Source organism: Corynebacterium sp. MSK297, assembly GCF_030232885.1.
Taxonomy (GTDB): domain Bacteria; phylum Actinomycetota; class Actinomycetes; order Mycobacteriales; family Mycobacteriaceae; genus Corynebacterium.
This window is the reverse complement of record NZ_JASPGD010000006.1, coordinates 57672-142508: the sequence shown is the minus strand read 5'-3', so window position 1 is coordinate 142508 and position 84837 is coordinate 57672. Positions and strand designations below refer to the sequence as shown.

Sequence of the window (84837 nt, the reverse complement as noted above, 5' to 3'; positions counted from 1 at the left end):
CCATATCTTTCTGACCTGGTCGGTCGTTATGGTCTCCTATGTTAAGTCATCCGGTCCGAAAAACCCCGCCCACACCAGGATGAGGGGTTTATCGATTCTGGAGATATTGGTAGTGCTCTTGTCGATTCTGGTAAACCGAGCAACGCGATTTTCCGTCGGATGTTCCAAGGACTCAAGACTCGCGGTGTTGAGTTGGAATCTGACCGTGACTCGCTTGAGTACTACGCAGTTCGTGGCCTGGGGCCGGTTGACGGCGACGCGTGTGTATCTCACGCCTTGTGGGCCGACGCATTCGCTGGTGGCTACAACACTTGTCCGTCCCCGGGTGTGCATGCCTACCCTACGTACGACTGGGATCTGCAGTCTGCTTATCCCACTGCGATGGCCAGTATCTATGACCCTGATTACACCGATGGTGGTGTGATCAAGGAACACATCGACAAGCGTGAACTGACTCTCGATGATTTTCCGCTCGGGTATCTCACGCCTTTCGTTGGACATGTTTCGTGGGTCTTCCCCGACGATGTCGAAACTCCCTGCTTGCCGGTGCGGCGTGGTAACTCTCTGATCTTTCCTCAGACCTCATACGGCTGCGGCTTTGGCGAGGACGAGCGTCTCGACGAAGATGGTCTGGACCGTGAGGGTCGGGACCTTGGCGGACGGGATTACACCCGCGAACAGCTCGATGAGATCGCTGCGCGTGTCAACGGTGAGATCGGTGGTGTCTTTCACGGGTCTACCTGCGCCGGCCCCGAGGTCTACCTCGCGTTGAAGCTTGGCGCTCGCGTCTTTTGCCAGACTGGCATCACGCTCAAGCTTCTCACCCGCGAGGTAGATGGTGAGGTTGTGCGCTCCCGGTCTCTGCGTCCTGCGCTTCGTCAGATGGTTCTCGACCGTGCTGTAGCGAAGGAGACCTACGGGAAAAAGTCTCTTCAGGAGCTGACAATCAAGGTTGCGACCAATTCGTGCTACGGCAAGCTAGCTCAAGACGTCGTTGACCAGAACGGTTGGAATGCCTACGCCGAAGAGATGGAGAACATCGGTGGTTCTGCCGTAACTTCTCCCTACCACGCGGCTATGACGACGTCGTTGGTGCGTGCCGCGCTTACGGCTGTCTCTAACCAGACCTCTATTCTGAGTGCAACCACCGACGGTGTGATCACTGCCGATGATGATCTTGAAAGGCACGACCTTTTCGGTCTTGCTGAGATTCTCCGTGAGTCGCGTCTTGCGCTCGCGGACGACGATTCGATCTGGGAAGTGAAGCATCAGCAGTCTGACTTGGTGAACCTTTCTACCCGTGCGAACGTCTCGCGTGAGGACGGCGGTGTGCTGGCGAAGGGTGGTGTGCGAACCCCAAAAGTGTAAAGCGCGGCACTGTTGAGGAGCGGGAGTATTTCCGTAACCTCGCTCTGTCGCGCACCGGGAAAATCCCCAACCCCTACTCGACGTTCCCATCGTTCAAGTATCTGTCACGTTCTGAGAACCGCCTCGACTGTGTACTGGTCGCGCGCGAGCCTGAGCTATCCACGCTTGACTACTACCTCAAGCGTGAGCCTGTCCCTGAGACGTTCGAGTCCTCGTTCGTTGATGGGAACGAGCTCTGCGGGTTTGCAACCCGCCCCTGGTTGAGCGTGCTCCATTACGACAAGGCGCGGAGCATTGCGCGGCATCTTCAAAACCATCGTCCGGGTGCGGTTCATCTGACGGGTTGTCTTCGCACTCGTGGGGATTGGGATAACTGGGACCGTAGGTACCGATCGAAGGGTGGGCGTCGAGTCCGCACTGCAGGCAGTGCTCTGTTGTCTGAAATCGTAGCTGCGCATAAAGCCGGGCTGATTGATGTGCCTGAGTTGTCGTCCTCGCGTCTCACGATCGGCGACAAACTTGAGTGGTTGTCCTCTCTCGGGGCCGGTGAGTTCACGCGGAGCCAGTGGGACCATATGTCTAAACGGGACCGCCGCGAGAATGTTTTACGTGACGCGAATATGGATGAAGTTCGCGCCCTGGTCGATAAATTGAATCGTGAGGAAGAAGAAATGAGTGACAGTCACGCGTCTTTTGTCAATGACTTGGCTGGCAGTGTTGCTAATGCTGATTTGCCCGATATGGAACCTGCACTCGAAGCAATAAACGAGATGAAGGCTCCCCAAGATGTGGCCGCGTCTCCTGACTTTGAGCGCCTGGACGAGGTTGTCAATGCTGTCGAAGAAGCACGCGCTAAGCGTGCGCAGCGCGAAGCCGAAAAGAAGTTTAAGGAACGTGCCGCTGAAGCTGCTGCGCGTCCTCAACGGCGCAAACCGAAGCATCGGTTTGTGCCTCGTAACCCATCTACTGAACCGGGCCCAGAGGGTCCAGAAATGGAGCTTTAATCATGGCTACTAGTAATCAGATTGGGCGCGCGATTAATCGTGCGCAAAAACTGCAAGAGCGGCAGGCTGCTCTCGATGCGAAGTTGCGCGAGGCTGCGCGTGAAGCCGACCGGATTGTCGGTGAGGCTTTGCGCGAAGGCGCGACCGATTCTCGGTCGCGTTGGGCGAAGTACGCAGACCTTAACATGAAGGAGTTTTACTTCTTGGTTGTTGAGGGTGTGGAACCTTCCCTCGATGACAGTGAAACTGCATCGGAAGGTGACAGTACCCCGCCTGCTGAGCCTGAAAATCACGGTAGTGATTTCGGTGAAGCAACCGCTGACTTTGTCAGCGGAAACCAGGGGTTCTAGGGGGCGGAGCGCCCCTAGCCAGCAGCCCGCAGGAGGACACGACCCGGAGGGTCGTTTGTCCGACAAGGGTGATGCTGGCCCCTCCTGTTGGAAGCCGCGTGCAGTGGGGCCACGAAGTAGGCCGAAACTGCTCACGCGGCTGGAGGCAGGAGGCACGTGGGCGCTAGCCCACTTAGCACGGGAACAAGGAGCTGTGGATTATGAGTAATGGGCGACGCGTGACAGTGCGTCTGGGTGACGCAGAGGCTGAGGTGGTGCGTGGCACCGCGTCGGCTCTCGGAGTCACCGAAAGCGAAGTTATGCGTCTGGCCCTAACCGCCTTGGCGGGTAGGCTGCCTGACGATGTAACTGAGCGTGCGACAGCGGCTCCGGTGTCGCGGGAAGTAGTCGAGATGCGTGACGCTCTCGACCGCGCCTTGGCGGCTATTCGTCGCATCGGCGTCAACATAAATCAGATTGTCCGCATGGCTCATGTCATGGGCTGGTCTGATGATGTGGTGCCTGGGTTGCGCGAGATTCCCGATGCCGTCGATGGGTTGGCCAAATACGTCGGGAAGGCGGTTGATGATGTCGGTAAGTAAAGTGCAGCGCTCTAAGAGTGTTGTGGCTTCCACTGTCTACGCCGTGTGGGGTACTCGTGAGGCAATGAAGGCGGGTGAATCTCGTGCGAGTGCGCTCTCTGTTGTTGGCCCTCGTGGCTATCATCCGTTGGCATGGGCGTTGGAGGTTCAAGAGCGCGTAGCAAGCTCTGCGCAACGTCGTAATGAGACCATCAACGTCATTCAATCTTTCAGCCCTGAAGAACTTGATCCAGATAAACCACGTGACGTGGAACGCGCACACTCTGCGGGGCTTGCTCTCGCGGGGAAAGTGGCCCCTGGGTGTGACGTGCTTGTTGCTACTCACACCGATACTGCGCACGTTCACAACCACATTCTCATAGCCAATCACGACCGCCAGACTGGCTACGCTGCTCCGAAGGGTGCAGGCAATGCTTGGCACGTCCGGGAGGTCAACGACGCGGTGATGGAGTCGTATGGGTTGGAGGTGCTGGAACAGCATGAGGTGTCGTACTCACACGATGAGCGGATGGCTAAAGCTAAGGGGCTTGATATTGACGGTTCCGAACTGTCGTTGGATGAATTAACTCGTGAGAACTGGCGCGAATTTGCTCGCGCTCGCATCGATGAACTTCTTGAAGATGAGCGCGTTGTCGAGGCCCTGGACGACGATGGCGAAAAGGGTATCAACTCTGCCCTTGACGTGATGGAAGATATTGCGCCCGAGTATCACCTTTCCTTCTCACGTAAAGGTCGTGGCAAGCGCAAACGTGAGCGCTCGTCTTTCGCGGTTGTCGATGACAACGGTGATGTGCTCCGGGTGACTGGTGCAAACGGTAAAGGTAACGCTCGGGCCGCAAGTGCTGGCTCGCGTCTTGGTGCTGACTTCACATTGGACGGGCTTCGCGCCCAACTGCTGCAAATGCAGGCTGAAGAAAATATTAGGGAAATAGGTGAATTTGATTATGGCTATGAATATGCGCCGGAAGAAGAATCAGGATACTGGCGAGAATTTGAAGTTGGTGAATCAACTGGCTCTGGAGGTGCAGAAGTTTCAGAAGGTCGTTGCGGATCATCGCAAGGACGTGGTTCACCTGTCCGAGCAACAGGTGAAAATGGGCCAGGACATGAAGACGCTCTCCAGTTCCGTCGGGGAGTTGAAGAACTCCCCGACGGCATCCCTAGTCGAGAAACACTCGAAGACCTTGGCGGATATGGAGCCTTGGCTGAAGAACTTGGACACGCAACTGAACGTCTTAAAGAATACAACCGTAGGAACGGAGGAATACAACGCGGCAGTGAAGCAGACGGTGGCCGTGATAACGAAGGTCGCGGAGGCAGCGGCCCAGCTGCCGGTAGCGATTCAAAATCAGAAACAGTCTCTGACGAGCGGGGCGGCGGAGATCGCCAAGTCCCTGACGTCGCTGGGGACTCTGGTCCAGGCCGTCCTCGAAGCAAGCGAGGGGCCAATGAGTCTAAGCGACAGCGCAGTCGAGAGGCTGACCGACTGCATCGAGAAGCGTCTGAAGCCGATGGTGGATCAGAGGCTGAAAACGACCATGAACCAGAGTTTTAGTCGCTATGAGGACTCTTTCCAGAGCATGATTGATGATGGCGTTGAGCGTCTCGCCCAGGAGCGCGAGCGCTTGGATGTCTCTATTCAGGAAGCCGCTAAGACTGCTGACCTCATCGACAAGCGGTTAAAGGCTGGTGCTGTTAATGTGGCTGGTCTCTTGCTGTTTGCCGCTACTCTCTGCCTCGCTGTGGTTGTCGTGTCCGGTGTCTTTGGTATGACTATCTCGGTCTTTGGTCTGGATTTGGCTTTGCCCGAGATATGGCAGCGTACCCATGATGCTGAGTCGTGGAAGGGTCATCTCGGCTGGGGCTTGCTAGGTGTGGCGGTGCTGGCGGGTTTGTTCGGTGCTATCTGGTTCGTCGCAAAGTGGATTTGGGAGCACACTGACTGGGGTGTTCGTTCTGACAATTGACGATCCTTGTGGCCTGCGTGGGCTTCGTTGCCATCGGCGGTCTCGGCGTCGGCGTGATGACGTTCCTCGGCATCCCCGACGGTCTAGGGGCGCTCTGGAGTCACGTCGCTGGCGCTGAGACGTGGTACGGGACCGTTGGTTGGTTGATCGTGATCATGACGGTGGGCCTGACCCCCGGAAAGTAGACACGTCGGGGGTTAGCTATGCTGCTTGGGTCAGTGTAGCTGATGTGAGTGCTTCGAAGTCATTGGGGGCTAGAAGGTTGCACCAGGAGTGCCGTCTGCGGGTGTTGTAGCGCATGCACCATCGAAAGACTTCCCGCCGGCAGATAATGGGATTATCAAAGACTTTCCGATCACGTAGCACTTCACGTTTTAAGGTGGCGTTAAATGATTCTGCCAGGGCATTATCGGCACTAGTTCCCACCGCGCCCATGGATTGGCGTACACCAAGTTGGGCGCAGTGGTCCCTAAACGCCTGTGAGGTGTACACACTTCCATGATCAGAATGGAAAATAGCCCCGTCAAGGCTTCCGCGGACTGTGCTGGCATGGGACAAAGCCTCGATGACCAGTGAGACACGCATGTGGTCTGCGAGTGCATAACCTGCAAGTTTTCGTGAATAGGTGTCAATGACCGTGGCCAGGTACATGTTCTTACCGCCCTTACACGGCAGGTAGGTGATGTCGCCTACATAAACACGGTTCGGCTCGTCAGCGGTGAATGTACGGCCTACTAAATCTGGCATGACACGGTGACCAGGCTTGCGCCGGGTGGTGATGCATCGACGCCGTTTGCTAAAGCCTTTTAGCCCCATGGATTTCATGATGCGCGCAACCTTCTTATGGTTGATCGGGCCGAAAAGTCCGTATCGTCGTTGAGGCTTGCAGCGATGCGTTTAGCACCATAAAGCCCGTTCTCATCATCAAAGATGGCCTTGATTCTTGCACCAATAAGGGCATCGGAACATATCTTTAACCTGCGATTTTCGTGGGTGTTGACCCATTTATAAAACGAGGAGCGATTGAGCTTTAACACATGGCACATCCGCTTGACCGAGTACTCGGTTCGGTGGTCATAGACAAACTGGAAGCGGATCACTAGCGTGTCTCTTCGGCAAAATATTTCGCGGCCTTGCGCAGAATATCGCGTTCTTCGCGCAGCTTCGCGTTCTCTTTTTCTAGCTGGCGGATTCGCTCGGAATCAGTCGTCTCCTTGGCGTTGTCGCGCATGGCCTTCGTGCGGGCACGTTTGCCGGTGCCGTATTGCTGAAGCCAGGAGAAAAGCGAGGAACGATTGACTCCAAGCTCTGCTGAAGCCGCGTGAAGTGAAAGGTCCTCATTGTTTTCATAGAGGGCCACAGCATCACGTTTGAACTGTTCGGAGTACCTAGGCATGGTGGTAGATTACCTTTCTTCCCAACCCAACCGGGCTGGATATCAGGTGTCTACCAAACAGGGGTCAGGTCCTCCCACCGGCGTACAAGCTGACAATCATGTCATCGACATCAGTTAAACGTCTCGAGCCTTTAGGGACCATAGTTGGGATAAACGTCCCAGTCCTGTCTCTGGGGATATCCACGGTGACCGGCCCGTAGTTAGAATCCACGGTCTTCGAGTAGGTGCCGTTGCGGTGATTGTCTGTCCCAGCTGCAGCTTTGCCGCTCCTGTCGCCGGACTCGTAGCCAAGGTGGGCATCCATTTCAGCATTCAAACCCCTAGTAATCGAGGCTTGCAACATGCCCCGAACCAGGTCATTGGCATCCGTTGTCGACGTGCCTAGGTCATCAATCAGCTTCGCGATTTCAGGGTTAGCAAGCAGCTTCTTTTCAATCGCATCAATCTTGGCCTTATCAGCCGGATCTCGTCTTGTCACAGTAGTCATTCTGGTCCATCTCCTTGTGCGGGTTGGGGACCCACACACAAACCATCAGACACTCTCCGAGACTTCGGGACGTTCAGTAAACTCCCCGACCTCTAACTCCGCCGCCGCTTACACGGCGGCTTACACGTTTTCCATCGCTTCCTTACACACCCCGCCACGCACCCCGCCCCGGAAACCCGTACCGACCCTCGCCCCGTCTTCCGCCTCGACAACCGCACCGAACCCCGCAACGCACCCCGCCCCGAGGAAGTCTCCTTCCTTGGGCAACGACTACCGCGTTTTACAGACCCGTTCCGGCCCTCGTCCCGAAAGATCTGAACCGCCTCTCGCGCCACGCCCACCGCCTCGGAACCCCGAAGCGCACCCCGCAACGGAAACCTCGTATCGAGACCCGCCGCGACTTCCGAACCGGACCCCTCAACGCGCCTCGCTACGGAACTCGTACCGAACCTCGCTACGGGAACCCCGAAGCGGACCTCGCTACGGGAACCTCGGGGCGAGACCCGAACCGCTAACCGTCACGTTCTGCGTCACGCTTACCGCCTCGAAAACCCGCAGCGCCTACCGACTCCCGTACATCACCCGCTACCGGGAACGTTGTTTTACCCCGGATCGGCGTAATGGCATGCAGGTGTTCTCTTACAAACCCCGCGAGGGTGCGGAGGAGGAAATCTACGCCGCGATCGCCGACATCACCCTGTCCATGCGCACCACCGACTACCTGGATTTGCCAGAGCTGACGGTCACCACCCAGGAGGTGGACCTGGCCCCGGCCGAGCGACGGGTGTACGACCAGATGGTGCGTGACATGGTGCTCGACCTGGACGGGCAGGTGGTGGATGCCGTCAACGCCGCAGCCCTCTCGGGCAAGCTCATGCAGTTGGCCTCCGGCGCGGTTTATGACGACGCCGGGGAGAGCGTGGAGGTTCACGCCCGCAAGCTCGACGCTTTGGAGGACCTTGTTGAGGCTGCGAACGGGCAGCCGCTTCTGGTGGCGTACCGGCACAAACACGACGCCCAGCGAATCTGTCAGCGCTTCCAGCAGGGACGTATGTTGACCACCTCCGACGACTTCACCGCGTGGAACGCCGGCGACATTCCACTGGCGTTGATCCACCCCGCCAGCGCGGGGCACGACTTGAACCTCCAATCCGGTGGGCACCTGCTGGTCTGGTTTTCGCTCACCTGGAGCTTGGAGCTTTACCAGCAGACGAACGCTCGGCTGCACCGGCAAGGCCAAACCCAACCCGTCACCATCACCCACCTCGCCACCGCCGGCACCATCGACGAGCAAGTCCTGGCAGCCCTGGAAGCGAAGAACACCACGCAGGCCGCGCTGATCCAGGCCGTGGCCACCACCCTCAACCCCGAAAGGAAGTAACCCTCATGCACGTGATGAGCAAATACATTGACACCTATCGTGCGACGGTGGCCGCATTGGAGGACTACGTGGCCATGCAGCACATCCTTCAGACCACCGACCAGGCCATCAAGGACAAAGCCGAGAAACTCTACTGGTTCAACATCCCCGCCCCGGAAGGGATGCCGCCGGTGCGAAACCCCAAGGCTGGTGAAGACCGCATCGCCGCTGGCACGGACCGGGTGGATGCCTACCAGCAGCGCTACGCCCAGGCACGGGAGTACATGGACTGGTTCCTGTCCTCATGGGGCACATTGGGCGAGGATGACAGGTTCGTGTTGGACACGTTCTTTTTCGCTGCCGACGATGTCTCCCAAGAGGATCGGTTGCGGGCGGTGGCTGACCGGTTCTTTGTGGAGCGCACCACCGCTCACGCCAAGAAGTCTCGCGCGGTACGCAGACTCGCCTCCGCACTCTACGGATGAACCCACGCGTTTGCGGGTATCGCAAAGAGCGGATAATTTCGACGCTTGCACCCTCTACTGTGGTAAGCAGTCGGTAATCAGGTCAAGCCCCCAGTAGGATTCTGTTGAGGGCTTTGCCATGCATGCGAAGGGTGGTGAACAATGTCGAAGTGTCCAGCAAAGCCGTGCCGGTATCCCGGCTGCCCGCAGCTCACCCACGAGCGCTACTGCTCGGTGCACGCGAAAGTTGAGACTGCACGCTATCGCAAGTACCAGCGCGACCCAAAGATTAACCGCCGCTACGACAAGGCGTGGAAGCAGGTACGCAAGCGGTATCTCGCGGCCCACCCGTTGTGTGAGGACTGCCAGAAAGCAGGGCGGGTCACGCCAGCGGCCGAGGTGCATCACATCCAACCACTCTCGAAGGGTGGTACGCATGATGAGAGCAACCTTAGAGCGTTGTGTAAGCCCTGCTACTCTAGGCAGTCCGCGGTGGATGGTGACCGGTGGCGGCAAGCCCCACGCGTCTACACGCATTAGCAAAGTGTGGCTCACCACACATTGTCAATAGGGGTGCGATCTGGCAGATACTGTGTTACGGTTTTGTCATGGTGCAATCTCAAGCAAAAGATCCTACGTTAAAACGCACGCTCCGAACTCCGATTGTCATCACCGCCTTGGCTCTCACGTTCGGCCTCGGCACAACACCAGCATGGGCTGAAGAAACACAAGATGCTAACACGCAACCCACTTCAGCAAGTTACTACTTGACCACAGACCAGCTTCAGAGGTTCAGCCTTGACGCTCTTGACGTCGGCGAGTCGCAACCTGTCCGACCGGATGAGTTCACCACTTACGGATACTATCCTGGTGGGCTGAACGGTGCAGAAGCTAGGTTCTGCGCGCAACCCTGGAACATGGGTAAATGCGCATCCGCTAAATCGGCAGCAGATGATGCACTTGCAAGATCCCAGGCCAAGTTCGGCAGGGATTCTCTGTATCAGGGTAAGGGTGACGCTTACCGCCACTGCTATTGGAGTGCCAGAATGACCATCGACATGGGCGTGGGAGAAGCTCAGGGGTTCGGTGATCGCCATGAAGCTGAATCTTCTGGCCGTGATAAGGAGATGGATCTCGCTAACAACGCAACTGGTCGATCAGTTGGTCAAAGCTATCGCACCTATGATAGCGCCTCCAACCGTTGTGAATGGCTTGCACGCAACAACCGGTTGGTGACGTTACGGTAGCTGACCAGAGTCCAATGAGCCGTGACAATTGGGAAGCCTTGCACCAGAGTGGTTCTAAAGGATTACTCTGGCGTAAGGCTATGTTTGTTTGCGGGATTGTGTTGGGCTGCTTTTCCTGTATTGTGGGGCTATTCCCACAGTTTGGGGTTGCCAGATCGTTGAGCGTCTACCCTCCCTTCGCTCAGGTGCTAGCTTTCCCGCAAGCACTGGGGCTGGTGATACTACTCCTTGGCGGGTGTGCTACCGGTGTCGGTTGGCGGAGGCGATGGTCAAGACTTGCCCTAACTTCTTGTTTAGTGTGGATTGTCGCGGGAGCAGGATTTTTGTTCGCTCCGAATGGTATCCCACATCAGGTCAGCGGCCAACAACATTCCACCGTTACAGAGGGGAACCTGACGGTCGTTACGTTTAATACGGGATCAATGCTGACCGCCAGCGATTTCCAACAACTTGTCAGTACATGGGATCCCGACATCATTGTTTTGCCCGAAACGTCCGGCTATGAGCTTCGTGAAGCGATAGAAACGTCAAAATATGACGGGCAGCTCTTTGAAACTCGTAATGATGGTCTTCCGAACACTTATACAGGGCAAATCGCCCCCACGTCAGTTGTAGTAAATAAAAGGCTTGGAGCAGCGCACTTTACACGAGGCCCGGTAACATCATTCGGAACAGTTGCCATCGAGTTTGACGATGCTCGGCTTCCTGTGATTCTAGGGCTACATACAGCACCACCGTTGCCTAGACTTATGAATCAGTGGCGGGATGACATCAATCGTGTCGTTGAGTTTGGTAACTCGATACAAAAACCGCTTATAATCGCGGGCGACTTTAACGCCACTCTTCGCCACGGTCCTCTTGCCACTAGAGGCAGGCTTATTGATTCGCAAGAGCTCTGTTCAACCACCCCCACTGGTACTTGGCCAGCTGGTGCGCCCAACCTTTTAAGATCACCCATCGACCATATCTTCGTAACACAAGGAATAACAGCCCACTCCTGTCAAGTGCAGCAGATTGGTTACTCCGATCACCTCGCTTACAAAACTCAAGTAGCTGTTCAGTGAGTGTTTTAGCACTGCTTAAAGTTGATGCCTCTAATCATTTTCGCAGCATAAAACGCGTTGCAAGCGATTCTGAGCGCCTTAGGTTCTCGGTGGCGGTTTGAGTCGTTTTTCTTCCGTTCGACGCTCTGCGGGGCCTACAGACCCCGCAGGGGGCATGAAATCTCTAGTGCCTAGGCTATGGGCTGGCGGGCTAGGCCCTCCGCGCACAAAAGTCCCGAATCAAACCCCGGACTGACCTATCAAACCCAGGAAGGAGGTGGGCTCGCGGCCAAGGACGGTACCAACTGCGGCGGCAGACGCGTCCGCGCCGGCGCGAAACCCGATCCCCTCAAGGACAAGCTCGAAGTCGGCAAACCCGCCTCCAGGCTGCTCGAACCCGCCGACCTGGACCCCTTCGGCCTGGACGGCGTGGACATGGGTGAAGGCGCTGTACTCGACGGGGAATACTATGCCCGAACCTTCCGCCTACCTGTCCGCGACACAGCGCTCCCGCCCCGAGACTCGTCTCGGTGTCCGGTGGGGTTCGCTTCGGGCATCGTTGCGTTATTCGGCCCGGGTGCCGTTTCGGGCACGTCCTCACGCTTCGGAGTCCGACACGTTTGCCGGAGCGCCCACCGACACGGAAGCGGGGTGCGGGTCGAGGCGGGGTGCGTTGCGGAGGTCGGGGGGCGCGGCGAGGGACGTTGAACGTCCTGCGTGCCTGGTGTCTTTCTGCCTTCGTCAGCCCTTGTCGTGGCGTTCGAGCTCTTCTTCGCACCGGTCGCCCAAGTCGGTAAACGTTTCGATATGTGCCGAAACGAGGCTTGTTGTGACGAGCTCCGACTCGAACAAGTCGCGAAGGGTCTGCGGCTTGCCGGGCCTGACCCCCGGAAAGTAGACACGTCGGGGGTTAGCTATGCTGCTTGGGTCAGTGTAGCTGATGTGAGTGCTTCGAAGTCATTGGGGGCTAGAAGGTTGCACCAGGAGTGCCGTCTGCGGGTGTTGTAGCGCATGCACCATCGAAAGACTTCCCGCCGGCAGATAATGGGATTATCAAAGACTTTCCGATCACGTAGCACTTCACGTTTTAAGGTGGCGTTAAATGATTCTGCCAGGGCATTATCGGCACTAGTTCCCACCGCGCCCATGGATTGGCGTACACCAAGTTGGGCGCAGTGGTCCCTAAACGCCTGTGAGGTGTACACACTTCCATGATCAGAATGGAAAATAGCCCCGTCAAGGCTTCCGCGGACTGTGCTGGCATGGGACAAAGCCTCGATGACCAGTGAGACACGCATGTGGTCTGCGAGTGCATAACCTGCAAGTTTTCGTGAATAGGTGTCAATGACCGTGGCCAGGTACATGTTCTTACCGCCCTTACACGGCAGGTAGGTGATGTCGCCTACATAAACACGGTTCGGCTCGTCAGCGGTGAATGTACGGCCTACTAAATCTGGCATGACACGGTGACCAGGCTTGCGCCGGGTGGTGATGCATCGACGCCGTTTGCTAAAGCCTTTTAGCCCCATGGATTTCATGATGCGCGCAACCTTCTTATGGTTGATCGGGCCGAAAAGTCCGTATCGTCGTTGAGGCTTGCAGCGATGCGTTTAGCACCATAAAGCCCGTTCTCATCATCAAAGATGGCCTTGATTCTTGCACCAATAAGGGCATCGGAACATATCTTTAACCTGCGATTTTCGTGGGTGTTGACCCATTTATAAAACGAGGAGCGATTGAGCTTTAACACATGGCACATCCGCTTGACCGAGTACTCGGTTCGGTGGTCATAGACAAACTGGAAGCGGATCACTAGCGTGTCTCTTCGGCAAAATATTTCGCGGCCTTGCGCAGAATATCGCGTTCTTCGCGCAGCTTCGCGTTCTCTTTTTCTAGCTGGCGGATTCGCTCGGAATCAGTCGTCTCCTTGGCGTTGTCGCGCATGGCCTTCGTGCGGGCACGTTTGCCGGTGCCGTATTGCTGAAGCCAGGAGAAAAGCGAGGAACGATTGACTCCAAGCTCTGCTGAAGCCGCGTGAAGTGAAAGGTCCTCATTGTTTTCATAGAGGGCCACAGCATCACGTTTGAACTGTTCGGAGTACCTAGGCATGGTGGTAGATTACCTTTCTTCCCAACCCAACCGGGCTGGATATCAGGTGTCTACCAAACAGGGGTCAGGTCCGGTCATCGGACTCATCGTCGGCCCGATGGTCTACCTTGCCGAGAAGGTGATCGAGATCGGTGACGATGACTAGGGGTTAAGGGTTAGAAAGTGTGTCTGGGATCGGGGATTTTTAGGTTCTGACCTGTAGGGTAGCGTGAAATATATGCTTTGGGAGCATATATCTGGCCTCAACACGGTAAATCCCCGGTGTGGCTGCCAGTCTGTGGTAGTAGGCGGTGGTGTGGTGGCTCAATGCCAAAGAACCGACCACGCTGCTACTGCGGCGGTGATACCAAACGCAATGGAACAACCAGCAAAGGCACTACCCGATGGCGATGTAAGGCCTGCGGAGCCTCAGTCAATAAAAGTCGGCCAGATGTCACAGTAGCAGACCACCAGCCCCGTTAGACCCCATGCATAGCTACATCCACTCTATGCACAGTTCTTCACTTGCATACTTGGCAAGCATTAGACTTGCATATACAGCAAGTGTTACACTTGCCTTAGTTGCAAACCAGGGAAGTTGACGTTAGGGAAAAGAACGATGAGCGACGACCTCAAGATCATTCACGACGTTCAAGAGCGCACCGCCTGGACACAGAGCCCGTGGGCGGTGGCGATAGTGGCGCTTGGCGTCGGCGGCGGTATCGCGCTATTCAAGCTGTCATGGTGGTACGGCCTCACGGTTCTTGTACCGACGTTCGTTCTGGGCTATCTCCTCAAAGATAAGATTGCAAACCCCTTCGTTCGGGTCAATCCCAATATGGGGCCGAGTAATGATCGCGCCACCTGGTCACGAGTACTGCTGCCAGGTGCCATGATGTTCTCCACCGTGCCGACGCCTGATACTTGGCCGTGGATGATTGTCTGCGGCGTCGTTGTCTCTACGGCGATGGCATGGATGTTGTATGAGAACCGCAACGCCGCTGTAAAGGGTGTCAATGTCTAAGGAGTCTACGCACCAATCAGCCAAGCTAGATCCGGTCATCCACCCCATCAATCGGCTTAAAATTTGTGCCACGCTGTTCCATTCGGGCGCAACCGACGGCAGGCAGATGAAATACGCCGTGCTTGCAGAGCTCACCGAGCTTCCCGCCGATACGCTTTCCAAGCAGTTGAAACATCTTGAGGACAGCGGCTATATCAGCCGCACCCGCGAATATGGCTCCACGCGCGCCAAAGACGCCGTCTGGGTCGCGTTGACCAAGACTGGAACAGGAGCCTATACACAGCACGTTGCCGCACTTAAAGCCATGACAGAGGGCTCATAGGCTGCGCAGCCACTGCATAATGTGCTGCCTCAACTGCGGAAATTCGAGGTAGCCGTCACTCTCCAGGAAGTGCCCACCGTTCTCAATGGTAGTGAGCGGGGCCGAGAAAACGTCGGCAAGCGTGATGGCTGTATCTAAAAACAGAACTGCCCGACGATCCCGTAGAAATTGCCAGACAGTCCAACTGGCGCCAGGACCAACTCGCCAAAGTACAAACCCTGACCCACAACGAGAACCGAGCCGACCACGAAACAGGACGACCAGCCCTCTACGACAACGCTATCGACACCAACTACGCCCATTCAATCGGCATCCAAAAAGGCCAAATCTAGCCCAAGCGACACGCCGAGCCAGACACACATTTTGACCCTTAACCCATGACTAGCGCCTGATTTCTAGAACCTATAACGTACTCTTTAACGTACCCGGCGTGAAAAGCGGTGTACCCCGCAACCTGATCGTGCAGGTTACGGGGTATCTTTGGGGTGGCTGACGGGGCTCGAACCCGCGACACCTAGGATCACAACCTAGTGCTCTACCAGCTGAACTACAGCCACCATCGCTGCTCTAAAGCAGCACGCACTAGATTAGCGCATCATTGCGAATTTACAAAAACTGCTGGTAAGCGGCGGTAGCAGCGTCTTTTGCGTGTGCGGCGTCGTCGCTAGAAACCGCACCCGGGTTCACAAAAACCGCTCGCCGGTAATAGTCCAACTCGCGGATCGATTCCACAATATCTGTCAGCGCGCGGTGTGCCTGGCCTTTATCTGGCTGCTGAAAATATGCACGCGGGAACCAGCGGCGGGAAAGTTCTTTGATTGTGGAGACATCCACCATGCGGTAGTGCAGGCGCTCGTCTAACTTCGGCATGTATTCCTGGATAAACCGGCGATCGGTCGCAATCGAATTGCCAGCCAACGGAACCGCCCATTCTTCCTCACAGTGCTGCGCAATCAAATCCAACACCGCCTGCTCGGCATCGCCGATGGTGGTGGTAGAATCCGCAATTTCTTTATCCAAGCCAGAAGCTTGGTGCATGCGCACGACCACATCATCCATCTTGGCCAGTTCTTCTGCGCTGGCGTGGATGACCGCGGAATAGCCGTCGCCAAGAATGTTCAGGTTGGCATCGGTGACCAATGCGGCAACCTCGACGATGACGTGCTGCTTCGGGTCCAGCCCGGTCATTTCCAAGTCGATCCATACCAGCCGGTTGCTTTTTGCGGGAATATCGGCTGCAGTAGCAGTGTCTTCGTTTGGCTGGGAATTTTCTGCATTAGTAGTGGTCATCAGCAAGAACTTCCTGTAGTGAAAACATTTAGTCGGTGTTAATCAGTGCTATCGGTGCCATCAGAGCAATCAGTGCATCGCAGCTAACCCATCTTGGAATAAAAACTGCCGACCAGCGGTGCGATCAGTGGTACTGGCACGATCTGGCTGACTACGTTCATCGCTTTCGACAACGGGCCGGGGACCACGCGGCGCCGGTTTTTGGCCATGGCGTCCAGGGTTTCGGCTGAGCACGACTCGTAGGTGGTCCATAAGAAATCTGGCACGACCTTGTCGACGATTGACTGTTCCTCATCAGGCACGACAGCCTCGCGCACAGGCCCCGGGGCAAGCAGCGTGCAGGTCACGCCAGTGCCCTTCAACTCGTAGTGCAGCGCCTCGGTAAAAGCATTGACACCGGCTTTGGTGAACACGTAGGTAGCGTTATTCGGGATCGGGATATTGCCTGCGGCAGAGCCGACGTTGCAAATCGCGCCTTCGCCGCGTTCCCTCATAGGGCGGACAACCGCATTGGTGATGCGGTGCACCGCCGTGGCGTTCAGGTGGAACTGGTTGGTTTCATAATCCCAGTCTTGTTCGACGAATTTGCCGAAGCTTGCGATGCCCGCCGAGTTTATTGCGATGGAGACGTTTTTATCTTTCAGGTATTCCAACAAACCCGTCACTTCGTCGTAGTTGGACAGGTCTGCGGCAAAGACTTCAGCCGTGATGCCGTGGGAGCTGAGTTTGTCGGCAAGCGTGTCGAGCACCTGTTTGCGGCGGGCGACGAGGATGAGGTTGTGGCCGGCTTTGGCAAGATCGCGCGCCATGGCCTCGCCGATGCCTTGACTGGCGCCTGTGACCAGGGCAAAGGTGTCTGGTCGCGGGTGGGGAAGAGCCATGGTTCTCCTTAACGATGCGCGCTCACCGCAGTGGCGGGATGAGGCACACTGGGGAGTCGCTGTTGCGTAGCTGTTTTCGGGTCTTGTTTCGTTCAACCCTACCTTGGTGCGAAACAGGAGTGTGCTGCCGATAAGAGGCTCGGTTATAGCCATAAAAAGTGCCCCCAGCAGGATTCGAACCCGCGACCGACGGGGTAGAAACCCGTTGCTCTAATCCACTGAGCTATGGAGGCCGGTAGATCGCGCCCATGAGCGTCGATCCGCATGAAAACTATACCGGATTGTGCAAGTAGGTGACACACCGGTTCAGAATCCCGGGCGATCGGTTGTAGGTTAGAGCCTATGGCTACCCCGACCCAACGTGTGCGTTCCACCTGGCCCTGGTACCTGGCAATGCTGCTGATCGCAGGCCTTGCCGCTGGCATCATCTCCGCGCAATTTCTCGCGGAATCACTCGCAGCGCTCGGCATCCCAGACCCAGGCATGCTGACCACCTTTGGTCTGCCATTTTTCCGCGCGGCTTCCTGGATCCTGGTCGCGCTCGCCGCCGGCTCCTATTTACTCACTGCATTCCTCATTCCACCGCGAATGCCGGAACCCGCACCAGATGCTCCCACCCCTAATTCCGGTCTTGCCCAAGCACGGCTCAGCGTCGACGGACACCTGGCGGCGCGCACTGGTGCACTGAGCTTGCTGACTGTCGCCGTCGTTGCGCTGGTGATGGTCTCGATGACATTTTCCGATGTTTCCGGAACCTCATTCTTTAGCACCTTCGCACACTGGGATGTGGCCCTAGACCAGGTTGCCGAAGCGAAATCCTGGTTGATCATGTCGCTGATGGCCGCTGCCGTCGGCATCGTCGGATTATTCGCGCGACGCTGGACCATGCAACCAATCTTGCTCATCGGCGCGATACTCACCGTCGTTCCGCTGGGTATGGAAGGCCACTCGGCATCTGGCGGTGACCACGACTGGGGCACAAACTCCTACCTGTGGCACCTGGTATTCATGGCATTGTGGATCGGCGGGCTGACCGCCTTAATCGCGCATTCGCGTCGCCTCGGAGAACACCGTGAACTTGCCGTACGCCGTTATTCCAGCCTGGCGCTGTTCGCCGCCGCAGTCATGGCGATTTCCGGCGTCGTCAATGCTGCCTTGCGCATTGGCCCACACCATCTCTTTACGACGAACTACGGCTGGATCATCACCGCCAAAACCGTGCTCACCCTCGTCCTCGTCGGCCTTGGCTGGCTGCACCGGCAACGCAGCATCCCGCAACTAGCGCAACGCCCGGAGGTTTTCCGTCGCATCGCCATCGTCGAGGTACTGGTGATGGCACTGACAGCTGGTATTGCCGTCACCATGGGGCGCACCCCGCCACCGGCACCAGATGATCCGAACTTGTCGACGATGGAAATCACCGTCGGTTACGACATCCCATTTGAGCCGGACATTCTCAATGTGTGGACCATCTGGCGTTTCGACGTCATGTTTAGTGCACTGGGCATTCTGTTGGCTGCGGGTTATCTCTATGCCGTGCGCCGCGCGCGTCGTGCCGGGCATAAGTGGTCGAATGGCCGCACTGCCTGGTTCTTGTTGGGATCACTCGGCATGGCGGTGATCATGAGCTCGGGCGTCGGCATGATCATTCCGGCGACCTTCTCCATGCACATGATCGGTCACATGCTGTTGTCGATGACCTTCCCGGTTTTTCTGGTGCTAGGTGCGCCGCTGACGCTGATCATGACCGCCTGGGAACCAGGCGAGGCCGGAATACCAAACCTGCATGATTGGACTCGGGCGTTCTGTCAGTCCCGCGGGCTGGCCATTATTACCTATCCACCGGTAAACCTCGCGCAATTCGTCTTTGTGTTCTACGCGTTGTACTTGAATTTCGATTGGTATCAGGCCGCGATTTCTGATCATGCCGGTCACGTGATCATGAACTGGGCGTTTTTGGTTTCTGGTTATATTTATTTCTGGGAAGTCATGGGCCCGGATCCTTTGCCTGGCCGCAAGCAGCCGCTGGTGCGCTTGGCCTGGCTGTTTTTCTCCATGCCGATCCACCTGTACCTGGGCGTGTATATGATGCAGCTCACCGAGATTTACGGTGAGGAGTTTTATACCTCTATTAATTTGCCATGGGCGATTGATCTGCTGGCGGATCAGCGCGTTGGGGCCGGTATTGGTTGGGCCGCCGGTTCGTTCCCCCTGATCGTCGTATTTGGTGAGCTATTCCGACAGCTGTTTACTTATGACCGCGCCCAACAGCAATCTATCGATGCAGAAATGGACCGGGTGCCGGATCATGTGGCTGCCGGTGAGCTTGCCGACGGTGCTGCGTCTTCCGAGCACGGGGCAAGCGCCGGAGAGCAGGTGCGGACCAAGCCATCGAAGCGCGTGAGGGCGGACAAAACCGATACCGATAACGCGGAAAACCCCCACAAAACCGACAGAACTGGGAATGCCGATAGACCCGCGAATACCGACAAACCAGGGAATAATTCCCGGGAAAGCGTAGAAGTCAACACTGGTTCGGGCAGTGGTTCTCACACTGGTTCTGGTAATGCTCTAGATCTATATAACGCGATGCTGGAAAAGATGAGCCGGGGTGAACGCATTGAGGATGACTATCACGAATCTGAGATGCGGCGGTCTCGTTTTCGAAAACAACGGGGCCGGGGTAAAAATTAACGGCGCATCGCGGAATACACAATGCTCGGCCAGTGCGCAACCGATGCATGTAACAATGCACGGAGCCTGTGGATAACTAGTGGTATCCACAGGCGTTCGGTTGTGCTCATTGTGGTAGCCCGTGAATTCCCCGACAGTAGGGGTTACCAGCGCAGATCGCGTTGGCTACCTGAATACTTGGAAGGGGAGCCCACATTATGTCGCAACACCACATCACCATCACCGGTCGGATTACCCAAGAACCCAGTCTGCGTCGCGTTGCCGGAGGAAATTGCGTGCTTGATATGCGCGTGGCATCGTCGCGTGCGGTGCGTGACGAGGAACAAGAATCCGGCTGGCGGGATTATGACAACCTGTTCCTAGATGTCGAAGCCTGGGGGCAGTTGGCCATCAATACCGCCGCTAGCCTGCACAAAGGCTATCCGGTGGTGCTGGTGGGTTCGCTGGTGACCCAACAATGGGAAGATAACGAAGAAAAGCGCCACTCGAAAACGGTGCTGAAAGCCACTCACATCGCTGCCGACCTTGCGCATTATGCGGCCGCACTAACCAAGCGGAAAGCAGATCGCGATGACACCGGCGGGTTGGTTCTCAACGTGGAAGGCGTTGTCTTTGATCAGGATGCGCTTGCTGGTGCATCTGGATCTGGGTTCACGGATGAATCAGCGACGCCATTCGGCGAGCAAGCTACATCGAATAATAAAAAAGCTGTCGAGGAACCAACACCCGTCGGCGCACAGTAAACCGCCGCGGGTTGCCCATAGTAGACGGCTGCAGGTGTGCCCATATCGTGCGGGATCCGTGGTGGGGCGGCAGTTAAAGTCATGTATTCTCGTCAGAGATAAAGATTTAGTGTCGTTCCACCTAATTTCGCGAAGGGGAAATATGGGCGAGTTCATCTATACGATGAAAAATGTACGCAAAACTGTGGGTGACAAGGTCATTCTTGACGACGTCACCATGGCTTTTTACCCCGGCGCAAAGATCGGCGTCGTTGGCCCGAACGGTGCCGGTAAGTCGTCGATTTTGAAGATCATGGCCGGAATGTCTGAGCCATCCAATGGTGAAGCATTTCTGGATCCCGGTGCCACCGTCGGCATTTTGCAGCAGGAGCCACCGCTGAACGAAGAGAAAACCGTTCGCGGCAACGTGGAAGAAGGCCTCGGCGATATCTTCGAAAAGAAGCAGCGCTTCGAAGCTATTGCTGAAGAAATGGCTACCAACTACACCGATGAGCTCATGGAAGAAATGGGCAAACTCCAGGAAGACCTGGACAACGCGGATGCGTGGGAAGTTGATTCTAAGATTGAGCAGGCCATGGAGGCACTGCGCTGCCCGCCATCGGATGAACCGGTTACCAACCTTTCTGGTGGTGAGCGTCGTCGTGTAGCTCTTGCGAAGCTGCTGTTGTCGGAACCAGACTTGCTGCTTCTCGACGAGCCCACCAACCACCTGGATGCTGAGTCCGTGCATTGGCTGGAAAAGCACTTGGAAAACTACCCAGGTGCGGTTTTGGCAGTGACCCACGACCGCTACTTCCTGGATAATGTTGCGGGCTGGATTTGTGAGGTTGACCGCGGCAAGCTGCACCCTTATGAAGGTAATTACTCGACGTACTTGGAAAAGAAGCAGGAACGTTTGCAGGTTGCCGGTAAAAAGGATGCCAAGCTGCGTAAGCGCTTGAAAGATGAGCTGGAATGGGTTCGTTCTGGTTCCAAGGCCCGCCAGGCGAAAAACAAAGCGCGTTTGGAGCGCTACGAGGAAATGGCTGCCGAGGCCGAGCAATATAAGAAGCTCGACTTCGAAGAAATCCAGATTCCAACCCCGCCACGTTTGGGCAACAAGGTCGTTGAAGCAGACAACCTGACCAAGGGCTTTGGCGATCGTACCTTGATCAAGGATTTGTCATTCACGCTGCCGCGCAACGGAATCGTTGGTGTGATCGGCCCGAATGGTGTGGGTAAGACTACGCTGTTTAAGACTATCGTGGGCTTGGAAGAACCCGATGACGGCAAGGTCACCGTCGGTGAGACGGTGCAGCTGTCGTACGTGGACCAGAACCGTGAAAACATCGACCCGGAAGCAACGGTCTGGGAGGTTGTTTCGGGCGGTCTGGATTATATTCACGTCGGCCAGAACGAAATGCCTTCGCGCGCCTATCTTTCCGCCTTCGGCTTCAAGGGCCCAGACCAGCAAAAGCCATCCAAGGTGCTTTCCGGTGGCGAGCGTAACCGCTTGAACCTGGCGCTGACACTGAAAGAGGGCGGAAACCTGATTCTGCTCGACGAGCCAACCAACGATTTGGATGTCGAAACCCTTGGTTCTTTGGAAAACGCGCTCGAGAAATTCCCAGGTTGTGCCGTGGTCATTTCGCACGACCGCTGGTTCCTGGACCGCACCTGTACCCACATTTTGGCTTGGGAAGGCAATGTGGAAGAAGGCCAGTGGTTCTGGTTCGAAGGTAACTTTGGCGACTATGAGAAGAACAAGGTGGAACGTCTCGGCGAAGATGCTGCGCGTCCATCCCGTGTCACCCACCGCAAATTGACTCGCTAGTTTTGCTGCGTAGAGGCTGTCGACCTTGCGCGAGTGTTCCAGAAAGGTTTCCAAGGTTTTATGGCGGATAATCCTGCAATTCATCAATATCGTGTACCCCTGCGGTGGTCGGACTTCGACCGCTATGGGCATGTGATGAACGCCAATTACGTGGAAATCGCACAGGAAGCTCGCTTGGCGTACAAAGAGGCCTACTTCGATCCGGCTGGCATGCAAGATTTCGCTGCTTTCGTGCGCAAGCTGGACTTAGATTTCCGCAAACCCATTGAGCCAGAGGGCAATTCGGTGTTGCTTGTGGAATCCCAGGTTGTCGAGGTCGGCAATTCTTCTTTCGTTACCCGCCAGGAAATTAAAGATAAACATGGTCGGGTAGCGTGCGTGATTGAAACTGTCTCCGTCGCCGTCGACATGGACACCCAGATGCCACGGCCATTGACTGAGCAAGAGCGCGAAGTCATGCGCTTGGAATCAACTCTTGCGAACGACGCAGATAAGACGGAAGCTGCCGCAGGTTCCGTAGCCGCAGGTGTTGCGAGTCCTGCTGGTGCAGCAGGGGGCCTGGGAGCGTCGAGTACTCCGAGTGCAGAATCGTTTGCCGATGAGATCGGCTACGACGATGAAACTAGCTATGACGACGAAATCAGCTATGGCGATGAAGTAGATTACGGTGACGAAATCGACTATGGCGATGAGATTGGCTACGACGATTAATGTCTGAATCCCTCGAAGTTACCGCAGGTGGCCCCGGTCTACGCGCGCTCATTGCGCGGGCAGTTGGCCTCGATGCCAGCGCTTCTGCACGGTTCCGTGTCCTCAAAGACGACGACGGGGACGGTGAACTCATTGACGTTTTTGTGACCACACCATTTGATGTTGTGGCTTGTCGACGCGTCAAAGGCACCGTCTCCCGCGACGGGGCAGTGGTCGCAGCCAGTGCGTTGTTGCACTGTCTGGAAACTGGACAAACCCACCTGGGCCCCGCGCGTGATGCCTCCTGGCCGGGTGCGTTGCCACCGGCTGGGGGATTTCACTTGGTGGACAACTTACCGGTGCATGTGGTGCGGGAACTCGCCGATAAGGGACGCGATCTTGCCCGACAATTTTCCGGCCCCATGGGCCCGCCGCAGAGTTTGATGAATCAAACCGTGCTCACCGTGCGTCCGGCCGAGAAATCCGTAGAGTCCAGCAAACTCACAGAAAATATTCAGCAACCTTCCGTGGGACACGGCGAAGAAGTTGAAATACCGATGCGGATGATTTTTGCGTGCACCAACTTAGGGCTCATTCCGGGGTTTGCCGCCGCCATGGACATTCCACGTCACCTGCGGGTTTCCGCTAATGGTCGCTGGGCACGTGTGGATGCGCCGTTCGGGAGTGTCTACCACGCACGGGGACTTTCCGTGCTGATTTAGTAGCACCCACGCACCACGCTAACCAGGGATTTCCCAGAAACAGATCGCCGCGTATGTGCAATACACAGCGTATGCGGCGATTTTTCGGTGTTCCAAACTAGTGGACAGATAACTATCCGCAAGCAGTAAGGATTAATGCAAGTTCTTTTCAGTAAATGGGGTTAGGGTTGTGAACATGCCAGATACTGTCCAACACGCAGCCACAGCCGACGGTCACAGTCCCGCCGTTGACAATGGTCACCGGCCGAAGCCTGTGACCGGGCGCATCATCGGGATTGATGTTGCCCGCGGCATCGCATTGCTGGCGATGATCATCGCTCACTTATATCCCATCAAAGGATTTGCCGGCGCATTCCTGGAAGGCTTCCCATCAGCTCTTTTCGCGGTGCTCTCCGGCATTTCGATGACCATCATATTCAGCAAACGCGGAGCCGTCGATGTTTTTATTCGCGGCATCATTCTCGTGCTCATCGGAATTGTGGTTACCCCGTATGCCGGAACCATCATCGTGGTACTCAAAGCACTGGGTATCGGCTATATCGTGTTCGCATTGCTGCAGATCCCACGCTGGTCCACTAAGTGGGTCGCGGCCGGTTTTGCGGTATTGCTGGCAGTATCAGGCATCGTGCACGTGATTACACTGCACACCACTCTCCACGCGTTGTTGCGCGAGCCGTATCCAATCGTGACCTGGCTGGCCTACATGGCGGCTGGTGTGCTGTTTGCACATTGGCTGCGGAACAACAACTGGCAGATCACACCATTGTCAGCCACCGGATTTCTGGTGGCCGCCGCAGGAGTTGTCATCTCGGTGGTGGGAGTACTGGCTCGCGATTGGATCGATTCGGCTTACGCCGTCGCCACGCGTAACAATCTTGGAATTGCTGTGCATGGGTTTTTTGATGCGAAACCGCACAGTGGTGGTCTTGTCGACGCGCTGGCTACCATTGCGGGTTCGCTGACTGTCATCCTGTTGTGCTTGTTGCTTGTTCAGACTGACCGCTGGGTATTCCCGCTGAAAGCCATGGGCTCGATGGCATTGACTGTGTATCTGGGGCACGTGATCTCCGCTGGCATCATCAACCGGGACCACATCGCCACGCAATACCCTGAGCTGGCTATCGGCACCATCGTCGTCGCAGTCGTCGGCACGAGTATTTGGGCAATGTTCTTCCGCTACGGCCCGCTGGAATACGTGCTTGGCCTGGTGGCCCGGACAGGTGCACATGCGATTGCAGGAATCACCGGCAAGCGCAGCGGCAATAACGGTAACAATCACGCTGATAAAACCAGTGAGAATCTCACCACCACCACGAATCATTAATACCTATTCTGAATAGAAAGAAAATCATCATGTCTCAGACCGCGAAAAACTCGAAGACCTCCCGTTTGCTGGCCATTGCCGCACCAACCTTGGCACTTGGCGGGATGCTGGCTACAGCCGTACCTGCGCAGGCGATGATCAGCGACCAGTTCGCTGAAGACTCCGTGCACGCTAACGCGGTGGTGTCTGAACAAATCGGCGACGACGGCGACGAGGACGGAAACTGCACCGGTACCGCGGTGGCAGACTACTGGGTTGTCACCGCACGGCACTGCCTGGAAAACTCCGAAACCCCGGGTGGTAGCGTTCGCATTGGCCAAGGCGATGACCAAAAGCGGGTGAAGGTCGCGGACTGGTACAAAGCTCCAGCTGGTGATATTGGTTTGATCCGTACCGCGGAGCCAATTGGCTTGAAAGAATACCCGGAGATCATGCAAGAAACTCCGGCTGAGGGTGCAATTGAATCTTATGGTTGGTCATCGGAAGGCACCGGTAAGACTGAGAAGCTGCCCAAGGCAGACGGCAAGATTACGGAGCTGAATAACTTCGCTTTGTTCGGCGGTGATCAGGCTGCGATTGCACGTCTGGATAATGATGCGGAATTCCAGCAGGGCGATTCGGGCGGACCAGTATTCATGGACGGCAAGCTGTATGGTGTGCTTTCGGCAGCGTTCAACCCGGATGATCCGGAGTCGACGACTTCCCCAGAGTCTGTCGTGGCCCCAGCTGCGGAAAGCTATGACTGGATGATCAAGACGATGACGGAGCAGTCTGAATCCGTCAGCTCTGATGAAGCAAATGTTTCGCAGGGCAATGGTGATTCGACGACCAGCACTGATACCTCTGCTGCTGGGGAATCTGCAGATGATTCCAGCAATACCACCTGGTGGCTGCTTGGTGGCGGCGCGGTATTGGTAGCACTGGTTGTCGGTTTGGGTATTGCGCGTAAGCCGAAGAAGTAGTAGGGCAGTGCCAGTACAACGATGCTAGTGCAAGGGTGATATCGCCTGGTCGAGAACTTCGGCTAGGCGTTTATTGCTGCCGGTAGCTTGGCTATAAAATCGGGCGCGTACGAAGACTTCGTGGAAATATGGTTTACCGGCGGCGGCTGCACGCTGCATGGTTGCCTCGTCGCGGACAGCAAAGCGCTCGGAATCGATCTGGTAGCCGGCTTTACGGCACAGTTGCTCGAAGAAAATGAACTGCGTTCGGGTATTGCCTTCGCGAAAAACATGTATGACGTTCAGTTCACCCCAGATTTCAGCTAATTCTTGCACGAATTCTTGCTTTTCCAGGCCGCGCAAATAATTCTTTTCGGCTAGCCTGCGGTATTGCTTGCGGGCATCCTCGTGCATGATTTCCGTGCCCGGATAATAGCTAAAAGCCATCGTGGGATTATCGGGGTCATCTGGGTGTAAAACATTAGGGCCTTCTTTAGTCATCCACCCGTGTGGGCCGACGCGAGGTACCCCGGCCCAGTCATACACATCCTGGAAGATGTAGCCGTGAATTGCCTTCATATGCGCGTAGTCGAAATTACCTGTAATTGGAGTATCGTGTAACTCTGCCATGCGCACTGCGGTGACAAACTCTTCCATCTCGCGCAGACGATCTGGATCATCTTCGCCGTAAGGCTTGTCTGTGCTGCGGAATTTATTGCGTAATACCTTTGTGCCGGGAATGTAATAATCTTCCCAGCTGTTATATCCCCACCCGACGTTGTGCATTAACGATTCTTGAGGTGATCGAGGCCGTGACGAATAGCATCATCGCCGGTCAATTTCCCGACGGCGACGAGTCTGCGGAGCTCGCGTAAGTGTGGATTATCTAGAGAATGGCCCGCTGCGCCGAGTGCGCCATCTGACAGTCTCTCAGCTGGGGTTATTGGTGCAGTGCTTGCTTTAGCTCCCGGCGCAGAACGCCGCAAAGGTACAGACATAAGAAAACCTCCGAGTTGCTCGTGCATTACAGTTTACCCGGAAGGGAGTTAGAATGCAGGAGCTTTCTCAGAGGTTTTCCCAGCTCAGATGCTCATTTTAGGTGCCCAGTTCAGAGACTATTGCACCGATTGGCGGTCCCATCCTTTAGCGCATGGTTAGCGCAAATTTACCGCTTCGGCACGTAGCTACCTTCGTGCTGGTACAGCTCGGAGCCTTGCTCGCGGAATTCCTGGGCCTTTTCTTCCATGCCTTCTTCCGCGGCTTCCTCGGCAACTGCGTCAGCCACCGAAGCGTTCGCGTCTGATGATCCGCAACCACACCCGTCGGAGGCAGCCCGACCATTGGCTTCTGCGACGGCAGTGGCGACATCGTCGTCGACTGGCTTCTGGAACGCCGGCATGCCCAGATCCGCCATATCGTCGCTGAAGGCATCGCGAATGTCCTGGCTAATGCGCATGGAGCAGAACTTCGGACCGCACATCGAACAAAAGTGCGCGGTTTTCGCAGGCTCCGCTGGTAGGGTTTCGTCGTGATAAGCCTGCGCGGTGTCAGGATCCAACGAGAGCGCAAATTGGTCGTGCCAACGGAACTCGAAACGTGCCTTCGACATGGCGTCGTCCCATTCGTGCGCGCCAGGGTGCCCCTTGGCGACGTCTGCGGCATGTGCCGCCAGCTTGTAGGTGATGACGCCGGTTTTGACGTCGTCCCGGTTTGGCAAACCAAGGTGTTCTTTTGGCGTGACGTAACACAGCATTGCGGTACCACCCATGGCAATATTGGCAGCACCGATCGCTGAAGTGATGTGGTCGTAGCCAGGGGCAATATCGGTAACCAGCGGTCCGAGCGTGTAGAAAGGGGCGTCGTTGGTCCAGGCTTGGGCATGCTCATTGTTGACCTGCACCTTGTCCAATGGAACGTGGCCTGGGCCTTCCACCATGACCTGCACGTCGTATTCCCACGCGCGTTGGGTCAGCTTCCCGATGGTTTTCAGCTCAGCGAACTGCGCGGTATCGTTAGCGTCGGCAATAGAGCCGGGGCGCAAGCCGTCGCCAAGCGAGAAAGCGATGTCATAGCGCGCGAAGATCTCGCACAGCTCGTCGAAGTTCTCGTACAGGAACGATTCCTTGTGGTGGGCCAGGCACCATCCGGCCATGATGGAACCGCCGCGGGAAACGATGCCGGTCACGCGTTTGGTGGTCATCGGAATATATGGCAGCAGCACACCGGCGTGGATAGTCATGTAGTCCACACCTTGTTCCGCCTGCTCAATCACGGTATCGCGGAAGATCTCCCAGGTCAGATCCTCAGCCACGCCGTTGACTTTTTCTAGGGCCTGGTACATCGGCACGGTACCGATCGGAACCGGCGAGTTGCGCAAAATCCACTCGCGGGTGGTGTGGATGTCATCGCCGGTGGAGAGGTCCATCACGGTATCCGCGCCCCAGCGGGTAGCCCAGCGTAGCTTGGAGACTTCTTCTTCAATCGAGGACGTCACCGCAGAGTTACCGATGTTGGCGTTGATTTTGGTGAGAAATTTCCGGCCGATGATCATGGGCTCGGATTCTGGGTGATTGATGTTGTTCGGGATGATCGCCCGGCCATGAGCGATCTCGCTGCGGACGAATTCCGGATCGCAGTGCTCGCGCAACGCAACAAATTGCATTTCTTTGGTGATGATGCCTTGGCGTGCGTAGTGCATCTGGGTGACGGTTTTGCCGTCTCTGGAACGCAGCGGCGGGCGCGATTCACCCTTCCACTCCTGGCTAGCGGCGCCACGGCGTTGTGCGGAGCGGCCGTCGTCGGCAAGATCGCGTCCACGGCCGTCGTATTCTTCCACATCGTCGCGGTCCTTGATCCACTGCAAACGCAGCGGCTTTAACCCACGGTGCACATCGGCCTGTGGACCACGGGTGCGGTAAACGCGGAATGGCTTGTTCGGGCCAGTGGGAGAATCATCAAGCTGGATTTCAGTTTCTGGAACTTCCAGGTCACCCTCGCGGATTGGGGAGTAGGAGTGCTTGAAATGAATCTCGTCTTCGGGGGCAGCGGTGTGCGCGTCATGGTTCGCCACAGTGCCCACCTCCTTCCTACGTTGGTACTAACCAACAGGTTCGAACGGTGCTCACGCGGTATTAGCGTGATCTCAGCCCTGTACCAGCAGGGCACCCGTGTGTGGTGCATAAACTTGTCGACGGTCGCGCAATGCTGGGCTGGGGTGGCCGCTATGAATCCTGAAAATTCAATAGGCTCAATAGCCTTATCGAATTTTTCGGAAGCTGTGGTGCATTTCGCAAAACCGTTGCTGCTAGCTTACAACACGTACCCTGGTGGCAGGCAAAGAGATCTCGACGCCAACCCTGTCGAAATGTCGCTTTCCTGCCCGATGCACGAACATGCACGAAGCAACCAGAAATGAGGATCAATCCCATGAAGATTGGCGTTCCCGCAGAAATCATGAACAGTGAAGGCCGCGTGGCATTGAGCCCGGCAGCTGCACAGGCTCTTGTCGACGACGGCCACGAGGTGCTTATTCAATCTGGCGCTGGCGAAGGCTCCAGCTACGTCGATAGCGACTACACCGACCGTGGCGCCACCATCGTCGATACTGCAGCCGATGCGTGGGCTGCGGAGATGGTGCTGAAGGTCAAAGAACCTTTGCAAGAGGAATACCAGTACCTGCGCGAGGACCTGCTGCTGTTCACCTACCTGCACCTGGCTGCTTCGCGTGAACTGACCGACGCGCTAGTGCAGGCTGGCACCACCGCGCTGGCATATGAAACCGTGACTGATAAAAACGGTGCGCTACCGCTGTTGACCCCAATGTCACAGGTCGCCGGCCGGTTGGCAGTGTTGGAAGGCTCCCACCACCTGTTGTCCCACCACGGTGGCCGCGGTGTGCTGCCTTCTGGTGTTCCGGGCACCAAGGCTGGTCGCGTCGTCGTGATCGGTGGCGGCCAGGTGGGCGCATCAGCGGTGGCTATGGCACATGGTCTGCGCGCAGAAACTACCGTGCTGGATATTGATGCTGGTACTTTGGCGCGTTTCGACGATCAATATGCCGGTACCGTGCGCACCCAGATTTCTGATCCAGTGACCATCGAAGAGGAGTTGCTGGAAGCTGACCTGGTGATTGGTGCCGTTTTGGTTGCTGGTGGCAAGGCACCGAAGCTGGTGTCGGAAGATTTGATCAAGCGCATGAAGCGCGGTTCTGTGTTGGTGGATGTGGCCATTGATCAGGGTGGTTGCTTCGAGCCTTCCCGCAAGACCAGCCACCAAGACCCTGTGTTCCGCGTTGGTGATGCACTGATGTACTGCGTGGCTAATATGCCTGGTGCGGTAGCGAACACCTCTACTCGTGCTCTGACATCGGCAACGTTGCCCTATATCCGTGCCGTTGCTGCCGATGGTGTCGATAACGCTATGGATCGTTTCCCAGGTTTGGCGGATGGCTTGTCGACGCGCGACGGCAAGCTTATTTCCAAGCCAGTGCGTGAGGCCTTCGACTGGCAGGACTAGTGCGAAAACCCTGGCCGGTTGGCAATTTTTGATCGGCTCGGTTGTTGCCAAATTATTATGCGAAAGCGCTCCCCACCTGAAAGGTCGGGAGCGCTTTTGTTAGCAAGGCAGTCTTAGTTACCCGGTTGGTTGAGTGATTAGGCAAATTGGCGGCGTGCACAGAATGCGATGGCGCCGAGCGCCTACCGCAAACCAAGATCCCGGCGCAGAATACCCAGATCAGGTTTTTGCTGGCGGGCATGCTCGTGCTGTAGTGGTTCATCAGGCATATTCCGCAGCATATAAGCCAGCTTCTGCATGTGATTCCAGATCGCGGCGCGGTATTCCTCCGGAATGGTTTCCTCATCGATCTTGTCCAACGAACGGCCCATCAACTCGAGCCAACGCTCCGCTGCAGCGGTATCAATCGGAAATTCTGCGTGCCGCATTCGCAACCGGGGCGAGCCGCGGCGTTCATTAAACAGTTTCGGGCCACCCCAAAACTGAACGAGAAACCACAGCAGGCGGTCGCGGGCACCGTTGAAATCCTGCTCCGGGTACATCGGTGCCAGGATGTCGTCGTCAGGAACCTGGGCGTAGAAACCGTCGACGAGCGTCTCGAAGGTTTCCATTCCGCCGATGGCTGCAAAGACAGAATCCGGGCGCTCACCGGAGCGGATGTCTTGGCTATGACTGTGAGCGTCCAAGTGGCTCGCCTCCTGGGCCAGCAATACCGATGCCGTATGGGTATGGAGTCTTGATTCCGGCTTCAGCCAGTTCGTTCATGATCAAACCGTTCATCACGCGCATGACGTGCCACTGCTCGCCGGGCATGGTAATCACAGAAACGCGGTAGGAGAGGTAATCCGGGTTGAACTCCGAAGCACCCTGAATTTCTGGAGCTTCCATGATTTCGTTGGCGCACCGCTCGTCGGCAGCAGCCTTGGCCATGGCTTCGGTAAGTACCTTCCAGACCTTGTTTTGGTCGTTGCTGTGGCTGACCGGAATCTGGAAACGCGCGATCGACCAATCGCTGGAGTGGTTTGCGACCTTCAAAATCTCGCCATTGCGCACGTGCCACAGCGCACCGTCGATATCGCGCAGGGAAGTGATACGCAGCGAGATTTCTTCGATCTCGCCCATGGTGCCGTCGCCTAAGTCGACGACGTCGCCGATGCCGTACTGGTCTTCGATCAGCATGAAAATACCGGACAGGAAGTCCTGGACCAGCGATTGTGCGCCAAAACCAAGGGCGACACCGACGATACCTGCGGAAGCAATCAGTGGGCCGACGTTAATGCCGACAACGTCCAAGATCGCGATGACTGCCCAGACCCAGACAAAAATGGCGACGGCGGATTTTGCCACACCGGAAAGCGTCTTGATACGCGATTTCCGGCGGTTCTCCCGCGATTTTTCCATCAGCCGGATCTGATGCATCTTCTCCGGATCTGGCTCCGGCACCTCATGGCTGTGCTTTGATTCGGCCTGACGCTCCGCAGTCTTCTTGCGGCCATCTTTCATGTTGTGGTTGGCCAGTTTGTTGATGGCGCGCACCAAAATCCAATGCGCCAGCAACGCGAAGAGGATAATCAAGCCAATGTAGATCGGGCGCTGGAACAACCAGGCTTGGGTTTCTGGGTTATTCCACCAATTGTTGACAGTGTTCACTGTTTCTTCGGCAGAAGGTACTGAAGGAACAGAATTTGAAGCGAGGTGAAAAATATTCGTGTTCATCTCATCCTTAAGTCTTTGCTTTGGCAATCGATTTCCGCTGCAACTTCGGCCATCTTACGGGGTTGGACTGTAAGTTTCCTGTGAGAGCGGCGGTGATCTTCGCAATATAATTCGCGCATGTGGTTTATGGTGGGTGGTATGAACTCACCTGCAGAAAACAACCTGACCCCGCACCGGATTCCCGCACCGGAATATCCGGCTGCGCACCATAAACTCACCGAGGATGCTAAGGCTGACTACCTCAAAGGTTTTAGCTCGGCTGCTATTCATGCGGGCTACGAGCCGGACTCGCACATCGGCTCTGTCAATGTTCCGATTTATGCCTCCACCACCTACGCCCAAGACGGTCTAGCCAGCCTGCGCGGCGGTTTCGAATACGGGCGTGTGGCGAACCCGACTGTTCGTAGCCTGGAAACTACCCTGGCTGCTTTAGAAAAAGCCCCGTATGCGCGCGTATTTTCCTCGGGTATGGCGGCCACCGATACTTTGCTACGCATTCTGTTGCGTCCAGGTGACCACATGATCTTAGGCAACGACGCCTACGGCGGAACCTGGCGCCTGATCGAGTCTGTCTTTAAGCCGTGGGGGATTGATTATACTATCGTCAACACGTGCGATGTCGACGAGCTGGCGGGCGCGATCCGCGAAAACACCCGCGTGATCTGGTTGGAAACCCCCACCAACCCGGCGCTATCCATCAGTGATATTTCTGCCATCGCAGAGGTTAAAGGTGGCGCCTCTCTGGTAGTGGATAACACTTTTGCTTCCCCATACCTGCAAAACCCGATCAGCTTGGGTGCAGATCACGTGCTGCATTCGACCACCAAGTATTTGGGCGGGCATTCCGACGTCGTTGGTGGGGCAGTGGTCACCGCTGATAAAGACGTCGACGCCGAGTTGTTGTGGTTCCAGGGGGCAGTCGGTTCTATTGCCTCGCCTTTCGATGCCTACCTCACCACCCGCGGCATCAAAACTCTCTCGGTGCGCATGGACCGGCACTGCGATAACGCAGAAAAGATCGCGGAGTTTTTCCAGTCCCGCCCCGAGATCAAATCCGTGCTCTATCCGGGCCTTGCAGATCACCCGGGCCACGAGACTGCCACTAAGCAAATGAAGCGCTATGGCGCGATGATGTCCGTGCGCTTCCACAGCGAGGAAGCAGCGAAGCAATTCTGTCTGAACACGACGCTGTTCTTGTTGGCAGAATCCCTTGGCGGTGTGGAATCACTAGTAGAACACCCCACCAGCATGACGCACGTGTCCGCTGAAGGCTCCGAGCTTTCCCCACCAGCTGATCTGGTGCGCCTGTCCATCGGTATTGAGGACATCGACGATCTCATCGCTGATCTCACGCACGCGTTGGACAAGTTGGACGAGAAGTAGACCTAGCGTAGAAATCTAGCCGAAAAACTGAGGAGTCGAAATGACACAGGAAGAGCAAACACAGCCAGCACAGGCACGCAAGGTTGCCGTTGTTACCGGAGCAACCGGTGGCATGGGCCGTGAGATCGCTGCCGATCTTTCGCGTGACCACGCCGTTTATGCCCTCGGACGCAACCAAGAAGGCCTCGATGCGCTCGCGGAATGCGCCAACATTACCCCGGTGCAGGCTGATCTGGTGGCAGAATTGCTTGCCGACGACGCGCAGCCCGGCACTCAGCTGGCCGACGTCCTCGGCCTGGACACAGTCGACGTTGTAGTCCACGCTGCGGCAATTGCAGAAAAGAAATCCGTCGACGATGCCACACCGGCCGATTGGCGCAAGCACTTCGACATCAACGTTTTCGCTGCCGCCGAGCTGACCCGCCAGCTGCTTCCAGCCCTGCGAAAAACCGAAGGCGATGTCATCTACATCAACTCCGGAGCCGGTCACGGAGGACACCCGAACAACGTCGTCTACGCCGCCACCAAGCACGCGCTGTACGCCGTAGCGGATTGCCTGCGCAAGGATGAACGCGATATCCGCGTGACTACTGTCGCGCCGGGCCCTACGGATACCGCGATGTTGGAAGGGTTGATGGGCGACTACAACGCTGAGCACATGATTGCACCGGCGGAGGTAGCCCGTGCCGTGCGTTCCTGCGTGGAGGCGGGCCCAACCACGCAGTTCACCGAGTTGCGGGTGCGCCCGCGCATTGAGCTAGCAGACCGCTAGCGCCACTAGCTCACAGCAATTACGCGGAGTAATTACTCAGTAATTACTCGCCGCGGTCGATGCGCTGGTTGCGCAGGGCACGAGCAGTGCGATCGCGGCCTTCGAGTACCAACCGGCGCAAACCAGCGGGCATATCTCCAGCCAGGAAGTCGTCGGCACGCTGCAAGCCTTCTTCCGTCTTGTCCCAGGTTGGGTAGGTGCCGGTCAATACGGCCAGCGCCATTTCTGGGGAAAATTCGGCCCAGACTTTCTGTGCGTCGGCGAAGTATGCCTCGTTGAATTGCTCCAGGTGCTCCGCCGAACCAGTGAAGGTCAGCCCCAGCATTTTGAAGCGGGCTTCCAAGTTGCCCAACCCGCCGGTGCGTAGCTCATCCCAGATGCGCTTCTTATTCTCGTCGGTGTTGATGGCTGCTTCGACCTGGAGCGCAGCCTGCGCGCCAGACGAGGTTTTGTCCAGCTCGCGCTGTTGGCCGATCTTTTCGCGCACGGCGGCTTCCTCACCGATGGCGCCATCGGCAGCCAGTGCAGTCAGTGCCTTCCAGCGCAGCCCGGCGTCCTCGTCATTATCCAGGATGTTGTGCAGGTATGCGCGGGTGGAATCAACCAACGGCAGGTGAGACAGCGTCTTGATGAAGATCAAGGCGCGGTCTTCGCTGCCGTTTTCGGCGGCCGCTTGGAACGCCTCACCGAGTAACTGTGCGCCTTCGGCCTTTGCCCAGTCTTGGTCCGCATAGGCCGTGAGAGCGGTGACAGCCTGGCCGGTGATGCGTTCCAGCACCGCCATTTCTGTTTCTGCCTGCGCACCACGTGCGACCAGCTGCACGAAATCCCGTGCCTTCAGGCTGCCGTCGCGGGTCATCTCCCAGGCGGCAGACCAGCACAGGGTGCGAGCCATCGGATCGGCGATCTTGTCGATGTGCTGCAGCAGAGTTGCTAGTGAGCGCTCGTCGAGTTCTGGCAGGCAATAGGTCAGATCATCGTCGTTGACCAGCACGAGGTCTGCAACCGGTGCGCCGACCAGTTCGTCGACGTTGGTGAACTCACCGTCGATGTCCAGTTCGACGCGCTTGGTGCGCACCACCTTCTGTGACTGTTCGTCGAAACGGTACAAGCCCACTGCAATGCGGTGGGTGCGCAGGGTCTCACCGGCTTGGTGCACGGCGAAAGACGTGTAGGTCTTGCCATCATCCTCGGTGCGGGCAGCCAAGGTGTTGACGCCGGTGGTTTTCAGCCACTGCTGCGCCCACCAGCTCAGATCACGGCCGGAGGCGTCCTCCAAGTGGCCCAGCAGATCGTCGAAGGTGGCGTTGCCGAATTTGTGTGCCTCGAAGTGGCGACGCACACCGGCGAAGAATTCCTCGCGGCCGACATAAGCTTGTAGTTGTTTCAGCACCGAAGCGCCCTTGGCGTAGGTGATGCCGTCGAAGTTCTGCTCGACGGTCTCGATGTCCGAGGCGTCGGTGGAGATCGGGTGCGTCGTCGGCAGCTGATCCTGCTGGTAGGCCCAAGATTTCTCGATATTCGCGAAGGTGACCCACGCGGTGTCGTACTGAGTTTCTTCGGCCTGTGAGATCGCCGAGGCCCAAGTGGCAAAGGACTCATTGAGCCACAGGTCATCCCACCACTGCATGGTCACCAGGTCGCCGAACCACATGTGCGCCATCTCGTGCAAGAAGGTATCGGCGCGGCGTTCGTACTGGTAGTGGGTGGCCTTGTTGTGGAAGACGAACTCGTCGCGGTGGGTGACGCAACCGGCGTTTTCCATCGCGCCCATGTTGAACTCTGGGCATAGCACCTGGTCGTATTTGCCGAATGGGTAGGCAATGCCGAAGTTGCGGTGATAGAAATCAAAGCCCTGCTTGGTTTCGGTGAACAGGCGCTCGGCATCGAGGTGTTTGGCCAGTGATTGGCGGCAGAACAGTGCCAGCGGCACCGAAATTTCACGCTCTTCCTCGCTGGTTTCCGGGTGCGCGGTGAGCGTGCCCGTCCATTCGTCGCTGACCTGGTAGTAGTGGCCGGCGCACACAGCGATCAGGTAGGTGGAAAGCTGGTAGCCGATCCGTGAATTCCACTCGCGGGAATCGCCATTATCGGTAACCGTGGAGGTCTCGTTGGTGATCACCGTCCAGTCGTGCGGGGCGGTAATCGAGAAATCGTAGGTTGCCTTCATATCCGGCTGGTCGAAACACGCCAGGATGCGTTTCGCATCGGCAGTTTCGCATTGCGAGTACAGGTAAACCCTGTCATCAGCAGGGTCGACGAAGCGGTGGAGCCCCTGCCCGGTGCGCGAATAGGGAATACGTGCGGTGACATCGACGCTGTGGCGGCCCGGTTGCAGCCCCTGCAGTGGGATGCCGTGCTCGGCGTCGTACTCGGTCGGTTTTTCGGCGCCGTCGATAAAAAGCTCCACGATTTCGTCGGCACGCAAATCTAGGAAGGTATCTGCCTGCTGGCCTTCACGGACTTCGAAGTCGACGACGGTGTGGGAGGTGAAGAATTTCTCGGAGACGGTGAGATCCAGAGCGACCTTGTAATTGTGTACCTTGATCTGCTGCGAGCGCTGTTGAGCCTCGTCGCGTGTCAGGTTTAGAGAAGTCACGGAATGAATTACCTTTCTTCTGCGTTGTACTAAATACTGCGGCTGGTCGATGTCGCGGCCAGTGCCACAGAACTATTAGGTCATGAAGTTGTTCGCACCCAGCTTAATGTCTCCATAGGATCGGTGGTGGTGGATTTACTCTATGACTGGATAAATGAAGACCGGATAAGTGCACATGAGCGCACATGAACATCGCACATGATCCAGGCATTGTGTGCGGGGCTAATTTGTCCCATGTGAAAGAATCCCGAATGAAGAATTAAGGAGAATACGATGGAAACCGTACGTTTTTGGTTTGATGCTTCCTGCCCGTTTGCATGGCAGACATCCCGCTGGATGAAGGAAGTCGAGAAAGTCCGTGACGTGCAGGTCGAGTGGATGCCGTTTTCTCTGTCCGTGCTGAATGAGGGCGCAGATATTCCGGCCGATTATGCCGAGATGATGAAGGCCAACTGGGGTCCAGCCCGGGTTGCTGCCGCGTTGAAAGATCAGCACCCTGACAAGGTTGATGCCTATTACACGGCCTTGGGCACCTTGATTCATAAGCAAGGTAACGGTGGTCAAAAAGGCTACGGCGCTTACGACGATTTGATCGTGCGGGCTTTGCAAGACATCGACGCCGACGTCGAGCTGGCGAAACTGGCAAATAGCGACGAAGTTGATGAGAAGCTGCGCGCATACCACCAGCAGGCCATTGACTTGGTCGGTAATGATGTGGGAACTCCGGTAATGCAATTGGGTGATGCGGCGTTCTTCGGCCCAGTTATTACCCGTGTTCCAGAAGGCGAAGAAGCCGGGGAACTTTTCGACGCCGCGCTGCGTTTAGGACAGTACCCATACTTCTTCGAACTGAAACGTTCCCGAACCGAAAACCCACAGGTGTAACTATGTTTGGTACTTTTATTACTTCTCTGATCATCGCTGCTCTGGGCGGTGCCGCTGCCTTTTATTCTTGGCGGCAGAATGCCATGGTGGCCCTGATTTCTGCAGGCGTGTGCTTGGTTGCTTCGATCATCGCTGTGATCACCGGCCTGGCATCCACCGTGGCCGTTGTGTTCAAGCTTCTGCCATGGCTGCTGCTGGCGTTGGGCATTTGGTTGGTCTACCGCATGTTGACTAACCGTAATTCCGATGCTGGTGCTGATGCTCCGGCGCAGCGCTCAGCGCGTTAAGCGCTGATTCGGTAAGCGTGAGCATTGTGTTCTAGCGCCTTAATGTATGTGGCCTTAGTGCGTCAGTGCGGTGAGCTATTACCAAGGACTACCGCAACGCTGAACGATTTAGCCGTCTGGTTTCTGCCAGGCGGCTATTATTGTGTGTATGCGCGTTTATCTTGGAGCAGACCACGCAGGTTTTGAGACGAAAAACCTGATCAAAGAACACCTGAACAAAGCTGGTTATGAGGTGATTGATTGCGGTGCGCACACCTATGACGCCGACGATGATTACCCAGCGTTTTGTATCGACGCAGCTACACGCACCGTGAATGATCCAGGTTCGCTGGGCATCGTATTGGGCGGTTCTGGAAACGGTGAGCAGATTGCCGCTAATAAGGTAGAGGGTGCACGCTGCGCATTGGCGTGGTCGCCAGAAACCGCACGCTTGGCGCGTGAGCACAACAACGCACAGCTGATCGGTATCGGTGGACGCATGCACTCAGAGGAAGAAGCACTGCAGATCGTCGATGCTTTCTTGGATCAGGAGTGGTCGGCAGCGCAGCGCCACCAGCGCCGCATTGACATTTTGGCGGAATATGAGCGCACTGGTGTAGCCCCAGAAGTACCAAGCGCCGAATAACTAATAACTGAGGCTGCAAATGGAGCTTCCCGTAGAAAATAAGTGGCACCGTACAGACGACGGCAAACAAATAGCAGGAGTCTGTGCAGGCGTAGCGGAAACGTACGGGGTCAAAGCCGATACTGTGAGGTGGTGCTATGTCCTAGCCCCTCTGGTAGGGGCCCCTATGATTTCGTGTATCTATTTCAGTGGCTGGCCTACCCCAAATGGTAGATATTTGTTTTAGCGCAGATTTTGTTGTCAGCTAAAAACACCAAGCACCCCATTGTTGAACCAACAATGGGGTGCTTGCTTGGCTTAGGTCTTGGTTTTAGAAGTCGAAGCCGAGGTCAAACAGGCCGCCGTCATCGCCGCCCCCGAATAGACCACCGCCGTCGTCCATACCTGCATCGTCCATGCCACCCATGTCATCCATGTCGCCGCCATCTGCGCCGTCCATACCATCGGCACCGTCCGCTCCAGCACCATCAGCACTGTCTAGGCCCTCGCCAGCCCCAGATTCAAAATCTTGAGCACTATAGCCAACGCCTGCCATGCCGGAAAACATCATGGAAAACATCATCGCCGAGCTCATGGCCCACACGCCGGTCAGCAGTGCAGGTTCCCACCAGCGGGTGGAATACCAGCCAGCCGGTACCGGGCGTCCTGCAACTTTGCCACCAGGGTAGTAGTGCGGGGCATCATCACTGGCTTTCGGTGAGGCGATGATGTGCTCACCTTCGTGGTCAATCTCACGGCGTTCGGTGACCTTACCGGCATTGCGCTGGTCTTCTAGCGGTGGGATCTCCGGCCCGGTAGACATGCCCATGATCTCACGCGCCGCGTTGGCATAGTGCATACCTTCGAGTGCGGATTCGCGGGCCAAGCGGGCTTGCTTCACGGTGGTGGCAGAAGATAACGCCGAGGCTGCCGCGTTGTGGCGCTCAGAGGCATCAGACATGGCTTGCTTCGAGGCGGTATCGGTGCCGTCGATGCTATAGACCTGCGAACCTAACCGGTCGATCCAGCGCTGTGCGTCGGCACGCGCGTCGTCCAGCTCATTCTGGTTATTTTGTTCTATTTGCTTTTTGTTGTTCCGGCTGGCGAAATAAAACGCGATGCCGACGCCAAGCAGAACGATCAACAGGATTTCCATGCTTATTCTCACTCCCACAATGTTTTCTCGCCATTCTAACGATTCTGCGCGGCAGTGGTGTGGCGGAGTGTTCGTGCCACTTTACCAGCTATAAATTGGTGGTAAGGGGCGAGTTTTGGCGCTATCACGATTATGATGTAGGCTATTGAACGCACCGCAAGGGTGCGTGGGAATGTCGTATAGTGGCTAATACCTCAGCCTTCCAAGCTGAAGACGCGGGTTCGATTCCCGTCATTCCCTCCACGTAATCCCGTGGGGCTGATCGTTAGTAGCACTGAGAAAATATCCGTGCAGATATAATCACTCAGTTGTAAGATCAGTCTCACGGGATTTTTCCGTTGCCAAATCGGCGTAGGCTGGAATGCTGTTGAACAACTACTCATAAACAGTGTATTCCAAGGAGCTTTGACTACATGTCGAAAACCTACGCAGACTTCCTTATCGACACCCTCGCCAAACAAGGCGTGCGTCACATTTATGGCCTCGTCGGTGACAGCCTGAACCCCATCGTTGATGCCGTGCGCCGCCACAAAGACATGGAATGGATCCATGTCCACAATGAGGAATCCGCAGCTTTCGCCGCTGGTGCAGAGTCCCTCGTTACTGGCGAACTCGCCGTGTGCGCTGCCTCCTGCGGGCCAGGAAATACTCACCTGGTGCAGGGACTTTACGACGCCCACCGCAACGGCGCCCGCGTGCTGGCACTGGCTACCCACATCCCGAGCGAAGAAATCGGCACCGGCTTCTTCCAAGAAACCCACCCGCAGCAGGTACTGAAGGAATGTTCCGGCTATATCGAAGTCGCGCATTCCGCGAAGCAGGGCCAGCGCATCCTGCATACCGCCATCCAGAATTCGATTGGCAACAAGCAAGTATCCACGCTGGTCATCCCCGGTAATATTGCGGCGGAGAAGGTCGATGAGCCGGTGAGCGGTGGAGTAATCGCTCGCAAGAAGGGGCAGATGATTCCGGATGCTGCCGACGTCGACAAGCTCGTTGCAGCCATTGATAAGGCAGAAAAGATCACGCTGTTCGTCGGTGCTGGCTCCGCCGGTGCGCACGACGAGATTATTGATCTAGCGACTCATCTGCATGCCCCCATCGGCCACGCACTGGGTGGCAAAGAAGTTATTCAGTATGACAACCCGTACGACGTCGGCATGTCCGGCCTGCTGGGCTATGGCGCTTGCTACGACGCCTGCCAGGATGCCGATCTGCTGCTGATGCTGGGCACGGACTTCCCCTACGTGGACTTCCTGCCAGATGGCTCTGACGTCGTGATCGCGCAGGTTGACAACAACCCGGAGCATCTGGGACGCCGCGCGGTACTCAGCCACGCTATCTGCGGCGACGTGCTACCAACCGTCAACGCGCTGCTGGAAAAGACGAAGAACAAGACTGACCGCTCGTTTCTGGACGCGATGCTGAAAAAGCACGAGCGCGAGTTGTCGCATGTCGTGGATGCGTATACCAAAAACGTCGAGAAGCACACCCCGATTCACCCGGAGTTCCTCGCCGATCAGATCGATGAGTTGCTGGAAGACGACGCCGTGGTCACCGTAGACACCGGAATGTGCAACGTGTGGGCGGCTCGGTATATTAACCCCACTGGCCGTAACCGCGTGATTGGTTCCTGGAAACACGGCACCATGGCCAACGCGCTGCCACAAGCCATTGGCGTGCAGCAAGCAGACCGCAACCGTCAGGTCGTCAGTTTCTCTGGTGATGGCGGCTTGGCGATGTTGATGGGTGAGCTTTTGACGGTACGTCGCAATAATCTGCCGGTGAAAACCGTGGTCTTTAATAACTCCTCGCTGGGCATGGTGAAGCTAGAAATGCTGGTCGAGGGCATGCCGGAATTCGGTACCGACCACGACGGCGTTGATTACGCCGGTGCAGCAGAAGCCCTGGGCATCCCTTCCGTACGTATCACGGACCCGAAGAAGGCGCGCCAGCAGTTGAAAGAGGCCCTGGAGATGGACGGTCCGGTGCTGATCGACGTCATCACCGATCCGAATGCGCTGTCCATGCCACCGACACTGGAATTTGATCAGCTCAAGGGCTTCGCCTTGGCAGCTGGCCGCACCGTTCTTGAAGGCGGCGTGGGCAAGATGCTGTCGATGGCACGGTCTAACCTGCGCAATATTCCGCGCCCATAAGCGCACCTCGCGCTCGAACGGTGCGTTGCTAGAGCGCGCAAGAACACTAGAGCGCGTAAGAACATAAGCCCGTATTGCGGCGGTGACGCACCATCTGTACTTGCTGGGCTGTTTCAAGGCGGTGTTTGGTGCCCGTACTGTTTAACGTTTCAGCTCAGCTGCGAGTTCAACAGCTTGGCGGATAGCCCGTGCCGCGTCGAGCTCAGCGGCAACATCCGCGCCACCAATAACGTGCACGCGGGAGCGCTGGTCCTCGGTTAAGCTCTCGAAGTCTGGTTCGATAACTGACTCCTGGCCGGTGCACAGCACGATCGTGTCGACGCCCAAGACGGTGTCGGTGCGGTTGTTTTTCAGGTCGTCTTCCAGCGCGGCGACCTTATCTTTATCTCCCGCCTTCTGCGCCTTCCGGATAGCCTTGCTGGTCTTGGCGGCGTCGTTGACCGGCACATTCAGGTGTAATCCGTCGTTGTCGATCTTCGTATAGGCAACGCCACTGACCTGCTTGACACCAGCTGCTGCTACGGAAATACGGTGCACCCATCCGGTGGTGCGGTTCAGGCCCAAGCCCTGCGGTGAAGGTTTGCGCTGCAGCATCGTGATTTCGCGCTGCGCCCGTGGAGGGTGTGGGCGTTCCAGGTTGCCGGGCAGATCAGCGCGTCGGCTAACACCCCAGGCGGATTCCCATTCGTTGATGCTTGCTGGTTGCGGCTCGGCGGTGATGTTTGCGGACGCTGGGGCTTCCACCAAATACTCTGCGACGTCGAAGCCGATACCACCGGCACCGGCAATCGCCACCTTGTTGCCTGCCTGTTTGGCACCGGAGAGCAGTTCTGCGTAGGTGATGACGTCGACGTCGAACTCGCCGGCCATGGCCTGTTCGATGCCCGGAATCTCCGGTATGCGTGGGCGCACGCCAGTGGCGATCACTACTTCATCGAACCCTGCGGCGAAAGCTTCGTTGGCCGTCATCGGGGTAGAAGTAGTGATTTTCACCTTGTGCGCATCTAGCCGGGTGAGCACCGATTTTAAGGAATAGTGGAATTCTTCTTTGCCGGGGATTTGCATTGCTAGACGGAACTGCCCGCCGACGGTGTCAGCTGCTTCGAATACCTCGACGGAGTATCCCCGTTGTGCCAGTGCTTCAGCACCAAATAGGCCAGCGACACCGCCGCCGATCACCGCAGCCCTGGGTGCAGCGTTTTCTGAGCTACCAGGAATTTCATCAGCATCAGTGTTGCCTTGGTTGATCGGTTGCAAGGTCAGCTCGGTTTCGTAACCGGCACGGGGGTTGACCAAGCAGCTAGCGCGCTTGTTTTCAAAAACATGGTCCAGGCAGGACTGATTGCACGCAATGCAGTGGTTGATCTGGTTTGCGTGGCCAGCTTGCACACGGTTGATGAATTCTGGATCCGCCAACCAGGGGCGGGCCATGGAGACGAAATCGGTTTCTACGCCGGTGTCATCCCAGGTTCCGGCCAATACTTGTTCGGCAACTTCTGGGGTGTTGATGCGGTTGGATGAGACCACCGGAATGTTGACATGTTCTTTCACACGGGTGGTGGCCCAGCTGAATGCTGCACGCGGGACGCTGGTGATCACCGTTGGTACCTGGGCTTCATGCCAGCCGATACCTGTGCTGAGCATGTCGACGCCGGCTTCTTCCAAGCCACGTGCAAGCTCCAAGATTTCGCTTTGGGTTTGGCCCTCTTCGACCAATTCCAGCATGCTCATGCGGAAATCCACCAGGAAATCCTCGGGCACGGCTTTCCGCACAGCCCGGGCGATTTCCAAGGCGAACAAGCTGCGTTGCTGGCCCCAGCGGTCGTCGCGCTGGTTCGTGCGTGAGGAAAGGAATTGGTTAATCAGGTAACCTTCCGAGCCCATAATCTGCACCCCGTCGTAGCCGGCCTCGGCGGCGAGCTTGGCCGAGTGCGCGAAATCCTGGACGGTTTGCGCGACTTCTTCGTCGGAAAGCGCACGAGAAGGAAACGGGCTGATCGGCGCCTGGGTGGCGCTAGCGCTGACCGATTCCATATGGAACGCGTAGCGGCCTGCGTGCAGCAGCTGTAGAAACGCCAGGCTGCCGTGTTCATGTATAGCAGCGGTGACTTGTTTGTGGGCGTGCACCATGTCGTCGTTATTGAATGGGTGTGCAAATGGGCTTAAAACACCCAGCTGATTCGGCGAATACCCACCGGTCACCACGGCCGCGGCACCACCTCGGGCGCGTTCCGCGAAGTAGGCTGCCAGTTTCGGCGCGTTGGCCGGGTCATCTTCGAGGCCGGTGTGCATCGAGCCCATGATTGCGCGGTTGCGGAAGCGTTTCTTACCGACGGTGGCCGGGGAAAGTAGGCGCGAATACGCAGAAGTATTGGCAGTGTTGGGAGGAACAGAACCGGTCACGGAATGTGTCATGGATAACACATTAGCGTGTGTGCTGCTTAACAGAAATTCCTCACCGCTTATGGGTGGAGAGAAATAGCCGACCCCGGCTGTGCGCAATGAAAATAGGACAGGTAGACTACGGGGTCGTGTTCACATGCGGTTGCTGCATGTGAATGATCGCGGGGCGTAGCGCAGCTTGGTAGCGCGTCTGCTTCGGGAGTAGAAGGTCGCAGGTTCAAATCCTGTCGCCCCGACAAATGGGGCCCTGGCTGTGAGTGCTAAGGGCCCCTGTTTAATAAAATAAGTAATAGAACTATCCCTCGATGAGAAACCAGGAGAGTTACTCGTGAAGACAACCGTCGACAAGCTGAGCGATACCCGCGTGAAGCTCACCGTGAATGTCCCATTCTCTGAGCTTGATAAGGAAATCGACGCAGCCTACAAGGCCATCGCGCAGCAGGTGACTATCCCAGGTTTCCGTAAGGGTAAAGCCCCGCGGCAGCTGATCGACGCGCGTTTCGGTCGTGGCCCAGTATTGGAGCAGGTCGTCAACGACATGCTGCCCGTCAAGTACGAAGAGGCCATGAAAGAAAATGATATCAACCCAATCGGTCAGCCTGAGGTTGATATCAAGCAGATTGAAGATAATGACTTCGTGGAGTTCACCGCAGAGGTTGATGTCCAGCCAGATATTGAGGTACCGGACTTCTCCAAGCTCAAGGTATCCGTTGCTCCACTGAAGTCGCTGGATGAGGCGACCGAAGAGCAGGTTGACCAGCTGCGTGACCGTTTCGGTGAGTTGAAGGAAACCAAGCGCCAGCTGAAGACCAATGACTTCGCTGTGATCGACTTGTCTGCTGAAATCGACGGCGAAGAGATCGAAGATGCCAAGGTAGAGTCCATGTCCTATCAGATCGGCTCTGGTAACTTGATTAAGGGCCTCGATACCGCTCTGCGTGGCATGAAGACCGGTGAGGATAATTCTTTCACTGCGAAGCTGGAAACCGGTGAGCGCGCCGGTGAAGAAGCTGAAGTTTCCGTACACGTACAGAAGACTCAGGAGCGTAAGCTGCCGGACTTCGACGATGAGTTCGCCCAGATGGCTTCTGAGTTCGACACTGCCGACGAGCTGCGCGATGCCATCCGCACTCAGGCTGAGGAATCCGTCAAGGCACAACAGGCTGCAGAGATCCGCGATGAGGTCCTGAAGGCTGCTCTGGAAAAGGTTGAGTTCGAACTGCCGAAGACCGTGGTTGATGACCAAGTTCATAACCAGTACCACCAGGTACTGGGCCAGGTTGGTGGCGATGAGAAGGCCCTGGCGCAGCTTTTGGAGGCGCAGGGTACTTCCCGCGAGCAGTTCGACAAGGAAGCGCGCGAATCTGCCGAGGATTCCGTACGCACCCAGCTGTTCCTGGATGCTGTTGCCGAGCAGGAGCAGCCAGAGGTTTCTCAGGAAGAGCTGACCGAGCACATCATGTTCACCGCCCGTTCCTACGGCATGGAGCCGGGCCAGTTCATGCAGCAGCTGCAGCAGGCTAACCAGTTGCCAAACTTGTTCGCGGACGTTCGTCGCGGCAAAGCATTGGCTATGGCTATTTGCAACGTCACCGTCGAAGACACTGACGGCAACTCTGTGGACCCGAAGGATTACTTCGGCGAGGAAGACAACAACGACAGTGTTGAAGGTGCTGCAGGCGCAGACAATGCTGATGCTGCTGAGGCACAAGAAAGCACCGAAGAGAAGTAAAATCTCTTTTTAGCACGCTGATGCATAATGCCCGCCGGGTCGAGCTTACGCAGCTCGGTCGGCGGGTTTTTGTCTAGCTAGCGCTGGTCTATTACTGGCATCCAGCCCGTACCCTCGCGCGTGTGCAGTAGGTGCTAGCTGACGCTGGGCTGACGCTGCGCTGGCGCAAACGCTGACAGCGAACACACCTGACGGGCCCGAAAGCGGCGGGTATTCTGGTGTCATTGAGGACGACGACTAACAGGAGTTGGAAACACTAATGTCTGACAAAATTACGAGCGACGCAGGTTCGACAGGCATGAACCTGGGCGACTCTGTCTATGAGCGTCTGTTGCGTGAACGAATCATCTTCCTGGGTACCCAGGTGGACGATGAAATTGCGAACAAGTTGTGCGCGCAGATTTTGTTGCTGTCCGCGGAGGACCCAAACCGCGACATTTCTCTTTACATCAACTCCCCAGGTGGCTCGGTGACCGCTGGTATGGCGATTTACGACACCATGAAGTATTCGCCGTGCGATGTGCGCACCTACGGCATGGGCTTGGCTGCCTCTATGGGACAGTTCCTGCTCACCGCGGGTGCACCAGGCAAGCGTTTTGCACTGCCGCACGCGCGCATCATGATGCACCAGCCATCAGCTGGGGTCGGTGGTACTGCGGCGGATATCGCTATTCAGGCGGAGCAGTTCGCGCAGACGAAACGTGAGATGGCGGAACTGATTGCAGAACACACCGGCCAGACTTTTGAGCAGATCACGAAAGACTCTGACCGCGACCGTTGGTTCACTGCGCAGCAGGCACTGGATTACGGCATGGTTGACCATGTTGTTTCCGCCGCCCAAGGCGGCACCGTCACTAACTAGGCACGAACCACGAAACAGGTTAGAGGAGAACTACTTTCATGTTGAACCAATCCCAGATGCCATCGTCGCGGTACGTGCTGCCGTCGTTTTTGGAGCACTCCGCGAACGGCACGAAGGAAACCAACCCGTACAACAAGCTGTTTGAAGAGCGCATCATCTTCTTGGCTTCTCAGGTTGATGACACCGCAGCCAACGACATCATGGCACAGCTGTTGGTACTGGAATCTCAGGATCCAGACCGTGATATCACCATGTACATTAACTCGCCAGGTGGTTCTTTCACTGCGTTGATGGCAATCTATGACACCATGCGCTTCGTGCGCTGCGATGTGCAGACAGTGTGCCTGGGCCAGGCTGCCTCTGCCGCTGCTGTACTTCTGGCTGCTGGTTCACCGGGTAAGCGTGCTGCGCTTCCAAATTCGCGTGTGTTGATTCACCAGCCTGCTACCTCCGGAACCCAGGGTCAGGTTTCTGACTTGGAGATTCAGGCCGCTGAAATCGAGCGTATGCGTACCTTGATGGAACGCACCTTGGCAGAACACACTGGCCGCAGCGCCGAGCAGATCCGCATCGACACCGACCGTGACAAGATTCTGACCGCCGAAGAGGCGGTGGAATACGGCATCATCGATCGCGTGTTTGAGTACCGCAAGGCCAACCACAACTAGTTTGTAGTCGTTCGGCTACATCGTCGGCTGGCTATTTTCGGTACAGGAATTCCAGAGGTTCCTGGACAAAGCCAGCCTGCTGCGCATGAACTGCTCCTCATAGTTGGACCGAAAAATTTGGTTCTACTAGTGGGGAGCATTCTTGTGTGTTGCGGCGCGTTGCGATGGCTGTGGTAATGGCTGTGGCTGTGACTGTGACTGTGACTGTTATTGTCGCCGCCGCTGTGGCGCTGGGCGCAGGGCGGTTGCTGACAGAAAGCGGGTTGCCAGCAGTACGAGCACAGGGATAGGGAACGGCCATGCCTATAATTTGTCCAGCACCAAGTTGTCTGGGTGGTATTGCCTCAGATTTCGTGTGGCTACCGGCTAGGAGCGGGCATGGTGGTTAGACTGGGGAGCACTGTCCACGACTGCGAAATGAGAAGTACGTAAAGACCCTATGGCACGTATGCAAGAAAGCGCTGACCTGCTGAAGTGTTCCTTCTGTGGGAAGAGCCAGAAACAGGTGAAAAAGCTCATCGCCGGTGGCGGCGTCTATATCTGTGATGAGTGCATTGAACTGTGCAATGAGATCATCGAAGAGGAAATCGCCAATGAACCGGGCGCACAGGACACCGAGGATGCTAAGCGTCTGCCTCGGCCGTCGGAAATTTCCGCGTTTTTGGATAATTACGTCATTGGCCAGGATCAGGCCAAGCGCACCTTAGCGGTCGCTGTGTATAACCATTACAAGCGTATGCGTGCCGACGAGTTCGCCCGCTCTGGTGCACGCTCGGGGCAAAAATCACCCAGCGGGAAATACGCTGCACGCACAGATTCCATTCATGCGGACGAAGAGATCGAGATTGCGAAATCCAATATTTTGATGCTGGGTCCAACCGGCTCTGGTAAAACCTACCTGGCGCAAACCTTGGCGCGTATGCTGGATGTGCCGTTTACCATTGCCGATGCCACGTCGTTGACCGAGGCCGGTTATGTCGGCGAAGACGTGGAAAATATCCTGTTGAAGTTGCTGCAAGCTGCCGATTTTGATGTGGAGCGCGCCCAGCGCGGCATCATTTATGTTGATGAGATCGACAAGATTTCGCGCAAGAGTGAAAACCCATCGATTACCCGCGATGTGTCCGGTGAGGGTGTGCAGCAGGCACTGCTGAAAATCCTGGAAGGCACCACGGCGTCGATTCCGCCGCAGGGCGGGCGCAAGCACCCGAACCAGGAGTTTATCCAGCTGGATACCTCGAACGTGTTGTTCATTGTCGCTGGTGCCTTTGATGGTCTTGATAAAGTCATTGCGGAGCGCGTCGGCAAGAAGGGCTTGGGCTTTGGCGCTGAGATTGATTCGCGTAAAGATACGGATAATGCCGCGCTGTTTTCGCAGGTGCGCACCGCGGATTTGGTGAAATTCGGCCTGATTCCAGAATTCATCGGACGCCTGCCTGTAGTGGCGACGGTGGAAAACCTGGATCGTAACTCGCTGGTGCAGGTGCTCACGGAACCGAAGAATTCCCTGGTTAAACAGTATCGTAGCCTGTTTGCCATGGACGGCGCTGAGTTGCTTTTCGACGATGATGCCCTCGGCGAAATCGCAGAATTGGCGATTGAGCGCGGCACCGGTGCGCGTGGTTTGCGCGCGATCTTGGAGGATCTTCTGGTGCCGGTGATGTATGACCTGCCGGACCGCGAGGACATCAACCAAGTGGTTATTACCGCGGCTGCGGTGCGTGGGGAAGACACCCCGGAGCTACGCTACTCAGAAAATATGCAGTCGGCGTAGCTGGTTGCTGCAGCTGTTCGGCGTAGCTGGCGCAAGCCCCAGGGTTAGTCCCAGTAGATGCCCAATCCGGAATCATCGCGGTCTTCATCGCTGGTGGTGGCCAGATAAGATTCGTGCTCGGAATCGGCGATATTCGACGTCAAAAATGACAGCACCGCATCGACGACCAGCCGACGCACTCCCGCGGTGTTTGCCGCCGAAAAGGTATCAACCCGCGTGGTCATCGCCATGAGATGCTGGTGGTTGAGCCGGGAAAAACTCAGCGAAATAACCAGGTAAAACACGTCAAGCGCGGAAATTCCAGGACGGAACGCCCCGGCTTCTTGGCCGCGTAACAACACTCGGTCCAGATGCAGGCCCAGTTCGGATGATTCCATCATCGTCGTGGTGGTTCCTGCCTCCAGCACTGGGTGCAGCGATTCTGCCGCCAGCAGCGCTACCGCATCACGGTGAGTATCGAGCTGGGTAAATAACGCGTGCACGATATGCGCCATGCCCTCGGCCGGCACAGGAGAATCGATGCTCAGTGTCGACGCTGGGGGAGTAATCGCATCCATGCAGGCGGCGATGACCTGGGAATACAGCTCGAGCTTGTTCGCTGGCGCGCCACTTCGTGTGTCTTGCAGCTGCGAGATGTCCGCGTGCTCGTAGCCATGGCGGATGAACTCAGTGATCGCAGCTCCTAGCTCTGTGGTTATAGCATTCGCGCCATTCTCATCATTCTCGCCGCGATTATTCATGTGCCTCCAAAGCCAGATTATCAATCAAGCGCACTGGGCCGACCCACGCGGCTGTCAACGCCAAGGCAGGTCGAGTACCAGCAGGCACATCCCGTAAATCGGCGGGATCGACGATGCGGAAATAATCTAGTTCCACGCCCTCACAGCTAGCTAAGTGCTCTGATGCTTCGTCGACACTGGTAAATATGTCATCCCGGAACCCAAACAGCGTCTGCGATAAGGCGGTGGCGTGCTGGCGCTGCTGTGCACTCAAACGTAGATTCCGGCTGGATTCAGCCACCCCGTCGTCGCCACGCACAATGGGCAATCCGTGGATGGCAATGGGCATATCTAGATCCCGCACCAGCGCCTGAATGATCGCTAACTGCTGGGCATCTTTGCGCCCAAAATAGGCGCGGTCTGGTTGGATGATCTGAAACAGCTTGGCGACGACGGTGGCAACGCCATCAAAATGCCCGGGGCGGGAGGCGCCTTCCAAAATCTCGCCCATGCGGCCGGTACGCACCCAGATTTGTGGGTGCCGGTCTGGGGCTGTGCTAAACCCCGGATACATTTCGTCCACACTCGGGGCAAAGACAGCATCGATGCCGAGACCGCGCAAGAATTCGGCGTCGGCGTCGAGATTGCGTGGGTAGTTGCGGTAATCGTCGCAGTCGCCGAGGTCAGCAAATTGCAGCGGGTTGACGAATACCGATGCCACCACGATGTCGTTGTCGGCACGAGCAGCGCGCACCAGGCTGGCGTGTCCGTCGTGCAGCGCACCCATCGTCGGCACCAGGCCTATTGACGGGCTAGTCGTATCAGGAGCAGGCGCATTAGCAGCAGCCGACCTACTAGTAGCAGCCGACCCAGTGTCCGCTGCACCAGAGCCCGCTGCACCAGACGCAGCCTGACGGGATCGTGATTGCGCACAAAATGCGCGCATGTCAGAGACAGTGTGAATAATCTGCATGTAGTTTTTAATTACTTCTCGTCGCTAAACGATTCTGCTTCGTTCGGGAATGCGCGAGCTGCCACATCCTCGCGATAGGCGCGCGCACCTGTGCGTAGCTCGTCGGCAAGATTGGCGTATTGGCGCACAAACCGTGGTGATTTGCCAGTGCCCAGGCCGAAAGCATCCGTCCACACCAGAATTTGTCCATCGGTCTCGTTGCCAGCGCCGATGCCGATAGTGGGGATGGGGCAATCGCGGGTGATCTGTGCAGCCAGCTGGCTCGGAACCATTTCCATGACCACGGCAAACGCGCCCGCATCGGCCACGGCCTGCGCATCAGCGGCCAGTTGTGCGGCGGCTTCGCCACGGCCTTGCACCCGGTAGCCGCCGAGCGCGTGTTCGGACTGCGGGGTAAAACCAATGTGCGCGCACACCGGGATGCCGGCGTCGACAAGCGCTTTAATGGTCGGCGCAATCTCCACGCCACCTTCGATCTTGACCGCCTGCACGCCGGCTTCTTTCATAAACCGCACCGCAGTATCCACGGCTTGGGCCGGGGAAGTCTCGTAGCTGCCGAACGGAAGATCGGCAACGACGAACGCGCGACGGGTGGAACGCACGACGGCTGCGGACAAGCTGATGAGCTCCTCAGTGGTGATCGGCAGGGTGGAGCTGTGCCCGAAGACCACGTTCGCCGCGGAATCGCCGACGAGTAGCAAATCGATTTCGGCGTCGTCGAAAATGCTGGCGGTGAGGCTATCGTAGCTGGTTAGAGCGGTGAACGGGGTGCCGCTGGCTTTGGCACGCGAAAAATAATGAGTGCGTAGGCGCTGTGGGGGACGGGACGGTTGGGTAGACATAGGCCGGATTTTAGCAGTGTGGCGGATTATTACTGGGGATCTGCTGGACAATTGCCATAGCCGCTGGAGTCGCTGTAGCTTTTGCAGCTTCTGTAGCTTCCGTAGCTGCTGGAGCGTTTGTTGTAGTGTTGCCGCCCATGTTGCAGGTGGGCGCTAGAATAGGCGCCGTGATGACGGAGAACCAGCAAAACCCAGATGACCGTAATTCCGCAACTGATGCCGCGCCGGGTCGCGACCGTAGCGATCTGCTTGCGAAGAACTGGCAACCGGGCGAGGTAGAGAAAGATCTTTACGACGCTTGGGAGGCGCAAGGCTATTTCCGCCCGGATGAGGACGCCGACAAGCCCGCTTATTCCGTGGTTTTGCCGCCGCCGAATGTCACCGGTCAGCTGCACATGGGGCATGCGCTCGACCACACTCTGATGGATTCGATTATTCGCCGTAAACGCATGCAGGGCTTTTCCACGCTGTGGCTGCCGGGGTCGGACCATGCGGGTATTGCCACCCAGACCAAGGTGGAAGCCAAGCTGCGCGAACAGGAAGGTAAGTCCCGCTGGGATTATTCGCGCGAGGATTTCATCTCTAAGGTCTGGGAGTGGAAAGAAGAACACGGCGGCACCATTCAGCAGCAGATGCGCGCGATTGGTGATTCCGTCGACTGGTCACGCGAGCGCTTCACCCTGGATGAGGGGCTGTCGCGCGCTGTACAGCACATCTTCAAGCAGATGTTTGATGCTGGCATGATTTACCGCGCGCACCGCCTGGTCAACTGGTCGCCGGTGCTGGAGACCGCAGTCAGTGATATTGAGGTGGTGCACAAAGACGTCGACGGTGAGCTGGTTTCGCTGCGCTATGGTTCGCTTGCCGACGACGAGGATCACGTCATCGTCGCCACCACCCGTGTGGAAACCATGCTGGGCGACGTCGCCATTGCCGTGCACCCTGATGATGAGCGCTATACGCACCTGGTGGGCAAGAAGTTCCCGCACCCGTTCCGTGATGATCTCGAGTTGGAAGTCATTGCCGACGACTACGTGGATCCGGAATTCGGCTCCGGTGCCGTGAAGATCACCCCGGCGCATGATCCGAATGACTATGCGATGGGCCTGCGCCACAACCTGGACATGCCCACGGTCATGGATACCACCGGCCATATCGCTGGTACTGGTACCCAGTTTGATGGGGTGAGCCGCGAAGAAGCACGCGTGAAGGTCCGCGAGGCGTTGGCTGAGCAGGGCCGCATCGTCGCCGAGAAACGTCCGTATACCCACTCGGTTGGTCACTCGGAACGCAGCGGAGAACCGATTGAGCCGCGCCTGTCACTGCAGTGGTTTGTGAAGGTGGACAAGCTCGCGCAGATGGCTGGCGATGCCGTGCGTGAGGGAGATACCAAGATTCACCCGGCGTCGATGGAACCACGCTATTTCGACTGGGTCGATGACATGCATGACTGGACTATCTCGCGCCAGTTGTGGTGGGGCCACCGCATCCCGATTTGGTACGGGCCAGAAGATGAAAACGGCGAGCGCGATATCGTCTGCGTCGGCCCGGATGAGCAAGCTCCCGAAGGCTATGAGCAAGATCCAGACGTATTGGATACGTGGTTCAGCTCTGCGTTGTGGCCGTTTTCTACGATGGGTTGGCCAGATAAAACTGCTGATCTGGAGCGCTATTTCCCAACTTCGGTGTTGGTCACCGCCTACGACATCCTGTTTTTCTGGGTTGCGCGCATGATGATGTTCGGCACCTTTGCAGCCAGCCAAGACCCGGAAACCTTCGGCACTGCTGCTGGTGGGCGCCCACAGGTGCCGTTCACGGATCTCTACTTGCACGGCCTGGTACGCGATGAGCATGGCCGGAAAATGTCGAAGTCTTTGGGCAACGGCATTGACCCAATGGATTGGGTACGCGATTACGGCGCGGACGCTTTGCGCTTTACCTTGGCGCGTGGTGCAAACCCAGGCGTGGATTTGCCGGTCGGCGATGAGGCCGCGGAAGCCTCGAAGCGCTTTGCCACCAAGTTGTTTAACGCCACCAAGTTCGCGTTGATGAACGGCGCGGGCATGGGCGAGCTGCCCGAGCGCAGTGAGCTTACCGACGCCGACCGCTGGATCTTGGACCGCACCGAGCAGGTACGTGTGCAGGTAGATAAATACCTGGAGGACTACCAATTCGCGAAAGCCAACGAGCTGCTCTACCACTTCGCCTGGGGTGAGCTGTGTGACTGGTACGTCGAGATCGCGAAAACCCAAATCCCACGCGAGGGAGAATCCGCACAGGGTCGAAACACGCAAATTGTGCTGGGACGAGTGCTGGACGTGGTGCTGCGTTTGCTGCACCCAACCATGCCGTTCGTCACCGAGGTGACGTGGAAGGCGCTGACCGGTGGCGAATCTCTGGTGGTAGCAGATTGGCCTACCGCCGCTGACACCAACGGTGGGGTCGAGGTGGATGAGGTCGCTGCGCGTCGTATTGCCGATGCTGAGGTACTGATTACCGAGCTGCGTCGTTTCCGTGCGGACCAAGGCGTGAAGCCGTCGCAGAAGATCCCGGGCAAATTGGATTTTGCTGCCGTCGACTTGGTTGGGCAGGAAAACCTGGTGCGCAACCTGGCAAACGTGGAAGAACCGGGTTCCGATTTCACCGAGTCCGCCTCTGTCGAAGTGCGCCTGAGCCAGGCCACGATCACCATCGCGGTGGATACTTCGGGTGCCGTGGACGTGGCAGCAGAACGCGCCCGTTTGCAAAAGGACCTGAAGAAGGCAGAAAAGGAACTGGCCCAGACTGGCGGCCAGCTGCAGAATGAGAAGTTCTTGGCGAAGGCACCGCAGGATGTCGTCGACAAGATCAAAGCACGCCAGCAACTGGCACAAGAAGAAGTCGACCGCATCGGTGCGCGTTTGGAGGCACTAGGCTAGTGGCAGATCACCAACACGCAGACCATGATCACCAGCACACAGGCAATGGTCACCAGCACGCAGACCATTCTGAAAGCAGCGAGTTAGACCAGGACCTCGCCGCGCTGGCCGGTGATGCGGTGGAAGTCGATGAGCACGGGTTGAAGCTCAACCTGGGTTTGCCGGATGAAGAACGCAACGCGCCAGCCCCGCTGCAAGCCACGCCGGAAGAACTCAGCGCCTTGGCTGCCGTGGAGGCAGAACTGGATACCCGCTGGCCGGAAACAAAGATCGATCCGAGCCTGGAACGCATAGAGTACCTGCTGGATTTATTGGGCAACCCGCAAGAAAACTTCCACGTTATCCACGTCGCGGGCACCAACGGCAAAAGCTCGACGGTGCGCATGATCGATTCGCTGCTGCGTGGTTTCCATCGGCGCACCGGCATGTTCACCTCCCCGCATTTGCAGACGGTCACCGAGCGCATCTGCCTGGACGGCAACCCAATTCCGGCGCGGGATTATGTGCGCCAATGGGAAGAAATCGAGCCGTTTGTGCAGATGACCGATGCGCATTTCGACGTGCGTTTGTCCAAATTCGAAATCCTGACTGCCATGGCTTATGCAGCGTTTGCCGATGCCCCGGTGGAAGTCGCCGTCGTGGAAGTCGGTCTGGGCGGAACCTGGGATTCCACCAACGTGGTGAACCCAGAGGTATCCGTCGTCATGCCCGTGGGTTTGGACCATCAGAATTATCTGGGCGAGACCATCGAAGAAATCGCGGCGGAAAAAGCCGGAATCATTAAAAAACGTGATGACCTGGATGACGTGCTGAAACCCTCGGAGAATATCGCCATCATTGGCGAGCAGGACCCGAAAGCCATGGACGTGATCCTGCGCCGCGCCGTCGAGGTGGAGGCCGGAGTGGCGCGCTACAGCAGTGAATTTGGGGTGCTGGAAACCTCCGTCGCAGTTGGCGGACAGCAATTGCACCTGCGTGGGCTGGGCGGGGAATACCCAGAGATTTTCATTCCGCTTTCGGGCAGCCACATGGCTGCGAATGCCTCGTGCGCCCTAGCAGCAGTGGAAGCATTTTTCGGTGCCCGCGCCGGGCACGGGCTTGACCTGGATACTGTGCGGGAAGGCTTCCGCACCGTGTCGGTGCCGGGCCGTTTAGAGCGCGTGCGTACCTCGCCGACCACGTTCATCGACGTGGCGCACAACCCGCACGGCGCACAGGCGCTGGGTGCTGCGCTTTCGCGGGATTTTAACTTCCATCGTCTCATCGGCGTGCTCGCCGTGTTCGACGACAAAGACGCCAAAGGTGTGTTGCTCGCGTTGGAACCACACCTGGATGAGGTCGTGATTAGCCAAAACAGTTCTCCGCGCGCGCTGGATGCTTATACGCTGGCAGAATACGCCGTCGAAATCTTTGGAGAAGAGCGCGTGCACACCATCGACGATCTGCCGGGTGCCTACGCGCTGGCCGTCGAATTGGCGGAAGATGCCGAAGTGCAATCCGGCTCTGGCATCGTGATCACGGGATCGGTGGTTACCGCAGGGGAAGCGCGCACGCTATTTGGAAAGGAACCGTCGTGACAGAAAAGAAGTCCCGCCGCGACAATAACCGCCGCGCTGCCGAGGCGGTTGGCAACCGCGCTGCCGAGTACGGCCCATTAGGGCCGGGAAAAGCCCCGGTGAAAGACCCCATGCGCGGGCTCGCTGGCATGATGTCGGGTACCCTGATCATGCAGGCGATCAGCATCTTTTTGGGCCTGACCGTCATCCTGAAAATCGACGGCGGAGTGTACTGGACGACGCCGAACTGGGTGACAGTAACGGTGCTGGGTGCCCTGCACGTGTTGGCGGTATTTTTCGTTCGCAAGCCCTGGGCAATCACGATGATCTTAGTCCTGCAAGTGCTGGGATTATTGACGTTTTTCATTCACTGGTCCATCGGCGTGATCATGCTTCTGTTCATCAGTGTGTGGGCATTCATGTTGTACCTGCGTTCGATGCTGCTTGAACGTATGCGTCGTGGCCTGCTGACCACCCAGCACTTGGGTACGGAATAATTGCGCTAGTCGTGGAATTTCCGGTGTTTCGTGTCGGCTGGGAAGTGCTAGACCGAAGAAGTTTTCACTAAAACAAGTTGTAGAATGGGCGCCATGACTGAACGTACTTTGATCTTGATCAAGCCTGACGGTGTACAGAATGGCCATGTGGGAGAAATCATCTCCCGCATTGAGCGCAAGGGACTGCGCTTGGCTGAACTTGACCTGCGCGTGGCAGACCGCGAAACTGCAGAAAAGCACTACGCTGAGCACGCCGATAAGCCATTTTTCGGTGAGCTGGTGGAATTCATCACCTCGGCACCGCTGATCGCGGGCATCGTGGAAGGCGATCGCGCTATTGACGCGTGGCGCCAGCTGGCTGGCGGCACCGATCCCGTGGACAAGGCCACCCCGGGCACCATCCGTGGTGATTTCGCGCTGTCTGTGGCAGAAAATGTGGTTCACGGTTCTGATTCCCCAGAATCTGCAGAGCGCGAGATCGGAATCTGGTTCCCGAACCTGTAAGCAGCGGGTTCTGGTTCCAAGAACCTGTAAGCAGTGGATTCTGGTGCACGAACTTGTAAGCAGCGGGTCCTGGTTCCAAGAATCCGTATCCGCCCGGTGCGCTCGTTCCGCGCACTTATATAACCCGACGCGGTTTATGTGCCAGTTTTACAAATAGTGGCCGCAAAACCGGCGATTTCGTAACACTATTTGTAAAACAGCGCCATCGACCGTAGCTAGGGATTGCCGCCAAGGTCTATGCCAAGGGTGGCGCCGGGGCGTTGCAAAACCCGTGCTAGCGAACCCCGCGCTAACAAACCCCGCGCTAGCGGGAGCGCAACCGCAATCCCTATAACACCGAACTTCGCTAACGCCCCTGCTGGTAGTGCTGCAAGCACTGAATACCGGCGGGGGTTAAGCTATATTGCCATTTGTGCGGCTGCTCGCGCACGGTAATTTTCTTCGCCTCGACCAGCTGAGCCTTCCGCAGCGTCTCTAGCTCCGCGATCAACTCATCAGTGTCACGGCGGCTAGCGCTCGCAAACTCGGCGACTTGCACGAACACATTATCCCCGGCGCCGACGGCCGCCAGATCCCGTAATACCTTCGGGTTGTGGGCTACTAATTCCAGGCGCTCACCGGTAACAGCCTCCAGGTCGCTTTTCGCAAGAACCTGCTGGATCCGTCGCTTGCCGACGCGCCGTGGCCCGATATTCATGCCGAGAATCTGGAAGGCAAAGCCGATGGTCGCTACTGCCGCGGTCACCGCGATGGAGGCAGCTGGGTGGACCACACCGTCTAATTGTGCAAATGGGAGCGGCAAAACCCCTCCCCACGGGAATAGCGGAAGATACAGCATGAGCTTTTGCTTCGGGGTGTAATCGGTATCCCGGTATTCTTCGGTGTAGACGCTGACTTGGTAATCACGGAGCAGCCAGACACCGGATCCGATGGTACAGGCGAAGCTGAGTAGTGCTGCTAGCCAGTGTTCGTGCAGCATCAAGGCATAACCAAGCCCTGCGGGCACGGCGGCGCCAGCGTTGAAAAACAGTTGGGTAGTTATCGAACGGTGGTGACCCTTTCTGGTGAGCATGTCCTTATTTTAACTCCGAGATTTTAACTCCGAGTGCACGGTCGTCGCCGCGATTCGGCAAAACTCATGCACCGGTGTAACCGGCGAAACGGGAAAAGAGGCGACGGGTGCGACGGTACAACGGGTGCAACGGTGCAACGGAGAATGAGGAAACGAGGCAACGAGGATAGCGCAGCCGCGTAGCTGGGGACGTGTAGGCGGGTGTGCCTTGCAGCTATTCGTCGGCAAGAGTTTTGTGACATAATGCCAACTGTGTGGTTTCTGCGCGGAGGTTTCGCGTATGGCCTGCTGAAGACGAATTTATATGTGAATAATTGTGATGTCCTGTGCGGCAGCGGCCAGGTGGCTGCGCCCGGGGCACAATGTGATGTCAAGGAGACATGGTAACGGTGAATTTCACCCCGGAAACAATTGAAAAGGCTTCGAACCTGACCAGTTCGGCGTGGCCGGAGAAGACTCGCGTGTATACGTTGGCGAAGAACCTCGGGCTTAGTTCGCGGGAATTGATTGAGGTTTTAGCGAATCTGCAGATTTCGAAGCGGGCGCAATCGAATGTGTCGCCGGATCAGGTGACTGCGGTTTTGGATTATATTGCGGCGAAGAAATCGGACCCCGTGAAGAAACCAGGTTCCGCCAAGAAATCGGGTTCCGTGAAGAATTCGGATTCGGTGAAAAAGGCCGCTTCTCATGAATCCGAAGAAAAACTACGGCACCGCGTGCGCAAAAACGTGGAAAATGAAATCAATCAGATTGCACAAAAAGTCGATGCAGATCTACCTGCTTCTTCGCTTGGCGACGAGCCCGCCCCCGCTCCGTATGTGCCCGCGCCGGCTGAGCCTACGATGAACGCCTACGTGCCGGTGTTCCGCGCTCCGGATGTGGATCCCGCTCTTGACGAGGCCGAGCTCGACGAAACCGTGATTGACGATATTGTCGCTGCCGCAGAACACGCCGAGGATGCAACTGGTGATCTTGCCGACGACTCCCGTGCTGGCATGGCCAGTGGCGTCGGCGCCGGTACTGCCTCTGATGAGGCCGCTAGCACAGCTGATGGTGAGTCGGCGGATATGCGTGGTGGACGGCACACGAATTCCCGTGGGCGCCGCCGCCGTGGCCGCCGAGGCGGATCGCGTGGTCGCGGCGTCGAGCAGCAAACTCAGCATTCCACCGAGTCAAACACCGCAAAACCAGACGTCACCAAGCCAGAAGCCGATAAGCACAACGCAGATAAGCGCGACACCGAAAAACAGAGCGCAGAAAAACAGAGCGTCGAAAAGATCGATGAGCCCCGTGGGCTGCGTGGTCCCGAACGGCTGGAGGCACAGCGTCGTCGTCGTAATGAGCTACGGGAAGAAAGCCGCAAGACCGAGCGGATTGTCTCGGAAAGCGAGTTCCAGGAGCGCCGTGCAGCGATAACGCGCAAAATGGTGGTGTGCGAACGTGAGCGCATGGATGGCCCAGGCACGGTCACGCAGCTCGGGTTGCTGGAAGATGACGTGTTGGTTGAGCATTTCGTGAATGCTGAAAACCAGGGGTCGATGATCGGCAATATTTATCTAGGCCGCGTGGAAAACGTGCTGCGCAATATGGAAGCAGCGTTCATCGATATTGGCCAGGGCCGTAATGCCGTGCTGTATGCCGGGGAAGTGGATTGGAAGGCCCGGGGGCTTAATGGCCGCCAGCGTCGTATTGAGGCTGCGTTGAAGCCTGGTGATCAGGTGCTTGTGCAGGTCATGAAGGATCCGTTGGGTCACAAGGGTGCCCGGCTGACCGCGCATATTTCTTTTTCCGGGCGCTACTTGGTGTACGTTCCGGGCGGAAACAACGCGGGAATTTCGCGCAAACTGCCGGCTGAAGAACGTCGGCGCTTGAAAGAGATGCTGGATCGCGTTGTGCCAGAAGATGGCGGCACGATCATCCGCACGGCTGCCGAGGGGGTGCCGGAGCGTGCCATCGCTGCCGACGTTGATCGGATGCATAACCAGTGGCTGCACATTAAGCAGCGCGTGGAGGAAGAAAAAGAAGCGAAAACTTCCGAGCCCGTCACGCTGTTTGAAGAACCAGACATGCTGGTCAAGGTTGTTCGTGATTTGTTCAACGAGGATTACTCAGAGCTTATTGTCGACGGTGACCGTGCTTATGAAGTCATCTATTCGTACGTGAAGTCGGTGGCTCCGGATCTGCTGAAGCGCATCACCAAGCATGACCGCGCTGCGTTCCAGGGCCAGGATTCCTTCACCGTGTATCACATCGATGAGCAGATCGAAGAGGCATTGTCGCGCAACGTGGCGTTGCCGTCGGGTGGTTCACTGGTGATTGATCGCACCGAAGCGATGATCGTCATCGACGTCAATACCGGAAAGTTCACTGGTAAGCGCAAGGGCGGCAATCTGGAAGAAACCGTCACGCGCAACAACCTGGAGGCCGTTGATGAAATTGTGCGCCAGATCCGTTTGCGTGATCTTGGCGGCATGATCGTGATTGATTTTATCGACATGATCCTGGAAGAGAACCAGGATTTGGTGTTGCGACGGCTCAAAGAGCGTCTGACGTCGGATCGCAGCCGCCATCAGGTCTCTGAAGTGACGAGCTTGGGCCTGGTGCAGCTAACGCGCAAACGCATCGGCACTGGCCTGCTGGAGGCCTATGCTACGGATTGCCCGACGTGTGCTGGCCGTGGGTTGCTGATTAACAGTGATCCGGTGGATGCCCGGAAGCAGGCGGAGGTTGCTGCCCAAGCGCATGAGCATGAGCCGGAAAATGGCTATGGCCGTGGTCGGGTTGCAACGCTTGACGACGACGGCGAGGCTGTTGACTCCGTTATCGATGAGGAGCAGGACGACACGGTCCATGCCGGGGAACAAGCTGAAACGCAGCTCGATGTACAAGCCCAGGGGGTGCGCAAGCGACGTGAGCGTGAGCGCGCTGCAGCAGCAGAATTTGAGAATCTGGCTGCCAGTGTGATTGGGAAGCAGAAGCCGGATGTGCAGGATCCCGCTGGTGGCAAAGCTGGTGTCAGCGCCAGCACTGATCCGGATTCGGATTTGGATACAGATACGGATTCCGCACAGGAAACTTTCCGGAAGCGCGGTAAAGGCCGTCGCAAAAAGCGCGTTGTCAGGGCTAGTCATACCCACGCCTCGGGCACGGGCGCAGCTGACGAAAAAGCAGCCGACGAAAAAGCTGCTGCTAGTGCGGTGGCTGAGAAGTCCTATGAGCAGGCCGTCAAAGAGTTTGAATCTAGCCCGCGGCGGCGGCGTCGTACCCGCGGTAATTCACGCTCGGATCACCGTCCACGGAAGAAGGATTTTCGGTGGGAGGATCGGCACGACTCTGCTGCGAAAAGTGCAGCTGACAGGCAGCACGGTAGTGCGGACGGTCACCGCGATCACGGTGCTGGCGCCGGTGTTGATACCGCCGCTGACCAGCAAGCTAGTGCTGATATGCACGCTGGCGCTGGTAACAAGGCGGCAGAATCTGCGGTGCGCAAATCCTCGAGGCGGCGTCGTGTGGTGCGGCGGGTGTCGTCGGCAAGCGGAACAGGCGCCAATGTCAGCGCTGCCGGTGAAGCGAACGTCGCCGGGCAACAGGCGAGCGGTGTCGGTGCTGGGGATGGCGCGCCCGTCGATGAGAAAGGCCGCGATGGTAAGCACGAGTCTGTGCGCAAGGGCACACGACGACGTCGTGTAGTGCGGCGTCCAGCGAAGAAGTAGCAGGCCGGAAATAGTCGGGTTTGTCTTTTGGGGCGTGTCACGGTAGTCTTGGGCAGTCGCTGTTATGAGCCTGCGCACCATATCTAGAAGCTAATATCTAGGGAGCTATCGCGCTGGATAATTATGTGAAATGGTTATCCGGCCTAGTGATCTAGGTTCCTAGTGGCCTAGGTAGCACGTGGATGGCGCGGCGAATAACGCTTTTTAGTAATTAAGTCCATCTTGGAGCTTATGCACTGCAGCTGCCCAGCAGCCTGCGGCGCGCAAGCTCCGAGCCGAGTATAGATAAGGGGTAACCCTCCATGTACGCGATCGTCAAGACCGGCGGAAAGCAGTACAAGGTTGCTGAAGGTGACCTCGTCAAGGTTGAGAAGCTTGAGGGCGAGCCAGGCGATGCCGTGGCTCTTACCCCGGTTCTGCTCGCCGATGGCGCAACTGTCAAGACCAAGGCTGATGAGCTCAGCGGTGTTTCCGTCAACGCTGAAATCGTAGACCAGACCAAGGGTCCTAAAATTCGGATCCTGAAGTACAAGAACAAAACCGGTTACAAGCGTCGTCAGGGTCACCGTCAGCCTCAGACTGTCGTGAAAATCACCGGAATTAAGTAAAGCACTAAGGGGATAGCACAATGGCACACAAGAAGGGCGCATCGTCCACCTCGAACGGTCGCGATTCCGAGGCTAAGCGTCTCGGCGTTAAGCGATTCGGTGGCCAGAAAGTCAACGCTGGTGAGATCATCGTTCGTCAGCGTGGCACCAAGTTCCACCCAGGTGAGAACGTCGGCCGTGGCGGCGACGATACCCTGTTCGCTCTCGAGGCTGGTTCCGTTAGCTTCGGTGTTAAGCGCGGACGCCGGGTAGTAAACATCGTTCCGGCACAGGAAGTAGCCGTAGAAGCCAGCGCATAACAAGCCTGAGTTTCACATGGAACCCACGCGGTTCCGCTGCGCAGTTCCCATCTGATCGTGGGGCTGCGCTTTTTTGCTTAAATAGGTCTTCACCGCCAGTATTTTTTTAGAAAGGGCCCGCGCCATGTCTCGCTTTATTGATCGAGTAACCCTGCATCTTTCTGCAGGCGACGGCGGGCACGGTTGTGCCTCGGTTCACCGTGAGAAATTCAAACCACTCGGTGGCCCCGATGGCGGCAACGGCGGCCACGGCGGAGACATTATTTTGGAAGTCTCCAACCAGGTGCATACCTTGCTTGATTTCCACTTCCGCCCGCACGTGAAAGCAGAACGCGGCGGAAATGGCGAAGGCGATCACCGTCAAGGCAAGCGTGGCCAGGACCTGATTTTGGAAGTCCCGGTCGGCACGGTCGTGCGGAATGCTCAGGGCGAGATGCTAGCGGACTTGACGACGATCGGGACCCGTTTCATGGCTGCAGAAGGCGGTTACGGCGGGCTGGGTAACGCGGCACTTGCCAATGCGTCCCGCAAGGCGCCAGGGTTTGCACTGAAGGGCGAACCGGGTGAGGAGCACGATCTCATCCTGGAGATGAAATCTGTTGCCGACGTGGGGCTGGTCGGTTTCCCGTCTGCGGGCAAGTCCTCGCTGATTTCCGTGCTTTCTGCGGCGAAACCGAAAATTGGTGATTATCCGTTTACCACGTTGAGCCCGAACCTGGGTGTGGTTTCGGCTGGAGATAAGGTGTTTACCATTGCTGACGTGCCGGGGCTGATCCCGGGGGCCTCGCAGGGTAAGGGCTTGGGCTTGGAGTTCTTGCGCCATATTGAACGCACCGCCGTGCTGGCGCATATCGTCGATACTGCTTCGATCGAGCCAGGCCGTGATCCGGTCTCGGATATTGAAGCGTTGGAACACGAATTGGCGCAGTACCAAGACGCACTGGAAGAAGACACGGGGTTGGGCGATATCATGCAGCGCCCACGGGTGATTGTCCTGAATAAGGCCGATGTCCCGGAAGCTCGTGAGCTTGCGGAATTTGTCAAAGAAGACCTAGAAGAACAATTCGGTTGGCCGGTGTTCATCATTTCTGCGGTGGCTCGCCAAGGCTTGGATGCGCTGCGCTATAAGCTAGCCGAAATCGTCGAGGCTGACCGTGAGCAGCGCCCGACGGATGACGAAAAACCAGCTCCAGAAATCATCCGCCCGCAGGCGGTTGCCGGACGTGGTGCTAAACGGGGTGGCCACCACGCCGATTTCACTGTCCGGCAGGACCCAGAGGTCGAGGGTGGTTTCATCGTCGACGGTAAGAAAATTGAGCGTTGGATTTCCCAAACGGATTTCGACAACGATGAGGCCATTGGGTATCTGGCTGATCGCCTCGCCCGCGCCGGTGTGGAAGACGAGCTTTTCCGACAGGGCGCAGTGGAAGGCTGTCCCGTCACCATTGGCGATATCACTTTCGAGTGGGAGCCGATGATTGGCGGCGATCCTACGTTGGCTGGCCGTGGCCGCGATGCGCGCCTGGAAACCACCAACCGTGCAACTGCGGCTGAGCGTAAACGCGCCTCGCAGGCACGCCGTGGTCTGATCGATGAATTGGTGTATGGCGATGTGGAAGAAGAACAATCGGATCGCGAGCGTTGGCAGGGCTAGCCTGGTTATAAGTCATGTTTTGTGAGTGTGAAACAAGCGCGGAGTTTAGTGGGTGAGATCATGCGCGGATTTTTGTAAACTGAACAGTATGCCTCACAATGCCCATGACCGTGACATTCATGCCCATCTACCGTTGGATCCGTACCACGATGACTCTCCGGAAGTCTCGTTTCCGGATCCGCCGAAGGATTCCCTCGACAGTCTGGCCATGGGCCATGAGTCTGCTTTGCGTGAGCAGATCACCAACGCTAAACGCGTCGTCGTCAAGATTGGTTCGTCGTCGCTGACGGATGATTTCTCCGTTTCCCCGGAAAAGATTGACCATATTGTTGATGCGCTGCAGGCGCGCATGGAATTTTCTGACGTCATTGTTGTTTCCTCCGGTGCAGTCGCCGCTGGTATGAAGCCGCTGGGGCTGACTGAGCGCCCACAGGATCTGGCTACTAAGCAGGCTGCTGCTGCCGTTGGCCAGGTGCACTTGGCTTATGAGTGGTCGCGTTCTTTCGCCCGCTATAACCGCACGTGTGGCCAGGTTTTGTTGACTGCTTCGGACGCTGGTCGACGTGATCGCACCCGAAATGCGCAGCGCACCATTGATCGCTTGCGTATTCTGCGCGCGGTGCCGATCGTCAACGAAAATGACACGGTAGCGACTTCCGAAATGCGTTTTGGTGATAACGACCGTCTCTCAGCTATCGTGGCTCATCTGACTGGCGCGGATGCGCTTTTCCTGCTTTCCGACGTCGATGGCTTGTATGACAAGAACCCGGCTGAGCCGGATGCGAACTTCGTTGATGAAGTTGTCACCGGAAAAGATTTGAAGGGCGTTGCCGCGGGGGATGGCGGCAAAGTTGGTACCGGTGGTATGGCCTCGAAGGTCTCGGCCGCACGTTTGGCTGCCCGTGGCGGCGTGCCGGTGTTGCTGACGTCGGCGGATAATATTGGCCCAGCGCTGGAAGATGCCCGAGTTGGTACCGTGTTCCATACTCGGGAAGAACGGCGCCTTTCGGCGTGGAAGTTCTGGGCGTTGTATTCTGCCGATTCCGGCGGAACCTTGCGCTTGGACGAGGGTGCGCTCAAGGCGGTTACTCGCGGCGGTAACTCGCTGTTGGCAGTCGGCATTACTGATGTGGACGGTGAATTCCGCGCTGGTGAGATCGTCGATATTGTCGGTCCGAACTCTGAGGTCGTTGGCCGTGGAGAGGTCAACTACTCTTCGTCGGCGCTGAAGTCGATTATCGGTAAGAAGACCGAAGAAATGCCAGAGGAGATGCAGCGCCCTGTCGTGCACGCGGATTACCTGTCCAACTACGCTTCGCGTCTATAAGGTGGCTGCACATCGCACGTAAACCTGTAAACGTGAACCTGTAAACGTGCTGTACAGCCTCGGTACAATCTCGCGTTGCTAAATCCCGGTAACCTCGGACTCATGAAGTTCACAATGCAACCCAACAGCTGGGACAATGTACGCACAACCTTGGAAGAGGCAGGCCACGAGCTTGTCGACGACATCGCCGACGCTGAGTGCATGCTGTTTAATGGCACCCCGGATGAGTTGCCGGAGATTCCGGAATCCCTCGGTTTCGTGCAACTGCACTTGGCTGGAGTTGATGCTTTCGTCGACCAGATGAAAAAATCGTCGACACGCTGGGCCAATGCCGCGGGCCTGTATGACAAGACCGTGGCGGAATCCGCGATCGCGCTTTTGTTGGCGCAGCTGCATGCGCACAAACCATCCACGCAGGCCAAAACCTGGCTCCAGAAAGACCTGGAGCCGAAGACCCGCTTTTTGTCTGATGACTCCACCGTCGCCATCATTGGTGCCGGTGGCATTGGCGAAGAGCTGATTTCTATGCTCAAGGGATTCGGCCCAGAAATCATTGCGGTCAATCGCTCGGGAAATCCAGTCGACGGCGCGGACGAAACCGTTCCTAGTACCGAATTGGATTCTGTCTGGCCGCGCGCGGATTTCTTTGTTCTGTTGATGCCGCTGACCGACGAGACGCACCACATTGTGGACGCTGATGTGTTTGCGAAGATGAAAGATAGTGCCGTCGTCGTCAATGTGGGGCGTGGTCCGCTGGTTAACACTGACGATCTCGTCGACGCTGTGCGCAACGGTGATATTGCCGGTGCGGGCCTAGACGTCACAGAACCGGAGCCGCTGCCGGATGGGCACCCGTTGTGGGAGATGTCGGAGTGCGTGATCACCCCGCATTTGGCAAACCCGTTGTATTCGGTTCATGAGCGTATCGGCGCGCACATGCTGAAAAACATGGAAGCGTTCGCGAACGGTGAGACTATGCCGACGGAAGTAGACGTTGAGGCAGGTTATTAAGCGTTGCGTTGTTGTACGCCGTCGCAGGTGATGAAACCAGGATGAAACCGGACAGCCGTTTTATTTAAACCTGGTAGCAGATTGTGAAGTGCGTATACTGGGCGCTATGACTGATAAAGACGTTATGACTGATAAAGACACCGATAATTTGTCGCCCGAACGTGCCCAGGAGCGCGAGGAGGTCCTCACCAAGGCCCGTGCCGCTAAGGATGTGGCTCCGGTGATCGCCCAGCTTTCTACTCCGCAGAAGAACGAAATCCTGGAGACCGCAGCCCAGGACCTGCTGGATAACACTGCTCTTATTCTCGGCGCCAATGAGCGTGACATCGTTAACGGTAAAGAAGCTGGCTTGAGTGATCAGCTGCTCGACCGTCTGCGTCTGGATGAAGACCGTATCGCGGGTATCGCTAACGGCCTGCGTTTGGTTGCCGGTTTGCAAGACCCGGTGGGCGAGATCCTGCAGGGTTCCACCATGGATAATGGCATAGAGATGAAGCAGGTCCGTGTCCCGCTTGGCGTGATGGGCATGGTTTATGAGGCTCGTCCTAACGTTACGGTCGACGCCTTTGGCTTGGCTATTAAGTCCGGAAACGTCCCGCTGCTGCGTGGCTCGAAGTCTGCTCGTGAATCCAATAAGCAGTTGGTGGACTTGCTCCAGGACACCCTGGAGAAACTGGGACACCCACGTGAGGCTGTCCAGTTGTTGCCATGTGAAACTCGCGATTCGGTGCAGGATTTGATTACCGCCCGTGGCTTGGTGGATCTGGTTATTCCACGTGGCGGCGCTGGTCTGATTAACGCCGTGGTGCTGGGTGCTACGGTGCCCACCATTGAAACCGGCACTGGCAACTGTCACTTCTATATCGACAAGTCGGCGGATCTGGACAAGGGCATCGCCATGGTCGTTAATGGCAAGACCCGCCGCACGTCGGTCTGCAACTCGACTGAGACGGTGCTGTTGGATTCGGCGCTGAGCGACGACGATAAGCTGAAGGTCGTGCGAGCATTGCAGGATGCCGAAGTTACCATTCACGGTGAGGTGCAAGAACTCTCCGGTTTCGGTGTAGAAAACGCCGTGGAAGCAACCGAGGAAGACTGGGCAGAAGAATCACTGTCGATGGACATCAATGCCAAGGTGGTTGACGGAATCGATGGCGCGATTGCTCACATTCAGAAGTGGAGCACCGGCCACACCGAAGGCATTGCGGCGCAAGATGCAGATATCTTGCAGAAATTCGCTAATGAGGTTGATGCTGCAGCTGTCATGCTGAATGCCTCGACCGCCTTCACTGACGGTGAGGTTTACGGCATGGGTGCTGAGATCGGTATTTCCACGCAGAAGCTGCATGCGCGTGGTCCAATGGCACTGCCGGAATTGACTTCCAGCAAGTGGATTTTGCAGGGAACTGGTCACACCCGTCCATAAACCAGCTCGCATTCGGGCTCGTGAGCTGGAATAATACCCGGCATGACAGTCTTAAGCCTGAAAACCCGTGCTGTAATTGCGCTGGTTAGTATTGGCGCAGTGTCTTCTATTGCTACTGGTATACCGGCAGCACAAGCGGGCATTGCCGCTGAGCGCGCGAATCAGACCCTGGGCCCACCAGATACCACAGTCGCCACCACGGCTGCCGATAACGGGCAGTGCCCGGAGGTGGCGATTATTGCTGCGCGGGGGTCGGAGCAGAATTTTGCGACTACCCCGCAACGTTACGCACCGAATTCACCGTGGGAATCTAACGGCTTCGAAGCAGAAAACATTGCAGCGGGCCTGCACCTGGCCCAACAACGGCATACTGCTGCCACCGGGGAATCGTTGTTCCACAACGTTCCGGTCTTGGCGCTCGACGAAGAAACCTATCCGGCGGATCTTTATCTACCGGTGATCGCAGAACGCGGTAGCAATCCAGATGCGCTGGAGTTTTCTTCCAACTTGATGGAAATATTGCGGCACACCCCTCCGCATACCATTGCGTATGAGGCAATGGCCGGGGTAGTGGATAGCGTGCGTTCGGGTATTAACAACGCCCCCGGGTTCGTAGAAGATTTTGAACAGGCAACGGGCTGCCAACCGGACTATATTTTATTTGGTTATTCGCAGGGTTCGATTGTGCTGAGTCACCTGGAAAAATATTTGCACGATAAAGACCAATTGCGTGGGGTGGTTTATATCGGTAACCCCCAATTAGGTGCTGGCGATCCTTCCACGGTGGGCAGGCCACGCGTTGGTAACGGTCTGCTTGCTGGTTCTGCGGTGCTGCCGGAATCACTACGCCCTGAATTAGCTCCGGTGCCGCGCATTAATTACTGCATGACTGATGATTTCGCCTGCGATCTCTCCCCGCAATCCGCGGTGGCCGCATTGCGTGATGAAGCCGGAATCCATGGCGATTATTTTCTTATTGGTAATCCACACGATGCCGCCGTCGTTGATGAATTAGCAGAGTGGATTACCCATGACTAAACCTGATGATCGTACCGAAAGTACCGAAAGTGCCCAGAAGGGTGGTGCTGTGCAGCATAAAGCCGCGCAGCGCATCGGTGTGATGGGTGGTACCTTCGACCCGATCCATAACGGTCACCTGGTTGCTGCTAGCGAGGTGGCGGATAAGTTTTCCCTGGATACGGTGTTGTTTGTGCCCACGGGACAGCCGTGGCAGAAAGCGGATAAGCAGGTTACTTCGGCGGAATCGCGGTATCTGATGACGGTGATCGCTACTGCTTCCAACCCGCGCTTCGGGGTCAGCCGCGTGGATATAGATCGGGGCGGGGATACCTATACCGTCGATACACTGCGGGATCTGCGTACGCGCTACCCGGATACGGAGCTGTTTTTCATCACCGGTGCTGATGCTATGGCCAATATTGTCTCCTGGCATAAATGGGAGGACATGTTCGACATGGCGCGTTTCGTGGCGGTGACCCGGCCAGGCTACGAGTTGTCTGAGGCGATGATGCCGGATATTCACGAACGTCGCATTGATTTGGTGGATGTGCCCGCGCTGGCGATTTCATCGACGGATATCCGTGAGCGTTCCGGGCAGGGCCGCCCGGTGTGGTATTTGGTGCCGGATGGGGTGGTGCAGTACATTTCGAAAAACAATTTATATGCCGAGAACTAGCCGGAACCGGCTAGTTCGTGCGAAACTGTGACTAGACAGTCACTGGACAGTCACTCGACAACCACTGGAAAACCCAAGAAACCACAACTTTCTTGGAAACTGGAAACAACATATTTGCCAGAAAGAGGAAGGTGCGCATTGACCGCTACTGATACCGCTCGCGAACTCACGAGTGTGGCCGTTCGCGCCGCTGATGAAAAATCCGCGGCCAATATCGTCGCTATGGACGTTTCGGATGTCCTGGGCATTACCGAGGTGTTTATCATCGCTTCGGCGGATACGGAGCGCGCGGTCAAAGCTATCGTCGACGAGATTGAAGAGGACCTGAAAGATGCCGGGCGCAAGCCGTTGCGTCGCGAAGGTCAGCGGGATTATCGCTGGGTGCTGCTGGATTATGGCGATATTGTCGTACATGTCCAGCACAACGACGAACGTGATTTTTACGGTTTGGACCGCCTGTATGGGGATTGCCCGCTGGTAGAAGTCGAAGGTGTGGAATATTCCCGCCCGGGCACCTATTCCGAATCCGATGGTGCTCAGGTGCGTTCGGCCCAAGACATTGACGATATTCCTGTGGTGGGCGAGGAACGGTCATGACCCGCCCGCTGTATCTCATCCGCCATGGTGAGACGACGTATAACGCCAGCGGGCGGATGCAGGGCCAGCTGGATACTGAGCTCTCCGAGCGGGGGCATGCTCAGGCACGCCAGGCTGCGCAGATGCTTGCCGACGTTCGCATCACCCGGATCATTGCCTCTGATTTGAATCGCGCTGCCACTACGGCCAGGTATATCGCGGAGCAGTTCGGACTAGAGGTCACCACCGATACGCGACTGCGCGAGACTCACTTGGGCGAGTGGCAGGGAATGGCGCGTGGTGAGGTCGATGAGCAGTACCCGGGGGCTCGCGCACAGTGGCGTAATGATGCTACGTGGACGCCGCCGGGAGGCGAATCACGGGTGGATGTGTCTCAGCGCATCCGGCCGGTCGTTGATGAGTTGATGGAAGAATATTCCGAATGGGACGACGGCGGCGTGCTGTTGGTGGCGCATAACGGTGCGATTTCCGCACTAGCGTGTGCGTTGTTGGATTTGCAGGTCGAACAATTTCCGATGCTTTCGAGCTTAAAAAATACTCATTGGGCGAAATTGGTGGCGCGCCCGGGTTTTAATCCGGATGCCCCGAAGCGTACCCCGCGTTTTTCTGGTGCCGCGGATACACGTGGTGCCCAGTGGTTCCTGGAAGGCTGGAATATGGGCCGAGGGGATTAAATGACGGTTCAGGTGGTTACGGATTCCTCAGCGAGTTTGAGTGAGGACGTTATCGCAGAACTTGGCATCACGGTGCTGGATCTGCACGTGGTGGAAAAAACTGCCAAGGATGGCTCGGTAGAGCGGTCCACGGCGGGTTTGTCATCTTTAGAGTTGGCTGCGGTGTATGGCCGTTTGGTGGAGCGGAGCCAGGGCGATGGCGTGCTGGTGATGCATTTGCCCAAGGAGTTGTCGTCGACGTGGAATTCTGCCCAGACAGCCGTGGGGCTGTTTGCTGACGATGAGATTCGCATTATTGATTCACCCGCGATTGCGATGGCGATGGGGGCTGCGGTGATGACTGCGGCGAAACTTGCCCAGCAAGGCGCTGACCTTAACGAATGTTATGACGCCGCTGTGGGTGTGTTGTCGCGTTCTGCTACGTGGGTGTATTTGCACCGGATTGATGATCTGCGCCGTTCGGGTCGGTTGTCAGTGACGACTGCGATGCTATCGACCGCGTTGTTGGCCACGAAGCCGATCATGGAGTTTAACGACGGCAAGTTGGAGTTGGTTGGTAAAACTCGTACCCAGACCAAGGCTTTCAACAAATTGGTGGAGCTGGTGTCCCAGCACGCTGGTGGTGAGCCGGCGTTTATTGCCATCCAGCACAGTGAGGCCGAAGAGGGTGCAGAAACGTTATATGGTTTGCTTGTCGACGCGCTAGCACCTGGTTCTTCGGTGATGGTCATGGAAATGAGCGAGGTGCTACGCGTACACGTTGGTGCTGGTGCGATAGGTGTTTCTGCGGTGTTTACGGTGGGAGATTAGCACGCACGCACGTGCATTGTGCCAACCTCGTGTTAGTTATCCACAACGTGACCCTGTTGTGCTGATCTGTCACGTAAGTTTTCACAGGCTCGTGGTCAAGCCAGCTCGGTTTCTTCTGTCATGGTTTTAGTATCGCGGGCATGAGCCCAACTACACGTGTCAAAGAACGCATCGCGGAATTAACCCGGCCTACTGGGGAAGAAGACCTTATGGCGGTCGATTACCCCCAACCGCGTTTTTCTTTATCCACCACCGCGGCGGTGGCCGCTGCTGCCCTTGCATGCCTCGGTTGCTTACTCTGGTGGGCGGTGAGCTCCCTCGAGCACGGCTCAGCACAAGCAGATTTCGTTGCGTTGGCAGATGATTCCGCACCTAGTGGTTCTGCATCCAGTGGTTCTGTACTCAGTGGTTCTGTGGATGCCCGCTCTACCGATGATGCCGCTGCCACCTCGCCGGACTCAGAACCGAAGTCACCGAAACATGCAGCGGTGACTGGAGCAGCGGTGGATGCGTATGCGCATTCAGCCGATGACATCGTGGTTTCGGTAGTGGGGTTGGTGCAGAACCCGGGAATCATGACGCTTCCCGACGGTTCCCGTGCCGCTGATGCGCTAGCTGTGGCAGGGGTGTTACCGGAAGCGGACCTGGTGCGTATCAACCATGCGGAGTTATTAAGTGATGGCCAGCAGTTGGTGGTCCTGAGCCCGGATGATCCAGCGCCGCCGGTTTCCGGGAGCGGAACGGGTGACGCTGGTACCGGGCAGAGTGCGAGTACCAGGCCGATCTCGTTGAATACCGCCACGGTTGCTGAGCTGACCGCCTTGCATGGTGTCGGTGATGCTACAGCAAGCGCGATCATTGAATTTCGTGAATCTCATGGTGGCTTTGCCTCTGTGGAGCAGCTTGTGGAGGTTACTGGGATTGGGCCTGCGAAGTTTTCGCGCCTGCAAGATGAGGTCACGGTGTAAAACCCGGCATGCATGATCTGCGATTATTTCCCACAGCGTTGACCAGCTGGGCAGCCGTGTTATTGCTGATTGTGACTGGTGGCCCCGGTTGGGCGGTGGGGCTAGTCGTCGCGGTGGGAGCGATATGCGCATGCGCGGGCTACTGGCAGCACTGTCTCCTTGTGGTTGCAGGCGCCGGTGCTGCGTCGTTTCTAGCAGCTATCCGCCAGCACCGTGCAGCAGAGTTTGCGTATCCGGAGCGATTGTCCGCGACGGTAGCCGGGCGCGGAAAGCCCCTCGATTTCGGGGGCTATTACTTTCCCATCGACGTCGACGGCGTGGCACCGAACTTGGCGTTGTTCGCCAAGCAACCAACGGTGCAGAAAACATCAGCTCAGAGAACAGCAGCAGAACACGCACCCGAACTTGCTGAACTCGCGCCGGGATCACGCATCCTGGTGGATGCCACGTACCAGGAATCGGATCGGCCGGGTTTGGCCCCGGTGGTCGCGCGAGGCGAGATCACCCAGGTGCAGGCTCCGACCGGGCTTTCCCAGTTCGCCGATCATGTGGCGCAGTCCCTGCATGGTGCTGCCCAGCGGTTTCTCGGCGAGAATACGGCCTCGCTCATTCCGGGCATGGTGCTTGGCGATACCAGCGCGCAGACCGATACCCAGCGGCAAATGTATATCGATACTGGGCTAACGCACCTCACAGCAGTCAGCGGCTTGCATGTTGCTACGGTCGTGGCTGCTGCGGTCATTCTCGCGCGTGCCGCCAGGTTGGGTCCGGTAGGACAATCGGGTGTTGCAGTACTGATCATGGGACTATATGTCACGGTGGTGGGCCCGGCGCCGTCGGTATTACGTGCCAGTATCACGGGCCTGGTTGGGGTAGCAGCAATTCTGAATTCCACTCGCATGCCGCCGTTGCATGCGTTGTGCATCGCAGTCATCGTGCTGTTGTTTCTCGACAGTGACATGGCTGTGAGATTCGGGTTTGCGCTGTCTGTGGCAGCAACCGCGGGCATTATCGCCTTAGTGCCATTGCTGTACCGGCCACTGTCACGTATCCGCTTACCTGATGTTATTATCCGCGCACTCGCGGTCTCCATTGCCGCCGATATCCTGACTATGCCACTGGTGTCACTGATGGCTGGACGGGTTTCCCTAGTCAGCGTGCTTGCTAATGTTGCTGTGACCCCGGCGGTCTCGTTCGCCTTGTTACTCGGACTGGCAGCTACATTGCTCGCCGCGCTTCCACTGCCGATCCCGGTAGAAGCCGTGGTACTGAAACTTGCTGAACCTGCGGCTTGGTGGATTTACCGGGTGGCAAGCTGGGCACAGGATCTGCCGCTTGCCACCATCGAGATCACTCCGTGGGCAGCAATTATCGGCTACGGCTGGATCATCGCGGCACTACTCGCAGGGTTTGTGCGCACCACCATTGCTGCTTTGCTAGCGAGCATGCTCCTTACCGGGTGGTTTCAGCGCCTGCCACCACAGGCAGAAATCGACGAAGCCAACGTGCTTGTTGTCGACACACTTGCAGAAATCTCCGATTATTCTGGGCAGATTGCAGCAGAAAGCATTCCTCCGGGCACCGAGGCCATTGTTGTGACCGATCCGTCGGGTCAACCCGCAGAAAGACCCACTGCCACACCTGCAGGTATTCCGATCATTTTTCCTCACCGCGATGGGCGAGTCACCATCTACGTCGATGGCAGACAGCATGCTGAAAGTGGGAAGTTCTAGCTGTGGCACGATAGGGACATGGCAATGGAATCCAGCGTGCAGTTAATCATTGGTGATGAGGAGTTTTTGGCCGAGCGGGTGCGCTTGGAACTTACCGCCGAGGTGAAAAACAATGCCGCTGATGGTGACCAAGTGCACCAAACCACGCTGCGCGCCGGGGAGATTACCGGCCCAGAACTCATTGAAGCCACGAGCCCGTCGCTGTTTGGCGACGAGCGGATCGTGGTAATTACCAATGCAGAAACGGCTGGGAAAGAGCCGTTGAACCTTGTGTTAGATGCCTGTGTCAACCCGGCTCCGTCGGTCACAATCATCATCGTCTACGCCGGTGGTGGGCGTAATCAGGCGATCATGAAAAAGATTGAGAAATTGGCGCAGGTCCATCGCGTCGCCAAGCTGAAACCATCGGAGCGTGGAAGTTGGGTCAGCCAGGAATTCCGTAGGCACGGCGTGCGGGTTGGGCCGGAAGTTGTGCATAGTTTGCTGGAAGGTGTCGGTTCTGACCTGCGTGAGCTGGCTTCAGCGGTCAGCCAGTTGGTGGCTGATACTAACGGCAATGTCACTGAGGCCGCGGTGCAGGAGTATTACCAAGGGGTAGCGGAGGTGTCTGGTTTTGATATCGCCGACGCCGCAGTTGCCGGCCACACTTCGCAAGCAGTGGCTTCGGTGCGCCGGGCCCTGCAACTCGGTGAGCCGCCGGTCAAGCTGGCCTATGCGTTGGCTAGCAAGGTGGGTACGGTTGCGCGGTTGTATTCGGAGCATGGTGGGAATGCGCAGAAACTCGCCGGGCAATTGGGGATGCCGCCGTGGTTGGTGGATAAGTCGTTGAAGGTGGCGCGTCGATGGCGCGGCGAAAACGTCTCGCAGGCGGTGATGATCATTGCTGAGTTGGATGCTGAAGTGAAAGGCCAGGGTGGTGATGCCGAGTATGCGCTGGAATCAGCGGTGCGGAAAATCTCGGAGCTGGCGCGCTAAAATTGTGGCGCTATGACTGAAAAAGAAACCTTAAAAGATACAGAAGGACACGCAACACAGCAGCCTGAACACGCCGTTGACAATGGTGATCGGCATATTGACGGAGCAGATGATCAGCAGCTACAGGAATTTGCGAGCAAGCTATTCGATTTCGCTCGTGATGGGGACGCCACGTTGCTCGAGTATGTTGAGCACGGCTTGAATGCGGACTTGGTTAATCACGAGGGCCACAGCCTGCTGATGATGGCTGCCTACCACGGCCACGCTGATTTAGTGCGTGGTTTGGCTGCGCGTGGGGCAGACGTCGACAAGCTCAATGACCGCGGTCAGTCGCCGTTGGCCGGTGCAGTGTTCAAGAAAGAAGACGCTGTAGTGGACGTGCTACTGGATGCGGGGGCCGATCCGAACCTTGGCCACCCGACGGCGGTGGATACTGCGCGCATGTTTGAGCGCGCGGACCTGCTTGAGCGTTTTGAGAACGCCAAATGACGCTGGCGCAGTGGGTTAGCCTGCTGGCGCTGAACCTGGCTGGTGCCGCAAGCCCGGGCCCGGACATGATTTTGATCATGCGCTTGGCGACGCGCTCCCGCATGCACGCTATGGCTGCGGCTTTGGGTATTCAGCTGGGGGTGGTGATGTGGTGTAGCCTCACGGTCTTTGGAGCTGCGGCGATCCTGACGGCGTATCCGTCGGTGTTGGCTTTTGTGCAGTTGATCGGCGGAATTGCGCTGATCTGGATGGGACGGAACATGGCGAAGACTGGATGGCAGGATCGCAACGTGAAACCGGTAGATCTCGCAGACGCCGCACTGCGGATGGGCTCGCTAAAATCTGCGTTTAAAACCGGTTTGCTCACAAATATCGCGAACCCGAAGATTGTACTATTCCTGGCCGCGATCGTTGCGCCTCTATTACCGCAGAGCCCGTCGCTCGGCCTGGCTATTGGTGTGGTTGCAGCGTTGACGCTGTCCGCGTTCCTGCTGTTTGTCGTCGTCGCGTTTTTCTTGTCGACGAAGGTGGTGCGCCGCCGCGTGTTGGCGGCTGGCCCGTGGATAGATATTGCTGCAGGCGTGCTGTTCGTAGTGCTCGGCGCTTCGCTCGCGATTAATGGCCTGGTGACCATGGCGGAAAGTTAGTACAGCCCACTGAGATCTGGCGCGTGTGCTGTCAGCGTGGTGGAGATTGCGTCCCGTGCACCTGATTGAGGCGTAGTGCGGCGCTTCATTCAGCCGGGGACTTGTGCTACTTAACCCCTACTTAATCCGACTTTGTTGTCGGAAATCTATGCAAAAACCGGCCTGAGGTAAACCCCAGACCGGCGCATAGCTGCGGGTAACAAGTAAGTAACCGCGCTACCTCGCAGCCAGATATTCAGCAGAAAGCTGAATTAGCCTTCCATCTTGTTGAAGAGGTTGGCCATGCCGGACTTCTTGTTAGCTGCGGTGTTGCGGTGGAACACGCCCTTGGATACAGCCTTGTCCAGTTCGCGGGAAGCCACGCGCAGCTTCTCTTCCGCACCAGCCTTGTCGCCAGCTTCCACAGCGGAACGGAAGTTGCGCATCATGGTGCGTACGCGGGAGCGAACGTGCTGGTTGCGACGACGTGACTTTTCGTTGGTGAGAACGCGCTTCTGCTTGGACTTAATATTTGCCATGGTGAAAATACCTCTTAAAGTCGATAGACATTGACATGAAAGCTCTTTCTGCTGGGCATTTCCAGCACCCCGCTTAGCCAGCTGAAACTAGATTTAGATCAACTCTCATAAACCGTAGGTGCGCGTCACCAAACCGTTATCGGGCGGACCCAAGGTCCTGACCGCCCCGCTTGGTGCAGCTCAACAGACGAGCAACCCCATAGAGGTTAGCAGATTTTCTTCACTAATCCCACTGGTGCTCATTGCGTAGCCGCGTCGCGATGCGCTCGAAGCGTCGCTTCGGAAACAACACGCCCTGTCGGCGTAAATACTTCTCTTGAATTTCGAGCACCCGGTCAATGCGGATCCAACACGGCCGACCGGCCTCGTCCCATTCACCAGTACCGATACTCGTCCAGCGTGGATCGTGATCATGAGTCGGGTTCGGCGAGATCAACAACGCCAACACGCTATTGCTCGTGCGCCCGATGATCAACACCGCACGCTCGCGCGGCGGCGAGTCAGAACCATCGGTCGGTGTCCAAACCCACACCACCTCGCCGGAATCGGCATGCCCGTCCATATCCGGTGCATAAAAAATCGTGCGATTGAGTGCACGGGATTTCCATACCTGAATCTTTGCCGCAGCACGAGCCACCGAACGGGTCGAAGTATGTTGCATCCCCAACCGCTCGTTAATCAACGCCAGGCCTTTTTCTAATAACTCTTCGTCCGGGCCAGATGGCGACCAGCGTTTATTTTTCCGCCGTGCTGCAGACATACTAGTCATCCTAGCTATTGCGCTTAGCTGTCCTGGCTATTTACCCCGCGGCGTGGTTCGGTAGGCTGGTGGGAGTTTACAACGAGAGGTAGTCCGAGGAAGTAATGTCGAAAAATTTTGCAGCGCAGACGTTCACCGAAACCGAGCGCCTGCGCAACTTCTGCATCATTGCGCATATTGACCACGGGAAATCCACCCTGGCGGACCGTATCCTGCAGCTGTCCAAAGTTGTCGACGAGCGCGATATGCGCGATCAGTACCTCGACAACATGGACATCGAGCGCGAGCGCGGCATCACCATCAAGGCCCAATCCGTGCGTCTGCCGTGGGTGCCCACTTCTGGCCCGCATAAGGGTGAAGAGATCGTGCTGCAGATGAACGACACTCCCGGCCATGTCGACTTCACCTATGAGGTCTCCCGCGCCCTGGATGCCTGTGAGGCCGCCATTTTGCTTGTCGACGCCGCCCAAGGCATCGAAGCACAAACCCTGGCGAACCTGTACCTGGCGATGGAGCATGAGCTGGAGATCATTCCGGTGCTCAACAAGATCGATTTGCCGGCCGCAGACCCGGAGAAATACGCCCTCGAGCTGGCCAATATCATTGGTTGCGAACCAGAAGACGTGTTGCATGTATCCGGTAAAACCGGTGAAGGTGTCGTCGAACTGTTGGATAAGGTGGTCGAACTTACCCCTCCTCCGCACACTGACTATCCAGAGGACGCGCCGGCGCGCGCGATGATTTTCGACTCCGTTTACGACGTGTACCGTGGCGTCGTCACGTATATCAGGGTGGTCGACGGTCAGCTGAAGCCGCGACAAAAAGTGCGGATGATGAATACCGGTACGGATCTGGAAATCCTAGATATGGGGATCGTCTCGCCGAAGCCGACCTCGTGTAAAGGCTTAGGTCCTGGTGAGGTTGGCTATGTGATTACAGGCGTCAAAGATGTCCGCGAAACCAAAGTCGGCGACACCATCACCTGGGCTAACAAGGGTGCCGAGGAACCACTACAGGGCTACGAAGAACCCAAACCCATGGTGTATTCGGGGATGTTCCCGATTTCCCAGGAAGATTTCCCGGACTTGCGCGATGCGCTGGAGAAGTTGCAGCTTAACGACGCCTCGTTGACGTTTGAGCCAGAAACCTCCGTCGCGCTGGGCTTTGGCTTCCGTTGTGGTTTTTTGGGTTTGCTGCACATGGAAATTACGCGTGACCGCCTGGAACGCGAATTCGACCTGGATCTGATTTCCACTGCGCCGTCGGTAACTTATCGCGTGGTCAAGGAAGATGGCACTGAGCAGTATGTGCACAACCCGGCGGACTGGCCGGAGGGCAAACACGATGCGGTCTACGAACCTATCGTGAAAATGACCATCATCGTGCCTGCGGATTTCGTCGGTCCAACCATGGAACTGTGCCAATCCAAGCGCGGACAGATGGGTGGCATGGACTATCTTTCTGAGGACCGCGTTGAGCTGCGCTACACCATGCCGTTGGGCGAGATCATCTTTGATTTCTTCGACATGCTGAAATCGCGCACTAAAGGCTATGCCTCCTTGAACTACGAGGAAGCCGGTGAGCAGCTGGCGGATTTGGTCAAGGTGGATATTTTGCTGCAGGGAGATCCTGTCGACGCCTTCAGCGCGATTGTGCACCGCGAGCACGCCTATCATTACGGCAACAAGATGACGAAGAAGCTGAAAGAGCTGATCCCGCGCCAGCAATTCGAGGTGCCGGTGCAGGCAGCAATCGGTGCGAAGATCATCGCACGTGAAAACATCCGCGCGATGCGCAAGGACGTGTTGGCGAAATGCTACGGCGGCGATATTTCGCGTAAGCGTAAGCTGCTGGAAAAGCAGAAAGCCGGTAAAAAGCGGATGAAGTCGCTGGGTTCGGTCAACGTGCCGCAGGAAGCCTTCGTGGCGGCACTGTCGACTGATGCTGACTAAGTGCGGGTGTTGTGGGTTAAAGGTACGAACAAACCGGTGATCGAGCGCAAAATTCACTAGTGTGGAAGGGCATAAGTGTGTCACCGCACACGCCGCGTGCGGGTAGTTTCCGTAAGAGGCCCGCGCGTGGCTTGGTTTGACTACTAAGTTTCTTTACGAAGGAAGAGTGAGTTTTCGTGCCCGGCCCAGAATCACCACAGCCAGAGTTCAATCCACTGAATAATCGTCGTTCCGCACGTCCGGGGCGCGTCGGCCGACCTTCCACGCCTGGGCAACCACAAGCCCACGGCCAGGGGCTGCCGCAGCGTTCTTCTCAGGCGCCGGGGCCATTGGAATTTGTGCATGCCACAGTGGACGACCGACCAGTTGGGGAAGTGTTCCGCGGGGCCGCTGATGAAATCATCGGTGAGTTGCAAGAAATCCGTCGTGACCTTCATGAGCACCCAGAAATCGGATTGCATCTGCCACGTACACAAGAAAAAGTACTGGATGCACTCGCCGGGCTACCGCTAGAGATTACCACGGGACAGGAATTGTCTTCGGTCATCGCTGTGCTGCGGGGCGGGAAACGCGGTGAGCACCCAGTTTCCGTATTGCTGCGTGGCGACATGGATGCTCTTGCGGTACGTGAGCGTTTAGACTTGCCGTTTGCCTCGAAAAACGATTATATGCACGCCTGTGGGCATGATTTACACACCGCAGGCCTGGTAGGAGCTGCAAAAATCCTGTGCCGTTACCGTGAAGAACTTGCCGGTGACATCATCTTCATGTTCCAGCCCGGAGAAGAAGGCCCGGGCGGGGCAGCGCCAATGATCGAAGAAGGCGTGCTCGATGCCGCTGGTCGGCGCCCGATCGCAGCCTACGGCATTCATGTCGGACCGCAGGACTATGGCACTTTCCATTACGTGCCTGGGCCGATGATGTCGTCGTCATCCAACTTGACCATTACGGTTACCGGTAAAGGCGGGCACGGCTCGCGCCCGCACGATGCCATCGACCCGGTGCTGGCTTTGGCCGAGATTCAGACCTCGCTGCAGATGGCGATTACGCGGCGTTTCGATGCCCTCGACCCGATAGTGGTTACCGTAACTAACGTGCGCGCTGGCGAAGGCGCATTCAACGCGATCCCGGATACCGCCACGTTGGGCGCGACGGTACGTGTGTTGCGTGATGAAAAGATTGATTCGGTGCGCCAAATGATCGCAGAGGTCGCTGGCAACGTTGCTGCTGCACACCGGTGTTCTGTCGATATTGATTTCCAGGTGCTGTATCCGACCACCAAGACGAATGCCCGGGAAACCAAGTTCGCAGCTTCTGTGTGGGGCGAGATGTTCGGTGAAGATGCGGTGCAGCCTTTCGACGCACCGATGATGGCTTCGGAGGACTTCGGCTTTGTGCTCGCTCAGATTCCAGGAACCTTCATGTTTTTGGGTACCGCAAACCCGGAAAAACCAGAGCACCTGCGCGATTGGAACCACTCACCGAAGATTAATTTCAACGACTCGATCCTCGGCGATCAGGCCGCAGCCTTGGCGGCGTTGGCGTTCGAGCGGTTGGCGACAGAAGAGGCACACCCGTCGGCAAGCGTGCGCGCGGCGCGGGAAGCAAAGGAAAAAGCTCAAGCACAAGGTCAAGCTCAAGGTTAAGCTCAATCCAGCGGGAACTCTAGTCAATAAATCAACGACGAATCGGTGTGTTTGAATTTAATAGACAGACCAGTCTGAAAAATTTAGACGAGTCAGTTTGGGGTGGGCTAGTCTCTGAAACTAGCTAGTGCACACTACCTAGTGAAAGGACAGCACCATGATTCTGACTGGTCTTGGCATTGGTGCCCTAATGGGCATCGTGATGCAACGCGGACGCTATTGCGTGACTGGCATGCTGCGCGATATCTTCCTCCTGAAATCCTGGCGCGGGTTCACCTCACTGTTGATACTGATTACTGTGCATGCTCTAGGACTAGCGATGTTGACCAGCATGGGGCTGTTGGACGTGACTGCAGACAGTTTCGCACCGCTGGCTGTCATCGTCGGCGGATTTATCTTCGGTCTGGGCATCGTCTTGGCCGGTGGTTGTGCATCGGGTGCCTGGTATCGCAGCGGTGAGGGTTTAGTAGGTTCCTGTATTGCTTTGATTTTCTACGGTTTGTCAGCCGCCGCGATGCGCACCGGTCCACTGGCGGGATTTAATGATTGGATGTCGGAGACTACCGTTGATGCCACGACAGTGCCGGAAGCGCTGGGATTGAGTCCATGGATTTTCGTGGCTGGATTGAGCTTGCTGACATTTTTCTTAGCACGTCATTTCCTTGCGAAAGATCGCGCCCGCCCGAAAGCTACCTTGGATCGGCCCTGGTACCAGCGATCGATTGGTTTATATACGGCAGGTGCACTGATTGGTGTGCTTGCTATTGTTGCGTGGCCGTTATCGATCGCTGCTGGCCGTGAAGGTAGCCTGGGGATCACCAGCCCGACGGCCTCGATATTCCAGTGGATGGTCGCCGGTGATAATTCCGTAATTAACTGGGGCACCATGTTGGTGATTGGTCTACTGGCCGGTGCATTTGTTTCTGCGAAGGTCGCCGGTGAATTCCGCATCCGCATCCCGGATAAAAAGTCGATGCTTACTGCTATTCCTGGTGGTGCGATGATGGGGATCGGTGCTTCACTGGCAGGAGGCTGCACCGTGGGCAATGGCATGGTACAAACCGCATTGTTTGGATTCCAAGGCTGGGTAGCCTTGCTGTTCATCGCTCTCGGCGTGGGTGTGGCTGCAAAGCTGTGGCTCAAGCCTGAAGTTGCCGGTGCTGAAACCTCTGGTAAACCAAAAACTACTGGTGATTCCATTCATGGTTTCCGAGCTAACCCTGATGATGACACTCTTTCCAGCGCGGGGGCATCTCAGCGACAGTTCAGTTTTGGTGGGGTTGCCACTGGCGTTCTTGAAAAACCGAAGTCTGCTTCCAAGTCCGATAAAGTGCGGGAGGTGGGCCATCGGCGTTATGCGCTGGATACGCTCGGTGCCGTGTGTCCGTTCCCGCTAGTTGAGGCAAAAGATGTGCTGGCTAGCCTGGCAGACGGTGACCGGCTGGTGATCGACTTCGACTGCACCCAAGCCACTGACACGATCCCACAATGGGCTGCCGACGAAGGCCACGCAATCGAGAATTTCCATGCCACTGGTGATGCTGGCTGGCAGATCACCGTTGTGAAAAATGCTGCTTAGGCGAAGTCAGCGGGTACCCGCTGACTCGTAGCTACCGCCTGACAAGCTGCCTCGTAGCCCGCGTATGAATTCATGTCAGCTATGCTAAGGGCTATGTGGCATGCAGATTCACAGCAGCCCGCCTCGGGCTGTGGGCTTTCGAGCCAGCAAGAAGCACAATTCCAGCAACTGGTGGCAGGCGCACTGCAACCAGAACGTGTCGACGAGCACATTATTGACAGCAACCTGATCCGGATGGTCCACGCGCACTAAGGATCCGCACATTCATGATCAGCGTGTGGCTGCGGCCGACACTAACACCATATTATTGATCTTCCTCACGTAGACTCAAAGTTATGATTTCACTCGTATCGCCTCTGTTCGTTCCCGGTGACCACCCTGATGGCTTTCAAGAAGCCGTTGATTGTGGAACCGACTCGATCGTGTTTGATCTGCAGGATTCCTGTGCACCAGAAAACAAAGCGCGTGCCCGGCAGAATATCGTGTCGTTTATCGACGAGTACTCGTCTGGGCAAAACCCGGATATCATTACCGCACATAAGCCGGTGCTCATCGGTGTTCGTATTAATGGTGTGAACTCACAGGAATACCCGAAAGATCTGGAAGCGCTGCAGGTAGTGGCAGATCAACTGGATTTTGTGATGCAGCCGTTGGTTAACGAGTCGAAAGCAATGGCAGAAACTAAGCACCTGTTGAAAGATTCCGACGGAGCTCCGGTGCCGATCGTGGCGTTGGTAGAAACGGCACGAGGTATCGTTAATGCTGCCGAAATTGCTTCTACCCGTGGCGTTGCACAGTTGGCATTTGGTGCTGGTGATTATTCGGAGCAGTTGCGTGTGAATCACTCCAACCGTGACGCACTGCTATTCGCACGCTCCACACTGGCCACTGCGTCAGTGGCTTATCGTTTGTCCCCGCCGGTGGATACCCCGTATTTCAACGTCGCGAATGAAGACGGGCTTATCGATGCCACGCACTATGCCAGTGCACTGGGCTTTAGCGGTAAGCTGTGCATCCACCCGTCGCAGTGCAAGATCGTGACTGCTGCCTTTAAGCCTTCGGACAGTGCGATTGCCTGGGCACGTGAGGCTGTGGATAAATTTGAAGAAGCCGTGGCGAAAAAAGAATCTGCTGTAGAGCTGGAATCCGGCAATTACGTTGACGCGCCGATCTACCGACGCGCACTGGATTTGCTGGCCAAAGCCGGGAAATAAGCGGCGGGCTGAAAGCCTGTTAAGAAAAATCAGAACCTGCGGTTTCGCCCGTGGGTTCTTTTTCTGTGCGCGTATATAAGCTCGAATCTGTGTAAGGATCAGTGCCTGGTTTGCACAACTGCCGCAGCGCAATGCGGCCATACATA

The 84837-nt window shown here is 56.8% G+C and carries 76 protein-coding genes, 4 tRNA genes, 6 pseudogenes and 1 riboswitch (1 of these 87 cut by a window edge); of the genes and pseudogenes, 65 read left to right on the top strand and 21 right to left on the bottom strand.

Annotated elements, in window-relative coordinates; all coding sequences use genetic code 11:
* Nucleotides 1-159: 159 nt before the first annotated feature.
* The 7 genes from QP888_RS07805 to QP888_RS07775 all read left to right on the top strand — a co-directional run bounded on the left by QP888_RS07805 (nt 160) and on the right by QP888_RS07775 (nt 5455).
* Complete coding sequence (locus tag QP888_RS07805) at nt 160-1368, top strand: hypothetical protein (RefSeq protein WP_284812959.1); 1209 nt, start codon at nt 160-162, stop codon at nt 1366-1368.
* A 434-nt stretch (nt 1369-1802) separates the two neighbouring features.
* On the top strand, nt 1803-2372 hold the full coding sequence (locus QP888_RS07800; RefSeq protein WP_121910507.1) for a hypothetical protein: 570 nt from the start codon (nt 1803-1805) through the stop codon (nt 2370-2372).
* 2 nt (nt 2373-2374) lie between these two features.
* Nucleotides 2375-2722: a hypothetical protein gene (locus QP888_RS07795; RefSeq protein ID WP_121910506.1), complete on the top strand. Its 348-nt coding sequence runs from the start codon at nt 2375-2377 to the stop codon at nt 2720-2722.
* A 200-nt stretch (nt 2723-2922) separates the two neighbouring features.
* Nucleotides 2923-3303: a plasmid mobilization relaxosome protein MobC gene (mobC, locus tag QP888_RS07790; RefSeq protein ID WP_200440404.1), complete on the top strand. Its 381-nt coding sequence runs from the start codon at nt 2923-2925 to the stop codon at nt 3301-3303.
* Nucleotides 3304-3325: 22 nt separating this feature from the next.
* Nucleotides 3326-4858, top strand: a complete 1533-nt coding sequence (locus tag QP888_RS07785) for a relaxase/mobilization nuclease domain-containing protein (RefSeq protein ID WP_200440405.1) — start codon at nt 3326-3328, stop codon at nt 4856-4858.
* A complete protein-coding gene (locus QP888_RS07780) occupies nt 4842-5270 on the top strand; it encodes a hypothetical protein (RefSeq protein ID WP_147446184.1) in 429 nt (142 codons plus the stop codon). Before QP888_RS07785 ends, QP888_RS07780 begins: the two co-directional genes overlap by 17 nt.
* A 53-nt stretch (nt 5271-5323) precedes the next feature.
* The gene (locus tag QP888_RS07775) at nt 5324-5455 is read left to right on the top strand and encodes a hypothetical protein (RefSeq protein WP_284812956.1); all 132 of its coding nucleotides are present in this window, start codon (nt 5324-5326) and stop codon (nt 5453-5455) included.
* A 16-nt stretch (nt 5456-5471) separates the two neighbouring features.
* Here the strand turns inward: QP888_RS07775 and QP888_RS07770 are convergent.
* Both QP888_RS07770 and QP888_RS07765 read right to left on the bottom strand, forming a co-directional pair.
* Nucleotides 5472-6666, bottom strand: a pseudogene (locus QP888_RS07770) (IS3 family transposase).
* 67 nt (nt 6667-6733) lie between these two features.
* A pseudogene (locus tag QP888_RS07765) lies at nt 6734-7153 on the bottom strand (transposase); the annotation flags it as partial.
* Between the two features lie 625 nt (nt 7154-7778).
* On the opposite strand from QP888_RS07765, the gene QP888_RS07760 reads away from it, so the two are divergent.
* The 5 genes from QP888_RS07760 (at nt 7779) to QP888_RS07740 (ending at nt 11288) form a co-directional block, all read left to right on the top strand.
* Nucleotides 7779-8534 (top strand): DEAD/DEAH box helicase, encoded by a 756-nt coding sequence (locus QP888_RS07760; RefSeq protein WP_259854111.1) that lies wholly within the window; start codon nt 7779-7781, stop codon nt 8532-8534.
* A gap of 5 nt (nt 8535-8539) precedes the next feature.
* Entirely contained in the window at nt 8540-8998 is a 459-nt protein-coding gene (locus QP888_RS07755; RefSeq protein ID WP_121910502.1) for a hypothetical protein, read from the top strand.
* A 141-nt stretch (nt 8999-9139) separates the two neighbouring features.
* Entirely contained in the window at nt 9140-9517 is a 378-nt protein-coding gene (locus QP888_RS07750; protein ID WP_121910501.1) for an HNH endonuclease, read from the top strand.
* 68 nt (nt 9518-9585) lie between these two features.
* A complete protein-coding gene (locus tag QP888_RS07745; protein ID WP_150850659.1) occupies nt 9586-10224 on the top strand; it encodes a DUF6973 domain-containing protein in 639 nt (212 codons plus the stop codon).
* Nucleotides 10225-10520: 296 nt separating this feature from the next.
* On the top strand, nt 10521-11288 hold the full coding sequence (locus QP888_RS07740; protein WP_161970719.1) for an endonuclease/exonuclease/phosphatase family protein: 768 nt from the start codon (nt 10521-10523) through the stop codon (nt 11286-11288).
* A gap of 893 nt (nt 11289-12181) precedes the next feature.
* On the opposite strand, the pseudogene QP888_RS07735 reads toward QP888_RS07740, so the two are convergent.
* Nucleotides 12182-13376 (bottom strand): annotated as a pseudogene (locus QP888_RS07735) (IS3 family transposase).
* Between QP888_RS07735 and QP888_RS07730 the strand changes: the two are divergent.
* The 5 genes and pseudogenes from QP888_RS07730 to QP888_RS07710 all read left to right on the top strand — a co-directional run.
* Nucleotides 13375-13521 (top strand): hypothetical protein, encoded by a 147-nt coding sequence (locus tag QP888_RS07730; protein WP_167449701.1) that lies wholly within the window; start codon nt 13375-13377, stop codon nt 13519-13521. The pseudogene QP888_RS07735 and the gene QP888_RS07730 sit on opposite strands and share 2 nt — an antisense overlap.
* A 161-nt stretch (nt 13522-13682) precedes the next feature.
* Nucleotides 13683-13820, top strand: a pseudogene (locus QP888_RS07725) (transposase-like zinc-binding domain-containing protein); the annotation flags it as partial.
* A 154-nt stretch (nt 13821-13974) separates the two neighbouring features.
* Entirely contained in the window at nt 13975-14379 is a 405-nt protein-coding gene (locus QP888_RS07720) for a hypothetical protein (protein ID WP_284812953.1), read from the top strand.
* On the top strand, nt 14372-14701 hold the full coding sequence (locus QP888_RS07715) for a transcriptional regulator (RefSeq protein WP_284812951.1): 330 nt from the start codon (nt 14372-14374) through the stop codon (nt 14699-14701). Before QP888_RS07720 ends, QP888_RS07715 begins: the two co-directional genes overlap by 8 nt.
* A gap of 125 nt (nt 14702-14826) precedes the next feature.
* Nucleotides 14827-15033 (top strand): annotated as a pseudogene (locus QP888_RS07710) (IS1249 family transposase); the annotation flags it as partial.
* A 149-nt stretch (nt 15034-15182) separates the two neighbouring features.
* Here the strand turns inward: QP888_RS07710 and QP888_RS07705 are convergent.
* The 4 genes from QP888_RS07705 to QP888_RS07690 form a co-directional block, all read right to left on the bottom strand.
* Nucleotides 15183-15258: transfer RNA gene (locus QP888_RS07705), tRNA-His, on the bottom strand.
* Between the two features lie 49 nt (nt 15259-15307).
* Nucleotides 15308-15991, bottom strand: a complete 684-nt coding sequence (orn, locus tag QP888_RS07700) for an oligoribonuclease (RefSeq protein ID WP_284812950.1) — start codon at nt 15989-15991, stop codon at nt 15308-15310.
* A gap of 83 nt (nt 15992-16074) precedes the next feature.
* Nucleotides 16075-16872 (bottom strand): mycolate reductase, encoded by a 798-nt coding sequence (gene cmrA, locus QP888_RS07695; RefSeq protein ID WP_284812948.1) that lies wholly within the window; start codon nt 16870-16872, stop codon nt 16075-16077.
* A gap of 159 nt (nt 16873-17031) precedes the next feature.
* Nucleotides 17032-17105 (bottom strand) — tRNA-Arg (locus tag QP888_RS07690).
* Nucleotides 17106-17214: 109 nt separating this feature from the next.
* On the opposite strand from QP888_RS07690, the gene QP888_RS07685 reads away from it, so the two are divergent.
* The 7 genes from QP888_RS07685 (at nt 17215) to QP888_RS07655 (ending at nt 25820) form a co-directional block, all read left to right on the top strand.
* The gene (locus QP888_RS07685; protein WP_284812946.1) at nt 17215-19566 is read left to right on the top strand and encodes a bifunctional copper resistance protein CopD/cytochrome c oxidase assembly protein; all 2352 of its coding nucleotides are present in this window, start codon (nt 17215-17217) and stop codon (nt 19564-19566) included.
* Nucleotides 19567-19763: 197 nt separating this feature from the next.
* Nucleotides 19764-20309, top strand: a complete 546-nt coding sequence (locus QP888_RS07680; protein ID WP_284812945.1) for a single-stranded DNA-binding protein — start codon at nt 19764-19766, stop codon at nt 20307-20309.
* A gap of 142 nt (nt 20310-20451) precedes the next feature.
* Nucleotides 20452-22122, top strand: a complete 1671-nt coding sequence (ettA, locus tag QP888_RS07675) for an energy-dependent translational throttle protein EttA (RefSeq protein WP_126844784.1) — start codon at nt 20452-20454, stop codon at nt 22120-22122.
* 60 nt (nt 22123-22182) lie between these two features.
* Nucleotides 22183-22833, top strand: a complete 651-nt coding sequence (locus tag QP888_RS11180) for an acyl-CoA thioesterase (RefSeq protein ID WP_350338238.1) — start codon at nt 22183-22185, stop codon at nt 22831-22833.
* Nucleotides 22833-23534: a DUF8185 domain-containing protein gene (locus QP888_RS07665; RefSeq protein ID WP_284812943.1), complete on the top strand. Its 702-nt coding sequence runs from the start codon at nt 22833-22835 to the stop codon at nt 23532-23534. The genes QP888_RS11180 and QP888_RS07665 overlap by 1 nt, the downstream gene beginning before the upstream one ends.
* A gap of 175 nt (nt 23535-23709) precedes the next feature.
* Nucleotides 23710-24858, top strand: a complete 1149-nt coding sequence (locus tag QP888_RS07660; protein WP_284812942.1) for a DUF418 domain-containing protein — start codon at nt 23710-23712, stop codon at nt 24856-24858.
* A 29-nt stretch (nt 24859-24887) separates the two neighbouring features.
* Nucleotides 24888-25820 carry a trypsin-like serine protease gene (locus tag QP888_RS07655; protein ID WP_284812941.1) on the top strand — a complete coding sequence of 311 codons (933 nt, stop codon included), beginning with the start codon at nt 24888-24890 and terminating at the stop codon, nt 25818-25820.
* Nucleotides 25821-25844: 24 nt separating this feature from the next.
* On the opposite strand, the gene QP888_RS07650 is transcribed toward QP888_RS07655, so the two are convergent.
* Together QP888_RS07650 and thiC are read right to left on the bottom strand one after the other, a co-directional pair.
* Entirely contained in the window at nt 25845-26585 is a 741-nt protein-coding gene (locus QP888_RS07650) for a Fic/DOC family protein (RefSeq protein ID WP_284812940.1), read from the bottom strand.
* A gap of 379 nt (nt 26586-26964) precedes the next feature.
* A complete protein-coding gene (gene thiC, locus QP888_RS07645) occupies nt 26965-28878 on the bottom strand; it encodes a phosphomethylpyrimidine synthase ThiC (RefSeq protein WP_284812939.1) in 1914 nt (637 codons plus the stop codon).
* Nucleotides 28866-28978: riboswitch (TPP riboswitch) on the bottom strand. Its footprint overlaps the gene before it by 13 nt.
* Before the next feature lie 247 nt (nt 28979-29225).
* Between thiC and ald the strand changes: the two genes are divergently transcribed.
* Entirely contained in the window at nt 29226-30314 is a 1089-nt protein-coding gene (gene ald / locus QP888_RS07640; RefSeq protein WP_284812938.1) for an alanine dehydrogenase, read from the top strand.
* A gap of 269 nt (nt 30315-30583) precedes the next feature.
* Here the strand turns inward: ald and QP888_RS07635 are convergent.
* Together QP888_RS07635 and QP888_RS07630 are read right to left on the bottom strand one after the other, a co-directional pair.
* A pseudogene (locus QP888_RS07635) lies at nt 30584-30973 on the bottom strand (globin domain-containing protein); the annotation flags it as partial.
* A gap of 7 nt (nt 30974-30980) precedes the next feature.
* Nucleotides 30981-32030 carry a mechanosensitive ion channel family protein gene (locus tag QP888_RS07630; protein WP_018120922.1) on the bottom strand — a complete coding sequence of 350 codons (1050 nt, stop codon included), beginning with the start codon at nt 32028-32030 and terminating at the stop codon, nt 30981-30983.
* A gap of 117 nt (nt 32031-32147) precedes the next feature.
* Here QP888_RS07630 and QP888_RS07625 point away from each other — a divergent pair, with 117 nt between their 5' ends.
* The gene (locus tag QP888_RS07625; RefSeq protein ID WP_284812937.1) at nt 32148-33413 is read left to right on the top strand and encodes a cystathionine gamma-synthase; all 1266 of its coding nucleotides are present in this window, start codon (nt 32148-32150) and stop codon (nt 33411-33413) included.
* 40 nt (nt 33414-33453) lie between these two features.
* Nucleotides 33454-34185 (top strand): SDR family oxidoreductase, encoded by a 732-nt coding sequence (locus QP888_RS07620; protein WP_284812936.1) that lies wholly within the window; start codon nt 33454-33456, stop codon nt 34183-34185.
* 43 nt (nt 34186-34228) lie between these two features.
* Here QP888_RS07620 and pepN read toward each other — a convergent pair whose 3' ends face one another.
* A complete protein-coding gene (gene pepN, locus QP888_RS07615) occupies nt 34229-36784 on the bottom strand; it encodes an aminopeptidase N (protein WP_284812935.1) in 2556 nt (851 codons plus the stop codon).
* 273 nt (nt 36785-37057) lie between these two features.
* Between pepN and QP888_RS07610 the strand changes: the two genes are divergently transcribed.
* The 4 genes from QP888_RS07610 to QP888_RS07595 all read left to right on the top strand — a co-directional run bounded on the left by QP888_RS07610 (nt 37058) and on the right by QP888_RS07595 (nt 38807).
* Entirely contained in the window at nt 37058-37669 is a 612-nt protein-coding gene (locus QP888_RS07610; protein ID WP_284812934.1) for a mycothiol-dependent nitroreductase Rv2466c family protein, read from the top strand.
* Nucleotides 37670-37671: 2 nt separating this feature from the next.
* Entirely contained in the window at nt 37672-37956 is a 285-nt protein-coding gene (locus QP888_RS07605; RefSeq protein WP_284812933.1) for a hypothetical protein, read from the top strand.
* 148 nt (nt 37957-38104) lie between these two features.
* Nucleotides 38105-38581, top strand: a complete 477-nt coding sequence (locus tag QP888_RS07600) for a ribose-5-phosphate isomerase (RefSeq protein WP_021353173.1) — start codon at nt 38105-38107, stop codon at nt 38579-38581.
* Nucleotides 38582-38600: 19 nt separating this feature from the next.
* Nucleotides 38601-38807 (top strand): PspC domain-containing protein, encoded by a 207-nt coding sequence (locus QP888_RS07595; protein WP_284812930.1) that lies wholly within the window; start codon nt 38601-38603, stop codon nt 38805-38807.
* An 84-nt stretch (nt 38808-38891) separates the two neighbouring features.
* Here the strand turns inward: QP888_RS07595 and QP888_RS07590 are convergent, their stop codons facing one another.
* Nucleotides 38892-39716, bottom strand: a complete 825-nt coding sequence (locus QP888_RS07590; protein ID WP_284812929.1) for a DUF1542 domain-containing protein — start codon at nt 39714-39716, stop codon at nt 38892-38894.
* A 168-nt stretch (nt 39717-39884) separates the two neighbouring features.
* Here QP888_RS07590 and QP888_RS07585 point away from each other — a divergent pair.
* Together QP888_RS07585 and QP888_RS07580 are read left to right on the top strand one after the other, a co-directional pair.
* Nucleotides 39885-39959, top strand: a tRNA-Gly gene (locus QP888_RS07585).
* A gap of 170 nt (nt 39960-40129) precedes the next feature.
* The gene (locus tag QP888_RS07580) at nt 40130-41875 is read left to right on the top strand and encodes a pyruvate dehydrogenase (RefSeq protein WP_284812927.1); all 1746 of its coding nucleotides are present in this window, start codon (nt 40130-40132) and stop codon (nt 41873-41875) included.
* Between the two features lie 141 nt (nt 41876-42016).
* Here the strand turns inward: QP888_RS07580 and QP888_RS07575 are convergent, their stop codons facing one another.
* Nucleotides 42017-44290 carry an oxidoreductase gene (locus QP888_RS07575; RefSeq protein ID WP_284812926.1) on the bottom strand — a complete coding sequence of 758 codons (2274 nt, stop codon included), beginning with the start codon at nt 44288-44290 and terminating at the stop codon, nt 42017-42019.
* A gap of 150 nt (nt 44291-44440) precedes the next feature.
* On the opposite strand from QP888_RS07575, the gene QP888_RS07570 reads away from it, so the two are divergent.
* The 6 genes from QP888_RS07570 (at nt 44441) to clpX (ending at nt 49314) form a co-directional block, all read left to right on the top strand.
* Nucleotides 44441-44514 (top strand) — tRNA-Pro (locus QP888_RS07570).
* Between the two features lie 92 nt (nt 44515-44606).
* A complete protein-coding gene (gene tig / locus QP888_RS07565; protein ID WP_284812925.1) occupies nt 44607-46010 on the top strand; it encodes a trigger factor in 1404 nt (467 codons plus the stop codon).
* A 259-nt stretch (nt 46011-46269) separates the two neighbouring features.
* Nucleotides 46270-46872, top strand: coding sequence for an ATP-dependent Clp protease proteolytic subunit (locus tag QP888_RS07560; RefSeq protein WP_284812923.1), 603 nt, complete (start codon nt 46270-46272; stop codon nt 46870-46872).
* A gap of 38 nt (nt 46873-46910) precedes the next feature.
* Nucleotides 46911-47540 carry an ATP-dependent Clp protease proteolytic subunit gene (locus QP888_RS07555; protein ID WP_284812922.1) on the top strand — a complete coding sequence of 210 codons (630 nt, stop codon included), beginning with the start codon at nt 46911-46913 and terminating at the stop codon, nt 47538-47540.
* Between the two features lie 146 nt (nt 47541-47686).
* Nucleotides 47687-47830 carry a hypothetical protein gene (locus QP888_RS07550; RefSeq protein ID WP_284812921.1) on the top strand — a complete coding sequence of 48 codons (144 nt, stop codon included), beginning with the start codon at nt 47687-47689 and terminating at the stop codon, nt 47828-47830.
* Nucleotides 47831-47979: 149 nt separating this feature from the next.
* A complete protein-coding gene (clpX, locus tag QP888_RS07545; protein WP_284812920.1) occupies nt 47980-49314 on the top strand; it encodes an ATP-dependent Clp protease ATP-binding subunit ClpX in 1335 nt (444 codons plus the stop codon).
* 44 nt (nt 49315-49358) lie between these two features.
* On the opposite strand, the gene QP888_RS07540 is transcribed toward clpX, so the two are convergent.
* The 3 genes from QP888_RS07540 to panB are packed head-to-tail and all read right to left on the bottom strand — an operon-like array spanning nt 49359 to nt 51848.
* Nucleotides 49359-50054, bottom strand: coding sequence for a TetR/AcrR family transcriptional regulator (locus tag QP888_RS07540; protein ID WP_284812918.1), 696 nt, complete (start codon nt 50052-50054; stop codon nt 49359-49361).
* Nucleotides 50047-51006 (bottom strand): pantoate--beta-alanine ligase, encoded by a 960-nt coding sequence (gene panC / locus QP888_RS07535; RefSeq protein WP_284812917.1) that lies wholly within the window; start codon nt 51004-51006, stop codon nt 50047-50049. Before panC ends, QP888_RS07540 begins: the two co-directional genes overlap by 8 nt.
* Nucleotides 51007-51017: 11 nt before the next feature.
* On the bottom strand, nt 51018-51848 hold the full coding sequence (panB, locus tag QP888_RS07530; protein WP_284812916.1) for a 3-methyl-2-oxobutanoate hydroxymethyltransferase: 831 nt from the start codon (nt 51846-51848) through the stop codon (nt 51018-51020).
* Nucleotides 51849-52018: 170 nt separating this feature from the next.
* On the opposite strand from panB, the gene QP888_RS07525 reads away from it, so the two are divergent.
* The 4 genes from QP888_RS07525 (at nt 52019) to ndk (ending at nt 57323) form a co-directional block, all read left to right on the top strand.
* Nucleotides 52019-54766 carry a valine--tRNA ligase gene (locus tag QP888_RS07525; protein WP_284812971.1) on the top strand — a complete coding sequence of 916 codons (2748 nt, stop codon included), beginning with the start codon at nt 52019-52021 and terminating at the stop codon, nt 54764-54766.
* The gene (gene folC / locus QP888_RS07520) at nt 54766-56343 is read left to right on the top strand and encodes a bifunctional tetrahydrofolate synthase/dihydrofolate synthase (RefSeq protein WP_502869149.1); all 1578 of its coding nucleotides are present in this window, start codon (nt 54766-54768) and stop codon (nt 56341-56343) included. The genes QP888_RS07525 and folC overlap by 1 nt, the downstream gene beginning before the upstream one ends.
* A 110-nt stretch (nt 56344-56453) precedes the next feature.
* The gene (locus QP888_RS07515; RefSeq protein ID WP_284812969.1) at nt 56454-56819 is read left to right on the top strand and encodes a DUF4233 domain-containing protein; all 366 of its coding nucleotides are present in this window, start codon (nt 56454-56456) and stop codon (nt 56817-56819) included.
* 93 nt (nt 56820-56912) lie between these two features.
* On the top strand, nt 56913-57323 hold the full coding sequence (gene ndk / locus QP888_RS07510; protein WP_284812915.1) for a nucleoside-diphosphate kinase: 411 nt from the start codon (nt 56913-56915) through the stop codon (nt 57321-57323).
* 346 nt (nt 57324-57669) lie between these two features.
* Here ndk and QP888_RS07505 read toward each other — a convergent pair whose 3' ends face one another.
* Nucleotides 57670-58395, bottom strand: a complete 726-nt coding sequence (locus QP888_RS07505) for a hypothetical protein (protein WP_284812914.1) — start codon at nt 58393-58395, stop codon at nt 57670-57672.
* Nucleotides 58396-58775: 380 nt separating this feature from the next.
* Here QP888_RS07505 and QP888_RS07500 point away from each other — a divergent pair, with 380 nt between their 5' ends.
* The 17 genes from QP888_RS07500 (at nt 58776) to QP888_RS07420 (ending at nt 77022) form a co-directional block, all read left to right on the top strand.
* The gene (locus QP888_RS07500) at nt 58776-62108 is read left to right on the top strand and encodes a translation initiation factor IF-2 N-terminal domain-containing protein (RefSeq protein WP_284812913.1); all 3333 of its coding nucleotides are present in this window, start codon (nt 58776-58778) and stop codon (nt 62106-62108) included.
* A gap of 302 nt (nt 62109-62410) precedes the next feature.
* Entirely contained in the window at nt 62411-62716 is a 306-nt protein-coding gene (rplU, locus tag QP888_RS07495; protein ID WP_284812911.1) for a 50S ribosomal protein L21, read from the top strand.
* Nucleotides 62717-62736: 20 nt separating this feature from the next.
* The gene (gene rpmA / locus QP888_RS07490; protein ID WP_018120949.1) at nt 62737-63015 is read left to right on the top strand and encodes a 50S ribosomal protein L27; all 279 of its coding nucleotides are present in this window, start codon (nt 62737-62739) and stop codon (nt 63013-63015) included.
* A gap of 124 nt (nt 63016-63139) precedes the next feature.
* A complete protein-coding gene (obgE, locus tag QP888_RS07485; RefSeq protein ID WP_284812910.1) occupies nt 63140-64669 on the top strand; it encodes a GTPase ObgE in 1530 nt (509 codons plus the stop codon).
* Nucleotides 64670-64757: 88 nt separating this feature from the next.
* Entirely contained in the window at nt 64758-65996 is a 1239-nt protein-coding gene (proB, locus tag QP888_RS07480; protein WP_284812909.1) for a glutamate 5-kinase, read from the top strand.
* Nucleotides 65997-66098: 102 nt separating this feature from the next.
* On the top strand, nt 66099-67007 hold the full coding sequence (locus QP888_RS07475) for a D-isomer specific 2-hydroxyacid dehydrogenase family protein (protein ID WP_284812908.1): 909 nt from the start codon (nt 66099-66101) through the stop codon (nt 67005-67007).
* Nucleotides 67008-67104: 97 nt separating this feature from the next.
* Nucleotides 67105-68433 carry a glutamate-5-semialdehyde dehydrogenase gene (locus tag QP888_RS07470; RefSeq protein ID WP_502869154.1) on the top strand — a complete coding sequence of 443 codons (1329 nt, stop codon included), beginning with the start codon at nt 67105-67107 and terminating at the stop codon, nt 68431-68433.
* Between the two features lie 99 nt (nt 68434-68532).
* The gene (locus QP888_RS07465; protein ID WP_284812907.1) at nt 68533-69471 is read left to right on the top strand and encodes a hypothetical protein; all 939 of its coding nucleotides are present in this window, start codon (nt 68533-68535) and stop codon (nt 69469-69471) included.
* The gene (gene nadD / locus QP888_RS07460; RefSeq protein ID WP_284812906.1) at nt 69464-70129 is read left to right on the top strand and encodes a nicotinate-nucleotide adenylyltransferase; all 666 of its coding nucleotides are present in this window, start codon (nt 69464-69466) and stop codon (nt 70127-70129) included. The genes QP888_RS07465 and nadD overlap by 8 nt, the downstream gene beginning before the upstream one ends.
* Nucleotides 70130-70267: 138 nt before the next feature.
* Nucleotides 70268-70726, top strand: coding sequence for a ribosome silencing factor (gene rsfS / locus QP888_RS07455; RefSeq protein ID WP_284812905.1), 459 nt, complete (start codon nt 70268-70270; stop codon nt 70724-70726).
* Nucleotides 70723-71400, top strand: coding sequence for a histidine phosphatase family protein (locus QP888_RS07450; protein ID WP_284812904.1), 678 nt, complete (start codon nt 70723-70725; stop codon nt 71398-71400). The genes rsfS and QP888_RS07450 overlap by 4 nt, the downstream gene beginning before the upstream one ends.
* The gene (locus QP888_RS07445; protein WP_284812903.1) at nt 71401-72210 is read left to right on the top strand and encodes a DegV family protein; all 810 of its coding nucleotides are present in this window, start codon (nt 71401-71403) and stop codon (nt 72208-72210) included.
* 140 nt (nt 72211-72350) lie between these two features.
* Nucleotides 72351-73178 carry a ComEA family DNA-binding protein gene (locus QP888_RS07440; RefSeq protein WP_284812902.1) on the top strand — a complete coding sequence of 276 codons (828 nt, stop codon included), beginning with the start codon at nt 72351-72353 and terminating at the stop codon, nt 73176-73178.
* Between the two features lie 8 nt (nt 73179-73186).
* A complete protein-coding gene (locus QP888_RS07435) occupies nt 73187-74911 on the top strand; it encodes a ComEC/Rec2 family competence protein (RefSeq protein ID WP_284812901.1) in 1725 nt (574 codons plus the stop codon).
* A gap of 18 nt (nt 74912-74929) precedes the next feature.
* Nucleotides 74930-75886 (top strand): DNA polymerase III subunit delta, encoded by a 957-nt coding sequence (holA, locus tag QP888_RS07430; RefSeq protein WP_284812900.1) that lies wholly within the window; start codon nt 74930-74932, stop codon nt 75884-75886.
* Nucleotides 75887-75898: 12 nt separating this feature from the next.
* Entirely contained in the window at nt 75899-76375 is a 477-nt protein-coding gene (locus tag QP888_RS07425; protein WP_284812899.1) for an ankyrin repeat domain-containing protein, read from the top strand.
* Nucleotides 76372-77022 carry a LysE family translocator gene (locus tag QP888_RS07420; RefSeq protein ID WP_284812898.1) on the top strand — a complete coding sequence of 217 codons (651 nt, stop codon included), beginning with the start codon at nt 76372-76374 and terminating at the stop codon, nt 77020-77022. The genes QP888_RS07425 and QP888_RS07420 overlap by 4 nt, the downstream gene beginning before the upstream one ends.
* A gap of 251 nt (nt 77023-77273) precedes the next feature.
* On the opposite strand, the gene rpsT is transcribed toward QP888_RS07420, so the two are convergent.
* Both rpsT and QP888_RS07410 read right to left on the bottom strand, forming a co-directional pair.
* On the bottom strand, nt 77274-77540 hold the full coding sequence (rpsT, locus tag QP888_RS07415; protein ID WP_284812897.1) for a 30S ribosomal protein S20: 267 nt from the start codon (nt 77538-77540) through the stop codon (nt 77274-77276).
* Nucleotides 77541-77763: 223 nt separating this feature from the next.
* Nucleotides 77764-78300, bottom strand: coding sequence for a type II toxin-antitoxin system PemK/MazF family toxin (locus QP888_RS07410; RefSeq protein WP_284812896.1), 537 nt, complete (start codon nt 78298-78300; stop codon nt 77764-77766).
* Nucleotides 78301-78404: 104 nt separating this feature from the next.
* On the opposite strand from QP888_RS07410, the gene lepA reads away from it, so the two are divergent.
* The 5 genes from lepA to QP888_RS07385 all read left to right on the top strand — a co-directional run bounded on the left by lepA (nt 78405) and on the right by QP888_RS07385 (nt 84691).
* Nucleotides 78405-80252 carry a translation elongation factor 4 gene (gene lepA, locus QP888_RS07405; protein WP_049148589.1) on the top strand — a complete coding sequence of 616 codons (1848 nt, stop codon included), beginning with the start codon at nt 78405-78407 and terminating at the stop codon, nt 80250-80252.
* A 350-nt stretch (nt 80253-80602) separates the two neighbouring features.
* Nucleotides 80603-81898: a M20 metallopeptidase family protein gene (locus QP888_RS07400; protein WP_502869153.1), complete on the top strand. Its 1296-nt coding sequence runs from the start codon at nt 80603-80605 to the stop codon at nt 81896-81898.
* A 157-nt stretch (nt 81899-82055) separates the two neighbouring features.
* On the top strand, nt 82056-83477 hold the full coding sequence (locus QP888_RS07395) for a YeeE/YedE thiosulfate transporter family protein (RefSeq protein WP_284812895.1): 1422 nt from the start codon (nt 82056-82058) through the stop codon (nt 83475-83477).
* Nucleotides 83478-83570: 93 nt separating this feature from the next.
* Nucleotides 83571-83729: a hypothetical protein gene (locus tag QP888_RS07390; protein WP_284812894.1), complete on the top strand. Its 159-nt coding sequence runs from the start codon at nt 83571-83573 to the stop codon at nt 83727-83729.
* An 83-nt stretch (nt 83730-83812) separates the two neighbouring features.
* Nucleotides 83813-84691, top strand: coding sequence for an HpcH/HpaI aldolase/citrate lyase family protein (locus QP888_RS07385; protein WP_284812893.1), 879 nt, complete (start codon nt 83813-83815; stop codon nt 84689-84691).
* Nucleotides 84692-84710: 19 nt separating this feature from the next.
* Here the strand turns inward: QP888_RS07385 and QP888_RS07380 are convergent, their stop codons facing one another.
* Nucleotides 84711-84837, bottom strand: partial view of a TetR/AcrR family transcriptional regulator gene (locus QP888_RS07380; protein WP_284812891.1) — the final stretch only. 533 nt of this gene lie beyond the right edge of the window; the window shows 127 of its 660 coding nt (coding positions 534-660); its start codon lies off the right edge, out of view — the gene reads right to left on this strand; the stop codon is at nt 84711-84713.

Bases quoted from the DNA above. Each gene is read 5' to 3' on its own strand.
- QP888_RS07795 (WP_121910506.1), top strand. From the start codon at position 2,375: ATGGCTACTAGTAATCAGATTGGGCGCGCGATTAATCGTGCGCAAAAA.
- QP888_RS07395 (WP_284812895.1), top strand. From the start codon at position 82,056: ATGATTCTGACTGGTCTTGGCATTGGTGCCCTAATGGGCATCGTGATG.
- QP888_RS07500 (WP_284812913.1), top strand. From the start codon at position 58,776: ATGGTAACGGTGAATTTCACCCCGGAAACAATTGAAAAGGCTTCGAAC.
- QP888_RS11180 (WP_350338238.1), top strand. From the start codon at position 22,183: ATGGCGGATAATCCTGCAATTCATCAATATCGTGTACCCCTGCGGTGG.
- QP888_RS07715 (WP_284812951.1), top strand. From the start codon at position 14,372: ATGTCTAAGGAGTCTACGCACCAATCAGCCAAGCTAGATCCGGTCATC.
- QP888_RS07420 (WP_284812898.1), top strand. From the start codon at position 76,372: ATGACGCTGGCGCAGTGGGTTAGCCTGCTGGCGCTGAACCTGGCTGGT.
- QP888_RS07720 (WP_284812953.1), top strand. From the start codon at position 13,975: ATGAGCGACGACCTCAAGATCATTCACGACGTTCAAGAGCGCACCGCC.
- panC (WP_284812917.1), bottom strand. From the start codon at position 51,006: ATGCAGATTATTCACACTGTCTCTGACATGCGCGCATTTTGTGCGCAA.
- QP888_RS07385 (WP_284812893.1), top strand. From the start codon at position 83,813: ATGATTTCACTCGTATCGCCTCTGTTCGTTCCCGGTGACCACCCTGAT.
- holA (WP_284812900.1), top strand. From the start codon at position 74,930: ATGGCAATGGAATCCAGCGTGCAGTTAATCATTGGTGATGAGGAGTTT.
- QP888_RS07525 (WP_284812971.1), top strand. From the start codon at position 52,019: ATGACGGAGAACCAGCAAAACCCAGATGACCGTAATTCCGCAACTGAT.
- QP888_RS07445 (WP_284812903.1), top strand. From the start codon at position 71,401: ATGACGGTTCAGGTGGTTACGGATTCCTCAGCGAGTTTGAGTGAGGAC.
- QP888_RS07605 (WP_284812933.1), top strand. From the start codon at position 37,672: ATGTTTGGTACTTTTATTACTTCTCTGATCATCGCTGCTCTGGGCGGT.
- QP888_RS07750 (WP_121910501.1), top strand. From the start codon at position 9,140: ATGTCGAAGTGTCCAGCAAAGCCGTGCCGGTATCCCGGCTGCCCGCAG.
- QP888_RS07435 (WP_284812901.1), top strand. From the start codon at position 73,187: ATGCATGATCTGCGATTATTTCCCACAGCGTTGACCAGCTGGGCAGCC.
- panB (WP_284812916.1), bottom strand. From the start codon at position 51,848: ATGTCTACCCAACCGTCCCGTCCCCCACAGCGCCTACGCACTCATTAT.
- QP888_RS07560 (WP_284812923.1), top strand. From the start codon at position 46,270: ATGTCTGACAAAATTACGAGCGACGCAGGTTCGACAGGCATGAACCTG.
- ald (WP_284812938.1), top strand. From the start codon at position 29,226: ATGAAGATTGGCGTTCCCGCAGAAATCATGAACAGTGAAGGCCGCGTG.
- QP888_RS07745 (WP_150850659.1), top strand. From the start codon at position 9,586: ATGGTGCAATCTCAAGCAAAAGATCCTACGTTAAAACGCACGCTCCGA.
- QP888_RS07620 (WP_284812936.1), top strand. From the start codon at position 33,454: ATGACACAGGAAGAGCAAACACAGCCAGCACAGGCACGCAAGGTTGCC.
- QP888_RS07805 (WP_284812959.1), top strand. From the start codon at position 160: ATGTTCCAAGGACTCAAGACTCGCGGTGTTGAGTTGGAATCTGACCGT.
- QP888_RS07610 (WP_284812934.1), top strand. From the start codon at position 37,058: ATGGAAACCGTACGTTTTTGGTTTGATGCTTCCTGCCCGTTTGCATGG.
- nadD (WP_284812906.1), top strand. From the start codon at position 69,464: ATGACTAAACCTGATGATCGTACCGAAAGTACCGAAAGTGCCCAGAAG.
- QP888_RS07600 (WP_021353173.1), top strand. From the start codon at position 38,105: ATGCGCGTTTATCTTGGAGCAGACCACGCAGGTTTTGAGACGAAAAAC.
- QP888_RS07595 (WP_284812930.1), top strand. From the start codon at position 38,601: ATGGAGCTTCCCGTAGAAAATAAGTGGCACCGTACAGACGACGGCAAA.
- QP888_RS07730 (WP_167449701.1), top strand. From the start codon at position 13,375: ATGGTGGTAGATTACCTTTCTTCCCAACCCAACCGGGCTGGATATCAG.
- QP888_RS07665 (WP_284812943.1), top strand. From the start codon at position 22,833: ATGTCTGAATCCCTCGAAGTTACCGCAGGTGGCCCCGGTCTACGCGCG.
- QP888_RS07425 (WP_284812899.1), top strand. From the start codon at position 75,899: ATGACTGAAAAAGAAACCTTAAAAGATACAGAAGGACACGCAACACAG.
- QP888_RS07590 (WP_284812929.1), bottom strand. From the start codon at position 39,716: ATGGAAATCCTGTTGATCGTTCTGCTTGGCGTCGGCATCGCGTTTTAT.
- ettA (WP_126844784.1), top strand. From the start codon at position 20,452: ATGGGCGAGTTCATCTATACGATGAAAAATGTACGCAAAACTGTGGGT.
- orn (WP_284812950.1), bottom strand. From the start codon at position 15,991: ATGACCACTACTAATGCAGAAAATTCCCAGCCAAACGAAGACACTGCT.
- QP888_RS07440 (WP_284812902.1), top strand. From the start codon at position 72,351: ATGAGCCCAACTACACGTGTCAAAGAACGCATCGCGGAATTAACCCGG.
- rplU (WP_284812911.1), top strand. From the start codon at position 62,411: ATGTACGCGATCGTCAAGACCGGCGGAAAGCAGTACAAGGTTGCTGAA.
- QP888_RS07660 (WP_284812942.1), top strand. From the start codon at position 23,710: ATGCCAGATACTGTCCAACACGCAGCCACAGCCGACGGTCACAGTCCC.
- ndk (WP_284812915.1), top strand. From the start codon at position 56,913: ATGACTGAACGTACTTTGATCTTGATCAAGCCTGACGGTGTACAGAAT.
- clpX (WP_284812920.1), top strand. From the start codon at position 47,980: ATGGCACGTATGCAAGAAAGCGCTGACCTGCTGAAGTGTTCCTTCTGT.
- QP888_RS07505 (WP_284812914.1), bottom strand. From the start codon at position 58,395: ATGCTCACCAGAAAGGGTCACCACCGTTCGATAACTACCCAACTGTTT.
- QP888_RS07580 (WP_284812927.1), top strand. From the start codon at position 40,130: ATGTCGAAAACCTACGCAGACTTCCTTATCGACACCCTCGCCAAACAA.
- rpsT (WP_284812897.1), bottom strand. From the start codon at position 77,540: ATGGCAAATATTAAGTCCAAGCAGAAGCGCGTTCTCACCAACGAAAAG.
- QP888_RS07475 (WP_284812908.1), top strand. From the start codon at position 66,099: ATGAAGTTCACAATGCAACCCAACAGCTGGGACAATGTACGCACAACC.
- QP888_RS07540 (WP_284812918.1), bottom strand. From the start codon at position 50,054: ATGAATAATCGCGGCGAGAATGATGAGAATGGCGCGAATGCTATAACC.
- rpmA (WP_018120949.1), top strand. From the start codon at position 62,737: ATGGCACACAAGAAGGGCGCATCGTCCACCTCGAACGGTCGCGATTCC.
- QP888_RS07390 (WP_284812894.1), top strand. From the start codon at position 83,571: ATGTGGCATGCAGATTCACAGCAGCCCGCCTCGGGCTGTGGGCTTTCG.
- QP888_RS07555 (WP_284812922.1), top strand. From the start codon at position 46,911: ATGTTGAACCAATCCCAGATGCCATCGTCGCGGTACGTGCTGCCGTCG.
- QP888_RS07630 (WP_018120922.1), bottom strand. From the start codon at position 32,030: ATGAACACGAATATTTTTCACCTCGCTTCAAATTCTGTTCCTTCAGTA.
- QP888_RS07760 (WP_259854111.1), top strand. From the start codon at position 7,779: ATGCAGGTGTTCTCTTACAAACCCCGCGAGGGTGCGGAGGAGGAAATC.
- QP888_RS07450 (WP_284812904.1), top strand. From the start codon at position 70,723: ATGACCCGCCCGCTGTATCTCATCCGCCATGGTGAGACGACGTATAAC.
- obgE (WP_284812910.1), top strand. From the start codon at position 63,140: ATGTCTCGCTTTATTGATCGAGTAACCCTGCATCTTTCTGCAGGCGAC.
- QP888_RS07625 (WP_284812937.1), top strand. From the start codon at position 32,148: ATGTGGTTTATGGTGGGTGGTATGAACTCACCTGCAGAAAACAACCTG.
- QP888_RS07685 (WP_284812946.1), top strand. From the start codon at position 17,215: ATGGCTACCCCGACCCAACGTGTGCGTTCCACCTGGCCCTGGTACCTG.
- QP888_RS07780 (WP_147446184.1), top strand. From the start codon at position 4,842: ATGAACCAGAGTTTTAGTCGCTATGAGGACTCTTTCCAGAGCATGATT.
- proB (WP_284812909.1), top strand. From the start codon at position 64,758: ATGCCTCACAATGCCCATGACCGTGACATTCATGCCCATCTACCGTTG.
- QP888_RS07655 (WP_284812941.1), top strand. From the start codon at position 24,888: ATGTCTCAGACCGCGAAAAACTCGAAGACCTCCCGTTTGCTGGCCATT.
- mobC (WP_200440404.1), top strand. From the start codon at position 2,923: ATGAGTAATGGGCGACGCGTGACAGTGCGTCTGGGTGACGCAGAGGCT.
- QP888_RS07575 (WP_284812926.1), bottom strand. From the start codon at position 44,290: ATGACACATTCCGTGACCGGTTCTGTTCCTCCCAACACTGCCAATACT.
- QP888_RS07680 (WP_284812945.1), top strand. From the start codon at position 19,764: ATGTCGCAACACCACATCACCATCACCGGTCGGATTACCCAAGAACCC.
- lepA (WP_049148589.1), top strand. From the start codon at position 78,405: ATGTCGAAAAATTTTGCAGCGCAGACGTTCACCGAAACCGAGCGCCTG.
- cmrA (WP_284812948.1), bottom strand. From the start codon at position 16,872: ATGGCTCTTCCCCACCCGCGACCAGACACCTTTGCCCTGGTCACAGGC.
- QP888_RS07410 (WP_284812896.1), bottom strand. From the start codon at position 78,300: ATGTCTGCAGCACGGCGGAAAAATAAACGCTGGTCGCCATCTGGCCCG.
- QP888_RS07755 (WP_121910502.1), top strand. From the start codon at position 8,540: ATGCACGTGATGAGCAAATACATTGACACCTATCGTGCGACGGTGGCC.
- QP888_RS07515 (WP_284812969.1), top strand. From the start codon at position 56,454: ATGCGCGGGCTCGCTGGCATGATGTCGGGTACCCTGATCATGCAGGCG.
- QP888_RS07650 (WP_284812940.1), bottom strand. From the start codon at position 26,585: ATGCACAACGTCGGGTGGGGATATAACAGCTGGGAAGATTATTACATT.